The sequence below is a fragment of the Actinomycetospora sp. NBRC 106375 genome, from assembly GCF_030269665.1.
Taxonomy (GTDB): Bacteria; Actinomycetota; Actinomycetes; order Mycobacteriales; family Pseudonocardiaceae; genus Actinomycetospora.
The window spans coordinates 57,672-169,747 of record NZ_BSTS01000011.1; the positions used below are offsets into that span (position 1 = coordinate 57,672).

A 112,076-nucleotide genomic window follows, 5' to 3' on the forward strand; every position below is an offset into this window, starting at 1 on the left:
CGGCCAGCCCGGGGGAACCGGGGCCCGTCAGCCGTTCGTCGACGGGCACCAGGACGACCACGTCTCCTCCTTCGGCGATTCCCGGCAGCGACCGCCGACCGTAGCCAATCCGGGGTCCGGGCGGGAGCCGACGCACCCACCGCGGCGCCGAGACCCGTGTGACGTGCCCGGACCGTCCCGCCGCGTCCCGTCCTGCCCGGTCCCTGCGTGCCGGTCCCGCCGGCGGATGAGGCACTCTGGAGCGCATGGACGCGGTGTGGCTCGTGGTGTACTACGCGCTCTTCCTGTTGTGGCTCTTCGTGGTCGGCCGGCTCGTCGTGGAGATCGTGCGCAGCTTCGCCAGGGACTGGCGGCCCGCCGGGGCCACGGCCGCCGGGCTCGAGGTGCTGTTCATGGTCACCGACCCGCCGGTCAAGCTGCTGCGGCGGCTCATCCCGGCGGTCCGGATCGGCAACATCAGCCTCGACCTGTCGATCATGATCCTGCTGCTCGTGACGTTCATCCTCATGCGGGTCGTCGACGGCCTCATCGAGTCGCCGTTCCGGGTCGGCTGAGCCGCCCCGTTCCGCGTCGGCGCAGGCGCGCCGCCCCCGGGAGGGTGTGGCGCTCTGCGCACCCCGGGCTCCCGGGTGGGCGTCGGCCCCGTGGAGCTGCCACTGTGTCCATCGTGAGTCCCGTCCGCGACTTCATGACCTTCGTGACCTCGGCCGTGCGTGCCCCGGCCGTCATCGGAGCGGTGGCCCCCAGCGGGAGGGCCCTGTCCGACCTCCTGGCCTCGGTGGCGCCCGCCGAGGGCCACCCGGTGGTCGTCGAGCTCGGCCCCGGCACCGGCGTGGTCAGCGCGGCCCTGCGCCGGCGCCTGCCCGAGGGCGCGCGGCACCTCGCCGTCGAGATCGACCCCGGCATGGTCGAGCACCTGCGGCGCACCCGCCCGTGGCTCGAGGTCCTCCAGGGTGACGCGGCTGACCTGCAGAAGCTGCTCGCGGACGTCGGGGTCGACCGCGTCGACGCCGCCATCAGCGGGCTGCCGTGGACGTTGTTCCCAGAGTCGGCGCAGCGCGGCATCATCGAGCAGGTCACCCGGGTGCTCGCCCCGGGTGCGCCGTTCACGACGTTCGCCTACAGCCACGTCACGCGCTTCCCCACCCAGCGCCGCTTCCGCGCCGTGCTGGAGCAGGAGTTCGCCGAGGTGACCGTCACCCCGACGGTGTGGCGCAACCTGCCGCCGGCGCTGGCCTACCAGTGCCGGCACCCGCGCGCCGACAGGCCATAGCCCTCAGCCCCGAGCCCTCAGCGCCGAGCCCTCAGCCCCGTGACGCGACCCGGGGGCCGATGGACCCCACGTCCAGCTCGGCGGGCGCGGAGGTGTCGCAGAAGTCCGTGAGCAGCGCGGCGAACCGCTCCGGCTCGTCGCAGTGCGGGAAGTGCCCCGCGCCGCCGAAGAGCTCGAGACGGGCGTGGGGGACGAGCGTGGCGGCCCGGTGGGCGTGGCCCACGGGGATGACCGGGTCGCGCTCACCCCAGACGATCATGGTCGGCAGGCCCTCGGTGAGGTAGAGCCGCTCGGTGCCGCTGACCCGCTGCCCGCGCGGGCCGATGACGGCGCGGACGGTGTCGACGAACGCGTCCAGGTGCGCCCGCTCGGTCAGCGACGCCGCGTGGCGCGCGGTCTCGCGCAGCGACACGGCCTCGTCGCCGAAGGACGGCAGGGCGGCGGCGAGGCGCAGCGCACCCGCTCCGAGGCCGAGCAGCCCGGCGGAGGCGAGCGCCGGGAGCACCCACTCCGCGCCCGGCAGCGACGCCGCCCGCAGCAGCGGGCTCACCCCGCGGCCGAGCCCGCCCGAGGAGACGAGCACGAGCCGGGTGCACATCTCGGGGAACTGGTACGCGAACTGCATCGCGACGCCGCCGCCGAGCGAGTGCCCGACCACGGTGACCCGGCGGTGCCCCAGCACGGAGAGCAGGTCGCGCAGCCCGTTGGCGTAGGCGCCGAGCGAGAAGTCGCCGCCCATGCCGGCCGACTCGCCGTGCCCGAGCAGCTCGGGAGCCAGGAGCAACCGGTCGCAGCCGGTGCGCTCGTAGGACCGCAGCACGGGGTCCCAGGTCTCGGCGCTGCCCGCGATGCCGTGGACGAGGACGACGACCTCGGGATCGCCGTCCCCCGCCGTCGTGTCGGGGCACGCCTCGACGTAGGACATCCGGGCGCCGTGCAGCGTGCGGGTCTGGCGGGTGGCGGTCATCGCGGACCATCCTCGCCCCTCCGGCACAATCACGCCCCGATGCCCGCCGCCCGCCGCGCTCTCCTCGCCGTCGCCGTCCTCGTCGCCGTCGCCGCCCTCGGTGCCTGCGGGCAGCAGCCGCCGCCGCCGGCGCCGGCCCCGACCACCGGCCCGGCCGACGCCGGGGGCCCGAGCGCCCGCTCCGCGACCCCGCCCGGGCAGCCGCCGGCCGACCCCGCCGCGGCGTGCGTGGACCGGGTGGTGGCCGGGTTCGACGCCCGGGGACGCGCCGCCCAGCTGATCATGGCCGGGGTGCCGGCGGACGGGCTCACCGCGGCCGGGCGGACGGCGCTGGCCGAGGGCGCGGGCGGGGTGATCCTCACCGACGCCGCCGGTGGCGAGGCCTCGGCGACCCAGGTGACCGCGACCGTGCGGGAGATCCAGCAGACCGCGCGCATCCCGGTCACCATCGCCGTCGACCAGGAGGGCGGCCGCGTCCAGGACCTCGCGGGCGAGGGCTTCAGCCGCATCCCGCCGGCCGTCACCCAGGGACGCGACGTCGGCGGGCTGCGCACCGACGCCCGCGACTGGGCCCGCGAGATGGCCTCGGCCGGCGTCACCCTCGATCTCGCGCCGGTCGCGGACGTCGTCGACCCGGACCTCGGCCAGGCCAACGAGCCGGTCGGGGCGCTCGGCCGGGGCTTCGGCACCGACCCCGCGCGGGTCGGCGACGCGGTGTCGGCCTTCGTCGGCGGGATGGGCGAGGGCGGCGTCGGGACGACGCTCAAGCACTTCCCGGGCCTGGGCAAGGTCCGCGAGAACACCGACTTCGCCGGCGCCACCGACCGCGCCACGACCGTCGACGACCCCGCGCTGGCCTCGTTCCGCGCCGGGATCGCGGCGGGCGCGCCCGCGGTGATGATGTCCTCGGCGATCTACGCGCGGATCGACCCCGACAACCGGGCGCTGTTCTCCCGGGCGGTGATCACCGACCTCCTGCGGGGCCGCCTGGGCTTCCGGGGCGTCGTGACCACCGACGACGTCGGGGCGGCGGCCGCGGTGAGCGACGTGCCGGTCGGGCAGCGGGCGGTGCGGTTCGTCGAGGCCGGCGGTGACCAGGTGCTCACCATCAAGCCGTCCGACGTCGCGCCGATGGTCGACGCGCTGACCGCCGAGGCCGACCGCGACCCGGCCTTCGCCGGGCGGCTCGAGGAGAGCGCGCGGCGCATCCTGACGCTGAAGTCCGACCGGGGCCTCGTGCGCTGCCGGCCCTGACGTGATTACCGACCGGTAGTCCGGCCCTGCGGAGTCGCGGGGGCTTCTGCCAGAGTGGCGCCCGTGGACCTGAGCTACACCGCCGAGGAGGAGCAGTTCCGCACCGAGCTGCGGACCTGGCTCGCGGCCAACATCCCGCAGGAGTGGACGCAGCCGGGCTTCTGGCGCTCCCTCGACGACGCCGAGTCGTTCCGGCTGCGCCGCGACTGGGAGGCGTCCAAGACGGCCGCGGGCTTCTCCGGCATCGAGTGGCCGACCGAGTACGGCGGCCGTGGCGGCACGCCGGGCATGAAGGCCATCTACGACGAGGAGATGGTCCGGGCCCGCGCCCCGCAGACGGTCAACGTGCTGGGGCTGACGTTCCTCGCCCCGACGATCATGGCGATCGGCACGCCCGAGCAGAAGGCCGAGATCATCGGGCCGATGCTGCGCAACGAGGTGATCTGGTGCCAGGGCTTCTCCGAGCCCGGCGCCGGCTCCGACCTCGCGGCGGTGTCCACCCGCGGCGTGCGCGACGGCGACGACTACGTCGTCAACGGCCAGAAGATCTGGACCACCAACGCCGTGCACGGCGACAAGATCTTCACGATCGTGCGCACCGAGCCGGGCTCCGAGCGGCACAAGGGCCTGTCGATGATGCTGATCGACATGGACCAGCCGGGCGTCGAGGCCCGCCCGCTCAAACAGATGAGCGGGGCCAGCGAGTTCGGCGAGGTGTTCTTCACCGACGCCCGTGTCCCCGCGAAGGACTGTCTCGGCGAGATCGGGCAGGGCTGGCGCACCGCGATGCTGCTGCTCTCCTTCGAGCGCGGCGCGTCCGGCGTCGGCCAGTACACCGAGTTCCGCCGCCAGTACGACGAGATCGTCGAGCAGGCCAAGCACTTCGGGCGCTCGGACGACCCGGTGGCCCGCCAGAAGCTGACCGCGTGCCTGGTCGAGCTGGAGTGCCTGCGCTACCACGCGATGCACATCCTCACCCAGGTCGAGCAGGGCCGTGACCTCGGCTCCGAGTCGTCGATGACGAAGCTGCAGTGGTCGGAGACCTTCCAGGACCTCTGGGAGGCGTTCGACGACGTCCTCGGCCCGGAGGCCTCGCTCGCCGCGCCCCGGCCCGACGTCGACCTCACGCCGTACCAGGCGCAGGCCATGTGGTCGCGGTCGGTGACCATCTGGGGCGGCTCGTCCCAGGTCCAGCGCAACATCGTCGCCGAGCGCGTGCTCGGCCTGCCGCGGTAGACACCGCAGAGGAGCCCCGAGAAGTGTTCTTCGCGCTGACCGACGAACAGCAGGCGTTCGCGGAGACGGTCCGCGACTTCGTCGCCGACCGCTTCGACCTCGACGCCGTGCGGGCGGTGGTCGAGGACCCCGACGGCGACGGGCACCCGGTGACGCTGTGGAAGGGCCTCGCCGACCAGGGCGCCCTCGCCGTCCTCGTGCCCGAGGAGCACGACGGGCTGGGCCTGGGGCTGCTCGACGCCCAGGTGATCGCCCGCGAGCTCGGGCGTGCCGTGGCGCCCGGCCCGTGGACCACGTCCGTGCTCGCCGCCGAGGCCCTGCGGCTGGCCGGCTCGCCGGAGCAGCAGGCCGCCTGGCTGCCCGGGCTGGCCGCCGGCGAGACCGTCGGCACCGTCGCGCTGCGCGGCGAGGCCGGGTCGTGGGACGGCCGGGGGATCACCGTCGACGCGTCCGGTGAGCGCCTCTCGGGCACGGCCTCGCCGGTCGACTACCCCGCGGTCGCCGGGCTGGTCGTCGTCGCGGCGACCGACGCCCAGGGTGTCCCCGGGCTCTACCTCGTCGAGGCCGGCGCCGAGGGCCTGGCGGTCCGCGACCAGCGCACCTACGACGGCACGGCCCGGGTCGGTGCCGTCGAGCTCGCCGACACCCCGGCCGAAGCCCTCACCGGCGGCACGCTGTCCGGCGCGGCGGCCGTCGGCGCCCTGATGGCCCGCGGCGCGGTGCTCACCGCGGCCGACCTCGTGGGCGTCGCGCGCGAGGCGCTGACCCGCACCATCGACTACGACCGCGACCGCAAGCAGTTCGGCGTCCCCGTCGGGTCGTTCCAGGCGATCAAGCACACGATGGCCGACCTGCACGTCGGGGTGACGATGGCCGAGCACGCGGTGCTCTTCGCCGCGCACGCCCTGGACACGAGCGAGCCGGGCGACCCCGGCGCCGACGTCGCGGTGGCCGTGGCCAAGGCGAAGGCCGCGGGCGCCGCGTGGGACGCGACCGGCGCGATGATCCAGTTCTTCGGCGGCATCGGCTTCACCTGGGAGCACGAGGCGCACTTCTTCTACAAGCGTGCCCGCCGCCGGGCGCCGCTGTTCGGCTCGGCGGCCGAGCACCGCGAGCGACTCGCGGTGCTGACCATGGACCAGCCCTTGTCGTGATCTCGGTCACTCCGGTGAACTGACGGTGTCGGCGCGATGGCGCGCCGACACCGAGCCGCAGCCGGGGTGGTCCAGATGAGCGGAACGAAGGCGGGCGACGGCGCCCGGAGAGCACGCAACGGGCGATCGGGGGGTTCGGGGGGCGATCCCGCGCCCGACGACCCGGCCGCCCTGCGCTCGGTCGCGATCGTCGGGCCGATGGCCTCGGGCAAGACGACGCTGATCGAGGAGCTGCTCGCGGCGACGGGCACGATCCCGCGCGCGGGCTCGGTGACCGCGGGGACCACGGTCACCGACCACAACCCGGACGCCCGCCGCCAGCAGCGTTCGGTCGCCCCGTCGGTGGCGTCGTTGACCCACCGCGACATCAAGGTGAACCTCGTCGACACCCCGGGGTGCCCCGACTTCCTGGGCGAGGTCCGCGCGGGCCTGCGCGCCGCGGACGCGGTGCTCTTCGTCGTCGGCACCGCCGACGCCGCGGACGGCGTGGCCGCGCCGACCTCGGCGCTGCTCGCCGAGTGCCGGCGCGCGGGGCTGCCCGCGATGCTGGTGCTCTCCCGCCTCGACCACGCGCGCGCCGACGAGGCCGCCGCGCTGGCCACGTGCCGCGAGGTCGCCGCCGGGTCGGGGGAGGTCCTCGTCCCGGTGACACGCACCGAGCGGGGTGCCGACGGCTCCGTGACCGGGGTCCGCCCGCTGCTCGACCCCGACGGGCCCGACCCGACGGCCGAGGACGACGACGAGCTCGATCCGTCCGGCCTGCGGCGCGAGCTCGTCGAGGCGCTCATCGAGCAGAGCGAGGACGAGGCGCTGCTCGAGAACTGGATCTCCGGGGAGCCGGTGTCGCTCGCCGCGCTGCGCGACGACCTCGCGACCGCCGTCGCGCGGCGCTCCCTCGTCCCCGTGGCCGGCGTGAGCGCGCCGGCCGGCGCCGGGCTGGACACGCTGCTCGACCTCGTCGTCGACGCGGTCCCGCCCCCCACGGCGCACCGGCCGCTGCCCGCCCACGGCCCGGACGGTGCCGGCCACGACCCGGTGCTGCCGGACCCGGACGGGCCCGTCGTGGCCGAGGTGCTGCACACCGGCACCGACGCCCAGGGCAGCCGCGTCTCGCTGGTGCGCGTGTTCTCGGGGCGGTTGCGGCCGGACAGCACGCTGACCGTGTGCGGCGACCCGCTGCGCGTCCCCGCGCCGCGCGACGGGACGGACCCGACGGGCGAGGCGGAAGCGGCCACCGGCGCGTCCCGCGAGACCATCCGCGTCTCCCGCGTGTACGCCCCGCTGGGGGCGACCCTGCGCGAGGTGCCGTGGTGCGTCGCGGGCGACGTGTGCGCCCTGACCCGCCTCGGGGCGGCCGGCACCGGCGACACCCTGTGCGGCGCCGAGGACCCCGTGGGCCTCGACGGCTGGGAGCTGCCCGAGGCGCTGCTGCCCGTCGCCGTCACCGCGGCCGACCGGTCGGCCCAGGACGCGATGGCCCGGGGGCTGGCGCGCCTGGCCGCCACCGAGACCACGCTGCGCGTCGAGCGCAACGAGGACACCCACCAGATCGTGCTGTGGTGCACCGGCGAGGCCCACGCCGACGTCGTGCTCGCCCGCCTCCGGGCGGCCGGGGCGACGGTCGAGGTCACGGACGTGGCGGTGCCCGGCCGGGAGACGGTCGCGGGCCCCGCGTCCGGGCTCGGGCGGCACGTCAAGCAGTCCGGCGGGCACGGGCAGTTCGCCGTCTGCCGCATCGAGATCGAGCCGCTGCCGCGGGGCTCCGGCGTGGAGTTCGTCGACAAGATCGTCGGCGGGGTGATCCCGCGGGCCTACATCCCCGGGGTCGAGAAGGGCGTGCGCGCCCAGCTCGACGCGGGCGTCACGCCCGGCCGGCCCGTCGTCGACGTGCGCGTCACGCTGGTGGACGGCAAGGCGCACAGCGTCGACTCGTCGGACCAGGCGTTCCAGACCGCGGGCTCGATGGCGATCAAGGAGGCCGTCGCCGCGGCGGGCACCGTCGTCATGGAGCGGCTCTACGAGGTCGAGGTGACCGTCGAGGACGCCCAGCTCGGGGCGGTGCTCGGGGACCTCGCGTCCCGGCACGGCCGGGTGGTCGGCACCGAGCCCGGCGAGCCCGGCTCGACCCGGGTGCGCGCGGAGGTGCCCGAGCAGGCGCTGCTGCGCTACCCGGTGGACCTGCGGGCGCTGACGTCGGGCACGGCGAGCTTCACCCGGCGCTTCAGCCGCTACGAGCCCGTCGCGGGCGGTTGATCCCTTCCGGGTGGTCGGTGCGTCTGGCTACGGTCCGCGCACCGACCACCGCAGGGAGTCCGCGATGACGCAGAGCCCGTCGAGCACCACCGGCAGCACCGCCGAGCCGTCACCGGCGGAGGTGCGCCGGGTCGCCCTCGCGAGCCTCGTGGGCACCACCATCGAGTGGTACGACTTCTTCATCTACGCCGCCGCGGCGGGGCTGGTGTTCTCCCAGCTGTTCTTCACCGCGCTCGACCCGAGCACCGCGCTGCTCGCGTCCTTCGCGACCATCGGCGTCAGCTTCGTCGCCCGCCCGGTGGGCGGGATCCTCGCGGGCCACCTCGGCGACCGGGTCGGGCGCAAGAAGATGCTCGTCGCCACCCTCCTGGTCATGGGCCTGTCGACGACCGGCGTCGGCCTGCTGCCCACCTACGCGTCCATCGGCGTGGCGGCGCCGATCCTGCTGCTCGCGCTCCGCCTGCTGCAGGGCCTGTCGGCGGGCGGCGAGTGGGGCGGGGCCGCGCTCATGGCGGTGGAGCACGCGCCGCCCGGACGCCGCGGCTTCTTCGGCACCTACCCGCAGATCGGGGTGCCGCTCGGGCTGATCCTCGCCAACGTCGTCTTCCTCGTGGCGTCGTCGGCGACGAGTCGCGAGCAGTTCCTCGCCTGGGGCTGGCGCGTCCCGTTCCTGCTCTCGATCCTGCTGGTCGGGGTGGGGCTGTTCGTCCGGGCCCGGGTCAGCGAGAGCCCGGTGTTCACCCGGCTGCGCGAGCAGCGGGCCCGCCGCTCGGCGCCGATGCTCACGGTGCTGCGCGACCAGCCCCGCGCCCTGCTGATCGCGATCGGGCTCTTCATCGCCAACAACATGATCGGCTACCTGCTCATCGCCTTCATCACCTCGTACGGCACCCGCACGCTGAAGCTCTCCAGCACGACGATGCTCGCCGTCGGGATCGTGGGCGCTGTCGTGTGGGGTGTCGTGATCGTGTGGGGCGGCGCGTGGTCCGACCGCGTCGGCCGCAAGCGCGTCTACCTGATCGGGACGATCGCCCTGCTCGTCTGGTGCTTCCCGTTCTTCCTGCTGCTCGACACGGCGTCGCTGCCGCTCATGCTGCTCGCCGTGGCCGGGCTCGGCGTCGGGCTCGGGCTCACGTACGGCCCGCAGGCCGCCGCGTACGCCGAGCTCTTCCCCGCCGACGTGCGCTACAGCGGCGCCTCGTTCGCCTACGCGCTCGGCGCGATCATCGGCGGCGGCTTCGCCCCGCTGGCCGCCCAGGCACTCATCGGGGCGACGGGCACCTCGCTGTCGGTGTCGGTGTACATGGTGGTCGTCTGCCTGATCACCCTCGCCGCCGTGCTCGCGCTGCGCGAGGGGACGCCGGCCGAGCGCGAGGCGTTCGTGCTGGGCGAGACCTGACCCCTACGCCGCGGCCGTGAACGCCGCGGCGTGGTCGCGGGCGAAGGCGAGCACGTCGGTCGCCGGCCGGCCGGTGATCCGCTCGACGGCCGGGTCGACGGTCGCGGCCTCGCCCCGGGCGTAGTGGGCGTAGTCCTCGACCAGGCCCTCGAGCTGCCACGGCGGCAGCGCGCCCGCGAGTGCCGCGGCGAAGGCGGCCGGCGGGACGTCGTCGAAGGCCACGGGGCGGCCGGTGGCGGCGGCCAGGGCCTCGGCGATCTCCGGGTGGGTCACCGGGCGCGGCCCGGTCAGCGTGTACGTCGCCTCGGCGTGGCCGGGCTCGACGAGCGCCGCGGCGGCGACGGCACCGATGTCGCGGACGTCGACGGCGCTCACGGCCGCCCCGCCGATCGGGGCGCCGAAGCGCCCGCGGTGCGCGATCGGGCCGGCGAAGGCCAGCAGCCCCTGGAAGAACAGGTTGGGCCGCAGCACCACGCGCTCGATCGGCAGCGTGGCGAGGTGGGCCTCGACCGCGGCGTGCCAGCGCAGGAAGCGCACCGGGGAGTCCGGGGCGGCGGCGTACTGGGACAGCACGACCAGCCGCCGCACGCCGGCGGCGACGGCCGCGTCGGCGAACCGGACCTGGTGCTCGGCGGCCTGCTCGGAGGACGAGGTGACGAGGTAGGCGGCGTCGACGCCGTCGAGGGCGTCCCGCACCGCGCCGGTGTCGTCGAGGTCGGCGACGGCCGTCGCCCGCCCGGGGAACCGCCGCGCCTGCTCCGGCGTGCGGATCATGAGGCGCGGCGTGACGTCGGTGCCCAGCGCGGCGAGGGTCGCGGCGCCGGTGGCGCCCGTGGCGCCGGTGATCAGGACCTCCATGACGGTCTCCTCCGAGATCGGTGCTCCGTTGCGAGAGCAATGCTCTCCGAATTGAGGATGCATGCGCCGGCCCGCCAGCGCAAGAGCACTGCTCTCGGTTCGCGCCTCCCGTGTCGGCGGTGCCGCCGCACCGGGCGATTACGCTGGGGGAGTGGACGACGCGACCGCGACCGAGCTGAAGGACCTCGCCGCCTCCCTCGACAGCGTCGAGGCGGCGATGGACCTCGAGGGTCTGCGGCGCGAGGTGGCCGAGCTCGAGCAGCAGGTCGCGGCGCCGGACCTCTGGGACGACGTCGAGACCGCGCAGAAGCTCACGAGCGCGTTCACGCACAAGCAGGCCGACCTGCGCCGCGCCGAGTCGCTGCGCTCGCGGCTCGACGATCTCGGCACGCTCTACGAGATGGCCGACGAGTCCGAGGGCTCCGACGCCACGGAGCTGCGCGGCGAGGCCGACGAGGAGCGGGGCTCGCTGAAGGCCGACGTCGCGTCGTTCGAGGTCCGCACGCTGCTCTCGGGCGAGTACGACGAGCGCGACGCGCTGGTCACCGTCCGGGCCGAGGCGGGCGGCGTCGACGCGGCGGACTTCGCCGAGATGCTGCTGCGCATGTACCTGCGCTGGGCCGAGCGTCACGGCTACCCGACCGAGGTCTACGACACCTCCTACGCGGAGGAGGCCGGCATCAAGTCGGCGACGTTCAAGGTCTCGGCGCCCTACGCGTACGGCACCCTGAGCGTGGAGCAGGGCACCCACCGGCTCGTGCGCATCTCGCCGTTCGACAACCAGGGGCGGCGCCAGACGAGCTTCGCCGGGGTCGAGGTGGCGCCGGTCGTCGAGTCGACCGACCACGTGGAGATCGACGAGAAGGACCTGCGGGTCGACGTCTACCGCTCCAGCGGTCCCGGCGGGCAGGGCGTCAACACCACCGACTCGGCGGTGCGCCTGACCCACCTGCCGACCGGCATCGTCGTGAGCTGCCAGAACGAGCGCTCCCAGCTGCAGAACAAGGCGACCGCCATGACGGTGCTCGCCGCGAAGCTGCTCGAGCGCCGCCGCGCCGAGGAGCGCGCCCTGCTCGACTCGCTCAAGGACTCCGGCTCCAGCTGGGGCAACCAGATGCGGTCCTACGTCCTGCACCCGTACCAGATGGTCAAGGACCTGCGGACCAACCACGAGACCTCGCAGACCAGCCAGGTGCTCGACGGGTTCATCGACGACTTCCTGGACGCCGGCATCCGCTGGCGCAAGCAGACGGAGTCCGCGGCCTGACGACCCTGACCGCCCCGACCCCGGCCGGGGAGATCACGGGCCGTCAGTAGCATCACGGACCGTGATCCGGCTGGAGAACGTCTCGAAGGTCTACCCGACCTCCACGCGGCCGGCCCTCGACGACGTCAGCGTGGAGGTCGAGCGGGGCGAGTTCGTCTTCCTCATCGGCCCGTCCGGTTCGGGCAAGTCGACGCTGCTGCGCCTGCTCCTGCGCGAGGACCTCCCCACCGGCGGCAGCGTGTGGGTCGCCAACTGGAACGTGGGCCGGCTCGCCCGACGCCGGGTGCCGCGGCTGCGCCAGCGGATGGGCTGCGTGTTCCAGGACTTCCGCCTGCTGGCGAACAAGACGGTCGCCGAGAACGTCGCCTTCGCGCTGGAGGTCATCGGCAAGCCGCGGCACACCATCCGCACGGTGGTGCCCGAGGTCCTCGACATGGTCAACCTCGCCGGCAAGGCCGACCGGATGCCCGCGGAGCTCTCGGGCGGCGAGGCCCAGCGGGTCGCGATCGCGCGCGCGTTCGTCAACCGGCCCCTGGTGCTGCTGGCCGACGAACCCACCGGCAACCTGGACCCGGAGACCTCGACGGGGATCATGACGCTGCTCGAGCGGATCAACCGCACCGGGACGACGGTGCTCATGGCCACGCACGACCGCCAGATCGTCGACAGCATGCGCCGGCGGGTCGTCGAGCTGTCGTCGGGCAAGCTCGCCCGCGACGACGACCGCGGCGTCTACGGAGTGGTCCGCTAGATGCTGTTCGTCTGGCGCGAGGCGCTCGTCGGGCTGCGGCGCAACCTGACGATGACGATCGCGATGATCATCACGACGGCGATCTCGCTGGGGCTGCTCGGGGCCGGCCTGCTCGCGGTGCGCACGATCGACCGCACCGAGGACCTCTACTACTCGCTGATCGCCGTACAGGTGGCGCTCGACGAGCCGACGAGCGCCGACGACCCGGACTGCTCGACGCCCGTGTGCACCGACCTGCGGCGCGACCTCGAGGCGAACCCGCTGGTGGCGTCGGTGGAGTACGAGAGCCGGGACGCGGCGTTCGCGCGCTTCCAGCGCATCTACGCGGGCCAGTCGATCCTGCAGCTCGTGCGCCCGCAGAGCCTGCCCGCGACCCTGCGCGTGACGATGAACGACCCCCTGCGCGGCGCCGAGATCGTCGCTCAGTTCACGGGGAAGCCCGGGGTCCGCAACGTCGTCGACCAGCGCAGCACGGTCGCGGACCTGTTCTCGTTCCTCGGCAGCGTGCGCAACGTGACCTTCGGGCTCGCGGTGGTGCAGGCCGTCGCCGCGCTGCTGCTGATCTCGAACACCATCCAGCTCTCGGCGTTCACGCGGCGCACCGAGGTCGGGATCATGCGCCTCGTCGGCGCCACACGCTGGTACACGCAGGTCCCGTTCCTCATCGAGGCGATCGTCACCGGCGTCGTCGGGGCCGTCCTCGCGACGGGCGGGCTCGTGGCCGGGAAGGTGTTCTTCCTCGACCGGCTGCTGTCGGGACGCCTGCTCGCCAACACGATCCCGCCGATCGGGATGACCGACGTGCTCGGTTACGTTGGTCCTGTTCTGGTGGTGGTCGGCGCGGTGATCGCCACGGCCACGGGGTACGTGACCCTGAGGTTGTACGTCCGCACGTAGAGGAGGTTGTCGTGGCCAAGACACTGCCGAACAAGGCCAGCAGCAACCGCCCGGACGAGCGCCGCAAGGTCGTCGCGACGAACCGCAAGGCGAAGTACGACTACCAGATCCTCGACGTGTACGAGGCGGGGATCGCCCTGCAGGGCACCGAGGTCAAGAGCCTGCGCGCCGGGCACGTGTCGCTGAACGACGCGTTCGCCACCGTCAACGACGGCGAGGTGTGGCTGCGCGGCCTGCACATCCAGGAGTACGACTTCGGCTCCTGGACCAACCACGAGCCGCGGCGCGTGCGCAAGCTGCTGCTCCACAAGTCCGAGATCGCGCGCCTGGTCGGCAAGACGCGCGAGACCGGGCACACCCTCGTCCCGCTCTCGATCTACTTCAGCGGCGGCAAGTGCAAGGTCGAGCTCGCGCTCGCCCGCGGCAAGGCGAAGCACGACAAGCGCGAGGCGATGGCCGAGCGTGACGCCAAGCGCGAGGCCGAGCGGATCGTCGGTCGGCGGATCAAGGGGTGGTGAGCCCGCGCCGGGACGCGGAGCAATGGGAGGAGCACGCCGATAGGGGGAGCCGGACCTCATGAATCGGGACCCGCTGGGGTCGCCGCCGATCGACGACGCGGACATCCCCGCCTGGGTCGCGTCGACCGGGGTCGACGGACTGGTCGACCTGCACGTGCACTTCCTGCCCGACCGGATGCTGCAGAAGGTCTGGGCGTTCTTCGACCGGGCCGAGGACCATTACGGCCGGCCGTGGCCGATCCACTACCGCGAGCCCGAGCAGACCCGCATCGACCTGCTCCGCGGGTTCGGGGTACGGACGTTCGCGCCGCTGGTGTACCCCCACAAGCCCGGCATGGGCGAGTGGCTGACGTCGTGGGCCCTGGAGTGGGCGGCCGAGGTGCCCGAGGCGGTGCCGACCGCGACGATCTACCCCGAGGAGTCGGTGACGACCTACCTCGGCCAGGCCCTCGAGGCCGGGGCGCGGGCGGTGAAGGTGCACGTCCAGGTCGGCGACTTCGACCCCCGCGACCCGCGGCTCGACCGCGCCTGGGGGCTGATCGCGGAGGCCGGCGTGCCCGCGGTCGTCCACTGCGGCGACGGGCCGCGGCAGGGCACGTACACGGGGATGGACGTGTTCACCGAGGTGCTCGAGCGCCACCCGCGGCTGACGGCGGTGATCGCCCACGCGGGGCTGCCGGAGTACCACCGGACGCTGGAGCTGGTCGACCGCTTCGAGAACGTCCACCTCGACACGACGATGGTCGGGACGCCCTACACCGAGGAGTTCGCCCCGGTGCCCGGCGACTGGCCCGCGCGGCTCGCCGACGTCGCCGACCGTGTGGTGCTGGGCACCGACTTCCCGAACATCCCGTACGGCTACTGGGAGCAGCTGGCGGCGATCGCAGGCTGGGCAGCGGCCGACGACCGGCTCGGCGCGTCGTTCCTGCGCTCGGTGCTGCACGACACTCCCGCCCGCCTGCTCTCCGGCGGCCCGACCCCGGTGGGATGAACCGGGCGCCGGTCGGCGTTATGATCGTGGGCCCGCACCGCGCGGGACCGAGGGGGTGACTGGTTTCGACTCCGAGTGGTTCATCAGGAGAAGCGTGCCGAGGAAGGCGACGATGATCTCGTTAACCATGCGTCGCAAAGAAATAAGCGCCGAGAGTTCTCAGCGCGACTTCCAGCTCGCTGCCTGAGTAGCGGGTAGGGAAGTCTGTCGGCCCGGGTTCGTCACCGGCCCGGTCGCCGGCATCAGCTAGGTGACTCCACCGTCGGACCCGGTCGCGGGGTCCGGCGGGACACCTCACAGCGACTGGGATCGTCACACCGGCCCGTCCGCAGGCCCGGTGGATCCGAGGAGAGACGAGGCGGACTGCGCACGGAGAAGTCCTGATTGCTGATCGGAGGACCCGGGTTCGATTCCCGGCACCTCCACCACGTGGGGCCAGGGGCCCGGGAGCGGCAGCTCCCGGGCCCCTCGACTTTCGGAGGATGGATCTCGTCCTTTCGGCTGGTCGGCTGTCTCCGATAGGCCGGTCGACTGAGCGTGACTTCAGGCGCTACCGTGATCCCCCGTGCTCACTCGTCCGGTGGAGCACGACCAGGTGAGGGGGTGCGACGTGGCGACGGAGCCCGACGCGGCGTCCCCGGACACCCCCGCCACTGGCGTCCCGACGGGCGACGCTGCCGCCACGGTCGGCCCAGGACCGGGGACGCAGAGTGAGACCCCGGGCGCCGTCGACGCCGCCACCCGTGGCCTGGACGCGGTCCTCGGCCGCGAGGTCGCGATGGTCACCCTGCCGCCCGTCCGGGGCGAGGACCTCGTGGTGCGCACCGAGCAGGTCCGCCGTCTCGCCGGGCTGCACCACGCCCACCTCGTCGAGGTGTTCGACGTCGACGGGCTCGCCGAGGGCGCCGAGAGCACGCTGGTGCTCCAGAGCGTCGCCGGGCGACCGCTCGACCCCGCGGCCGACCGCGCCGGCTGGTCGCCGCTCGCGCTGGCCGAGATCGGCGCCCAGCTCGCCTCCGCGCTCGCCCACGCCCACGCCCGCGGCGTCGTGCACGGCGGGATCGGGCCCGCGAGCGTCGTGGTGGGCGGCACGCCGGGCGCGCCGTACGCCTGGCTCACCGGCTTCACCGCGGCCCTGCGCCCCGTCCCGCCGACCGACCCCGCGGTGCCGGACGCCCGCCCGCCGCACCCCGGCGACGACGTGGCCGACCTCGGTCGCGCCCTGCTCACGCTCCTCGACCACCGCGTGCCCGGCGCGCCGGCGCTGGACCAGGAGCTCGCTGACATGGCGGCCGGCCGGGTCGCGGCGCGCACCGCCGCCGAGTCGCTCGCCCACGTCGCGGAGGCGCTGCGCCACGTCGACGAGGACCAGACCGGCATCGTCCCGCTCGTCGTGCCCGGGGGTGGCGCGGAGGCCGCCTCCGACGCCGTGACGACCGACGCCGCCGGCCCGGCCGTGTCGCCGCCCGTCCCCGTGTCGCCGCCCGTCCCCGCGCCCCGCGCCGCGCCGGGCGCCCCGGCCGCGGGGACGGCGGGCGCCGCCGGGACTGCCGGGACCGCTGGCACCGCTGGCACCGCGGTCGGCGACGGGGGCGGTCGCCGGTCGCGGCGGGCGCGCCGCGCCGGGCGCAGCGTGCAGTTCGCCGCCCTGGGCGGCGCCGCGATCGCGCTCGCGGCCGCCTCGGGGTTCGTGCTCTGGGCCACCGAGGGGCCGGGCACGCCCCAGGAGGTCGGCGTCTCCGGCCTCACCACCCCGGAGCGTCCCGCCGGTCCGCCGGTGGCGGTCGCCCCGCCCGCCGGGTCGTCGAGCTCGACCGGGTCCTCCGACGACACCGCGTCGTCGTCGGACGACGAGGGCGACGACACCCCCGTCCGCGACACCACGACCCGCAGCCCGATCACGAGCGACGTCACCACGCGCCCGGTCCCGACCGTCGCGCCCGTGCCGTCGACCGTCCCGCCCACGGTGCCCACCACCGCACCGACCACGGCGCCCACGCAGCCCACGACCGGCCCGACCACGGACCCCACCACCGGGCCGACGACGACCACCACGCCTCGCGGCGCCGCCCGCAACGGCGCCACGCTCGCCGCGCCCTGATCTTCCGGCGCGCGTCGAGCCGGCTCCCGAGGGAGCGAGGGTCACCTTCGCTGCGTGGGACGCAGTCAGGGCGTCCCTCGCTCCGCAGACCGGGGCGCGCCGCGAGGGAGCGAGGGTCACCTTCGCTGCGCAGGACGCAGCCAGGGCGTCCCTCGCTCCACCCGGACCCGCCGTCCCCGGAACCCGCACCGGCGCGCACCCTCGCGGAGGGGCAGACTGCGAGGTGGCCCCCGGACCCCGAGCGCGAGGAGCCTGACGAACCCCCATGGGTGCCGCACCGCAGCGGGACCACGCGTCCGGCGACCCCTCCTGCGGCCCGGAGGGTGAGGCGCCGGCCCCCGCGACCATGCCGTGGGAGGTCTGGGCGCTGCTCGCGGGCAGCTTCCTCGTCGCCGCGGGCTACGGGATCGTCGCGCCGGCGCTGCCGGTGTTCGCGCGCAGCTTCGGGGTCGGTGTCACGGCCGCGTCGGCGGTGGTCAGCGCGCTGCCGGTGATGCGGCTGCTGTTCGCGCCCGTGAGCGGGCGGCTCGTCGCGCGCACCGGCGAGCGCACGATGTACCTCGCCGGGCTGCTCGTGGTCGCCGCGTCCACCGGCGCCTGCGCGCTCGCGACGAGCTACACCCAGCTGCTGGTCTTCCGCGGGCTCGGCGGGATCGGGTCGACGATGTTCACCGTCTCCGCGTTCTCGCTGATGTTCCGACTCGCCCCGGAGGGACGCCGCGGCCAGGCGAGCGGGCTGTTCACCGGCGCGTTCCTCCTCGGCGGGGTCACCGGCCCGGCGTTCGGCGGCGCCCTCGTGACCGTCGACCTGCGCGCGCCGTTCGTGGTCTACGCGCTCGCGCTGGTGCTCGCGACGCTCGTCGTCGGGGCGCTGCTGGCGCGCTCCCGGCAGGTGGGCGTGCAGCCCCCGGACCCGGGGACGACACCGCTGACGATCGGCGCCGCGCTGCGCCTGCCGACCTACCGGTCCGCGCTGGTCTCGAGCCTCGCCACGGGGTGGGCGGTGCAGGGGGTGCGCGTCGCCCTGGTGCCGCTGTTCGTCGCCGTGGCGCTGGGCCGCCCGCCGATCTGGGCGGGCATCGCGCTCACCGTCTTCGCCGTCGGCGACGGCCTGGTCCTGCTCGCCACGAGTGGCCTGTCCGACCGGCGCGGCCGTCGGCCCGTCGTGATCGCGGGCCTCGCGCTCGTCGTCGTCGGCACGGCCTCGCTGGCCGTCGCGGGGATCGGCGGCACGGCGGGTCTCGTCATCCTGCTCGTGGCCTCCGCGATCGCCGGGGCGGGCGCCGGGCTCCTCCAGCCCGCGCAGGGGGCGGCCGTCGCCGACCTCGTCGGCTCCCGGCGCAGCGGGGGACCGGCGCTGTCGGGCTTCCAGATGGCCGCGGACGTCGGGGCGATCATCGGCCCGATCGCGGCGGGGGCCCTCGCCGAGAGCGCGTCGTTCCCGGTCGCGTTCGCGCTCAGCGCGGGCGTCGCCCTCGTCGCCCTGATCGCGTGGGCGCGCCGTGGCAGCGGTTCGCCCGTGGGGGAGGCGGGCACCCGCCGCGCATGAGCAGCAGCGTTCCCGCCGGTGTCGAGGACACCTACACCGAGGCCGTGGACGCCGCGCTGGAGGAGGCGGGCGCCGCGCCCGACGCGCCGCTGTGGGTGTTCGGCGACCAGCTCGGGCCCGCGGTGCACGCGCTGCCCCAGCACGCCGAGCGGGAGGTCGTGCTCGTCGAGTCCGCGGCCGTGCTGCGCCGGCGTCGCTACCACCGCCAGAAGCTGCACCTCGTGCTCTCCGGCATGCGCCACCTCGCCGACGAGCTGGGCGACCGCGCCACGTACCACCGCACCGAGACCTACCGCGAGGCGCTGGAGAAGGTCGGCCGCCCGGTCGTCGTGCACCAGCCCACCTCGCACACGGCCGTCGAGTTCGTCGACCGCCTGCGCAAGGACGGGCTGGTGGCCGCGGTGCTGCCGCCGACCACGTTCGCGCGCCCACGAGCGGAGTTCGAGGCCTGGGCCGGAGGCGGCACGGAGCATCGGAGGGAGCACGCCGAGAGGGGAGCTGCCGCGCCGAAGGCCGGACACAGCGACTCGTTCACGATGGAGACCTTCTACCGCAACCAGCGGCGCCGCTTCGACGTGCTGATGGACGGCGAGCAGCCGGTCGGCGGGAAGTGGAACCTCGACCACGACAACCGGGAGTCGCCGCCCAAGGACGCCGGGACGCTGGGCGTGCCGGACCCCTGGTGGCCGACCGAGGACGAGATCGACGCGCAGGTGCGCCGCGACCTCGACGACATGGACCTGCCGACCGTCGGCGAGGACGGGCCGCGGCTGTTCGCCGTGACGCCCACCGAGGCGCGGAAGGCCCTGCGGCGGTTCATCGACCACCGCCTCGACCCGTTCGGGCCCTACGAGGACGCGATCCTCGCCGGCGACCCGTGGATGGCGCACTCGCTGCTCTCGGTGCCGCAGAACCTCGGCGTGCTGCACCCGCTCGAGGCGGTGCACGCCGCGGAGCAGGCGTACCACGACGGCACGGCGCGGCTGAACTCCGTCGAGGGCTTCGTGCGCCAGATCCTCGGCTGGCGCGAGTACATCTGGCACCTCTACTGGCACTTCGGGAAGGGCTACTCGCGGCGCAACGAGATGGACCACCGCACGAAGCTCCCGTCGTGGTGGACCGAGCTCGACGGCGACGGCGTCACGGCCGCCTGCCTGTCGGAGACCCTCAACGGGGTGCGCGACCGCGGCTGGGTGCACCACATCCCGCGCCTGATGGTGCTCGGCAACCACGCGCTGCAGCGCGAGTACCGCCCGAGCGCGCTGTCGGAGTGGTTCACGACGTCGTTCGTCGACGGCTTCGCCTGGGTGATGCCGCCCAACGTCGTCGGCATGAGCCAGCACGCCGACGGCGGGCAGCTCGCGACGAAGCCGTACGCCTCGGGCGGGGCCTACATCAACAAGATGTCCGACCACTGCGGCGACTGCGCCTTCGACCCCAAGGTGCGGGTGGGGGAGAAGGCGTGCCCGTTCACCGCGGGCTACTGGCAGTTCGTGCACCGTCACCAGGACCGCCTGCGCGGCAACCAGCGGACCGCCCGGGCCGTCGCGACGATGGATCGGCTGAAGGATCTCGACGCGGTCCTGGAGCAGGAGCACGGGCGCCGGGACTTCTGACCCCGTACGCGAGCGAACTCCGGTGCTATCGCCCGGAAGTTCGCTCACGTACGGGGGCCGCACCCCCCGCCTCGGACAGCGGCCACCGGCGTGTAACGTTGCTTCGCGTTGGGGCTGTGGCGCAGCTGGTAGCGCATCACACTGGCAGTGTGAGGGTCAGGGGTTCGAGTCCCCTCAGCTCCACCAGGTCTTCTCTCAGACCAGGTCGAGGACCGGATCGTGCTGGTCCAGCCAGATCTGGAAGTCGAGCAGTCGCTCGATCGCCATCCGCGAGCCCGGGTCGATCTCGTCGGCCGGGCGCGTCGCCACCGATCCGGCCAAGCCGCGGTGGATCAGCTCACCGAGCCGGGGGTCGCCGGTGTCGAGGGCCTCGCGCACCTGGTCCTGCACCTTCAGGACGTAGCCCCGGTCCTGGCTGCGCGGGTAGGGGCTCTTGGTGCGGGCCGTGATCGACGCCGGGAGGTAGCGGCCGACGGCGGCGCGCAGCACGCTCTTCTCCCGGCCGTCCGCCGTGTGCAGGGCGCGGGGGATGTCGTAGGCGAGCTGGGCGAGCCGGTGGTCGCAGAACGGCACGCGGACCTCCAGCCCCACCGCCATGCTCATCCGGTCCTTGCGGTCGAGCAGCGACGTCATGTTGTAGGTCATGTGCAGGTGCGGCTGCTGGCGCCAGCGCCGGTCGACCTCGGTGTCGTCGGGGTGCACGGGCGCCGCGGCGACCGCGTCGTGGAACGTCTGCTCGGCGAAGCCGGGGATGTCGAGGGCGGCGACCAGGTCCGGCGGGCCGTACGGGCGTTCCTGGCGGGCCTGGCCCATCGTGGCGTGCAGCCAGGGGAACGCCGGCGCCGCGGTGATCGCGTCGTCGTGGAACCACCAGTAGCCGCCGAACAGCTCGTCGGCGCCCTCACCGGACAGCGCCACCGTCGAGCGCTCGCGGACCGCGGAGAAGAGCAGGTAGAGCGACATGTCCATGTCCCCCATGCCCACCGGCATGTCGCGGGCACGGACCGCGGCCCGGCGCACGGCGGGGTCCGAGAGCGCGCTGGGGTCGAGCACCACGTCGCGGTGGTCGGTGCGCATGTGGGCCGCGGCGTCGGCGACGAACGGCGCGTCGGCGCTCGTGTTGTGGCGGTCGGCGCGGAAGTTCTCGGTGTGGCCCAGGAAGTCGACGGCGAAGCTGCGCACGTCCTCGCCGTGTGCCCGTCCGCGCTCGGCGGCGATCCCGGTGATCGCGCTGGAGTCCAGCCCGCCGGAGAGCAGCGTGCACAGCGGGACGTCGGACACCAGCTGCTCGTCGACGATCTCCTCGAGCAGCGCGGTGGTGCGGGCGACCGTCGCGGGCCCGTCGAGCTCGTGCCGGTGCGCCTCGAGGGCTCAGTACTCGCGCGTCCGCAGCCCGGCGCGGTCCAGGCGCAGCGCGTGCCCCGGGCGCAGCTCCCTCATGCCCTCGAAGACCGCGACGCCGGGCCGCTTGATGCCCGAGTAGATCTCCCGCATACCGTCCAGGCCGACCACCGCGACGGTGTCCGGGTGGGCCAGGATCGCCTTGGGCTCGGAGCCGAAGACGATCCCGTCGGCGGTGGGGTAGTAGTACAGCGGCTTGACGCCGAGGCGGTCGCGCACCAGGAGCAGGGTCTCGGTGCGGGCATCCCAGACGGCGAACGCGTACATGCCCACGAGCCGGTCGACGATGGCCTCGCCCCACTCGAGGTAGCCGCGCAGCACCACCTCGGTGTCGCTGCGCGTGGTGAACCGGTGCCCGCGCCCGGCCAGCTCGGTGCGCAGGGCGGCGAAGTTGTAGGCCTCGCCGCTGTAGGTCAGCGCGACGTCGCCGTCGGGGGTGGGGGCCACCATGGGCTGGGCGCCGCCGGCGACGTCGATGACGGCGAGCCGGCGGTGGCCGAGCGCGGCGTGGGCGTCCGCCCAGGAGGCGCCCGCGTCGGGGCCGCGCTCGCGCAGCCGGGAGGTCATGTCCTCGACGACGCCCGGTCGGCAGCGCACGTCGGTGTGGAAGGACACCCATCCGGTGATGCCGCACATGCTCGTTCCCCTCGCCGAACGTGACTAGCGTTCGCGAAGTTATCGGGTGTAACTAAAGCTATCAAGCATCGCGATGGCGCCGCAGTCCGGGCTCAGGCCCTCCAGCACGGCGGGCCGCCCGATGTGCCGGCCGAGGCCGAGCAGCCCGTCGACCAGCCCGGCGGGGTCCTCGGTGCCGCTGGTCGGCCAGGTCAGGCGGCCGGTGAGGTGGCGGGACACCGCGACGGGAGTGCGGGGCCTTCGGTGACCGCGTGGACCGCGACGCCCGCGCGCCCGAGGCTGCGGACCACGCCCAGGCCCCCGTGGTGCAACGGACAGCGCCCGACCTTGAGCAGGAGCGCCGGCACGTCGCGATCGAGATCCACCCGCCCGGGTTCCGCCGCCCGGGCGACGGGTGACACGGCCATGCGGCTCCTCGTGATCGGGTGTGCGCGGAGTGTCCCCCATGTCCGTCTCAGCTCCGCCGTCAGGGTCCGGACGGGTCACCCGGACGGAGCACGGCGCGGCGGCGGTGTGACGCAGGGCTCGTCCGACGGTGCGCGCGGGTCTCCCCGGGCGCCGCCGCGCCGGGCCTACGACCGATCGTCGTTTGAGGCCTCACCCGGCGAGCCCCGGGCCCGCGCGGCGGTTACGATCCCTGCGTCCGCAGAAGCGGCCCGACGGCCGCCGAGGTGGAGGAGACGCACCGTGAGCAGGAGGCCTTCGTGACCGCCGTCGCACCCAAGCCGATCGCGACCACGCCGTACCCGGCGCGGGAGTCGAAGCGGGGGTCGTTCGTCGGGCGGATGCTCAAGACGACGGACCCCAAGGACATCGCGATCCTGTACCTGGTCACGTCGTTCGGGTTCTTCCTGGTCGGTGGGCTCATGGCGCTGCTCATGCGCGCGGAGCTCGCCCAGCCGGGGCTGCAGATCCTGTCGGTGGACCAGTACAACCAGCTGTTCACCATGCACGGCACGATCATGCTGCTGCTGTACGCGACGCCGATCCTCTTCGGCTTCGCCAACTACATCGTCCCGCTGCAGATCGGCGCGCCGGACGTCGCGTTCCCGCGGCTCAACGCCTTCTCCTACTGGCTCTTCCTCTTCGGCGGCATCATCGTGGTCTCCGGGTTCTTCACCCCGGACGGCGCGGCCGCGTTCGGCTGGTTCGCCTACACGCCGCTCTCCGACGTCGTGCACTCGCCGGGCCTCGGCGCCGACGTCTGGATCGTCGGCCTGGTCGTCTCCGGTCTCGGCACGATCCTCGGCGGCGTCAACTTCGCGACGACGATCGTCTGCATGCGCGCGCCGGGCATGACGATGTTCCGGATGCCGATCTTCACCTGGAACATCCTCGTCACGGTGATCCTGGTGCTGCTGGCGTTCCCGATCCTCACGGCCGCGCTGCTCGGCCTGGCCGCCGACCGGCACCTCGGCGCCCAGCTGTTCGCGCCCGAGGCGGGCGGCGTGATCCTCTGGCAGCACCTGTTCTGGTTCTTCGGGCACCCCGAGGTCTACATCGTTGCGCTGCCGTTCTTCGGCATCGTCACCGAGATCTTCCCGGTGTTCAGCCGCAAGCCGATCTTCGGTTACAAGACGCTGATCTACGCGACGCTGTCGATCGGCGCGCTGTCGGTCGCGGTGTGGGCCCACCACATGTACGCGACGGGCGCGGTGCTGCTGCCGTTCTTCTCGTTCACCACGTTCCTCATCGCCGTGCCGACCGGCATCAAGTTCTTCAACTGGATCGGCACGATGTGGAAGGGGCAGCTCACCTTCGAGACGCCGATGCTGTTCTCGGTCGGCTTCCTGGTGACCTTCCTCTTCGGCGGCCTCACCGGCGTCCTGCTCGCGAGCCCGCCGCTGGACTTCCACGTGTCCGACTCGTACTTCGTGGTGGCGCACTTCCACTACGTGCTCTTCGGCACGATCGTGTTCGCCACCTACGCCGGCATCTACTTCTGGTTCCCGAAGATGACGGGCCGGATGATGGACGAGCGCATCGGGAAGTTCCACTTCTGGATGACCTTCATCGGCTTCCACATGACGTTCCTCGTGCAGCACTGGCTGGGCAACGAGGGCATGCCGCGCCGCTACGCCGACTACGCGGCCACCGACGGGTTCACCACGCTGAACACGATCTCCTCGATCGGGGCGTTCATCCTCGGGGCCTCGACGCTGCCTTTCCTGTGGAACGCGTTCCACAGCTGGCGCTACGGGCGGCCGGTCGAGGTCGACGACCCGTGGGGCCACGGCAACTCGCTGGAGTGGGCGACCTCCTGCCCGCCGCCGCGCCACAACTTCACCGAGCTGCCCCGCATCCGCTCCGAGCGCCCGGCGTTCGAGCTGCACTACCCGCACCTCACCGAACGCATCCGGCTCGAGGCCCACGTCGGCGGCGGGCACGAGAGCATCGGTGAGGCGGCCGCCGGGCAGACCGGCCAGGAGCACCTCCCGGGCTCCGACCCCCGGAACAAGTGACCCGGGCCGTTCCCGACGACCCGTCCGACGACGCGTCCCTCGAGGTCCCGTCCGTGCCCGCGGACGTCCCCTCGCTGGACGGGCTGGCCCCGGAGGCGGCGCCCGACGCGGTGCCGGTCCTCGTGACCGTCACCGGCCCGGACTTCCCGGGGGTCAACGCGGCGCTGTTCGCGGTGCTCGCGGAGCACGAGGCCGCGATGCTCGACGTGCAGCAGGCGACGATCCACCGGCGGATCACGCTGTCCGCGCTCGTCACGCTGCCCGGCGACCCGGCGCGGCTGGAGGCGGCCCTCGAACTGACAATGCCGTCGCTGGGGCTGTCGGTCACGGTCGAGACCGGCGGCGAGGCGTCGGCAGTGCACCCGTTCTCGAGCCACGTCGTCCTGGTGCTCGGGCGCCCGATCACGGCCGCGAACTTCGCGGAGGTCGCCCGCGGGCTCGCCGCGCTGCGCGTCAACATCGACCGCGTCCGGCGCATCGCGGACTACCCGGTGACGGGGCTCGAGCTGCGGGTCTCGATGCCGGCCGACGAGCCGCCCACCGACGTCGCGCTGCGCCAGGCCCTCGCGGCGGCCGGCCGCCGGGCCAAGTGCGACGTCGCGGTGCAGCGGGTGGGTCTCGCGCAACGCACGAAGCGGCTCATCGTCTTCGACGTCGACTCGACGCTGGTGCAGGGCGAGGTCATCGAGATGCTCGCCCGCCGCGCCGGGGCCGAGGACGAGGTCCGGGCGATCACCGAGGCGGCGATGCGCGGCGAGATCGACTTCGCGGAGTCGCTGCACCAGCGCGTCGGGACGCTCGCCGGGCTGTCGGTGGGGGCGCTCGACGACGTCGCCGACGAGCTGGAGCTGACCCCTGGCGCGCGGACGACGGTGCGCACGCTCAAGCGTCTCGGCTACCGCTGCGGCGTCGTGTCCGGCGGCTTCACCACGATCATCGACCGCCTCGTCGAGGACCTGGCGCTCGACTTCTCCGCGGCCAACGACCTCGAGGTCGTCGACGGCCGCCTGACCGGGCGGGTGCTCGGCCAGGTCGTCGACCGCGCCGGCAAGGCCGAGGCGCTGCGCCGCTTCGCCGACGAGGCCGGCGTGCCGCTCGAGCAGACGGTGGCCGTGGGCGACGGCGCCAACGACCTCGACATGCTGGCCGCGGCCGGGCTCGGGGTGGCGTTCAACGCCAAGCCGGTGGTCGCCGCCGCCGCCGACACCGCGCTGTCGTACCCCTACCTCGACGCCGTGCTGTTCATCCTCGGGATCACGCGCGACGAGATCGAGGTCGCCGACGCCGCCGAAGGGCTGCTGCGCCGGGTCCCGCTGTGACGGTGCCGCGGTGACGTCGCTGGTGCCCGAGCTGAGCGCGCTCGTCCCGCTGGCGGCGCGGGTGTGCCCGTGGCTGGTGGACGCTCCCGCGCCGGAAGCCGACGAGCCGGAGGACGGCGTCGTGCGTGCCATGACGCTCGTCCTGCGCCTCGAGCGCGACGCGCCCACCCGCACCGCGGTCCTCGAGGCGGCCGCCGCGGCGTCGCTCGCGCTGTGCCTCGACGAGCGCGCGGCGCCCGAGGGCCCCTGGTACGACGCCGTGGCGACGTGGGCGGGCGCGGGGCGCATCCGCAAGCTCACCCGGCGGGCGCGCACGGCGCACTGGCGCGCCGTGCAGGAGTTCGACGGCGTGACGGCCGGCGAGCTGGTGCGCGCGCTGGTGCCGGGTCCGGTCGACGACGTGCCCCACGAGGTCCGCCGGCTCCAGATCGGCGGCACCGACCTCCCGCCCGACGAGCCGGGCCCGCCGCCGGCCGGCGTCCCGGTGATCTGGCTGAGCCCGGAGGTCGAGCAGACCGTGGGCAAGGCGGCCGCCCAGGTCGGACACGCGAGCATGATCCTCGCGACCGTCCTCGCCGCCGAGGGCGGCGACCCGGCGCCGGCCCTCGACGCGGCGGTGCGCCCGGCGGCCCGCGACGACTGGGCGCGGTGGACTGGCGCGCTCGCCGCCGACCCCAGCGGCCGGAGGGCCTGGGAGTCCGACGGGATCGTGCCGGTGCGCGACGCCGGGTTCACCGAGGTGGCGCCGGGGACGGTCACGTGCGTGGCGAGCCGATGAGCCGGGTCCTGGTCGCCGGCTCCCGTGTGCGCAGCGAGCGCTCCGACGCCGAGACCCGCCCGCTGATCGCGGCGCTCGCCGAGCGTGGCGTCGACGCCGACGACGCTCCGTGGGACGACGACACCGTCGACTGGGCCGGCGCCGACCTCGTGGCCGTGCGCACCACCTGGGACTACACCGAGCGCCGCGACGCCTTCCTGTCCTGGGCGGGGCAGGTCGACGCCGCCACCCGCCTCGTGAACCCCCGCGCCGTCCTGGAGTGGAACAGCCACAAGCGGTACCTGGTGGAGCTCGCGGAGGCGGGCGTCCCGACGGTGCCGACGACGCTGCTCGCCGCGGGCTCGCCGGTGCCCGACGACCTCGGCCGCGGCACCGTCGTCGTCAAGCCGGCGGTCTCGGCCGGCGGGCGGGGCACGCACCTCGGCCGCCCGGACGACCTGCGCGAGACCGTCGCCGACCTCCTCACCGTCGGCGACGTCCTCGTCCAGCCGGCCGTGGAGAGCATCGGGCGCGACGGCGAGGTGTCCCTGATCCGCCTCGGCGACGCCTGGTCGCACGCGGTGCGCAAGCTCCCGGCCGCGGGCGGCTTCCTCGTGCACGAGAAGTACGGCGGCGAGCTCGCCGACCACACCCCGACGACCCGGGAGGTCGAGGTCGCCGAGGCGGCCCTGGCCCGCGCTCCCGCCGCGGATCTCGTCGCGGCGCGCGTCGACCTCGTGCGCCTCGACGGCGAGCCCGTGGTCATGGAGCTCGAACTGATCGAGCCCGAGCTCTTCCTCCGCCGCGCCCCCGACGCCCCCACCCGCCTCGCCGACGCCCTCCTCGCGCGCCTGCGGTAGTTCGAGCAATGCGGCTTTCCTGGCGTGTGACGCCAGGATCGCCACACGCTCGCCACGACGACACGCCGGTTCCTTCCCGGGCTCGCGCGGCTCGGGTGGTGCCAGCCTGGCGTCCACGCTGACGCCGGACGTCAGGAGACCCACCACGATCACCCCGCGTCGGGCCGAGGGGGCGGGCTCTCGGATCCGCGAGCCCGCCGCGGCGCGGCCGGGTCAGGACGATCTCGATGGCAGTGGGTCCCGGCCACCCGGCGTCTCGACGTCCGATGGCGGCTCGGCGTGTCGGGCCGGCGAGGCTGTGGCGATCCTGGCATGAGACGCCAGGAAAGCCGCATCGCTCGTACATCCCATGATCAGCGGGCCGGGACGCGCGGTGGCGCACCGAGATCGGCCGGCCGGTGTTCCCACGGGCTGATCAGGCGTCCCGCAGCCGCTCCAGCGCCCCGCGGACGACCGCCGGGTCCTGCGTCGACCAGAACGGCGGCAGGGAGCCGCGCAGGAACCCGCCGTACTGCTTGGTGGCCACGCGGGAGTCCAGCAGGGCGACGACGCCGCGGTCGCCCGTCCCGCGCAGCAGCCGTCCCGCGCCCTGGGCGAGCAGCAGCGCGGCGTGGGTCGCCGACACCGTGAGGAACCCGTTGCCGCCCCGCGCGTCGACGGCGCGCTGACGTGCCGAGACCAGGGGGTCGTCGGGTCGCGGGAACGGGATGCGGTCGATCATGACGAGCGACAGCGACTCGCCCGGCACGTCGACGCCCTGCCACAGCGACAGCGTCCCGAACAGCACGCTCTCCACGTCGGCGGCGAACTTCGTCACCAGCGTCCCGGTGCTGTCGTCCCCCTGGCAGAGCACCGTGCCGTCCCACCGGCCCCGCAGGTCCTCGGCGGCCTGCTTCGCCGCGCGCATCGACGAGAACAGCCCCAGCGCCCGTCCGCCCGCGGCGCGCACCAGGCCCTCGATCTCGTCGAGCATCGCGGGGGAGAGCCCGTCGCGCCCCGGCGGCGGCAGGTGGCGGGCGACGTAGAGGATGCCGGCCTTGCCGTGCGCGAACGGCGAACCGACGTCGAGCCCGTGCCAGACGAGGTTGGTCGCGGGGTCGTTGCCGTGGCCGGAACCGTCGTCGGGAGGAGCCGGCTCGGTGCCCCCGGCGGGCAGCCCCCACTGCCGGGCGAGGGCGTCGAACGACCCCCCGAGCGCGAGCGTCGCCGACGTCAGCACCACCGTCGAGCGCCCGAAGAGCCGCGACGCCAGCAGCCCGGCCACCGAGAGCGGGGCGACCGCCAGCGTGCGGGTCGTCGTCGAGTTCCGCTCGGTCACCGCCAGCCACACGACGTCCGGACGCGTCGCCGGGTCCTCGCGGTCGAACGCGGTGAGCAGGCGCCCGGCGACGTCGTGGACCTCCTCGACCAGCGCCAGCGCGAACTTGCGGTTCGTCGCCTCGTCGTCACGGCCCTTTTCGCGATCGGGACCCAGCGCCTGGCGGCACGACCAGGACGCGTCGCGGATCGCGCTCAGCATCCGCCCGACGCCCTCGGGCATCCGCTCCCAACGGCCGGGGACGGCGTCCTCGAGCACCGTGTCGAGGCCCTCGCCGGCGTCGAGCAGGGCGTCGGACAGCGCCTGGTCGACCAGCTTGCCGCACCGCCGTGCCGCCGCGGTGACCGTCGCGGCCGTCAGCTCGCCGGTGGCCACCGACGTCACCCGGTCGACGAGGTTGTGGGCCTCGTCGACGACCACCACGTCGTGGTCCGGGAGCACCGCGCGGCCCTCGATGGCGTCGATGGCGAGCATGGCGTGGTTGGTGACGACGATGTCCGCGGCGCCGGCGGCGTGGCGGGCGTGCTCGGAGAAGCAGTCCTCGGCGACAGGGCAGCGCGCGGCCCCCAGGCACTCGCGGGCGCTGACCGACACCTGCCGCCACGCGCGGTCGGTGACGCCGGGGACGAGCTCGTCGCGGTCGCCGGTGGTCGTCTGCTCGGCCCACTCGTGCAGCCGCGTCACCTGGCGGCCGAGCGCCGAGACCTGGAACGGGTCGAACAGCTGCTCGTCGACGGGGTCCTCGGCCTGCGCGCTCGACTCGATCTTGTGGCGACAGAGGTAGTTGGCGCGGCCCTTGAGGATCGCGAACGTCGGCGCGCGGCCCAGCACCGGCTCGAGGGCCTTCGCCAGCCGCGGGAGGTCGCGGTCGACGAGCTGGGTCTGCAGCGCGATCGTGGCCGTCGCGACGATCACCGCCTGCTCGCCGGAGAGCGCGTGCCGCACCGCCGGGACGAGGTAGGCCAGCGACTTGCCCGTGCCGGTGCCCGCCTGGACCGCGAGGTGCTCGCCGGTGCGGAGGGCACGTTCGACCGCGGCGGCCATGTCCTGCTGTCCCTCGCGCTCGCTGCCGCCCAGCGCGGAGACCGCCGCCGCGAGCAGTTCCGCCACCGGGGGCGGCCCGGTGATCGTGTCTCCCACGACAGTTCAGACTACGGAGAAGCCCCCACGGTTCCCTCGCCGACGCGACTCAGCGCGGCGACCCGGTCAGCGTGACGCCGGCGCCGGCCATCTCCTGCTGCGCGCGGGCGGTGGTCTCGGGCAGGACGCCGGCGGTCAGGTCGAGGAGCACGGTGGTCGCGAAGCCCTCGCGCGCCCCGTCGAGCGCGGTGGCGCGCACGCAGTGGTCGGTGGCGATCCCGACGACCTCGACGGCGTCGACACCCCGGGTCCGCAACCACGGGGCCAGCAGGTGACCGTCGGTGGCCCGGCCCTCGAACGCCGAGTAGGCGGCCTCGAACCGGCCCTTGGTGAACACCTCCTCGAGGTGCTTCACGTCGAGGTCGGGGTGGAACGCCGCGCCCGGGTGTCCGAGACGGCAGTGCGGCGGCCAGGTGTCGACGAAGTCGGGCGTCGAGGAGAAGTGGTCGCCCGGGTCCTCGTGGTAGTCGCGACTCGCGACGACGTGGGCGTACCGGCCGGCTGACGTCCCGAGGTACGCGCTGATCGCCGACGCGGTCGCCGCCCCGCCGTCGACGCCCATCGAGCCGCCCTCGCAGAAGTCGAGCTGCACGTCCACCACGATCAGCGCGGTCGTCATGGCCCGAGCCTACGAGCGGGCCGGATTCACCCCACTCGCACGGGTGGCCTGCCTGGACCCGTGTGGGGGAGCTCCCGATGCTGGACCGGCGACGGGCCGGAGGGGGGTCGGCATGAGCGAGACCCGCTGGCGTCCGTTGCCGGGCGACTACGCCCGTCCGCCGGCGGACCTCGATCTCGCCGATCCGCCCCTCAGCGAGGGTCGTCGCACCGCGCTGCTCGTGACGAGCGTGCTCGCGGTGCTCCTGCCGGCCCTCGTCGTGGCGCTCGTCCTCGGTCCCGAGCCGGAGCCGCGCCCGTCACCCGCGGTCCTGCCGCCGGTCCCCGTCGACGTCGGCGTCCTCGGCGCCACCGGGGTCCTTCCCGGCGCGTGGGTCCCGCCGGCGGTCGGTCCCGTCGACGCCACCGGCGTCCCGGTCCGCGTGCTCCAGGCCTACCGGGGTGCCCAGGGCGCGCTGGCCTCCTCCGTGCCGGGGTGCCACCTGCCGTGGTCGCTCGTGGCCGCGATCGGGCGCGTCGAGTCCGACCACGCCGGCGGGGCGGTCGCCGAGGACGGCCGGACGCTCGCGCCGATCCGGGGACCGCGCCTCGACGGCACCGGCGGGCACCCGTTCCTCACCGACACCGACGGCGGGCGCCTCGACGGCGACCCGCTCGTCGACCTCGCCGTCGGGCCCCTGCAGTTCCTGCCGTCGAGCTGGGTGACCTACGGCGCGGACGGCGACGCCGACGGCGCCACCGACCCGGACGACGTCGACGACGCCGCCGTCGCGAGCGGGCGTCACCTGTGCGCCGGCGGCGCGGACCTCGCCGACCCGGCGCAACGCTCCGCGGCCGTCTTCGCCTACAACCACTCCGACGCCTACGTGGCCCAGGTCCTCGCGATCGAGGCCGCCTACGCCGCGGGCGCCCCGGCGCCCGAGCTCCCGCCGTCGGTCGCGTCGTCCCCGGACGCGCTGCCGGCCCCGGACGTGCCGGCGGCGCCGGCCCTCCCGCCCGCCGTGCCGGGCGTGACACCTGCGCCGGGTGTGCCACCCGTGCCGTCCGTGCCGATCGCCCCGACCGTGGGCCCGGGCCCGACGCCGGTGCCCGAGGCGCCCGCCGACACGACGCCGGCGTCACCACCGCAGGCCTCACCACCGGTCGCGGCGACGCCGGCCGAGCCCACGACCGCGAGCCCCGACCCCGACCCCGAGCCGTCCACGGGCATCTCGGCGACCCCCGAGCCCGCCGCCGAGGACACGCCGGCGCCGCTGTTCGGCGGCCCGTGACTCCGGACCTCGGCCCCGGTGATCGTGGTGGATCTCCTGATATCCGACGTCAGCGTGGACGCCGGGCTGACCGACCCGGCGCGCCTCTACAGGGCGAAGGTCGTCGGGATGGCGGGTTCGCCGCGGGAGAGCTTGAGGCCCTCCCAGGGGACGGCGACGAGGCCGCGGCGCAGGTGCTCGCGGGCCTCGTCGAGCGACGGCAGGTCGCCCACCGGCTCGCCCTTGACCACGAGGGGCACGGGGACGACGCGGTCGTACTCGCCGGGGGCGACGGGGGCGTCGAGGCGGTGCACGACCTCCTCGACCGCCGTGCCGGTGGGCTTGTGCCTGCGCAGCGCGGACTTCGCGCCGCCGCGCGACTCCTTCGACGAGCTGCGCTTGGCCACCGGGCGGCCCTCGACGTCGACGAGCTTGTAGACCATGCCCGCGGTCGGGGCCCCGGAGCCGGTGACGACCGAGGTGCCCACGCCGTAGGCGTCGACGGGCTCGGCGCGCAGCGAGGCGATCGAGTGCTCGTCGAGGTCGCCGGAGATCACGACGCGCGTCCCGGTGGCCCCCAACGAGTCGAGCTGGGCGCGGGCGCGCTGGGCCATGACCCCGAGGTCGCCGGAGTCGATGCGGACCGCGCCGAGCCCGGGACCCGCGACCTCGACCGCGGTCGCGATGCCCTGGGTGATGTCGTAGGTGTCCACCAGGAGCGTGGTGCCGGCGCCGAGCGCGTCGATCTGCGCCCGGAAGGCGTCGGCCTCGCTGTCGTGCAGCAGTGTGAACGCGTGCGCGCTGGTGCCCGTGGTGGGGACGCCGAAGCGGCGGTGGGCCTCGAGGTTCGACGTCGCGGCGAAGCCGGCGAGGTACGCGGCGCGGGCCGAGGCCACCGCCGCCTCCTCGTGCGTGCGCCGCGAGCCCATCTCGATCAGCGGGCGCCCGTTGGCGGCGGTGGTCATGCGCGCGGCGGCCGAGGCGACCGCGCAGTCGTGGTTGAGGATCGAGAGCACGAGGGTCTCGAGCAGCACGCACTCGGCGAACGTCCCGGTCACCGACAGCACCGGCGAGCCGGGGAAGTAGAGCTCTCCCTCCGGGTAGCCGGCGATCTCCCCGCCGAAGCGGTGGTCGGCGAGGAACTCCGCGGCGTGGTCGCTCACGGCGCCGGCGTCGCGCAGCACGGCGACGCTGTCGGCGTCGAACGTGAACCGCGTGAGGGCCTCGAGGAGCCGCGGCACCCCGGCCACGACGCCGTAGCGCCGGCCGTGCGGGAGGCTGCGGGCGAAGACCTCGAAGGTGCAGCGGCGGTCGGCCGTGCCGTCCGCGAGAGCCGCGTCGAGCATCGTGAGCTCGTACTGGTCGGTCAGGAGCGCGGTGCTGTGCCCCGGAAGCATCACCGGCCCAGCCTAGGCGGCTCGGCCCGTGTCACGATGGTGACATGTATCCGGCCTCCGGCGCGGCAGCTCCGCTGCGCTCCGTGCCGCAGGAGGTGCGTCTGTCCGCTCCGGCCGAGCCGGACGTCGACGAGCGGACCGAGGAGGCCGTCGACGAGGCGACCCTCGCGGACACGCCGTGGCAGACCATCGTCTGGAACGACCCGGTCAACCTCATGTCCTACGTGACCTACGTGTTCCAGAAGCTCTTCGGCTACGACAAGGCCAAGGCCACCGCGCTCATGCTCGACGTGCACCACAAGGGCCGCGCCACGGTGTCGTCGGGGAGCCGCGAGAAGGTCGAGGGCGACGTCTCGCGCCTGCACGCGGCGGGCCTCTGGGCGACGATGCAGCGGGCCAGTTGAAGGCCTGGAAACGGCAGGGGCGCGGTGACCGCGTCCGGTACGTCGCGGTGCTCGAGCGGCCGGAGGCGTCGGTGCTGCGCGGGCTCATGGGCCAGGTCGAGCAGATGCTCACCGGCCGCAACGCCGCCGCCCCCGAGGACGAGCTCGCCGCGCTCACCGGCATCCGCACCGGCCCGTCGACCCCGCCCGACGACCCGGTGCTCGCGCGCTTGCTGCCCGACTTCGCGTCGTCGGGCGAGGACGACGCGGGGGAGCTGTCCGCGGCGATGCGCTCGGTGAACGAGCCCGAGCTCATCGAGGCGAAGCTGGACGCGATCGCCACCGTGCTCGCCACCTGCCCCGCGGGCGGGGGACGGGTCGAGCTCGCGCCGTCGCAGGCCGAGGAGTGGCTGGCCGCGGTCAACGACGTGCGCCTGGCGCTCGGGGTCGCGCTCGAGGTGAGCGAGGACATGCCGGAGCAGGTGCCCGCCGACGACCCCCGCGCCGACCACCTGCCCGTCTACCACTGGTTGACGTGGTTGCAGGACTCGTTGGTGACGACGCTGACGGGCTGAGCCGCCGCGCGTTCCGTATCCTGGACGCTGTGCTGGTGATCCGGGCCGACCTCGTCGACGAGATGGTCGCGCACGCCCGCCGGGACCACCCGCTGGAGGCGTGCGGGCAGCTCACCGGCCCCGAGGGATCGGACCGCGCGGAGCGCTACATCCCGATGACGAACACCGACGCCGTCTCCAGCGACTACGCCTTCGACTCCCGCGAGCAGCTGCGCGTGCACCGCGAGAGCGAGGAGCGCGGCGAGGAGCCGGTCGTCGTCTTCCACTCGCACACGCGGGCGCCGCGACGCCCCCTCACCGACACGGGCCTGCCCGAGGCGTACCCCTCGGAGAAGGACATCCAGTACATGGGCCTGCAGCCCGGGGTGCACTTCGTGATCGTCGCGCTGACGGGACCGGACTCGGGGACCGACCTGCGCTCGTTCCTGCTGGACGAGGCCGGCGGCGTCGTCGAGGACGAGGTCGCGGTCGTCGAGAACTACATGTTCGCCCACACCGGCAGCGACGACGTCCCGGATCCCGGCGCCCGGTCCTGACGCGCCCGGCCTGCGTCATCGCAGGATCACGGAATGTCGCGTCACCGTGCGACGCTGTCCACCAGAAGACCCGTCCACCACGAACCGGAGGGAATCCGTGTCCGCCACCGTCTCGATCCCGACCATCCTGCGCACCCACACCGGTGGGGAGAAGCAGGTCAAGGCCGACGGCTCGACGCTGCAGGAGGTCATCACCGACCTCGAGGCCAACCACCCGGGCATCAAGGACCGCCTGGTGACCGACGGCGCGCTGCACCGGTTCGTCAACGTCTACGTCAACGACGAGGACGTCCGCTTCGCCGGCGGCCTGGACGCGCAGGTGCCCGAGGGCGGCACCGTGACCATCCTCCCGGCCGTGGCCGGCGGGCGCTGAGACGCCGACCGTGGCCCGGTACGACTCCCTGATCCAGGCCCTGGGCGACACGCCCATGGTCGGCCTGCCGTCCTTCTCGCCGGCGCCGCACGTGCGGCTGTGGGCGAAGCTCGAGGACCGCAACCCGACGGGCTCGATCAAGGACCGGCCGGCCCTGCGGATGATCGAGGCGGCCGAGGAGGACGGCCGGCTCACCGCCGGCTGCACCATCCTCGAGCCGACCTCGGGCAACACCGGCATCTCGCTGGCGATGGCGGCCAAGCTCAAGGGCTACGAGCTCGTGTGCGTCATGCCCGAGAACACCTCGGCCGAGCGGCGCCAGCTCCTCGAGATGTACGGCGCGAAGATCATCTTCTCGCCGGCCGCGGGCGGGTCCAACCAGGCGGTCGCGACCGCCAAGGAGATCGCCGCCCAGCACCCGGACTGGGTGATGCTCTACCAGTACGGCAACCCGGCCAACGCGCTCGCGCACTACGAGGGCACCGGGCCGGAGATCCTGCGGGACATGCCCACCATCACGCACTTCGTGGCGGGACTGGGCACCACCGGCACGCTCGTCGGCACCGGGCGCTACCTGCGCGAGCACAAGCCGGACTGCCAGATCATCGCGGCCGAGCCCCGGTACGGCGAGCTCGTCTACGGCCTGCGCAACATCGCCGAGGGCTTCGTGCCCGAGCTCTACGACCCCGACGTGCTCACCGGGCGCTACTCGGTCGGGGCGTACGACGCGCTGCGCCGCACCCGCCAGCTCGTCGAGCAGGAGGGGATCTTCGCGGGCATCTCGACCGGCGGCATCCTGCACGCCGCGCTCGCGCAGGCGGAGAAGGCCGCCGGCGCGGACGACGAGGCCGACATCGTCATGGTGGTCTGCGACGGCGGGTGGAAGTACCTCTCGACCGGCGCGTACAGCGGCACGCTCGAGGAGGCCGCGGAGGCCCTCGAAGGCCAGCTCTGGGCCTAGTGTCCAGGGGTCGCCACCCTGGTGAAGCTCCGGGTCGACCCCACACCGATCCCGCGCGGCCGGTCGTAGTGTCGAGGCCGTGACGAGCCCGGCGCGCCCCACGCCCCGCATCTGGCCCACGCACCCGCTGCGGGCCGCGATCCTCATGGTCGGGATCGTCGCGGTGCTGTGGCTCATCGAGCTGGCCGACCGGACGGTCTTCGTCTCGCTCGACCCGCCGCAGGGCCTCGACGACGACGGCATCGTCCCGCGCACGGTCGACGGTCTCGGCGGCATCCTCTGGGCGCCGCTGCTGCACGGCGGCTTCGAGCACCTGGCGAGCAACACGATCCCGCTGCTGGTGTTCGGGTTCCTCGTGCTCGCCGGCGGGCTCGGGCAGTTCATCGCCGTCACCGCGGTCATCTGGCTGGTCAGCGGCGTCGGTGTCTGGCTCATCGGCAGCCCCGGCTCGACGATCGGCGCCTCCGGGATCATCTTCGGCTGGTTCGCGTTCCTGCTGGTCCGCGGGTTCTTCGCGCGCTCGTTCGGGCAGCTCGCCGTGGCCGTGATCCTGTTCCTGATCTACGGGGGGCTCCTGTTCGGCGTGCTGCCCAGCACCCCCGGGATCTCCTGGCAGGCCCACCTCTGCGGGGCGATCGGCGGCGTCCTGGCCGCCTGGCTCACCGTCGCCGCCGATCGCCGCCGGGCCGGGCGCCGTGCACCGGGCGCACCGGCCGTCTCCTGAGCGACATGCTGCGGTCCGTGCCCGATCCGTGACCGGAGTGGTCCTCGTGGGCCTGTGCGTTCGGGCAGGTCGGGCCCGTAGGGTGCGCCCGTGGAACTGATCGTCCTGGGGTGCTCCGGCAGCGGCGCCGGCCCGCACTCCCCGGCCTCGAGCTACCTCGTGCGGGCGGGCGACACGTCCGTGGTGCTCGATCTCGGCAACGGTGCGTTCGGCGCCCTCCAGCGGCACATGGACCCGTTCGACATCGACGCCCTCGTGCTGTCCCACCTCCACCCCGACCACTGCGCCGACGTGTCCGGGCTGATCGTCCACCGCCGCTACCACCCCGACGGCCCGGGGAAGGTCGTACCGCTGCACGGGCCGACCGAGACCGAGGTGCGCCTCGCCGTGGCGTACGCCCCGTCGTCCGACGAGCGTGTCGCCACCGACCTCACCGACGTGTTCACCTACCGCCCGTTCGCGCAGGGCCCGGCGGCGGTCGGCCCGATCGCGCTGACCAGCGCGCCCGTCGACCACCCCTGCGAGGCCTACGGCATCCGCCTCGAGTACGAGGGCCGCTCGCTGGTCTTCTCCGGCGACACCGGGCCGTGCCGCGAGCTGAGCGAGCTCGCGCGCGACGCCGACGTCCTGCTCTGCGAGTCCACCTGGAGCGACGGGCCGGAGCGCCCGCCGGGCGTGCACCTCTCCGGCCGGCAGGCCGGGCGCACGGCCCGCGAGGCCGGCGTCGCCCGCCTGCTGCTCACCCACGTCCCGGCGTGGGCCGACGGGCCGGCGCTGCTCGCCGAGGCGCGCGAGGAGTTCCGCGGCCCCACGGAGCTCGTCGTCCCCGACGGGCACTACACCATCTGACGCCGACCACCGACTTTCGTCGGAGCGGCTCGATCCCGCGGACCGAGGACGGACGCCCGGTCGCGGCCCTAACGTCGCTGTCATGATCACCGAGACCGTCGGACCGAACCGGCTCGCGGCCTGGACGCTGGTGGTGCTCACGCCGGTCGTCGCCGAGCTGGCCTGGGGCAGCACCCCGATGAGCATGGCCTGGCTGACGCTGGTGTGGATGCCGGTCTACGGCGCGGGCGTGCTGCTGATCCGCGAGGCGTGGGTCCGCTCCCGGCGGCCGTGGCTCGCGCTGGTGCCGCTCGGCGTGGCCTACGAGCTGGTCGAGGACGGCATCGGGCTGCAGGCGCTGACGAGCCCGTCGCTGTACCGCGCGGGCGAGTGGGGCGTCCGGGTGCTGGGGTTCAACGTCACGTACTGGGAGGCCAACGCGGTCTACCACGCCCTGTTCTCGGTGCTCGTCCCGATCGTGCTGACCCACCTCGCGTTCCCGTCGCACCGCGGTCGCCCCTACCTGCGCACGCCGGGTCTGGTGGTGACCGGCGTCGTCGCCGTGCTCGGCGTGGCCCTGCTGCGCGTGGCGGTGCCGCCGTTCCAGGACCCCGGCTACCTCGCGCCGCTCGCCGCGCCGGTGGCGAGCGCGGTCGTCGCGGGCCTGCTCGCCGTGGTGGCGCTGCGCGTGCTGCCGCCCCGCGGCTCGTCCGCGCCGCGGCCCGGTCCCGTCCCCGCGCCGTGGGCGCTCGGCGTCGCGTCGCTGCTCGTGACCGGCGTCGTCCTGTGGCTGATGTGGCCGCCGCACTCGCAGGGCCAGCCGGCCGGCACCCACGGGCTCTGGGTGCTCGCGCCGATGCTGGCGGGCCTGGTGCTCGTGGTGGTGTCCGGGCTCGCCGTCGTCCGGTGGTCGGCGCGGGCGGCGTGGAGCGAGCGGCACGCGCTGCTGCTGGTCGGGGGCATGCTCGTCGCGCACACGCTGGTCGGGATCGGGTTCTGGGCACGGTCGGCCGTGGACGTCGCCGGCCTCGTCGTGATCGCCCTCGTCACGGTCGGGCTGGCCGCGCTCCTGGACCGCCGCCGCGAGCCCGTGCCGGCCTGACGGGTCTCAGACCCGGGCCGGCTCCGGAGCCGCCGCCGACCGCGGCGCCGGGACGAGCAGGGCCACCAGCGCCGAGGCCGCGACCACGATCGCCGCGACCGCGAAGGCCCGCGTCGTGCCGGCCGTCTGCGCCACCGGCGCGGCGGCACCGGCCGTGGTGAGCGCGGCCGCGTGGGAGGCTGCGAGCGTCGAGAGCACCGACAGACCGATCGCGCCCCCGATCTGCCGCGACGTCGTCACCAGGCCGCTGACCAGGCCGGCGAGACCCGGCCCCACGCCCGTCGTGGCCGCGGTCGTCACCGCCGGGAAGACGATCCCCATCCCCAGCGACACCGCGATGCCGGGCCCGAGGATGCCCGCCGCCCAGCTGGTCGTGGGCGTGAGGAACGCGAACCACGCGAAGCCGGCGGCGGTGAGCGTGGCCCCGCCGACGAGCAGGACCCGGGCGCCGACGCGGGGCAGCAGGCGCGAGGACACCTGCGAGCCGACCACCACCGACGCCGACTGCGGCAGGAACGCGAGGCCCGCGGTGAGCGCGTCGAACCCGAGCACGCCCTGCATGTGCAGTGAGACGAAGAACCACATCGAGAACATGGCCGACGAGATCAGCAGGATGACGACGTTGGCGGTGCTCACCGACCGGATGCGGAACACCGACAGCGGCACGAGCGGATGCCGGCTGCGGCGCTGGACCAGCACGAACGCGGTGAGCAGCACGGCCGCGGCGACGAGCCCGCCGAGCACGCGCGGAGACGTCCACGTCGCGGACTCCAGGGAGACCACCCCGTACACGAGGGCGACCAGTCCTCCGGTCACGAGCACGGCCCCGGACACGTCGAGCCCCGGCCGCTCCTCGGCGCGCGTCTCGCGGACGACGGCGAGCGCGAGCACGGCGGTGAGGATCACGACCGGCACGTTGACCAGGAAGATCCAGCGCCAGCTCAGCAGCCCGACGAGCACGCCGCCGGCGAGGCCGCCGGTCGCGCCGCCGATCCCGCCCATCGCCGACCACCAGCCGAACGCCCGGGCGCGCGCCGCCCCCTCGGCGTACGTGGTCTGGAGGATCACCAGCGAGGCGGGGGAGAGCACGGCCCCGCCGAGGCCCTGGACGGCGCGGGCGGCCAGCAGCAGCGACGGGTCGTTCGCGAGCCCGCCGATGAGGCTCGCCAGGCCGAAGAGCCCGAGGCCCACGAGGAACACGCGCCGCCGCCCGAAGAGATCCGCCGCGCGCCCGCCGAGCAGCAGGAAGCCCGCGAAGGCGAGCGTGTAGGCGTTCACCACCCACGCCAGGCCCTCGGCGTCGAACCCGAGCGCGGTGCGGATCGACGGGATCGCGACGTTCACGATCGAGACGTCGAGGACGACCATGACCTGGGCGAGGCAGCTCGCGAGCAGCACGAGCCCGGTCCGGCCGACGGTGGTCACGTGGCGCCAGCCTAGGGTGGTCGCCCGTGGCACGCAGCGACGGCAGGGCGGACGACGAGCTCCGCGAGGTCAGCATCACCCGCGGGTTCCAGCAGCACCCGGCGGGGTCGGTGCTGGTCTCGTTCGGGCAGACGACGGTGCTGTGCGCGGCCAGCGTCACCGAGGGCGTCCCGCGCTGGCGCCAGGGCAGCGGGCTCGGCTGGCTCACCGCGGAGTACGCGATGCTGCCGTCGGCGACGCACACGCGCAGCGACCGCGAGTCGGTCAAGGGCCGCGTCGGCGGCCGCACCCACGAGATCAGCCGGCTGGTCGGACGCTCCCTGCGCGCGGCGATCGACCTGCGCGCGCTCGGCGAGAACACCATCCAGCTCGACTGCGACGTCCTGCAGGCCGACGGCGGCACGCGGACCGCGGCGATCACCGGCGCCTACGTCGCGCTCGCCGACGCCGTGACCTGGCTGCGCGCGCACAAGCGCCTCGCCGACCCGCAGCCGCTGTCGTGCTCGATCGCCGCGGTGTCGGTGGGTGTCGTCGACGGCCGCGTCCGGCTCGACCTGCCCTACGACGAGGACTCGCGCGCCGAGGTCGACATGAACGTCGTCGCCACCGACACCGGCACGCTCGTCGAGGTCCAGGGCACCGGCGAGGGCGCCACCTACACGCGCGCGACGCTCGACGCGATGCTGGACTCGGCGCTGGCCGGGTGCGCGGAGCTCACCGAGCTCCAGACCGCCGCGCTCGCCGAGCCGTACCCGGGGGAGCTGCCGTGACAGAGTCGATGGGTCGAGCTCCGCTGCGCTCCGTCTCCCGGCTCCTGCTCGCCACGCGGAACGACGCCAAGCTCGCCGAGCTGCGCCGGCTGACCGAGGGGCTGGAGGTCGTCGGCCTCGACGACGTCCCCGAGTTCCCGGAGGCGCCCGAGACCGGCGCGACGTTCGAGGAGAACGCCCTGGCCAAGGCCCGCGACGCCGCCGCGGCGACCGGGCTCGTGGCCGTCGCCGACGACTCCGGCCTCGCCGTCGACGCGCTGAACGGCATGCCCGGGGTGCTGTCCGCCCGCTGGTCGGGACGGGGCCCCATCGGATCCGGAGCGGGGTCCCGCGTCGAGCGCGACCACGCCAACCTCGCCCTCGTGCTCGACCAGATGGCCGACGTCCCCGAGGACCGCCGCGGCGCCGCGTTCGTGTGTGCCGCGGCGGCCGCGCACCCGGACGGGCGCGAGATCGTTGTTGTCGAGCGGTGGCCGGGCAGCCTCATCCGCCTCCCCCGCGGCACGAACGGCTTCGGCTACGACCCGGCCTTCGTCCCCGAGGGCGAGTCCCGCACGTCGGCGGAGATGGACCCGTCGGAGAAGGACGCGGTGTCGCACCGCTCGAAGGCCCTGCGGGCGCTGATCCCGAGGCTCTCCGAGGTGTCGTGACCGACCAGTACTTCTCGGAGCAGCCGACCTCGGCGTCCGACCCGGTCTCGTTCCGGCTCGAGGTCGGCGACGTCGCGCTGGACCTGACCACGGACTCCGGCGTCTTCTCCCGGGGGCGGCTCGACAAGGGCACGCGGGTGCTGCTCGCCAACGCTCCCGAGCCCGCCGGGACCGGCGACCTGCTCGACCTGGGCTGCGGCTACGGCCCGATCGCCCTGTGGCTCGCGGTGCGACGCCCGTCGTCGACGGTGTGGGCGGTCGACGTCAACGACCGCGCGCTCGACCTCGTGCGGGCCAACGCCGCGGCCGCGAAGGTGACCAACGTGCGCGCCTGCCGGCCCGACGAGATCCCGGCGGACCACCGCTTCGCCGAGATGTGGTCGAACCCGCCGATCCGCTCGGGCAAGGCCGCGCTGCACGAGCTGCTGCTGCGCTGGCTGCCGCGCGTCGACGGGTCGTCCTACCTGGTCGTCAGCAAGAACCTCGGCTCGGACTCGCTCGCGCGCTGGCTCGGCGAGCAGGGCCACCCGGCCACCCGACTGTCGTCGCATGCCGGTTTCCGGGTGCTTGCCGTGAAGAGATCGGAGTCAGCGGCGTGATCTCCTACGCGCACGAGGGCAACGGCGTCCCGGTGATCTGCCTGCACGGCTGGCCCGGCGCCGCGTCCGACTACCGCGCCCTGCTCCCGCTGCTCGAACGCGACGCCCAGGTCGTGGTGCCCGATCTGCTCGGCTTCGGGGCCTCGTTCCGGGCCGACGACGTCGATCGGCCGCCGTTCGACTTCGGCCGCGACGCCCAGGGCGCCGCGGTCCTCGAGCTGATGGACCAACTGGGCTTCGACGACGCGATCCTCGTCGGCTACGACGTCGGGTCGACGACGGCGTCGCACCTCGCGCGGACGTCCCCCGAGCGTGTGCGGGCGCTCGTGCTCGGCAACGCGATCCACCCCGGCTCGGCGCGGGCCGCGCTCGACGACGACCACCGCGCCGAGTTCTGGTACCAGGACTTCCACCAGCTCGCGCTCGCGGCGAACCTCGTCGACGGGTCGGCCGACGCGGTGCGGACGTACCTGGAGCACTTCTGGGCGCACTGGGGGCACCGGGCCATCGCCACGCAGGACGGCGTGACCGACGACCTCGTCGCGGCCTACGCCCGGCCGGGCGCCTTCACCACGTCCCTGAACTGGTACCGCTCCGGCTCCGCGACCGTGGCGATCGCGCTCGCCGCCCGCGGCCAGGACCCGGCGCCTCCCGTCACCGTCCCGGCCTCGGTGCTCTGGGGCGACCGCGACCCGCTCTTCCCGCCCCGGCTCGCCGAGGGCCTGGAGGAGGCGTTCATCGACCTGCGCGGGGTGGCGCACCTCGAGGACGTCGGGCACTTCGTGCCCCTGGAAGCGGCGAACGAGGTCGCGGCGGCGGTCCGGGCGTTCCTGTAGAGCAAGATCGCTCCAGGTGCTCCGGGAACCCTGTCACATCGGGTCCGAGGAGCACCTGGAGGGATCATGGTGCCCTGGTCGCGCGATCCGCAGGCGCCCTCGTATCGTCAGACTCGCCGATGCGACGCACTAGTCCAATCGGCGGGCCGGCGTACTCCAATCGGCAGAGAGGGCGATTTTAGGGGTCGCACAGTGCGGGTTCGAATCCCGTCGCCGGCACTCCTTCAGAGCTTCAGATCGCGCAGGAGCCGGCCCACGTGGCCGGTGGCCTTGACCCCGTACTGCGCCTCCTCGATCTTCCCGTCGGCGTCGACGAGGAAGGTCGAGCGGATGACCCCGGTCGTGGTCTTGCCGTACATCGTCTTCTCGCCCCAGGCGCCCCACGCCTGCATGACCGACTTGTCCGGGTCGGAGAGCAGCGGGAAGGTCAGGCCCTCCTTCTCGCGGAACTTCGCGAGCTTCTCCGGCTTGTCCGGCGAGATCCCCAGCACGGTGACGTCGGCGTCGTCGAAGGTCGCCAGGTTGTCCCGGAAGTCGCACGCCTCCTTGGTGCAGCCCGGGGTCATGGCGGCGGGGTAGAAGTAGACGAGGACGCGGTGCCCACGCAGGTCCGCGAGCGACACCGTCTCGCCCCGATCGGAGGTCAACGAGAAGTCGGGCGCGGGTTGACCGGGGGCCAGGCGGGTATCGGCGGTCACGGGCGGGCAGGATAGCCGCCGACCACACGCCGGTCGCCTCCGCAGTGAGGGACCGTCCGGGCGACCGACGGGAAGGGGAGGTGCCGTGGCACGCGACACGGACGCCATCGAGAAGGAGATCACGCAGGCGCGCGAGGCGTTGGCCGGCGCCCTCGACGAGCTGTCGGAGCGGGCGAACCCGCAGCGGCTCTCCGAGCAGGGCAAGGAGATGGCCGCGCAGAAGTGGGCCGACCCGAAGATCAAGTACGCCGTCTACGCCGCCGGCGCGCTCGTGGGGCTCCTCATCCTGCGCAAGCTGATCAAGTAGCGGGGCGCTTCGTCTCCCTGACGCCGTGGCCGAGGTGGTAGAACCGCCTCGGCCATCGGCGTCTCAGGGAGGGATCCTCTTCGTGTCCGAGCTCAGCAAGGCGGCGACCGAGTTCCGCCGGGCGCGCGATCTGCTGCTGGAGCGGCGCGAGGACCTCGACGCCGCCCTCCGCGACTTCACGTGGCCGCGGCTCGACGAGTTCAACTGGGCCCTCGAGCACTTCGACGCCATCGGCACCGACCCCGGCACGGCCCAGCGCCCGGCGCTGTGGATCGTCGAGGAGGACGGCACCGAGGCGAAGTTCTCGTTCGCCGACATGCGCGAGCGGTCCAACCGCGTCGCCAACTGGCTGCGCGCCCAGGGCGTGCGGCGCGGCGACCGGATCATCCTCATGCTCGCCAACCAGGTCGAGCTGTGGGAGACGATCCTCGCCGCGATGAAGCTCGGCGCGATCCTCATCCCGTCGACGCCGATGCTCGGGCCCGCCGACCTGCGCGACCGCATCGACCGCGGCAACGCGAAGCACGTCGTCGTCCGCGACGCCGACGTCGACAAGTTCGACGACGTGCCCGGTGACTACACGAAGATCGCCGTCGGGGACCGCATCACCGAGCCCTGGCTGGACTTCGCCGCCGCCTACGACGCGCCCGCGGAGTTCACCCCAGACGGGCCGACCCGCGGCGACGAGACGCTGCTGCTCTACTTCACCAGCGGCACGACGTCCAAGCCGAAGCTCGTCGAGCACACGCACACGAGCTACCCCGTCGGGCACCTCTCGACGATGTACTGGATCGGCCTGCAGCCCGGCGACGTGCACCTCAACGTCGCCTCGCCCGGCTGGGCGAAGCACGCGTGGTCGAACGTCTTCGCGCCGTGGGTCGCCGAGGCGACGATCTTCATCTACAACTACACGAAGTTCGACGCCGACAAGCTGCTCGACGTCATCGTCGAGAAGGGCGTGAGCACCTTCTGCGCGCCGCCGACCGTGTGGCGGATGCTCATCCAGGCCGACCTCACCCGCGTGCAGGTGCCGGTGCGCGAGCTCGTCGGGGCCGGCGAGCCGCTGAACCCCGAGGTCATCGAGCAGGTCCGGGCGGCGTGGGGCATGACGATCCGCGACGGCTTCGGGCAGACCGAGTCGACGCTGCAGATCGGCAACCCGCCCGGGCAGCCGGTCAAGGACGGCTCCATGGGCCGGCCGCTGCCGGGCTACCCGATCGTGCTGGTCGACCCGGTGACCGGCGAGCGGGCCGACGAGGGCGAGATCTGCATCGACCTCGCGGACCGACCCGTCGGTCTGATGGTCGGCTACAAGGACGACGACGAGCGCAACGACGAGGTCTTCGCCGGCGGCGTCTACCACACCGGTGACGTGGGATCCCGCGACGCGGACGGCTACATCACCTACGTCGGCCGCTCCGACGACGTGTTCAAGGCGTCGGACTACCGGATCAGCCCGTTCGAGCTGGAGAGCGTGCTCATCGAGCACGACGCCGTCGCGGAGGCCGCGGTCGTCCCGTCGCCCGACCCGCTGCGCCTGGCCGTGCCCAAGGCCTACGTCGTGCTCTCGGCCCGGTACGAGGCCAACCGGGACACGGCGCTGGCGATCCTGCGGCACGCCCGCGAGAACCTGCCGGCCTACAAGCGGGTGCGGCGCCTCGAGTTCTACGAGCTCCCGAAGACGATCTCCGGGAAGATCCGGCGGGTCGAGCTGCGCGGCCGCGAGACCGAGCTGCGACCGAACGCGGACACCCAGCCCGAGGGCGAGTTCCGGGACGAGGACTTCCCGGAGCTGCGGCAGTCGTGACGTACAGCTTTCCCGTCGTCCCGCGCTACGCGGAGATCGACCAGCAGGGTGTCGTGTTCAACGGGCACTACCTGACGTGGTTCGACGAGGCCTTCACCGGTTTCCTCGAGCACGTCGGGCTGGCCTATCCGGACCTCATCGCGTCCGGTGTCGACGTCATGGTCGTGCACTCGGAGCTCGACTACCGCGGGTCGGTGCGCTGGCGTGACGACGCGCGGGTCGAGGTGTCGTGCGAGCGGCAGGGCACGACGAGCTTCACGCTCGCGTTCGCGGTCTACCGCTCCGCCGACGAGGTCGCCGTGACGGGGCGCAACGTCTACGTCGTCGTGGTCCAGGACCCGGAGACGAAGGCATGGTCGAAGGCGCCGGGGATCCCGGAGAAGCTGGCCGCGGCCTTGTCCGCGTCGTAGGACCTCGCGCGGAGCGCGGGGGCGCTCCTCTGCACGGGAAGGTCCGCGCCGCGGGATGCGGATCAGCCGGCGCGCAGGGCGTGCGGGAGCACGGCGCCGCGGCGCAGGGCCTCGGCGTCGATCGACGTCAGTTCCGGGAAGCGGTCGAGGCGCGCGATCGCGAGGGACACGGGGTCGTCGACGGGGTCGGGGCGGCCCGTGAGGTAGGCCCACTCGTGCTCGTCGGAGCAGTACGGCAGCACGGTCGCGAAGACGTCGTCGAAGCGGCGGGTCATCCGCGCGAGCGTGTCGTGGCGCCAGAGCGTCGGACAGCCGGCCTGGGAGCAGACGGCGCCGCCGGGCGCGAGGACCTCCGCGCACCGGCGCAGGAACTCCGCGCCGTAGAGGCGGGCGTGCTGGGCGGGGTCGGTGATCTCGACGGGCTCGTCGGGCAGGTCGACGATCACGACGTCCCAGCGGTCGCCGCGCGCCGCGGCGTCGGCGAGGAACTGCCAGCCGTCCCCGTAGTGCATCCGCACCGGGCCGTCGCCGCGCTCCGCCGCGGCCAGCTCCTCGGGGGTGTAGCCGTAGGGCAGCAGCTCGGCGCAGCGCCGGACGCACTCGGTGTCGATGTCAACGTGGTCGATCCGGCTTGCGCCGGCCGCGACCGCGAGCTGGGAGACCACACCCTCGGACGACCCGACGACGAGCACGGAGCGCAGCTCGTCGGCCAGCAGCATCGGGGGCACGGCCAGCGCCTCGTGGTAGACGAGCTGGCTGTCCTCGGTGGACTGGCGCTCGCCGTCGCAGAAGAGCGAGACGCCCTGGGCGGTGCGCGCCACCATCATGTCCTGCCAGTCGGTGCGGCCCCGCCAGATCACCTCGTCGAGCCGCCAGCGGCGACGCATCCCCGCGGCGAGGGGTTCGTCGACCTCGCGACCACCCGCCCCGGGCGCGAGGCCCGCGCCGCGCGCCACCACCTGCGCGCGCACCTCCGTCGCGCCCAGCTCGCGGCCCAGGGCGTCGACGACGAGGTCGGGGTCGGCCTGGTCGCCGCAGGTGAACACGTCCACGAACGCCGCGGCCGCCTCGGGATAGGCGTGCACCGAGGCGTGCGACTCCGCCAGCAGCGCCATCACGGTCGTGCCCTGCGGCTCGAAGCGGTGGGCGACGACGTCGAGCACGGTCGCGCCGCCGGCGTCGAGCGCGCGGCGCAGGGCGTCCGTGACGCGCTGCTCGTCGCCGAGGGTCGCGGCGTCGACGCCACGCAGCTCCGCGAGCACGTGGCGGCCGGCGAACGTCGCGGGATCGGTCGTGGACGGGGCGCTGAGGGTCAACTCCCACCTTCCTCCGGGGTGTCGTGGACGTACGTGGGCAGGGGCGGCAGGCCGTTGAAGCCCACCGAGGCGTAGCTCGAGGTGTAGGCGCCGGCGCCGAGGAACTCGACGACGTCGCCCGGGGCGAGGTCGAGCGGCAGGCGGACGTCCGCGTGGCGGTACAGGACGTCGTCGCCGTCGCACGTCGGCCCGGCCAGGACGACCGGGCCTGTCGCCCCGGGGTTCCCGGGTGTGCGGAGCCGGTACACGATCATCTCGGCCTCGGTCTCCGCGAGGCCCTGGTAGCGGCCGACGTCGAGGTACACCCAGCGTCGTCCGCCGCGCTCGGCGACGAGCACGACCTCGGCGCGCAGGACGCCGGCGTCGGCGACGAGCGCGCGTCCGGGTTCGGCCACGAGGCGGGGACGCCACCGCGGGGCGTGCCGGGCGAGGGCCGTGCGGATCGCCGCGCCGCAGGCCTCGAGGTCGGGTGCGGGGCCGTCGGCGTGGGTGGTGGGGAAGCCGCCGCCGAGGTTGAGCTCGGTCGGGGCGTGCTCGCCGAGCCGGGTGGCGACGCGGGCGGCGGCGTCGATCGCCCGGGCCCAGGCGGCGGGGTCGCGTTGCTGGGAGCCGACGTGGAAGCCGATGCCGGCCGCGGTCAGCCCGCCGGTGCGGGCACGGTGCAGCAGCGCCGCGGCCTCGTCCTCTCCTGCCCCGAACTTGCCCGCGAACGGTGTCGCGGCGCCGTCGTCGCCGACCGCGAGCCGCACACCGATCCGGGCGCCGGGGGCCTCGCGGGCGAGGAGGTCGACGTCGGCCGGCGCGTCCGTGGTGAAGCGGCTGACGCCGGCCGACCGGGCAGCGCGCACGTCGGCGGCCTTCTTGACCGGGTTGCCCCACGACAGCGCGCCCGGCGCCGCCCCGGCGAGCAGACAGAGGTCGAGCTCACCGACGCTGGCGAGGTCGAACGAGGCGCCCTCGGCGGCGAGCAGGGCGAGCACCGCGGGGTGCGGGTTGGCCTTCACCGCGTAGCAGAGCTCGACGCCGGGCAGGGCGGTGCGCATCGCGCGATAGGCGTCGCGCACACGGGCCAGATCCAGATCGAGGTGAGGCGTCGCCCGGTCGCCGGTCGAGGGGTGCGCGACAGCACGCAGCCCGGGCTCCACACCCACGTCCTCCATGGTGCCCGCGGAAATCCCCCCTTCAACCTCGAAACGGCTGACCGGGGACACACCGGCGGCGTACCGTCGTGGATCTCCGCGGCCGAGGGGGCCGGGGCCGCTGTCGGGGGCGGGCTGGTTCGAAGGGGGTTGAATGCCGTCCACCTCGTCCCGAGGCTGGAATCCGGCACCGCGTCCGCGACCGTGGCCGTTCCGCACGCCGCGCAACATCGTGATCACCGGCCTGTTCACCGTGGCGCTCGTCGCCGCGATGGTCGGCGTCGGCAGCGCGGTCGTGCCGGGACCTCGTGACGACGCCACGGGCCTCACGGGCTCGACCACCGACGCGCCGACCACCTCGGCCGACGTCGACGGTTCCTCCGACGGCGAGTTCGGCTCCGGCGAGAGGTCCGGCGAGACCTCCGCCCCCTCCACCGATGTCCCCGGCACCGCCCAGGCACTCCCCGACGGGTCCCTCCCCGACGACGTGGCCCCGCCGCTGACGCCCATCCCGCTGCCCGGCTCCCGTCCGCTCGGCACCCCGCAGGCCGCGCCGGGCGAGCCGTCGTACCCGGGCGCCGAACAGCCGGTGACCCCGCCGCCGGGGTTCGACCAGCTGACCCCCGACCTCCTCCCGGTGCCCCTGCCCGGCGCCGGCAGTTCACCCGGCCCCACCGCGGCGCCCGACACCGGCGGCGCGGGGCCCGCGCAGCCGGCGCAGACGGGCCCGCGGGCCACGCGGGACGACCCCGGCCCCGTCCTGGACCTGCCGCTGCTGCCCGACCCCACGCGCGACGAGCCCACCGGCTCCCGCGAGGGTCGCGGCGGCGGGAACGGCGAGAACGGCGGCGGGAACGGTGGTGGCGGCGGCCGCGACGGGGACGGCGGGCGTGGCGACGGCGGTGGTGGCGGCGACGGCGACCGCGGTGGGGGCCTCCTCCCGGACCTCGCCGACGCGCTGCCCGGGAACGGTGGCGGCGGCGGGGATCGCGGCGGCGGGAACGATCGCCGCGGCGAGCCGTCCCCCGCGGACACCCCCGCGCGCACCCCGGCGGACACCGCGGCGGACACCCCGGCGCAGCGCCGCCCCGGCGGCGGCACGCCGGCAGGTGGGGCGACGACCACGGGTGCACCGACGCTGGAGCTGCCCACCGGGTCCGCGGGACCGGCGTCGACGCCCGAGGGCTGGCCGACGTACGGCGAGCCCGGTCAGGGCGGCGGGACCGGGAGCGGCTCGGCCGAGCGCTCGGTGCCCGTCTCCACGCCGGAGGGCTGGCCCCTGCCGAGCGACGCCACGGGTGTCCCCGGCCGCGGCGGCGAGGACGGCGGCGCGGCGGGGCGGACCGGTGGGGCGGACGACGAGCCCGCCCAGGGCCCGGTCACGACCACCGACCCGTCCACGGGCGTCACGACCACCCGCGACCCGGCCAGTGGCACCACCACGACGGTCGACCCGACCACCGGGGCATCGCTGACCACGCGGTCCGAGCCGGAGGCCCGCAGCCGCACCGGGTCACCGGGCACGACGGCGTCCGGGTCGGACGACGGTGACACCGGGTCGGCGGACCCGACCACGACGGCCGGCCGCGGCGGTTCCGAGGAATCCGGAGACACCGGGGGCTCCGCAGACTCCGGGGACGCCGCGTCGACGTCGGCCCGCGCCGGGTCGGCCTCCGCCTCGGCGGGCAACGGGTCGGCCACCGCGTCGGCGGGAGGCGCCACGGCGACGGCCGGGGGCGACCGGACCGGCATCTCCGGCCGCTCGCGCACCACGTCCGAGTCGTCCTCCGAGTCGTCCTCCGACTCGTCGTCGGACCCGAGCGTCCGCCCGACGGCGAGCAGCGACGACGCGAGCAGCAGCGACGACGCGAGCAGCGACGGCGCGAGCAGCAGCGGCTCGACCAGTGACGACTCGTCCTCCGGCGGGCCGACGTCGCGGCGCACCGTCGCCACCGGCGAGAGCGACGCGGGCAGCAGCAGTGACACCAGCGACAGCAGCGAGGACTCCGGCGACGCGACCAGCGCCGCCCGGGTCGAGCCGCAGATGGTGATCCCGACGACGTCGCCGATGGACCCGCGGTTCTGGGCCTGGCTCACCGACACGGTCACGCGCACGCCGACCGGGTGATCGGGCCCGGCGCCCCGGACGGCACCATCGGGCGGTGCCCACGACGCCGACCGTCACCCCTGCCGACCTGCGCGCGCGGGGCGAGGAGTTCGCGCAGTTCTGGACCGAGCGCCACCTCTGCACGATCACCACGCTGCGCCGCGACGGGTCGCCGCACCTGGTGCCCGTGAACGCCGTGCTCGATCTCGACACGGCGATCGTCCGCGTCCTCACCTCGGGCCACAGTGCGAAGGCGCGCCACGTGCGGGCCGCGGGGGAGGGCGGCGCGCGGGTGGCGGTGAACCAGGTCGAGCGCCGGCGCTGGTCGACCCTCGAGGGTCTGGCCGTGGTGCGCGACGACCCGGCGGTGGTGGCCGACGCCGAGGAGCGCTACGCCCGCCGCTACCAAGCCCCGCGCGTGAACCCCGCCCGCGTCATCCTGGAGATCGCGGTCACACGCGTGCTCGGGAGCCGCGGACTCTAGGTCTCGAGCGGGACCAGGTGCTCGGCGACCTCGTCGAGGAACCCGGGCCAGGACGCCGGCGCGACGGCGGGGCGCACCACGAACTTGGTGATGCCCTCGTCGACGAAGCGCTGGACCTGCCGGCGCGCGTGCTCCCACCCGTCCGCGAGGAGATCCGCGGGGTCGAGCTCGGGACGGCGGTGGGCCGACGACGCCCGCGCCCGGTCGACGTCCTCCGGCGAGCTGCCGGGCGGCACGACGAGCAGGTTGGTGCCGTAGTGGTCCTCCTCGACGTCCCGGTCGGCGCGGGCGGCCGCCGAAGCGATGGCGGCGCGGGCCGCGCCGGCCTCGGCCGGGGTGACGAACGAGGCGAGCCACCCGTCGCCGAGACGCCCGACCCGGTCCAGGGCGGCGGGCACGAGGCCCCCGAGCCACAGGTCGAGCGGGCGGGCGGGGCGCGGCTCCACGACGGCGTCGTCGAGGGTGAGGAACTCGCCGTGGAATGTCACCGACTCCTCGGTGAGCAGGCGCCGGACGACGGTCAGGGCCTCCTCGAACACCGCGGCGCGCGGGCCGGGTACGGGGTACGCGGTGCGCTCGGACGCCGTCGCCGGGCGCAGCCCGAACACCGGGAGGATCCGGCGGGGGGCGAGCGCGGCGAGCGAGGACAGCTGGGCGGCGACGACGGCGGGGTTGCGGCCGGGCAGGACGATGACGCCGCTGCCGACCTTGAGCGCGCTCGTGCGACCCACGGCCCAGCCCATCGCCACGAGCGGCTCGACGGCCGGGGCGGCCATGCGGTCGGGGAACCACACGGAGTCGATACCGCGCCGCTCGCAGCCGTCGACCAGCTCGAGGGTCGCGGCGGCGGGGTCGTGGCGCGAGGGCCCGGCGCCGATCCCGATGCGAACCTTCATCTCCGGCGGAGCCGTCATCACCGCACCATGACATCGCGGGCGAGGCCCGCCCGCTCGGCGAACGCGTCGAACAGCACCCAGCTGGCCGCCCGGGACTCCTCGGCCCGCGCGGCGGTCTCCTCGCGCAGCGCGTCCTGGTCGACGCCCAGCTCGGGGAGCCGCGCCTCGAGCGGCGTGCCGGCCCAGCGCGCCATCCACGTCCCGAGCTCGGCCGGGGTGATCTCGGGGTGGAACTGCACGCCGAGGTGCGGGCCCGTCCGGAACGCCTGGGTGCACCGCTCCGAGACCGCCAGCACCTCGGCTTCCGGCGGTGCGGTGAAGGTGTCGAAGTGGAACTCCATCCACGGGCCGGGGGCCACGACGTCCGGGGCGTGGGTCGTGATCTGTCGCCAGCCGTTCTCGTGCCGGCCGTCCGCGGGATGGGCGGTGCCGCCGAGCACGCGGGCCAGCAGCTGGCCGCCGAAGCAGATGCCGAGCACCGGGACGCCGCCGGCGATCGCGGTCCGCAGGTAGGCGATCTCGTCGGCGAGCCACGGCACCGCGTCGTCCCAGGCCCCCTGCACCGACCCCAGCACCGCGATCGCGTCGATCGTCGCGGGATCGGGCAGCGGCTCGCCGGCCACGCCCGGGACGACCTCGATCCCGCGCTCGGCGGCCCAGCCCGGCAGCGTGCCCGCGGCGACGACCACGCTCTCGGTGGGGGGTTCGTGACCGATCACCAGCATCCTCGGCGCTCCCATGATCCGTGCAACGCACGGACCGGGCCGATGCGTCCCGGTCGGTGGCACCTGCCACGCTCCGCCCATGAGTCCGCGGCCGAGCAAGCCCTGCGCGTTCTGCGCGATCATCGCCGGCGAGGCGCCGGCGGACGTCGTGCACAGCGACGAGTCCACGGTGGCGTTCCTCGACAAGACCCCGGTGTTCCACGGGCACGTGCTCCTGGTCCCGCGCACGCACGTCCAGACCTTCGCCGACCTGCCGGCGGACCAGCTGCCGGGCTACACGGCGCTGGCGCAGCGCCTCGAGCGCGCGGTCGAGTCCGCGATGGACGCCACGGGGTCGCTGGTCCTCGTCAACAACGTCGTCAGCCAGTCCGTGCCCCACCTGCACCTGCACGTGATCCCGCGGCGCCCCAAGGACGGACTGCGATTCTTCCTCGGGCCCCGCCACCCGTACGGCTCCTCGGACGAGTCGGCGGCCGTCGCTCGGAGTGTCGCGCAGGCGCTGGACGACGACCGGTCAGCTGGTTGAGCGCAGCGGTCGACAGCGCGACGAAAGGTCTCCTTCGGTCGATGAACGGACGGTGCCGCCCGTGAACGGTCCGTGACGGACGTCCGACGGTCGAACCGTCGGCATCCGATCGAGTGAGTCCCTACCCGTCGGTCGGCTCGGGATGTCATCCTCAGCGAGAACGCACGCGGTGGCCCGTCGAGCACGCTGGGTCACCTCGCTTCCCCGTCGACGTTCGGAGGTGCTCGTGCCGGTCCTCATGTGGGTCGCCGTCCTGGTGGTCGGCTGGTGCGTCGTCTCCGTCGGCACCGCGCTGGCGCTGGGCACGTGGCTGCGCCGCCGCGCCGAGGCGACCGACCCCGAGGGCGCGCTGCGACCGCTCGACACCGGCCCGCTGCGTCTCTGGCTCGGCGACCTGCCCGAGGTTCCGGCCACCCCCGACGAGATGGGCCGCCGCGGCGGCTGGGACGGGCTCGTCGCCGGGCTGCCCGCCCCGCGGCCGCACACGGAGAGTGCCGACCGCACGACGGCGATCGGCTGACGGGCTCCGCTACGCCTCGACCCCGACCGCGCGGCGCACCCCGCGCAGCGTGCGGGACGCCTGCTCGCGGGCGATCTCTCCGCCGCGGGCGAGGATCGCGTCGAGCTCGCTGCCCGGGGCCACGAGCTCGGCATAGCGCTCCCGCAGGGGGCCCAGCGTCTGCTCGAGCACCTCGGCGAGCTGGTTCTTCAGGTCGCCCCAGCCCACGCCGCCGGCCCCGAGGCGCTTGCGGGTGTCGGCGAGGACGTCGGGCTCGGCGAACTGCGCGAGGATCTGGAACACCGCCGACGAGTCCGGGTCCTTGGGCGCCTCGACCGGGGTGGAGTCGGTCGGGATGCGCCGGACCAGCTTCCCCAGCTGCGGCGCGGGCAGGAAGAGCGGGATGTAGTTGTCGTACGACTTGCTCATCTTGCGGCCGTCGAGCCCGGGCAGCGTGTGGCCCGTCGTCTCGGGGGGCACGACCGCCTCGGGGACGCGCAGGCGGAAGCCCTCGCCGTAGCGGTGGTTGAAGCTGCCCGCGACGTCGGCGGCGATCTCGACGTGCTGGAGCTGGTCGCGTCCCACCGGCACCAGGTCCGACTCCATGATCAGGATGTCGGCCGCCATGAGCACGGGGTACTCGTAGAGGCCCATGTTGATCCCGGCGTCCGGGTCGTCCCCGGCCTCGACGTTGCGGTCGCGGGCCGCCTTGTAGGCGTGCGCCCGGTTCATCAGCCCCTTGCCGGTGACACAGGAGAGGATCCACGTCAGCTCGAACGTCTCCGGGACGTCGGACTGCTTGTAGAACACCGTGCGCTCGGGGTCGAGACCCGCGGCGATCCAGGTCGCGGCGACCGAGCGGGTCCACGCGGCGATGTCGCCGGCGGCGGGTGTCCCCGTCAGGGCGTGGTGGTCGGCGATGAAGTACCGGGAGTCGAAGTCCGCGGTGCGCGCGAGCTCGAGGGCCGGCCGGATCGCGCCGACGTAGTTGCCCAGATGCGGCTCCCCGCTGGGCTTGATCCCGGTCAGGGCGATCTTGCGCCGTTCCGTCTCCGCCACGCCGCGAGCCTATCGGGCGCCGGCCACCGGGTTCGGGCCTCGGCACGCTCCGGAGGGCAGACTGCGGGCCGTGCCCGTCGACCCCACCGCCAGCTTCCCGCGCCGCCAGGCCGCGACGCGCCGGTTCACGCTCGGGGCGCCCCGCCGGCCCACGGTCTCGCCGGACGGCGGGCGGGTGGTGCTGCTGCGCAGTCGGGCCGGCGACGACCCGGTGACCTGCCTGTGGCTGCTCGACGTCGCGAGCGGTGCGGAGCACCTGCTCGTCGACCCCCGCGAGCTCGACGTCCCCGGCGAGGAGGATCTCCCGCCCGAGGAGCGGGCCCGCCGCGAGCGGGTGCGGGAGCAGTCGGGCGGGGTCGTGGAGTACGCCCTCGACGCCGCCGCGCGCCTCGCCGTCTTCGTGCTCTCGGGCCGGGCGTTCACCGTCGAGCTCGCGCCCGGGGCACGCCCCGAGCCGCTCCCCGTCGACGGGCCGGTGGTCGACCCGCGCCCCGATCCGACCGGCGCCCGCGTCGCCTTCGTCCGCGGCGGCGCGCTGCACGTCCACGAGCGCTCCACCGGCACCACCCACGTCCTCGTCGCGCCGGAGGAGGGGGACGCCCCGGGCGTCACGTGGGGGCTCGCGGAGTTCGTCGCCGCCGAGGAGATGAACCGCTACCGCGGGTTCTGGTGGTCGCCCGACGGGTCGCAGCTGGCCGTCGCCCGCGTCGACGACCTGCCCGTGACGCGCTGGTGGATCGCCGACCCCGCGCACCCCGAGCGCCGCCCGACCGAGATGCCCTACCCGGCCGCGGGGACGCCCAACGCCGCGGTGACGCTGCACCTGGTCGACCTCGACGGCACCCGCACGCCGGTCGAGCTGCCGGCGGGCACCGAGTACCTCGCCGACGTCACCTGGGACACCCACGACCTGCTCGCCACCGTGTCCACCCGCGACCAGCGGCGCATCGACCTGCTGAGCGTCGACCCCGACACCGGGGCCGTCGACCCCGTCGCCGGCGAGGTCGACGACGCCTGGGTCGACCTGGTCCCCGGGGTGCCCGCGCACCTGCCCGACGGCGCGCTCGTGCGCTGCGCCGACCGGGACGACGCCCGCCGGCTCCTGGTCGACGGCGAGCCCGTCACCCCGCCGGGTCTGCAGGTGCGCGGCGTCGCGGACGTCGACGGCGCGACCGTCCTCTTCACCGCCTCGGAGCGGCCCGAGGACGTCACGCTGTGGACGTGGTCCCGCGAGGACGGTGCGCGGCGGATCGGGCCGCAGTACGGGGTCTGGTCGGGGCGCCGGGCGGGCGGGACCACCGTGCTCGCGGGCGGCGACCTCGACACGGACGGCACGCGCACCGAGATCCTCCGCGCCGACGGCGGCACGGTCGCGGTGGCGTCGTCCGCGCAGTCCCCGGACCTCGAGCCCGAGGTCCGCCGCGTCGCGACCGGGCCGGGCGGGCCGTCGGTGGCCGTGCTGCTGCCCCGGGGTCACGTCCCGGGCTCGCGGACACTGCCGGTGCTGCTCGACCCGTACGGCGGGCCGCACTCGCAGCGGGTCCTGGCGGCCCGGGGCGCCTTCCTGACCAGCCAGTGGTTCGCCGACCAGGGTTTCGCCGTCGTGGTCGCCGACGGGCGCGGGACACCCGGACGTGGTCCGGCCTACGAGCGGGCCGTGCGGGGCGACGTGGCCGGCCCGGTGCTCGACGACCAGGTCACGGCGCTGCACGTCGCCGCCGAGCAGGTCGGGGACCTGGACCTCGACCGCGTCGGCATCCGCGGCTGGTCGTTCGGCGGGTACCTCGCCGCCCTGGCGGTGCTGCGCAGACCCGACGTCTTCCACGCGGCGGTCGCCGGCGCCCCGGTGACCGACTGGCGCCTCTACGACACCCACTACACCGAGCGCTACCTCGGCCACCCCGACGAGGAGCCGGACGCCTACGCGCGGACCTCGCTGCTCGCCGACCCGGGGTCCGCCGCGCCCGTGCGCCCGTTGATGCTCATCCACGGGCTCGCGGACGACAACGTCGTCGCGGCGCACACGCTGCAGCTCTCGTCGTCGCTGCTCGCGGCCGGCTACCCCCACACCGTCCTGCCGCTCTCCGGCGTCACGCACATGACGCCGCAGGAGGTCGTGGCCGAGAACCTCCTCCTGCTCCAGGTCGAGTTCCTGCACGACGCCCTCGGCTAGGTCCCACCGGAGCAGCGATCCGCTTTGCGATCGCGAACTCTTGTCCGGATTCCGCGAAACGGCACCCACGGCTCGCCGCTGTCGCCGACGCTGATCGGGCGAGGGCGAGCCGCGCCGTGCCCGATCGGGGCTGATCGGAACAGGCGCGGTCCCCGCCCCGCCCTGGCCCCCGGCCGGGCGCGCCGGCGGAGGGCGAGGAATGCGGCGGTCATCGTCCGGCGGCGACGCGTGGGCGGCGACGGATCGCCGGCGGTCCTCCGGCCCGGGCCGGCCCTGGGGCGCGCTCGCCGCGGGCGCCGCGCTGCTGACGTCCCTCGTGGTCGGTGCGGCCGGGGCGGTGAGCACGGGCGTGGTCACCCTCGCCGCCCCGACGGCGCCGGCGGAGTGCCGCGACGTCACCCTCTTCGCGGTCAACGGCGGTGGCGCGGCGGGCGGCGACACCCTCGCGGCGATCACCGACCCGCTGGTGCAGCGTGTCGGCCCGCGGCTCGCCGTGGTGGCGGTCCCGGGTCCCGAGCCCGGCGCGTCCTACGCCGCGAGCGAGCAGCAGGCCGTCACGGCGCTCGGCGACCAGGTCGCCGCGCAGGTCGCGGCGTGCCCGGACAGCCGGATCATGCTGTTCGGCTACTCCCAGGGCTCGCACGTCGCCGGTGACCTCGCCGGCCGGGTCGGCAACGGCCAGGAGACCCGGGTGCCCGCCGACCGCGTCGTCGCGGTCGGTCTCTTCGGTGACCCCGCCCGCGACGCGACCGCGGGCACCGTCCCCGACGGCGTGACGGGGCAGGGCGTGCTCCCGGCGCGGCCGGGTGGCTTCGGCACGCTGCGGGCGCGCACGATCGAGATCTGCGCGCCGCAGGACCCCGTGTGCGCCACGCCGGCCGGGTCGGCCGCGCCGCCGCTCGAGCAGGCCGTCGCGGCGCCCGCCCACATCGACTATCCGCAGCTCGAGCTGGCCCCGAGCACCCCGGCGACCCGCTGGGCGTCGGACTCGCTGGGCCGGCTCATCACCTCGCTCCCGGCCGCCGGCGCCGCCCAGCCGGGCGCCGCGGCAACGAGCACGCCACCCGGCGCCGGTCCGACCGGAGCTCCCGGGGCGACGACGACCCCCGGCGCGGGTGCCCTGCCCGGCGCCGGCACCGTCGCGCCGGGCACGACGGCGTCGGGTACGACGGCACCGGAGGGCGGGGCGGCGGGCACGAGGACTCCCGGCCCGACGCCACCGGGTGGCGGGGCCGCGTCGGGCGGCGGCGGGGCCTACCCCGACGACCCGGGCACCACGGGCACGGGCACCACGGGTACGGGTACGGGCGGCGCGGGCACGGGAGGCGCCACGGCGACGACGTCGCCGGGCTCCGGCGGCGCCGACACGGGCGGGGCCGGGGGCGGTTACGACACGGGTTCGGGTGGCGCCGGTGACGGATCGGGTGGCACGACGGCGACGACGGCTACGGGCTCCGGCGGGGCGGCGACCCCCACGACGGCGCCCGACGCCGGAGGGTCCACGGGTAGCACGGGGTCCACGGGGAGCACGGGGAGCACGGGGAGCACGGGGAGCACGGGGAGCACGGGCACCGAGTCGTCGCCGCGCCCGACCACACCGCCCGGCGAGGCGCCGGCCACCGGCCGCGGCGGCAGGGGCGGATCGGCCAGCGGCGGATCGGACAGCGGCGGATCGGACAGCGGCGGATCGGACAGCGGCGGCTCGGGCACGGGCGGTTCCGGCACCGGCGGATCCACCGGCAGCACCACCGGGAGCACCACCCGCAGCACCACCGGCTCGACGACGGCGCCCCGCACGACGCCTTCGGGCGGCGCCGACGCCTCCGGCCGGGCTGACGACCCCGGTCAGGGCGGGGGCTCGAGGCAGGACGATGGGTCGGGTGGCTCGGCGGACGGCGGCGGCTCCGGCGGTTCCGGCGGTTCGGGGAGCGCGGGTCAGGCCACCGACGCGTTGTGGTCGCTCACGTCCGGTCTCGCGGGCTTCCAGGACTCCAACGGAGGCAACGTCGAGGACGGCGGCCAGAACCCCGAGGAGGTCGAGAGCCCGAACGTGCCCGGCCGCCAGGTGGTCAAGCTCGAGGTGCCCCAGGGCGCCAAGCGCTCGGAGGTCCGCCCCGAGGAGGCCCAGGACATCCGCGCCGGTCAGCGCCGGTTCTTCGGCTACAGCGCGTTCCTGCCCCCCGACTTCCCCGTCGACACGAACTCCTGGCAGGTCGTCTGGCAGCTCCACGACGGCGGGACGAACACGTCGCCGCCCGTGGCGCTGGAGATCGTCGAGGGGCACCTGTGGCTGGCCAACGTCGGCGACCGCGTGCGCGACCTCGGACCGGTGCAGGCCGGCCGGAACCTCGCCGTGCAGCTCGACATCCGCTTCGAGGTCGGCGGCGGGTCCGTGTCGGTGTACCGCGAGGGCCAGCAGGTGCTGTCCGACTTCCGGCCGCCCCGCGGCACGATGATCGACGACTTCGACTACCTGAAGACCGGCGTCTACCGCGACCCGGGCGGCGACGCCCGCCCCGCGAGCCTCTTCCTCAACGACCTCAAGATCGGCGAGACGCTGGCGTCCGTGTCCGGCCTCGCCGGGGCGAGCGGGACGGCCACCGAGGAGGGCGACGGGGCGAGCGCCGCCGGCCCGGGCGAGGGTTCCGGCAGCACCGCGGGGGGCGGCGGCACCGACGCGTCCAACACCGGCGCCGGCACGGGCACGAGCAGCCGCACCCGGACGCCGACCGGCGACACGGGCAGTACGGGCAGGACGGGCGCGGCGACGCCGGCGTCCGCGGGCGGCGGGTCCGGCGGGGACACCACGACCCCGACCGCGCGGACGTCGAGCGCCACCGCCCGCCCCGCGAGCACGACGAGCAGCACCGGAGACAGCACCCGAGACAGCACCGGAGACAGCACCGCAGACAGCACCGGCGGCGGCGCCGCCGACACCACCGGCCCGGTCCAGGCCGTCGGCGGGCCGATCTGCGAGAAGTTCGGTTCGACCTCGGTCGCGGGCGGGCGGCTGCTCGTGCAGAACAACGAGTGGGGCGCCGACGACGGGCAGTGCATCCAGCCCAGCGGCGCGGGGTTCGGCATCTCGTCCGGCGACCACGACAGGCCCGACGGCCCGGCCGCGTACCCGTCGGTGATGGCCGGCTGCTGGATGCGGACCTGCACCGAGGGCACCACGCTCCCCGCGCGGATCGACGGGCTCGGCGCCATCACGTCGAGCATCGCGGCGACGACGACGCCGACCGGGCGCTACAACCTCGCCTACGACATCTGGGCCGACCCGACACCGCGCCGCGACGGCCAGAACACCGGCACGGAGCTGATGATCTGGCTGAGGGAGAACGGCGGCATCGCCCCGATCGGGCAGCAGGAGGGCACGGCCACGATCGGGGGCGCGACCTGGGACGTCTGGCGCGGCGACAACGGCGGCGTCGACGTCATCTCGTACGTGCGCCAGGGCTACGTCGACGCGGCGCGGGACCTGCCGATCACCGAGTTCGTGCAGGACGCCGTGCGGCAGGGCGCCGCGCGGCCGGACTGGTTCCTCACCACCATCCAGGCGGGCTTCGAGCCCTGGCAGGGCGGGCCGGGTCTCGCGATCCGTGAGTTCTCGGTCACCGAGCAGGGCGCCGGGCAGGCCCCCTGACCGAGGGTGTGTGCCGGACCCGCCACCTGGGCATCAGACGGTGGTCCGACGTGCGCCGACCTCCGGGAGTGGGACCGAAAACATGAGGGCCAGCGACCTGTTCCTGCGTTGTCTCGAGGCCGAGGGCGTCGAGTACGTCTTCGGGGTCCCGGGCGAGGAGAACGCCGACCTCCTCATGTCGATGCGCGAGTCCTCGGTGCGGTTCGTGCCCACCCACCACGAGGCCGGCGCCGCGTTCATGGCCGATGTCTACGGGCGGCTCACCGGCCATCCCGGGGTGTGCCTGTCGACGCTCGGCCCGGGGGCGTCGAATCTCGTCACCGGCGTGGCCAACGCGAACATGGACAACTCCCCAGTTGTGGCGATCACCGGGCAGGGCGCGACGACGCGGCTGCACAAGGAGTCGCACCAGGCGATGAACGTGGTCAACATGTTCTCGCCGATCACCAAGTGGACGACCTCGCTGCGTGACGAGATCACGATTCCCGAGGTCCTGCGCAAGGCGTTCAAGCTGGCGGGGGCGGAGAAGCCGGGCGCGACGCACGTCGAGCTGCCCGAGGACATCGCCAAGCACGAGGTCGACGCCGCGCCGATCGTGCCGCCCGAGAAGGTGCGCCGCCCGGTGCCCGACGACAAGTCGATCGGCGCCGCGCTCGACCTCATCGCGCGTGCCGAGCGCCCGGTCCTGCTCGTCGGCCAGGGCTGCGTCCGCACCCGCGTCAGCCGCCAGCTGCAGCGGTTCGTCGAGTCGACCGGCATCTACGCGGGCATGACGTTCATGGGCAAGGGGGCGCTCTCCGACCGCCACGAGCGCAGCCTCTACGCCGTGGGCCTGGGCTCGCGCGACTACGTCACCGAGGTCTTCGAGGCCGCGGACCTCGTCATCGCCGTCGGGTACGACATGGTCGAGTGGCCGCCGGCGCGCTGGAACATCGGGCGCACCAAGCGGCTCCTGCACATCGACTTCGACCCCGCCGAGGTCGACGACGCCTACCGCCCGACGGTGGAGATCGTCGGCGACGTCGCCGCGACGCTCTGGGCGATCAACGAGGGGCTCACCGAGGAGCACCGCTACCCCGACATCCACCTGCACCACCGGGTGCGCGAGTCGCTCACCGAGGAGATCACCGAGGCCGGGGCGGGCGCCGAGGCCGAGACCGGCGACTTCCCGATGAAGCCCCAGCGCATCCTGGCCGAGCTGCGCGCCGAGATGGACGACGAGGACATCCTGATCTCGGACGTCGGCGCCCACAAGATGTGGGTCGCGCGGCACTACCCGACGTACTCGCCGAACTCCTGCATCATCTCCAACGGCTTCTGCTCGATGGGGATCGCGGTGCCGGGCGGGGTGTCGGCGGCCCTGGTGGAGCCCGAGCGCCGCGTGGTGGCGCTCTCCGGCGACGGCGGCTTCATGATGAACATGGCCGAGCTCGCCACGGCCACGCGCCTCGGCGTCGCGCCGGTCAACGTCGTCTGGGAGGACAACGACTACGGGCTGATCTCCTGGAAGCAGGAGGTGGAGTTCGGACACCACTTCGGCACCGAGTTCACGACGCCCGACCTCGTCGCCGTGTCCCAGGGCCTCGGCTGCCACGCCCGGCGCATCGAGTCGGCCGACGAGTTCCGGCCCGCGCTGAAGGAGGCGTTCGACCGCCGCGACAAGCCCTCGGTGATCGTCGTGCCCGTCGACTACCGGGAGAACGTCAAGCTCACCAAGCGCCTCGGTCAGCTGATCGCCCGGTGACGTCGGTCGCGTGACGCCCACCTGGTCCACGCGGGCCTTGCGGCGTCACGGATACTTTCCCGGCCGGTCCGTTCCCCCGCTCGCCCGTGAAGGTGTCCCACGATGACCCTCGACCGCACGTCGGAGCCCGACGAGATCGACAGCGGTCTCGCCGACGCGTTCGTCGACCTGGCCGACGCGCTGTTCAACTCCCCGCTCGAGGGTGGCGTCGTCGCCGTCGTGGAGCGGGTGATGGACGCGGCGCACCGGGTGGTCCCCGGGGCCGACATCGTCTCGGTGGTGCTGCGCGGTCCCGACGGCAGGCTCGACACGGTGGCGTCGAGCCACCCCGCCGCCCAGCAGGCCGACGCCCTGCAGGACGAGGTGGGCGAGGGCCCCAGCCACACGGCGATGCACAACACCGGTGTGGGCGCCTCGATGGATCACATGCTCGGCCCGGACGCCCCGTGGCCGGCGTTCGGGGTGCGGGCCGCCGAGGACCTGCAGCTCGGCGCCGTGCTCTCGACCGGCATGTTCCCGGGGGGCGCACCGCCGCGCTTCGGCGCACTGAACTTCTACTCGTGGACCGCCGACGGCCTCGACGCCGCCGACCGCGACCACGCGCTCGTGCTCGCCGCGCACGCCGCCACCGCCATCGCCGCCGTCCAGGGCCGCACGGCGGCCGAGCTGCGCGAGTCCCAGCTGCGCGAGGCGCTGCAGAGCCGAGACGTCATCGGGCAGGCCAAGGGCGTGCTGATGGAACGCCGCGGGCTCACCTCCGACGAGGCCTTCGACGTGCTCCGTCGCACGTCACAGGACCTCAACGTCAAGCTCCGCGAGGTCGCCGAGACCCTGGTGACGCGCCGCGAGGAGCTCTAGACGGGGGCGGTCAGCGCACCTGCACCGGCAGGCGGTCCAGGCCGCCGGTGAGGCGCTCGGTGTGCAGGGTGAGCGCCTCGGGGTCGACGGCCAGGCGCAGCCCGGGCAGGCGGGTGAACAGCGTCGTCAGGCCGACGCGCAGCTCGGTACGGGCGAGGCTCGCCCCGATGCAGAAGTGCGGCCCGTGCCCGAAGGACAGGTGCGGGTTGGGGGAGCGGTCCGGGTCGAAGGCGTCCGCGGACCCGAACGCCTCGGCGTCACGGTTGGCGGCGCTGGTGACGATCATGACCGCGTCGCCGCGCGGGATGGTCACCGCCTCGTCGCCCTCGCCGACGGTCACGTCCTCGTGGGCGTACCGCAGCAGCCCCATGCCGCCGGGCTCCGCGAGCCGCAGCACCTCCTCCACCACGGCGTCGACGGTGCCGGCGGGGTCGGCGACGAGCCGGTCGCGCACCTCGGGGTTCACGAGCAGCAGCACGACGCCGAGCGAGAGCCGGTTGACCGTCGTCTCGTGCCCGGCGAAGAGCAGGCCCGCGGAGAGCTCGGCGACACGGGTGTCGGTGAGGCGCGGGTCGTGCTCCTGGGCAGCGACGAGGTCGGAGATGACGTCCTCGCCCGGCTCGGCGCGCTTGGCCTCGGCGAGCCCGGCGGTGTAGCGCTCGAACTCGGCGCGGGCGACCCGCGGGTCGTCCCCGGTCAGGGTGGCCATGCGCTCGGAGAGCCCCTTGAAGTAGGCGCGGTCCTCCACCGGCACCCCGAGCAGCTCGCAGATGACGAAGATCGGCAGCGGGACGGAGAACCCGGCGTGCAGGTCGACGGCGCCGTCCTCGGCCTTCTGCAGGTCGTCCGCGAGTCCCTCGGCGAGCTCGGCGACGCGGTCGTGCAGCCGGCGCATCCGCTTCGCCGAGAACGCCGGCGTCAGCAGCTTGCGCATCGCGGAGTGGTCGGCGTCCTCGTGCTCGTGGTCCCCGCTCGGCCCGGCCATCACCCCGGCGTCGGAGACGCGAGCGGCCTGGTCGGGCTGCGGGTGCGAGCGGCCGAGGCGCCGGTCGGCGAACAGCGCCTTGGCCTCCTCGTAGCGCGTCGCCAGCCACGCCACGTCGCCGGCGGGCGTGCGCACGCGCGTGACCGGTCCGGCCTCGCGCAGCCGCGCGTAGAGCGGGGAGATCGTCAGGACGCCCTCGCGGGGGAACGGCAGCTGCGGCAGGTCCGGCGCGTCGTCGTGGGCGGTCGAGGTGGCGATGGTCGTCACGGCTTCTCCTCGGTGGTGTCGGCGACGGTGGTGGGCTCGTCGGCCCGCAGCGCGAGACGGTCGAGCCAGGACTGCTCCTCGCGGATGCGGCGCAGGACCTCGTCGAGCACGAGCGCGGCCCAGGGGTCACCGGGCGCGTCGGGCCCGGCGGAGCCGGCGGCCTCGGAGAGTCCCGCGAGGCGGGCGCGGCGGTCGGCCAGCACGCGGCGCCGGGCGTCGAGGACGCCGCGGCGCTCGGCCGGGGTGAGCCGTCCGAACCCGGCGAGGCGGGCCAGGAACTCGGCCTCGTCGCCCGCGAGATCCTCGGGCAGGTCGGCGAGCTGGTCGTGCAGCAGCTCCCGGCCCACGTCGGTCAGCGTGTAGACGTGCCGCGGGGGCCGGCCCTCCTGCGGCTCCAGCGTGCGCGTCACCGCCCCGGCCTCGCCGAAACGGCGCAGGGCGGGATAGAGCGAGTTGTTGTGCAGCTTGATCCCGGTGGCGGCCTCGACCCGACGGCGCAGCTCGTAGCCGTGCGACGGCCGGGCCGCGAGCTGGCTCAGCAACAGGACGTCCACCCACACATAGGTCAGCGTGACCTAGGTCAGCGTGATGCGCCACTCGACGTGAGCCTGTCGACACCACGGGTGACGGGTCGTGGCGCGGGTAGCCGTTCGTCGGTCAACGCTTCAACCACGCGAGGAGGTCCCCGTGGCCGAGGGCCGCAGCACCGGCAAGGTCGTCATCGTCACCGGTGGGGGGTCGGGCATCGGCGCCGCGACGGCGCACCGTTTCGGCGCCGAGGGCGCCACGGTCGTGATCGCCGGGCGGACGCAGGAGAAGCTCGACAAGGTCGTCGCCGACGCCCCGGCCGGCTCGACGGTCGTCGCGCGCGTGGCGGACACCTCGGACGAGCAGGCGGTCGGCCGGCTGGTCGCCGACGTCGTCGCCGAGCACGGGCGGCTGGACACGCTGGTCAACAACGCCGCCGTCGCCGAGCCCGGCACCGTGGACGACCTCGACGCCGACACCTGGCGCCGGGTGATGGCCACGGACGTCGACGGCGTCTTCTACGCGTCGCGCGCCGCGCTGCCCCACCTGCGCGAGGCCGGCGGCAGCATCGTCAACGTCGGCTCGGTGTCCGGGCTCGGCGGCGACTGGTCCATGGCCGCCTACAACGCCGCGAAGGGCGCCGTCACGAACCTGACCAACGCCATGGCGCTCGACCACGGCGGGCAGGGCGTGCGTGTGAACGCCGTGCACCCGAGCCTGACGGTCACCGACATGTCCGCGGGCATCCGCTCGGACGGCGACACCATGGCCGCGTTCCGGGCGCGCATCCCGATGGGACGGCCCGCCGAGCCCGCCGAGGTCGCGGACGTCGTCGCGTTCCTCGCGAGCCACGACGCCCGCTTCGTCAACGGCGCGCACATCCCGGTCGACGGCGGTCTCGGCGCCTCGAACGGGCAGCCGAACATGAGCTGATCAACGGGGACTTCCGGCGCATAGAAGCAGCGAGATACCCGTTCGCTGCAACAGGATTCAGGCGCCGAGGAGCGTGCGCCAGACCCGGCCGGCGCGCCGGCCCTCGAGGACCGAGTGCACGGTGACCGCGCCCGGGTTCTCGGCGCCCGCGCGGTCCGGGCCGCTGGCGTCGAGCAGGCGTGCCGGCGGCAGGCCGGCGCCGTGCGGGCGTCCGAGCGCGATGCGGTAGCGGTGCCCGCTGATCGTCACGCGCAGCCCGGCGGCGCCCTGGTACCAGGGGAACGCGAGCCGCTCCACCGCGCTCAGCGGGGCGTCGAAGACCACGCCCGCGCCGGTGACCAGTCGCAACCGGCCGGCGTAGAGGCTCAGGACACCGGGCTCGTTCGTCAGCCCCCGCATCAACCAGGCCGGCGTCGCGTACGACGGCGCGAGGTGGACGGGGCTGGCGGGCGTGAGATGCGTGCTCACGGGCGACCTCGAGGAGCAGGAACGGGAATCCCTCACTGTAGGTCAAACGTGGTCCGCGTCACTGGTACGGACGGGTGAATGCGCTAGGGGACGACCGTGACCGGCCACTTGCCGGCGCGCACGAGGCGTGTCGCGAGCGATCCGACGATCCGGTGGCCGGCCTTCGCCGAGGCCCCGACGACGACACCGTCGACCCTGCGCTCGTCGGCGAGACGGACGATCTCGGTGTACGGGTCGCCCTGCACCCGGATCAGCTCGCCGGTGAGCGCGAGCCGGTCGAGGTAGCGCTTGGCCTCGCCCTGCACCTCGGCCGCGAGCTGCTCGGCGGTGTCGCTGAGCACGGCGAGCGCCCCGGGCGCCATCGCCGCGAGCGACGACGTCGTCGCCACCGTCACCACGAGCAGGTGGGCGTGCTGGCGGCGCGCCAGGCCCGCGGCGTAGGCGCCCGCGCGCAGCGAGGTGATCGACCCGTCCACCGCGGTGAGGATGGTGCCGGGGCCGTCGGTCCCGAGCTCGAAGCCCGTCATGACCCCGATCTTGCTCTCTCAGCTCCCGCCCCGCACCGCCCGGCGGGCGGCGGCGATCGGGTTGGGCAGGTCGAGGTAGATCGGGTCCTCGCCCCGGCCCACGGCCCAGCTGCGCAGGTGTGCCTTCGCGGGCAGCGTCGGGCTCGTCAGCAGGTCGGCGGCCCACGGCGCGGCGTCGGGGTCGTCGACCGCGGCGAGCGTCGCCGCGACCGTGTCCCAGAGCGCGTCCTCGCCCACCGTGCACCGGCCCAGCACCGCGACGAGCAGCGCGAGGTGGTTGACGACCGCGTGGTAGCGCAGCCGCTGCCACGCCTCCGCGGGCGGGTAGACCAGCGGCGAGTCGTCGGCCAGGCCCGGCGGCATCCGGTCGCGGCGCACGTGGGCGCCCTCGAGGTCGCGCACCCAGCACGCCGTCGGCCACCCGGACGCGTCGGTGACCACGAGCGTGTTCTGGGGGTGGGCCTCGAACCCGATGCCGGCCGCGCCGAAGAGCCGCAGCAGGGGCAGCAGCGAGACCGCGAGCCAGCGCCGCAGCCACGCGTGGACGTTGCCGGCCGCGCGCACGTCGGCCATCAGCGGCGGCTCCTCGCCGCCCGGCCCGTCCTCGAGCAGGGCCGCGAGCACCCGGGGGCCGCCGGGTGGGAACGGCGCGCGGGTCATGACGGTCAGGTCGGCGGCCAGCCGCTCGCCGCCGACGGCCGGGTCGAGGGTCGCGAACCCGCGGTCGGCGATGACCCCGAAGCCCGCCGGCAGCGCGCCGAGCCCGTCGACCACGATCCCGGCGTCGACGGCGCGACGGGCCTGCTCGACCGGCGTCGTCCGGACGAAGTGCGTCAGCCGTGCCCGCAGCGGCAGCTTCCACGCCGCGCCCGTGACCGTGTCGACCACCGTGCGCACCGACGAGGTCGGCCAGACCGGGTCGCCGAGCGGGCCGAGCCACCGTGCGCTGCCCTCGGCTTCGAGCAGCGCGAGCGTCGGGTCGCCGGCCAGCACGCGGGCCTGGAACGGGTGCACGGGCAGGGCGGTCCAGCCGTCGGGCAGGTGCGCGGCCACGGCAGGGGTCGGGGGCGCCGGGGCGCCGCCGGAGACGACCACGCGCGGGTCCAGGGCGAGGTGGTGCAGCACGAACGACGCGCCCAGCTCGGGCGCCCAGGTCGCGAGGTCGTCGTCGCCCAGCCCCTCCGCGCTCTTCGGCGTCGGGTGGAACGGGTGCCCGAGGCGCAGGGCCTGTTCGGCGGCGCGCGTCGGGTCGGGCTCGCGGCGTGGGGGTGCGGCGAGGTAGCGCGCGGTGCGGCGGACGCTGTCCGCGACCAGCGCCGCGTGCCCCGGCGGCGCCGCCACGGCGTCGAGCACCGCGGCGACGACCGCGTCGTGGTCGGCGGCGCGGTCGTCCAGCGTCATGTCCGGGCCGAAGCGGTGGTGCCCGGTCGGTGAGATCACGCGCGCCCGCACGCCGAGCACGCCGGCGGGCAGGGTGATCCGGAGCAGATCGCCGTCCCGGGTCACGGGCGGGTCCGTCTCGCGCAGCAGCGAGACGACCAGCCGCTCCCGCGCGGCGCACTCCGCGCGGGCCCGGGGGCCGGTGCTGCTCATCCTGGCCAGTCTGCCCGCCGGCGCGCAGGATGGCGGCCATGGGCACGACGTCAGCAGGCATCGACGAGGACCGGCGCGCGCACGAGCTGATCGCGGCGGAGGAGAAGGCCGTCCGGCTCTTCGACGAGGTCCTGCGGCGCGGGCTGGTGGCGCCCGGCAAGGGCGAGAAGCAGGTCTCCGACGAGGTCCGCGACCTCGGCGCCGAGCTGTTCGGCACCGACAAGCACTGGCACAAGCGGGTCGTGCGGGCGGGCGGGAACACGCTCCAGCCGTACACGGAGAACCCTCCGGACCGCGTGATCACCGAGGACGACATCGTCTTCCTCGACTTCGGGCCGATCTTCAGCGACTGGGAGGCCGACGTCGGCCGCACCTACGTGCTCGGCGACGACCCGGTCAAGCACCGCTTGCGGGAGGACCTCGACGCCGTCTGGGCGGCGGGTCGCGACCACTTCGAGGCCCACCCGGACATCACCGGCGCCGAGCTCTACGCGCACGTCTGCGAGCTGGCCCGCGCCCGGGGGTGGACGTTCGGGGGCCCGCACTCCGGGCACCTGGTCGGCGAGTTCCCGCACGAGCTCATCGACGACGAGCGCCGGCACAGCTACATCACCGAGGGCAACGACCAGCCGATGCGCACCGTCGACCCGTCCGGCCGCACGGCGCACTGGATCCTCGAGGTCCACCTCGTCGACGCCGAGCGCGGCTTCGGCGGGTTCACCGAGCAGCTGCTCAGCCTGCGCCGCTGACGGCTCCCTCGACGGACGCCTCGCGGCGGAAGCGGCGCTTGTAGGACTGCCAGTTGAACTGGTCGAGGAACGCCGTGGCCGACGTGTAGCCCGCGTCGTAGAGGGCGCGGGCCTTCTCCGGGGTGATCCCGAAGTCGAGCAGCCCGACCGCGCCGGCGTCCACGTGGATCGTGCGGGCGGCGACCCACGGCTTGTTGAGCACCGCCTGGTCCCGGCCGAGGATCATGGTCGTGATCAGCTGCTCGAGCAGGCGCAGCGGCGCGGGCTGGGGGATGTCGAACCAGCGCGAGTGGAACAGCGCGACCCGGTCGCCGATCCCCGGCTTCGGCGCCGTCGTGATCGTGACCCCGAACGTCGGGAACGCGGGCTCGCGCCCGTCGGTGCGGTCGAGCGAGTCGATCGGGAAGTTCGACAGGAGCCCGCCGTCGACGAGGGTCGAGGTGACCCCGGTGCGGGGGTTCGTCAGCGTGGCGGGCTTGAACAGGAACGGGATCGCCATCGAGGCGCGGACCGCGTCGGCCACCGGCTGGGTGTCCGGGTCGAGGCCGTACACGGCCCGGTAGTCCCAGGGCAGCCGGACGAGCTGGCCGAGCGTGAGGTCCGAGCACGTCACGACGAGGCGGTAGCGCTGGTCGGGCGGCAGCGAGGGGTCGTCGATGCGCAGGTCGCCGAAGGTGTGCACGCCGAGCGCTGCGAGCTCCTGGTCGACCCAGGTGTGCAGCCATTCGCCCTGGTAGACGCCCTGGCCGCCGAGGAACGCGAGCGCGGGCCCGACCAGCGGGAGGTGGCCGATGCCCCGGCGGTCGGCGACCTCGCGGAAGTCCAGCCGGGACGTGATCTCCCCGAGCTGCTCGCCGGTCGCGCCCGCGGCGGCCATCGCGCCGACGAGCGCGCCGGCGGAGGTGCCCGAGATGCGGTGCGGGACCCACCCGCGGTCGGTCATCGCGGCGACGGCGCCGGCGAGCCCGATGCCCTTGACCCCGCCGCCCTCGAGGACGAGGTCCGCCGGCCGTGTGGTGCGCCTGGCCATGAGCACCATGTTCCCCCCGCCGCGCAGGTCCACCGCGATCATGGTGGGGTGATTCGGTGAGCGCGACCACGGACCTGTCCGCCCTGGGCGACGAGGAGTTCGTCTCCCTGACGACCTACCGGCGCAGCGGCGAGGAGGTCGCGACGCCGGTGTGGGTGGCCCGCGACGGCGACGCGCTCGTCGTCATCACCGCCGCGGGCAGCGGGAAGGTCAAGCGGGTGCGCCGTGACCCGCGGGTCCTCGCGCGTCCGTGCACCCGCCGCGGCACCGGCGCGCCGACCGCGCAGGGACGGGCCGAGATCGTCGCCGAGCCCGCCGCGCAGGAGGGCCCCCGCCGGGCGCTCGCGGCCAAGTACGGCCTGCAGTTCCGCCTGGTGGACCTCATGGCGCTGGCGGGCAAGGTGACCAAGCTCGTCGGCCGCGATCCCGGCGAGCGGATCATCCTGCGGCTGCGCGACTGAGCCGGCGTCAGCCCGGTGCGTCGTGTCCCGTCCGGTCGGCGCGCGCCTCGTCGCGCTCCGCGCGAGCCTCGTCGCGTTCCGCGCGCGCCTCGTCGCGCTCGGCCCGTGCTGTCTCGAGGTCGCGCTGGGCGTCGGCGAGGTCGCCCCGCAGGGCCAGGATCGAGGCGGCCCCCGCGATGGTGTGGCCGTCGTCGGAGAGCGCGCGGACGCGCGCGGCGAAGTCCACCTGGCGCCGCGAGTACCGCCGCTGCCCGCCCTCGGACCGGTGGGGGTGCACCAGGCCCGCGGCGTCGAGACTGCGCAGGAAGGCGGGCGCGACGCCGATGAGCTCGGCGGCCTGGCCGATCGTCAGCGACGGGTAGTCGTGGTCGTCGAGGCGTTCCGTGCCCATCCGGTCCTCCTCCCTGCCGGTGTGCGCGCACGCGTGAGCACCCGCCGGGGCCGTCCCCGGCGGGTGCTCACGTTCGGATGGTGGTCGCTGAGGTCGTGCTGTCGTGGGGTGTCAGGACGTCGGCGCCTCCTCGGTGTCGTGCGGGTGACCGCCCTCGATGCTGTGGGTGCCGGCGCTGTGCTCGACCTCGATGCGCCGGGGCTTGGCCTTCTCGACCACGGGGATCGTCAGCGTCAGAACCCCGTCGGTGTAGGAGGCGTGCAGCCGCTCGGTGTCGAGGTCGCGCCCGAGCATGAGCTGGCGGCTGTAGCGCCCGCGGGGTCGCTCGGCCACCAGGTAGTCGCCCTCGCTGCTCGGCGCCGTCCGCGCGGCGGTGACGGTGAGCGCGTTGCCCTCGACCGACACGTCGATCGAGCCGGGGTCGACGCCGGGGAGGTCGAACGAGGCGACGAAGTGGTCGCCGGCCCGGTAGACGTCCATCGGCATGCCGCTCACCGCCTGCTGGCGGGAGCCGCTCGTCAGCCGGTCCAGGGCGCGGAACGTGTCGAAGGGGTCGTAGTTCAGCAGCACGATCGGTCATCTCCTTCCGTTGCCGCACTGCGTTCTTGCTGGCCTTGACGCAGATAGTTATAGCTCGACCTACAGGTTTGTGCAAGACCCGACGTGAGGTCCTGTCGCCCGTCGGTGTCGCGTGCGAACGTGTGTTCGTGTCCGGCGAGCCGACGATCCTGCACGCGGATCTCGACGCCTTCTACGCCTCGGTCGAGCAGCGCGACGACCCGGCGCTGCGCGGCCGGCCGGTGATCGTCGGCGGGGGCGTGGTGCTCGCCTGCAGCTACGAGGCCAAGGCGCGCGGGGTGCGCACGGCGATGGGCGGGCGGATGGCGCGCGCCCTGTGCCCGGACGCGATCGTCGTGCCGCCGCGCATGGAGGCCTACAGCGGCGCGAGCCGCGCCGTGTTCTCGGTCTTCTCCTCGGTGACGCCGCTGGTGGAGCCGATCTCCATCGACGAGGCGTTCCTCGACGTCACGGGCCTGCGTCGCATCGCGGGCCCGCCCACCGAGATCGCCGCGCAGCTGCGGCGCGCGGTCGCCGACGACGTCGGCCTGCCCATCACGGTCGGTGTGGCGAGCACGAAGTTCCTGGCCAAGGTCGCCAGTCGCGTCGCCAAGCCCGACGGCCTGCTCGTGGTGCCCGTCGGCGGCGAGCTCGCGTTCCTCCACCCCCTGCCGATCGAGGTGCTCTGGGGCGTCGGTGACGTGACCTCCCGCAAGCTGCGCGGTCAGGGGGTCACGACGGTCGGCGAGCTCGCCGCGATGGGTGGCCCGGGCCTCGAGTCGCTCCTGGGCAAGGGCGCCGGGCGCCACCTCGACGCCCTCGCCCACGGTCGCGACCCGCGCCGCGTCCAGGTCGGCCGCCGGCGCCGGTCGATCGGTGCGCAGCGGGCGCTCGGGCGCCAGCCGATGCCGCCGGAGCGCGTCGACGCCGTGCTCATGGGCCTGGTCGACCGCGTGACCCGCCGGATGCGCCGGGCCGGGCGGACCGGACGCACGGTCACCCTGCGCCTGCGCTTCGCCGACTTCGGCCGCGCCACCCGCTCGCACACCCTCGCCGTCCCGACCGCCGAGACCGACGCGATCCTCGCCGCGGTCCGCCTGCTCGCCGACGCGGCCGCACAGCTGGTCTTCGAGCGCGGTCTGACCATGCTCGGGGTGGCCGTCGGCAACCTCGACGACTCCGGCGGCGCCCAGCTCGAGCTGCCCTTCGCCGGCGGTGACGATTCCTGGGCGCACCCCTTCGCGCTCGACGCCGCGGTCGACGACGTCCGTGAGCGCTACGGCCTCTCCGCCGTCACCCGCGCCACGCTCCTCGGCCGCGACCAGGGCCTCGAGATGCCGATGCTGCCGGACTGAGGCGGACAGGAGCTGTCCGCGTCGAGGGCGATCCTGGGCGCATGACCCTCACCGGCGACGCGCTCCCGCCCGGCTACGGCACCGTCAACCCCTTCGTCGCCGTCCGCGGGCCCGGCGGCGCGGAGGGCTTCCTGGGGTTCGTCGCCGACGTCCTCGGCGGCCGCGAGACCCGCGCGGCCCACACCGTCGACGCCGACGGCCTGCTGATCCACGCCGAGGTCCGGATCGGCGACTCCACGATCATGCTGTGCGACGCCAAGCCGCACTGGGCGTTCACGCCGGCCCTGCTGCAGGTCTACGTGCGCGACGCCGACGAGGTCGTGGCGCGCGCCCGGGCCGCGGGCGCCGAGATCGTCACCGCACCGACCCCGTTCCACGGCGGTCAGCGCCTCGCCCGCGTCCTCGACGCGTGGTCGACGCTGTGGTGGTTGTTCGAGTACGGGCCGGCGAGCACCGCACCGTCCGAGGCGCCCGACGTGCTGCCGTCCTGGCGCCCCGATCCCGCCGCCCCGCCGAGCTATGTCCACCGCACCGTCGACGCGGCCCTGACGGGACTGACCCCGCCGCGGTGAGCTCGAGAGACAGGACCGAACCCCGGCCCGTCAGGCGTTCTTCTCCCGCCAGGCGCGTTCGAACGGCAGGCGCCAGGCGTTGGGCGCGATGAGCTGGTGGATGGCGTTCGGGCCCCACGAGCCGACGGGGTAGGGCTTGACCGGCGGGGGGTCGGCCAGCAGCGGGATGGAGCGCTCCCACAGCGACTCGATGCCCTCGGAGGTCGTGAACAGCGTGTGGTCGCCGCGCATCGCGTCGAGGATGAGGCGCTCGTAGGCCTCGAGGACGTCGGCGGCCTCGCCGGTCTCCTGGGTGGAGAACTGCATCGACAGCTTCTGCAGGCGCATGCCCGGGCCGGGGCGCTTGCCGTAGAACGAGAGCGACACCTTGGAGTTGTCGGCGAGGTCGAAGGTCAGGTGGTCCGGGCCCTGGGTGCCGACGCCCGAGCCCTGCGGGAACATCGTCCGCGGGGCCTCCTTGAACGCGATCGAGATGATCCGCTGGCCCTCGGCGAGGCGCTTGCCGGTGCGCAGGTAGAACGGCACGCCCGCCCAGCGCCAGTTGTCCAGCCCGACCCGCAGGGCGATGAAGGTCTCGGTGTCGGAGTCGTTCGCGACGTCGTCGTGGTCGCGGTACCCGCCGAACTGTCCCCGGACCACGTCGCCGGGATGGATCGGGAGCAGCGAGCGGAAGACCTTGTTCTTCTCCTCGCTGATGGCGCGCGGCTCGAGGGCGGTCGGCGGTTCCATGGCGACGAACGCCATCACCTGCATGAGGTGGGTGACGACCATGTCCTTGTACGCGCCGGTGGCCTCGTAGAACGAGGCGCGCGTGTCCAGCCCGAGCTCCTCGGGGATGTCGATCTGGATGTGGTCGATGAAGTTCCGGTTCCAGATCGGCTCGAAGAGGCCGTTGGCGAAACGGAAGGCCAGGACGTTCTGCGCGGCCTCCTTGCCGAGGAAGTGGTCGATGCGGAAGACCTGCGACTCGTCGAAGACCTTGTGGACGAAGTCGTTGAGCTTCACGGCGCTCTCGAAGTCGTGCCCGAACGGCTTCTCCATGATCACGCGGGAGCCGCCGACCAGGTCGGCGTCGCGCAGCATCTCGACCACGGCCTGGGCGGCCTTCGGGGGCACCGACAGGTAGTGCAGGAGCCGCGCGTCGTCGCCGAGCTTGGACTGGGCCTCCTTCACCGCCGTCGTGAGTCCCTCCGGCCCGGCGCCCTGCGGGACGTACGTCAGCCGCTCGGCGAAGTCGGCCCAGTCGTCCTCGGCGAGCCGGTGCATCCCGTAGTTCTGGACGGCGTCGTGGGCGAGATCCCGGAACGCCCCGGTGTCGAGGTCCTCCATGGCCGTGCCCACGATCCGGATCGCCGGGGCGAGCTCCGACTCGGCGAGGTACGCCAGCCCCGGGAGGAGCTTGCGCTTGGCGAGGTCGCCGGTGCAGCCGAACAGGACGATCACATGCGGGGCGATCGGCTCGAGGTCGCGCCGGAAGGGGCGCGAGCCCGGGCCGGGATACGCGACGGATTCCAGCTCGCGTTCGGTCATGTGACGTGACGTTAGACCTCGGAAGTGACGTGCGTGGGTCCGCGCGCGGAACCGGATCAGCCGCTCTCGAGGATCGTCCGCAGCTTCTCGAGGTCCGCGGCGACGGCCGCGGCGTCGGCGGCGAAGTCCTCGTCGCTCATGCCGTCCCGGCGGCGCACGTGGAACACGAGCTCGGCGCCGTCGCCGTTCGGGACGACGCGCAGCGGGTTCTCCATCTCCACCCCCGAGGCCAGCCGCACGACGTGGTCGAGCACGCCGAACTCGTTCTCCGGCGTGAACGTCACCTCGACGCGGCCGAGGGGCGAGTCCATGATCCAGGTGTCGGGCCGGTCGGTGGCCTCGACGCGGGCGCTGGCCAGCCCGGCCGCCCAGTCGACGAGGTGCCGGGGGTCGGCCGCGTAGGCGTACACGTCCTTCCACTGCCGCGCGATCACCGTGCTCACCAGTCGGGTCTGCGTCGTCATGACGACGATCCTGGCGGTCGACGCCGGCCCGGTCGTGAACGGATCGGACACCGCTAGCGTCGCGGACCATGGAGCTGCGGACGTCCGCCGGCGTCGCGCGGGGGGTCGAGGGCGGCGGGGTGGTGGCGTTCCTCGGCCTGCCGTACGCGCACGCGCCGGCGGGGGAGCGGCGGTTCGCGGTGCCGGTGCCGGTGCGCGGCTGGGACGGGGTGCGGGACGCGACACGCTTCGGCCCGGCGGCGCCGCAGGGCCCGCCCGCGCCCGGAGCGCCGTCGGCCTGGCGGCCCGGGGACGGGATCGGCGAGCTGACGGTCAGCGTCTGGACGCCCGATCCCGGCGGTGCCGGGCTGCCGGTCATCGTGTGGTTTCACGGTGGCGCCTGGGTGGTCGGCGCACCGAGCATGCCGCTGCACGACGGTGCCCGCCTCGCCGGCGCGGGCGCGGTGGTGGTCTCGGTCGGCTCCCGGCTCGGCGCCGAGGGGTTCCTGGCGCTGCCCGGCGCGCCCGACAACCGCGGGCTGCGCGACCAGATCGCGGCGCTGACGTGGGTGCACGAGCACATCGCCTCGTTCGGCGGCGATCCGGCTCGCGTCACGGTCGCCGGGCAGTCCGCCGGGGCGGCGTCGGTGGCGGTGCTGCTCGCCGCGCCGGGCACCGTGGGCCTCCTGCACCGCGCGATCGCCGCCAGCGTCCACGCGGGCTTCCGCTCGCCCGCGGAGGCCGTCGGCGTGACCGGGCGCCTCGCCGAGGCGCTCGGCGTGGCGCCGACGGTCGCGGGCTTCCGTGACCTGCCGCCCGAGCGGATCGTCGAGACCCAGGGCGCGCCCCTGCGCGGGCCGGCCGACGGCGTCACGGCGTTCGGGCCGGTCATCGACAACGACATCGTGGTCGGCCAGCCGTGGGAGGGGCTCGCGCGGCGGCCACGGCCGGACGTCCCGCTGATGGTCACCTGCACCCGCGAGGAGGGCCGCGTCTACCCGCTCCCGCCCGCCGGCACGGACCCCCGTGACGTCGCCGTGGCGCTCGGGCTCGACGCCGACGCGTACGCGGCCGGTGACGGGGACGGCGCGATCGTCCGGATGGTCTCCGACGCACTGCACCGCCTGCCGGCGCGATGGACCGCGCGCGCTCACGCGGCCGCGGGCGGACCGGTCTGGGCGGCCGAGCTGGTCTGGCCCAGCCCGCGCCTCGGGGCGTGCCACGGGCTGGACGTGCCGCTGGTGCTCGGCACCGTCGACGCGCGCCCGGCCGTCCGGATGCTCGGTGCCCCGCCGCCGGCGGAGGGCGTCGCCCTCGGTGCCGCCATGCGCCGGTCGTGGGTCCGGTTCGCCGCCACGGGCGACCCGGGGTGGACGCCGTACGACCTCGCCACCGGCACCACGCGGCTCTGGGACACGGTGACCTCCGAGGTCCCCGACCCGATCGGGGCCGCCGACGTCCGGCCGCACGGCGCGGTCACCCCCGGCCCGCCATGATCGCGCCGTGGGCAGGGGAGGCGCGGTGCTCGGCGCCGCGGCGGGGGCCGGCGCGGCGACGGCGCTGCTCGTCCCCGAGACCGTCGGCCGCGAGCGCAGCTTCCCGTGGCCGGCGCTGCTCGCCGCACGGCCGGCGCTCGCCGGCGGCGTCGGCGTCGCGGCCGGTGCGCTGACGGCCGTCCACCCGCGTGCCCGCCCCGCCGCCCTCGGCGCGGCGGCCGTCGCCGGGGCGGTGCTCGCGGACCCGCGGCGGCGGAGCGGGCGCCGGCCCGCGCCCGGCCCGGTGCGCCTCACCGTCCTCGTCGCCAACGTCTGGCAGGGCCGCGCCGACCCGGCCGCGCTGGCGGCGATCGTGCGCACCCACCGCCCCGACCTCGTCGTCCTCCCCGAGGCGGGCAAGCCGTTCCTGGCGCGGCTCGAGGCCGAGCTGCCCGCCGGCCACCGGGCCGTCACGGCTCCGCCGCCGCGCCCCGATCGGCACGTACCGGACGACCCCGACGGCCCGTGGACCACGGTGCTCACCGCCGGCTCGCTCGGTGCCGTCGACGTCGCTCCGGCGGTCACCGAGGCGTCCTACGGCTGGCTCGAGGTGCGCGGCGGCGCGCTGGGCGACGTGCGGGTGCTCGCGGCGCACCCGGTGGCCCCGGTCCCCGGCCTGACCGGCCGCTGGGCCGCCGAGCTCGACCTCGCGGCCGCCTGGCGCGCCGCGGCGGGTGGGCCGACGGTGATCGCCGGCGACCTCAACACCACCGTCGAGCACCGCGCGATCGCCGCCCTCGGGGACGGGCGCACGCCGGGAGGCCCGCCGACGTGGCCCGCGCACTGGCCCCGCCGGCTCGGGTTCCGTATCGACCACGTCCTGGCCGGCGGCGGGATCGCGGTCCACCGGACGCGGGTGCTCGACCTGCCCGGCAGCGACCACCGCGCGGTGCTCGCCGACCTCGGCTGATCACGGCACCGCGAACGTCGCCCCGCTGCCCATCCCCGTGATCCACTCCGGCACCGGCTCGTAGCTGGTCCACGCCAGCGGCGTCGCGACCGCGGCCGCGCCGATCAGCCAGGTGCGGATCTCGTGGCCCCCGGTGCCCGCCGCCTCCTCGAGACCCTCGTGCCCGAGCGCCGCGATCGCGTCGAGGTCGCCCGCGGTGAGGCGGTCGAGGAACCAGCGGTCCCAGGCGTCGTTCACCCGCGCGTCCGGGTCGCCGCCCATCGCGCGCACCTTGGGCTCGCGCGCCGCGGCGAACGCCTGCGCGTCCTGCCGTCCGTGGATCAGCGACGCGCGCTTCTCGCCCACCACCGAGGGGTCCCGCGGGTCGTTCGACGGCAGCCAGTGCGACAGCCCGCCGCTGGCGACCACCAGCACGCGGCCCGCCGGACCGGCCGCGAGCGCTTTGCCGAGCGCGTCCCCGAGCGCCACGCAGCGCGCGAGCGTCGGCAGCGGCGGGGCGGCGGTGTTCACCACGAGCGGGACGAGCGGGATCGTCGTCCCGCCGGTGACCATCTCGTAGCCCTGCACGATGCCGTGGTCGACGGTCAGGGCGTAGGACAGCGCGAGGTCGAACCCGGCGTCGGTGAGCCCGTCGTACACCGACCACGCGAGGTCGCCCGCCACCGGCAGCGGGCCGGAGGTGCTGCCGTAGTCGCCGAACCCGACGGCCTCCTCGACGCCGAGCACGAACGGGGGCATGACGTCGTAGAAGTTGCCGTGGAAGTGGTCGGGGCCCACGACGACGACGGCGTCGGGCGCCAGGCGGGCGACGGCGTCGCGCACCCGCGCGGCGTCCGCGAGGAAGGGCGCGCCCGGGTCGTCGGGGCCCGCGGGGGGCAGGAGCGTCGCGAACGGCGAGTGCGACATCCCGACGAAGCCGACGATCTCGCTCATGCCGTCACCCGCACGGCGCCCAGGAAGGCCTCGTGCTGCTCGACGAACTCGCCCGGCTTCTCCCACTGCGGCCAGTGCCCGGCGCCGGTGATCACGTGCAGCCGGGCGTCGGGCAGCCAGTCGAGCAGCATCTGCGCCTCGTCAAGCCCGCCGGTGGGGTCGTGGTCGGTCCAGAGCAGCAGCGTCGGCGCGGTGATCCGCCCGACCCAGGACGGGTCCCAGCTGAAGCGGGCGCGCGTCGCGGGGTCCTGCAGCACGAGGATGTTGTCGACGGCGCGGCGGAAGCCGTCGCGGGTGTAGACGGCGCGGCGCAGGTCGACGAGCTCGTCGGTGACCATGGTCGTGTCGTGGAACAGCCACGCGACGCGGGCGCGCACCGTCGCGTCGGACGGGTCCTCCACCGCGGCCGTCGTGCTGGCCTTCAGCCGTGCCATGACCTCGGGCTTGTTCGCGATGTTGCCCGGGGTGTTGAGCACGATGCACTCGACGCGCTCGGGGTGGTGCGCGGCGGTCCACGCCACGACCCACCCGCCGAGCGACTCCCCGGACAGGTGCGCGCGCCCGATGCCGAGGGCGTCCATGAGCCCGAGCAGGTGGTCGGAGAGGACGTCGACGGTGTAGGGCATGTCGGGGAGGGCCGACCAGCCGTGGCCGACCATGTCGTAGGCGGTGACGCGGAAGCTCCGCGCGAGCCCGGCGATGTCGCGGGCGTAGGCCTCGAGGTGCCCGCCGGTCCCGTGGAGCAGGACGAGGTCGGGGCCCGCCCCGGCGCGCAGCACGCGCGTGCGCACCCCGCCCACGTCGAGGTGGCGGAGCTCGTGGTCGACGTCCGCGAGCTCGGCCCAGATGCTGACGTGGTCCGTCATGAGGGATCCCCTTTGAACATGGCGCGGGCCTCGGCCACGGTGACCAGCCCGGCGCTCTGTCGCCGGTTGACCCCGAGCGCCCCGAGCAGCCGCGAGTTCTCGATCGTCAGGAACTCGACCGGCTGCTCGGTCGAGGCGTTGTAGTGCCGGTGCCAGGTCCACGGCGGGGTGTAGACGAAGCTGCCGGTCGTCCACTCGACGGTCTCGTCCTCGATCTCGCTGTAGCCGTCGCCCGAGATCACGAAGTGGACGGTCTCGTGGTGGTGGCGCTGCATGTCCGAGCTCGCCGACGGGGGGATCGTCTGGCGGAACAGCTCGAACGTCGCCGTCGGGAGGTTCCCGACGACCGACAGCGACGTCGGGTTGTGCACCTCGCCGGCGGGCAGGGGCTGGAGCTCGTCGGGGTGCACGACGAGCGGTCGGGCGCCGCTCGGCGGCACCTCGGGGTTCAGGCCCGCGAGGAACGCGGCCACGTCGAAGCTCACCACGTCGTCTCCGTCCGTCCGCCGTCCACGGTCAGCACCGTGCCGGTCACGTAGCCCGCCGCGGGCGAGGCGAGGAAGGCGATCGCCGCGGCGATCTCGTCGGGGGTGCCGGACCGTCCGGCGGGGACGACCGCGAGGTCGTCGGCGTCGGCCTGCTCGGGGCTCGCGCCCGTCGCCGCCGCGCGGTTGGCCAGGATCTGCGCGCGGCGGTCCGTCGCGACCGGCCCGGGCGCCACGCAGTTGACGGTCACCCCGTCGCCGGCGACCTCGGTGGCGAGCAGCTTCGCGGCCGCGGTCATCGCCGAGCGCAGGACGGTGGAGATCGCCAGGTCGGGCATCGGCTGGCGGACCGCGGTCGAGGTGACGACGACGACCCGCCCGAAACCCCGCTCCTGCATGCCGGCGACGACGTTCCGGGCGACCGCCAGGGGGCCGATCAGCAGCAGGTCGGCGCCGTCGCGCCAGTCGTCCGCGTCGACGTCGAGGATGCGGGCGGGCCGCGGACCGCCGGCGTTGAGCACCAGGACGGCGATCTCCCCGAAGCGGTCCTCGACCTCGGCCACCAGGTCGTCGGCGCCGTCCGGGTCGGCGAGGTCGGCGACGGCCCACCGGACCTCGCGACCGGTCGCCTCCGTCAGGTCCGCCGCGGTGGCCCGCAGGGTCTCCTCGGTGCGCCCGGCGAGGACCACGTCCCAGCCGTCGTGCGCGAGCCGCTCGGCGGTGGCGCGCCCGATCCCGCTCGCGCCGCCGCCCACCAGAGCCGTGGTTGCCTTGATGACGCCCTCCCTGGATGCTGCCGGACACCGAGCAGCGTGACCGGCGCCGGGAGGAGACAGCGATGGTCAGTCCCACTCAACGGGACGTCCGGGACGAGGTCGGTGTCCTCGACGGCGCAGCGGCGGCGTCGGGCGGCCTCGACCGGGCCGCGGCGATCCTCGACGCGTTCGACGCGACGCACCGCGAGCTGACCCTCGCCTCGCTGGTGCGCCGGTGCGGGCTGCCGCGCTCGACCACCCACCGGACCGCCGACCGGATGCTGCGGCTGGGCTGGCTCGACAAGCCCGCCGACCGGTACCGCATCGGCCAGCGGCTCTTCGAGCTCTCCGGCCTGGTGCCGATCCGCCACGAGCTGCGCGAGGCGGTGCTGCCGTTCCTGCACGACCTGCACGCCGCGGTGAAGGTGGCCGTGCAGCTCGGCGTGCTGCACGGGGCCGAGGTCCTGGTGGTCGAGAAGATCACCGGGCACCGGCCGATGCCGATGCTCTCGCAGGTGGGCGGCACGATCCCCGCGTACTGCTCGGCGCTGGGCCGGGCGATCCTCGCGTGGTCGCCCGCCGAGGCCGTCGACGTCGCCCTCTCCGGGCCGCTGCCGGCGCGCACGCCCCGCACCCTGACCGGGCCGGACGCCGTGCGCCGCGAGCTCGCCGCGATCCCCGACCGGGGCTGGGCCGTCGAGCGCGAGGAGGGCAACATCGGCGTCTCCTGCGTGGCCGCGCCGATCTTCGGGCCGCTGGGCGAGGTCGTCGCCGCGCTCTCGGTGACCGGCCCGTCGGCGGCGGTGCGCTCGGAGCGCGCGGGCCCGCCGGTGCAGCTCGCGGCCGCGGCCGCGTCCCGGGCGTACAGCGCCCGCCGCTGACCCGCGGTCCCGGTGAGCGGGACGCGATGTTGGTGCCGTCGAGACCCCGGCTGACTCTGTGACCCCACCCACATGAGGAGGCACCGATGTCGTTGGGCGGCGGATACATGCTCTCGTCCCGGGAGGGCCGGCAGATCCCGGCGATCGGGCTGAACATCACGGCGAAGGCCACGGGCGAGAACACGAAGGACGCCTACTCGCTGTTCGAGTACGCCATCCCCGGCGGGGTCAGCGGCCCGCCGCCGCACGTGCACACCCGCGAGGACGAGTCGTTCATCTGCCTCGCCGGGAAGCTCGACGTGATGCTCGGCGGCGAGGACGTCACCATCGGCCACGGCGACTACCTGCTGCTGCCCCGCGACGTCGTGCACACCTTCCGCAACCCGTACGACGACGAGGCGCGCGTGATCTCGGTGGTCTCGCCGGCCGGGCTCGAGGCGTACTACCAGGCGCTCGCCGACCTGCCGCCCGGGCCGAAGGACATCTCGGTCATGAAGGCGATCATGGCGGACTTCGGCATCGAGCTGCGTCTGCCCGAGGGCGCCGCGGCGCCGGGTGCGGGGACCCCGTCGTGAGGGTCGGGATCATCGGGGCCGGCGTCGCCGGGCTCGTCACCGCGAAGGTGCTCACCCAGGTCGGGCACGACGTCGTCGTCTACGACCGCACGCCCGACGTCGGCGGCGTCTGGAGCGCGACGCGGCGCTACCCGGGCCTGTCGACGCAGAGCCCGCGCGACACCTACGTGTTCTCCGACTTCCCCATGCCCGCCGACCACCCCGAGTGGCCCTCGGGCGAGCAGGTCCAGGCCTACCTCGCGGCGTACGCCGAGCACACCGGCGTCGACCGGCTGCTGCGCCTGGAGACCGAGGTGACCGCCGCCGTCCCCGGCGACACCGGCTGGGTGCTGACGACCTCCGGCGCGCACGCGGGCACCGACGCGGTCGACCACCTCGTGGTCGCCAACGGCGTGTTCTGCGCGCCGGCGATGCCGGAGCTGCCCGGTCTCGCGGAGTTCACCGCCGCCGGCGGCACGGTCATGCCGGCGACCGATCTGCACGACGCCGAGCGGACCCGCGGCAGGCACACCGTCGTCCTCGGCTACGGCAAGACCGCGTGCGACGTCGCCGTCGCCGTCTCCGGGACCGCCGCGTCGACGACGGTCGTCGCGCGCCAGCTGGTGTGGAAGGTGCCGCGCTGGGTGGGCGGGGTGCTCAACTTCAAGCACCTGCTGCTGACCCGTCTCGGCGAGTCGCTCTTCCGCTACCGCTACCTGCGCGGCGTCGAGACGTTCCTGCACGGACCGGCGAACCCGCTGCGCCGCCGGATGCTCGACTCCCTCGGCCCGGTCACGACGCGCCAGTTCGGGCTCGCGAAGCTCGACCTCGTGCCGCGCGGGCGCTTCGAGGACATCGTCCGCGGCGCCATCGGCCTGACCACCGACGGCTTCTACGAGGCCGTGGGGGCAGGGGACATCGCGGTCCGTCGCGACCGCACGATCACCCGCCTGCTCGAGAAGGACGGCGCCCCGCACGTCGAGCTCGACGACGGGAGCGTCCTGCCGGCCGACCTGCTGGTGTGCGCCACCGGCTTCCGCCAGGGCGTGCCCTTCCTGCCCGCCGACGTCGCCGGTCGCCTGGTCGACGAGCGCGGCAACTTCCTGCTCTACCGCCAGATCCTCCCGGTCGCCGTCGACGACCTCACGTTCGCCGGCTACAACTCCTCGTTCTTCAGCCCGCTCAACGCCGAGATGGCGGCGGTCTGGATCGCGTCGCTGCTCGCCGGGCGCCTCGACCTGCCCGACCGGGACGAGCTGCGCGGGGAGGTCGACGCCCAGCTGGCGTTCATGGACGCCGCCACCGACGGCCACCACTGCCGAGGCACCAAGATCATCCCGTTCTCGCTGCACAACGTCGACGAGGTGCTGGGCGACGTCGACCTCGACATCTCCCGCGGCGCGCGGTTCAAGCAGTGGCTGAACCCCGTCGACCCCGCCGCCTACGCGGGCGTCACCCCCCGCCTGGTGGAGCGGCTCGAGACCGCCGGCCCGGACGTCGAGGTCGTCACACCCCGCGCTCCGGCCGAGGACGGCGACCGGACGGCGGAGCGGGCCTGACCCGACTGCGATCGTCGTCCGGGTGACGATCCCGCGCAGATGTGAGTGGTTTCGTCACCGAGACCGGGATCATCCGCGAAACCGGGTGGATCCCCGGGGGGAGCGGCTGCGTCGAACCCGGTGTGAGCACATCGTCCGACGCCGCCATCCGCCGACTCGCCCGCGCCCAGCACGGTGTCCTGAGCTTCGCCCAGGCCCGGGAGGCCGGGCTGAGCGAGGCCACCATCCGCCGCCGCCTGGCCACCCGCGCCTGGCTGCCCGCCGGCGTGCGCGTCGTCCAGGTCGCCGAGCACGAGCAGACCCCGGAGTCGAGGACGGTCGCGGCGATGCTGTCGGTCGGCGAGGGTGCGGTGCTGGTCGGGCGGTCGGCGGTGTGGTGGTGGGACCTGCACGAGCGGCCCCCGGCACTCGTGGAGATCGCGCTGGGGCGGGACCGGCAGGTCCGCCCGCGCGAGGGCGTCGACCTGCACCGGCGTGATGTCGCCGCGGTCGACCGGTGCCGGCACCGCCGCCTGGCGGTCACCACGCGGGCGTGCTCGGTGCTCGACGCGGCGACCCGTCTCGGGCTCGCCGACGGCGCGCAGCTGGTGGACCGGGCGCTGCTGCGCCGCCGCGTGCGCCTCCCCGACCTCCGGGCGGTCCACTACCGCACCATCGGGCGGGTCGGGGCGCCGCTGGCGGCGAGGCTGCTCGCCCTGGCCGCGGGCGGGGCGCGCTCGGAGGCGGAGCGGCTCTCGCACCGCCTGATGCACGCCGGCGGGCTTCGCGGCTGGAGCGCGAACACCGAGATCCTGCTGCCCGGCTACGGCCGCGCGGTGGGCGACGTGGTGTTCGACGACCAGAAGGTGGTCCTGGAGGTCGACGGGTGGGCCTACCACCGGGGGCAGCGGGCGTTCCTGCTCGACGGGCCGCGGCAGTCCGCGCTCGCGGCGGCGGGCTGGGTCGTGCTGCGCACCCACTGGCACGAGCTGACCTGCGAGCCCGACACGTTCCTGGCCACGCTGCGCCGCACGCTGGCCGCGCGATCGCTGTCCCGGTGACGATCCCGCGCAGATGTGAGGGCGTTCGTCACCGGGATCCCGATCTCGCGAGCCACGCGGCCCGCAGCGTGGTGACCAGCGCGCCCAGATAGGCGGCGGCGCACCCGGCGAGCACGAGCAGGGCCGGGGCGCCGAGGGCGTCGAGCGGCAGCATCCGGAACGCGTGCGCGAGCAGGACCGCGAGGGTGAGGAGCACGGCGCCGGCCATGGTCGACGCGACCGCGACACGGTGCCGCAGCGCCGTCCCGGCGAGCAGGACGGCGGGGACGGCGAGCAGCAGCAGGCCGTGGACGCCGATCGCGTGGGGCAGCACGAGGTCCCCGCCGGCGGTGGCCGGGCGGAAGCCGGCGAGGTCGGGGCCGACGGTCGCGGTGTCGGGGCCGAAGTACGCGCCGCTGCGCCCGAACCCGCTGCCGATCCCGCCGCGGTAGACGCCGCTGTTGGTCGAGATCATGATCATGCCGACGGCGCACCCGGTGAGGAGGACGAGCACGCCCGCGGCGACGCCCACGCGCAGCTCGGGCCGCGTGTCGCGCGAGCGCAGCGTCGTCACCAGCAGCACGACCACGCCGGCCACGAACACCGCCGCGGTGCCGGCCGCGCCGCCGCGCATGAGGGCGGTGTCGAGCGGGGTCGTGAAGTTGTAGTGGCTGGGCACGCCGCGCCAGGCCTCGATCGCGATGATCGCCGTCTCCCCGACGGCGAAGGCGAGCACGGTGGCCCCGACGACGTGACGCTGCCAGGGACGCGTCCGCAGCCGCGGCAGGACCACGGCGACCGACCAGCACAGCAGCCAGCCGGTCTCGGCGAACGTGGCGGGCTTGCGCAGCGACACCGGCCCGCTGACCGGCCCGCCGAGCAGCACCAGGGCGACGACGTGCCCGACCATCGCGACGAGCAGCACGGCGCCCGCGAGCCAGAGGGCCCGCGGCCAGTCGAGGGTGCGCGCGGCGGGCCGGGCGTCCGCGATGGTCACGGCTCCCCCTCCGGTGGCGAATCGTTACACTTTGTCATGGTTGCCGTGGTGCCACGGTTCGTCAAGGGCTATCGTTCGGGTCGTGACCTCGACGGGAGCACCACCGCCGGCGGGCGGGGCCTTCCTGCTCACGCAGCTCGGCACCCACGCCGCCCAGGCCTTCGCGGGCCGGATCGCCGCGCTCGACCTGACGCCGCCGCAGACGGGGCTGCTGCGCGCGATCGCGGCGACGCCGGGCAGCAGCCAGCAGGCGCTCGCCGAGCAGCTGGGCACCCCGGCCACGCGGCTGGTGGCCCTCGTCGACGGCCTCGAGGCGCGCGGGCTCGTCGAGCGGCGCCGCAATCCCACCGACCGGCGCCTGTACGCCGTGCACCTCACGGCGGCGGGCACGGCGCTGATGGCCGACATCGGGCGGGTCGCCCGCGAGCACGACGACGCCGTGCTCGCCGCGCTGGACGCCGACGAGCGCGCGACCCTGCGGGACCTTCTCGCCAAGGTCGCCGCCGACCAGGGCCTGCGCCCCGGCGTGCACCCCGGCTACCGGAACCTCGAGCCGTGAGCGTCAGCGCGCCGGCGCCTTCCCCAGCTGCCGGGTGAGGGCGGCGAGCAGCTCGGGCACGTCGTCGCGGGGGACGACCGCCTGCACGAGCGTGACGCGCTCGGGGTGCGCGTCGGCGTCCGCCAGCGCGGTGCGCAGGGCGCCGACGGTGTCCACGCGCGACGCCACCACCTGGTCACCCCCGCCCATCGCGCGGGCCAGGAGCGGCCAGTCCCAGGGAGTGATGTCGTTGTAGGGCTCGGCGGGCCCGTGGATGGCGCGCTCGACGGTGTAGCCGTCGTTGTCGACGACGACGATCACCGCCGGGATGCGCTCGCGCAGGACGGTCGCGAGCTCGGTGGCGGTCATCTGCGCGGCGCCGTCGCCGATGAGCAGGACCCCGCGCTGCCCCGGCTTCGCGGTGCACGTGCCGAGCAGCGCGGGGAGCGTGTAGCCGATCGACGCCCACAGCGGCTGGCCGACGAACGTCACGCCGTGGGGCAGGCGGTGCGGGGCCATGCCGTAGAAGCTCGTGCCCTGATCGGCGAGGACGACGTCACCGCTGCGCAGGAACGCGCCGACCTCCCGCCACAGGCCGTCCTGCCCCAGCGGCTCGTCGTCCGGGGCGGTGTCCGCGGCCGGGGTCGGTGCGGCGAGAGGCTCCGAGGGTGCGGGGCCCTCGCGGCGGTCGGCGACGTCGGCGACGAGGCCCTGCAGCGCGGCGAGCGCGGTCGGCAGCTCCACCGGCGCGAAGGAGGCCGCCCCGACGCTCGCCGTGCGCGGGCCGACGTCGATGGTGCGGCTGCGGGTGATGTGCTGGGTGAACATGCCGCTGTCGAGGTCGGTGAACGTCACCCCGGCGACGATCAGCACCGCCGCGTCCTCGATGGCGGCCCGCGTCGCGGGCGGGCTCGCGGCACCGGTGTAGGTGCCGGCGAACCGGGGCGCGCTCTCGTCGACGAGGCTCTTCGCCCACGGCGTGGTCGCGTGCGGCAGCGGACCGGCGGCGACGAGGCCGGCGAGCGTCTCCGCCGCCCCGAGCCGGTGCACCGAGAGCCCGGCGAGCACGGCGACGTCGTCGGGCGAGGACGCCGACTCCAGGAGCCGGCGCGCGGTCTCCACGAACCCCGCCAGGGCCTCCGGGTCGGTGGTGTCGACCGGGGCGGGCAGCGCCGTGGTGGCGCGCTCGGCCGGCGCGGCCGCGACGTCGGCGGGGACCACGAGGTAGCCGGGCAGGCGGCGGTCGCGGACCTCGCGCAGCACCCGGTCGATCTCGGCGACGGCGTCGTCGAACGTCAGCGACGCGCGGGCGACGGTGATGTCGGTGTGCATCGCGGTGAAGTGGCCGAAGACCCCGTCGCCCAGCGTGTGGTGCACCGGGCGGCGCTGGGCCTGCGCGCTGAGCGCCGGCGCGCCGACCACGTGCACCACCGGGACGTGCTCGGCGTAGGCGCCGGCGATCGCGTTGATCGCGCTCAGCTCGCCCACGCCGAACGTCGTGCAGAGCGCCGCGATCCCGCGCAGCCGGCCGTACCCGTCGGCGGCGTAGCCCGCGTTGAGCTCGTTGGTGCACCCGGTCCACCGCACCGTCGGGTGGTGCGTGACGTGGTCGAGCATCGCGAGGCTGTAGTCCCCGGGGACCCCGAAGATCCGGTCCACGCCCAGCTCGGCCAGCCGGTCGACGAGGTGGTCGGCCACCGTGTAGTCGCTCACGGTGCGAGGGTAGGGAGCCGTGTCGCCCCTGTCGTTCCCGTCACCCGCCGTGTCGGTGTCCGCGGAGGTCCGTGACGCGGTCGCCGCCGGCCGGCCCGTGGTCGCGCTCGAGACCACGATCGTCACGCACGGCCTGCCGCGCCCGGAGAACCTCGCGGTCGCCACCGAGGCCGAGAGCCTGCTCCGCGCCGCCGGCGTCGTCCCGGCGACCGTCGGCGTCGTCGCGGGGCGGCCGGTCGTCGGCCTCTCCGGCGCGGAGCTCGACCGGCTCGCGACCGACGACGCCGTCACGAAGGTCAGCGTCCGCGACCTGCCGGTGGCGCTGGCCCGCGGGGAGCACGGCGGCACGACGGTCGCGGCGACGGCGCTGCTCGCGCGCCGGGCCGGGATCGGCGTGTTCGCGACCGGTGGCCTCGGCGGCGTGCACCGGGGCGCCGCGGCGACCTTCGACGAGTCCGCCGACCTCGTGGCCCTGGCCGGTCTCCCGATCCTCGTGGTGTCGGCGGGGGTCAAGTCGATCCTCGACGTGCCGGCCACGCTCGAGCGGCTCGAGACGCTCAACGTGACGGTGCTCGGCTACGGCACCGACACCTTCCCTGGCTTCTACGTCCGCGACGCCGGGGTGCCGGTGCCGGCGCGGGTCGACAGTCCCGAGGAGGCGGCGGCCGTCGTGGCGGCTCGGGACGCGCTGGGGCTGCGGTCGGCGGTGCTGCTCGCGAACCCGGTCGCGGCGGCGGACCAGCTCGACGTCGACGAGCACCGCGCGGTCCTCGACGCGGCGCTGGCCGAGGCCGCCGACCACGGCGTGACGGGGCACGACACGACGCCGTTCCTGCTCGACCACGTCCGGCGCGCCACCGGGGGACGCAGCCTGGCCGTCAACGTCGCCGTCTACCGCGGCAACGTCACGCTCGCGGGGCGGGTGGCGGCGGCGCTCGCCGGATAGCTTGTCCCCTCGGGTGGGTACGCGTCACCCGGCGGGGACACGCCGGGCAGGATGAGCATGGACGGGGGACCCGGCCGGCGCAGAGAGGGGAGACGCGGTGACCAGCCAGGACAGCGAGGTGGACTGGAACGCCGAGCGTTCCGCCTTCGTGGCCGAGGACGCGACGGCGCGCGCGCACGGCAACGACGGCTATCCCGCTCGGGGGACGGCGCCGAACGGCGGTCCGCGCATCGGCCTGCTCGCCGAGGCCGTCGGCGACCTCTCGCGGTCCCTCCTGGCCGAGACCGGCCCCGGCGGGGTGAACGGCGTGCTCGAGCGCGTCGTCGACGTCGCCACCCGCGTCATCGCCGACGCCGACGTCGTCAGCGTGACCCTGCGCCGCGGCGACCACGAGGGCTACGCCACCCCGGCGCACTCGGATCCCCTGGCGGTCCGGCTCGACGAGGTCCAGTACGACCACGAGGAGGGACCGTGCGTCCGGGCCCTCGAGGCCGGCGGCCTGGGCGTCGCGCAGAGCGACGAGCTGGGCCGCGACGAGGGCTTCCCGCGGTTCGGGCCCGCCGCCGCCGCGCTCGGCGTGCACAGCGTGTTCGCCGTCGGGCTCTTCCCGGTCGGCGAGAAGCGGCCGCTGCGCGGGGCCCTGAACTTCTACCGGTACCCCGCGGGCGGCTTCTCGCACGCCGACCGCGAGGCGGCGGTGCTGCTCGCGGCGCACGTGTCCACCGCGCTGGCCTACGTGACGGTCACCGAGGCCGCCGAGCTGCGCGACGTGCAGTTCACCACCGCCCTCGAGTCCCGGGACATCATCGGCCAGGCCAAGGGCATCCTCATGGAGCGGCGGGGCCTGCCCGCCGACCAGGCCTTCGACGTGCTGCGCCGTGCCTCGCAGGACCTCAACGTCAAGCTGCGCGACGTCGCCGCGACCCTCGCCGAGCGCCGCGCCGACCTCTGAGCCGGGCGTGCGGGACGATCACCGCATGAGCACGGAGGACGACGCGGAGAGCCGGGCCCGGCGGGCTCGCGCGGCGGTGGCCGGGGCCGGGCGCCGGTTCCGCGAGCTGGACCGGTCCGAGGGTCTGCGCGCCGCCGTCCAGCGGGTGCGGCGGGCGCTGCCCGGCGACGCGCACTTCGGCGACCCGCTCTCGCTGGGCGGGGCGCGGCACGCGGAGTTCGCCGGCCGCGCGGTCGTCGAGCTGACCGGCGACCGGCCCGGCGTGACGCGCGAGGTGGGGCTCGGCGGCCTGCAGCTGTGGCAGGCGGTGCTCGAGCGGTTCGGCGGCGGGACCGGCGACCGGGAGGTCGTCCTCGTGTTCACCGACCTCGTCGAGTTCTCGCGGTGGGCGCTGGAGGCCGGCGACGCCGAGGTCCAGCGCGTCCTGCGCGAGGTCAGCGAGGCGTGGGAGAAGCCGGTGACCGACCACGCGGGCACGGTGGTCAAGCGGCTCGGCGACGGGATGATGGCGGCGTTCGCCGATCCGGTGGAGGCGCTGGAGGCCGTGTTCGAGGCCCGGACCCGCCTCGCCCGGGTGTCGGCGGGCGGGTGGACGCCGCGGATGCGCGCGGGCCTGCACCTCGGGCAGCCGCGCCGCGTGGGCGGCGACTACCTCGGCGTCGCGGTCAACACCGCCGCCCGTCTCGGCGACCGGGCCGGGCCCGACGAGATCCTCGTGAGCGGCGACGTGCTCGCCCGCCTCGACGAGGCGGCCCTGCGGGTGCGCCGTAAGCGCTGGCACACCCGGCTCAAGGGCACCCCCGACGACCTCCAGATCTTCGCGGTCGACCGGCCCGCGTGAGGTGCCGTCCGCCTACCGGCGCAGGGTCGCGCTGGGGGACTGACCGAAGTGCTCGCGGTAGATCACCGAGAAGCGCCCGGGATGGGCGAAGCCCCAGCGGGCGGCGATGGTCTCCACCCGGTCGCCCCGGGTGGGGTCGGCGTCGAGCAGGTCGCGGTGGGCGCCGTCGAGACGCACGCGGCGCAGGTACTCGAGCGGGGTCGTGTCGCGGTGCCGCCGGAACGCGAGCTGCAGTGACCGTGCCCCGATCCGCGCGGCGTCGGCGATCTCGGTGAGGCCGATGTCCTCGTGGGCGTGCGCGTCCATGAACTCCACCGCGCGGCGCACGGTCGCCGGCTCCGCGGCGTCGTCCCCGAGCCCGGGAGCCGACAGGACGTCGAGCGCGGTGTTCGGGAAGGTCGCGAGCAGCGCGACCGCCAGCCCGCGCACGGTGTTCGCGCGCACGAGCGGTTCGCCCATGAGGGCGTCGGAGTCCAGCACCTCGTCGTGGACGTGGGTGCTCAGCCGGCACCAGTAGCCGGCGAGGGCGGAGGAGATCGGCGCGGCGGAGGTGAACGACACCGCCGAGGGCTCGAGGCCGGAGAGCTCGGCGCCGATCCGGGCGACCTCGTCGAGAGCGAGCGACACCACCTGCACGGTGACGTCCTCCCACCCCGTGTCGTACGCCGACCAGGTGGGGGAGAGCTTGAGCGTCCCGTTCACCTCGCGTCCGCCGTCGACGAGGTGGTACGGCCCGCCGGTCAACGTCTGCACGACCAGGAGCGACGACGGCGGCTCGATGCGGCTCTCGAACGGCCCCGAGTGGCGCAGGCGGCTGACCGCGAGCGGGCCGGATGCGGCGTGCTGGGTCCAGAAACTGAAGCCGTCGCGCGGGATGCGGGGTGGCCTGAAGTCGGCGTAGGTCGACCGCAGGTACTCGGTCGCCTCCTCCGGATCGGTGCTCGACCACCGGTACCGCGCCACCGGCTCCGTCGCCCCGACGCCCGCCATGCCGTCCTCCTCCCGGTTGTGCGCGACCGAGTATCGCCCAATTGATCGGAGTCGCCACCCCGGAGAGGGGACGAATGTTTCCGCGAGGCTATAATCTAGGGCAAGTGACCAGTTTTCCGGATTGATCAGAAGGGAGGCTGACGTTTGGCGTACGTCCTCCTCGCTCTCGCGATCACCTGTGAGGTCGCGGCGACCGTCTCGCTCAAGCTCTCGGCGGGCTTCACGCGCCTCGTGCCGTCGGTGGTGGTCGTCGTCGGGTACCTGGCGGCGTTCGCCCTGCTCTCGCAGGCCCTCACTCGCGGCCTGGGCATCGGTGTCGCCTACGGGCTGTGGGCGGCGGCGGGCGTCGCCCTCGTCGCGATCGCCGGCACCGTGCTGCTCGGCGAGTCGCTGACGTGGGTGCAGGTCGGCGGCATCGGCCTCGTCATCGCCGGCGTCCTCGCCCTCGAGCTCGGGGGGCGCACGGCGTGAGGCGCTCCGCGGGGTCCCCGACGGTGGACGGCCGGCGCCGCAAGGGCGACGAGCGCCGCCGGGAGCTGCGCGAGGCGACGATGCGGGTCATCGCCCGCGGCGGGATCGCGGCGGTCACCCAGCGCGCGGTCGCGGCCGAGGCCGGGCTCACGCCGAGCCTCGTGAGCTACCACTTCCCGACCGTCGACGCCCTGCTCTCGGCGACGCTCGCCGCGGTGAACGACGCCTACGTCGCCGCGCTCGGGCGGTGTGCCCGGGACGCCGACCCGGTGCCCGCCCTCGCCGCGCTCGTCGCGCAGGCCGCCGGCTCCGAGCGCGGCTACACCGTCGACGCGGAGTACGAGCTGTTCCTGCAGGCCGGACGGCGCCCGGCGCTGCGCGAGGAGTGGTCGCGCTGGACCGGCGCCCTGGACGCCCTGCTGGCCCCCCTGGTGCCCGAGCCGGCCCGGCGCGCCGGGGTCGGTGCCGCCGTCGACGGCCTGTTCCTGCGCTGCTGGTGCGATCCCGTCCCCTGGCGGGCGGGCGACGTGGAGACCGTGCTGCGCGCCCTGCTGCCCGCCTGACCTGCGGCGGCCCTGGTGCCGTTCGCGGGGACGCCGCTACGGTCTCCTCCGGAGATCGACCGCCCGGGGAGGACGTGCGATGAAGAAGCTCGCGGAGCTCCTGGTCTGCTTCCTGCACCCCGTCGCGGTGATCCTCGTCTGGCTCAACCTCGTCGTGCGCCCCGAGCTCAGCGGCACCGCGAAGATCGTCTGGGCCGTCCTCGCGCTCGTGCCGATCGTGCCGTTCGTCTATGTGCTCACGGGCGGTGAGCTGTGGGAGGGAAAGAAGACCTCCTGATGGTCGAGGGCTACGCCGCCTGACCGATCAGGCGTTCCCTCGATCGGGTCGTCGCGCCTGGTCGCGGCGGGTACGGTCACCACGCCGCGGTCGAGCAGCCCGCCGCGGATCCGAGGCCCCCGAACCCGCGACCCGGCCGTCGCGCAGGGAGCGCGCATGCTCGACCACGCCCCGCCGTTCCCCGGCGACCTCGCCGAGGCCCTCGGGTTCCCGCCCGCGGGCGACCGGCAGTGGGACGCGATCGCCGGGAGCGGCGCCGACAGCGTCGAGATCAAGATCCTCCTCACGCCCGGCGACGACACCGCGGCGCTGCTCTCGGGGACGCACGCGGTCCGCGTGCGGCACCGCCGGCTGCACCTGCTCGACACCGTCGACCTCGCGCTCGCCCGTGCGGGGGTCCACCTGCGCCTGCGTGACCGGGGCCGCGACCGCTGGGACCTCACCGTCCGGCTGCGCGGGTCCGGCGCCGTCGCGGTGCCGGACCTGCCCCGCCCCACGGGCGGCCGGGTCGAGCTCGACGTCCTTCCCGGCGCGGTCTACCACAGCTCGGAGGTGCGGGAGCGCGTGCCCGCCGGGCTCGCGATCGCGCTGCGCGACAGCGTCCTCGACCCCCGGGAGCTGCTCACCGGCCCGCAGGCGGCGCTCCTGGCCTACGGGGTGCCGGATCTCGACGGCGAGCTGTGGGCGCACGGCCCGCTGCGCGTCGAGCGCGCCTCGGTGCCGCGTCCCCGCTGCCGGCTCCCGCACGCCCGCCACGAGCGCTGCCGTTTCCCCGGCGGGCGGGTGCTCGAGGAGTTCTCGGCCCGGTGCCTGCCCGCGCAGGCCCCGGAGGTCGCGCGCGCGTCGGCGTACCTGCTCGCGGCGCACCGGCTGACCGCCGCGGCGAGCCAGCGCACCAAGACCGCCGTGTGGGCCGACGAGCTGCTGGCCGGCGTTCGCTAGAGGAGTGGAGGTCCTGATGGAGACCCTGCAGCACTGGGCGGGCGGCGCGGCCCTGAAGTCGTCCGGCGACCAGCGCGGTGACGTCACCGACCCGGCCACCGGGGAGGTGAGCCGTCAGGTCGCCTTCGCGACGGAGGCCGACGTGGCGGCGGTCGTGGGATCGGCACGCGACGCGTGGCCGGCGTGGCGCGAGACCTCGCTGACGGAGCGCACCCGCATCCTGTTCGCGTTCCGGGAGCTGCTCAACGCCCGCGCCGACGAGCTGGCCGCGATCATCACCGCCGAGCACGGCAAGGTCCTCTCCGACGCCGCCGGCGAGGTCGCCCGCGGTCAGGAGGTCGTGGAGTTCGCGTGCGGGATACCGCACCTGCTCAAGGGCAGCGCCACCGAGAACGCCTCCACCGGGATCGACGTGTCCTCGATCCGCCAGCCCCTCGGGGTGGTCGGGATCATCAGCCCGTTCAACTTCCCGGCCATGGTGCCGATGTGGTTCTTCCCGATCGCCATCGCCGCGGGCAACACGGTCGTGCTCAAGCCGAGCGAGAAGGTCCCGTCGGCCGCGCAGTGGCTCGCCGAGCTCTGGTGCGAGGCGGGGCTGCCCGACGGGGTGTTCAACGTCCTGCACGGCGACAGGACCGCCGTCGACGGGCTGCTGCACCACCCCGACGTCAAGAGCGTCAGCTTCGTCGGGTCGACGCCGATCGCCCGGTACGTCTACGAGACCGCCACGGCCGCGGGCAAGCGGGTCCAGGCCCTGGGCGGGGCGAAGAACCACATGGTGGTGCTGCCCGACGCCGACCTGGACCTGGCCGCCGACCAGGCCGTCAACGCCGGGTTCGGCTCTGCGGGGGAGCGCTGCATGGCGATCTCGGCGGTCGTGGCCGTGGGAGCGTGCGGCGACACGCTGGTCGAGAAGATCGCCGCGCGGGTCCGCGGGCTGGTGACCGGCGACGGGCGCCGCGGGTCGGACATGGGTCCCCTCGTGACCCGGGCGGCGCAGGAGAAGGTGTCGGGCTACGTCGACGCCGGCGAGGCGGCCGGCGCGTCGCTGGTCGTCGACGGGCGCGGGGTGTCGCCCGACGCGGACGGCGCGGGGTTCTTCGTGGGCCCGACCCTGTTCGACCACGTCGGCACCGACATGTCGATCTACACCGACGAGATCTTCGGCCCGGTGCTCTCCGTGCTGCGGGTGGACACCTACGACGAGGCGGTGGCGCTGGTCAACGCCAACCCGTACGGCAACGGCACGGCGCTGTTCACCCACGACGGCGGCGCCGCGCGGCGGTTCCAGCACGAGGTCGAGGTCGGGATGGTCGGCATCAACGTCCCGGTCCCGGTGCCGATGGCCTACTACAGCTTCGGCGGCTGGAAGAACTCGCTGTTCGGCGACACCCACGCCCACGGCACCGAGGGCGTGCACTTCTTCACCCGCGGCAAGGTCGTCACCTCCCGCTGGACCGACCCCGCCCGCCGCGGCGATTCCGGCGAGCTCGACCTGGGCTTCCCGCGGAACACCTGAGCGTCGTCAGCCGGCGGCCGGGCGTGCCGGCTCCCAGCGCCGCAGCGCCTCGTAGGCCAGCGCGCCGCCGAGCGCGACGGGCAGGTCGACGACGCCGAGCACGAGCAGCGCAGCGCCGCCCAGGTAGACGGGTCCGCGGTGGGGCAGCACCCGCGTGATCGCCCAGGCGGTGCCCTCGACGGCCGACACCGCGGAGTCGGCCAGGCCGTGCACGGTGCCGGCCGGGGCCTTCTCGGCGGGAGGGTCGACGGTCCGCGCGACGGGCGCCGCCGGGCTCGGCGTCGTGCGGGGAGCCGCCTTCGGCGTCGCCCGCCGGGAGCCGGCGCTCGCCGCTCCTCCGTTCGACGAGATCGGCGCGTCCGGGCTCGTCAGGGCGGTGGCGACCGGATCGTCGTCCTGTTGCGATCTCTTGTCCTTCTGCTCCTTCGCCATCGTGCGACGTTACGCCCGCCGCGCCCGGGCGGGGAGGCTCAGCGGGCCCCGGCGGCGCGCGCCCAGGCGTCCGGCGCAGCGACCGGTCGGCCGTGCAGACCGACCACCAGCGACGGTCGGAGTCCGGCGAGCCGGCGGCGCGCGGCGTCCGCACCCGCCGGGTCGTCGTGGAGTCCCCGGGGCAGCGGGAGCCACCGGGGCGCGGCCGGGTCGGAGGACACGTTGACGGGCCCGTCGCCGACGACGAGGACGCGGTCCTCCTCCCGCCACAGCGCGAGCGTCCCGGGGCTGTGGCCGGGCACGGCGAGGACCGCGAAGCCGGCGACGCGGTCGCCCTCGGCGAGGCGGCGGTCGACGCGACGGCGCTCCCGGGCCAGCGGGGCGAGGACCACGCGCCCCAGGGCGCCCGCGTGCGTGTCGAGGCGCCCGCCCTCGAACAGGTCGGCGTCCGCCGTGCCCATGGCCAGCGGCGCCCCGGTCTGCCGGCAGAGCCACGCGCTCGCGCCGACGTGGTCGCCGTGGGCGTGGGTGACGGCGTGCTCGACGACGTGGCGGCCGCGCAGGAGGGCGGCGAGCCGGCGCCCCGACCAGGGCAGCCCGGCGTCGACGACGACGTCGCCGTCGGGGCCCGTCAGCACGACGGTGTTGAGCAGCTCGCCGGGGACGAGGGCGCCGAGTCGGACCCCGTCGGCGACCGTCCGGAGCGCCATGGGGCAGAGCCTGCCGTGGCCGCGGCTCAGCCGTCGAGCGTCGCCGTCACGAACCCCTCGCGTTCGGCCGTCCCGGTCACCCGCGCGGCGACCGGACGGGCGAACCCCGGTCCGTCGGTGACGAGCGTGTGGAACTCGCCGTTCTCCCCGCACGGGTCGACGCCGGCGCCGAGCTCGCGGATCAGCGCGGCGTCCCACACCCGCCCGACGATCTCCGCGGGCACCCGGGCGGGGTCGGCGCACACGACGAGCGCCCGGACGCCGCGGTCGAGCATCGCGTGGGCGAGCGGTCCGGTGGGACGCCCGAACAGCGGGAAGCGGGCGTCGAGGCCCGTGCCGGCGAGCGCCTGCTCGCGGTAGGCGCGGATGTCGGCGAGGAAGAGGTCGCCGTACAGGACCGCGGTGGCACCACCGTCGCGCAGCCGGGCCCACGACGCGCGGGTGCGCTGCTCGTAGACGTCGTTCGGGCACGGCGACGGCAGCTCGACGGTCTCGAGCGGCATGCCGAGTGCCGCGGCCTGGGCCTCGACGAACCGGCGGGGGACGAAGCTCGCCGCCACCTCGCCGGTCGCCAGCACCGTCGTGTGCAGTCCGGCGATCTCCGTGCCCGGTGTCCGCCGGGCCGTCGCGAGCGCGAACGCGCCGTCCTTGCCGCCCGACCAGCTCATCCACGCCCGCGTGCTCACCCTCGCCGACGGTAGCGACCCCCCGGTGTCAGCGGCGGTGGGCGGCGGTGGTCGCCGGCGCGGGTCGGCGCAGCACGAGCACCGTGGTGATCAACAGGATGACCGTGCCGACCGACTCCACGACGAGCGTGGTCGGCGCGAGCTCGTAGTCGAGGCTCGACTCGATGCCGAAGAGACCGACGGTCAGGGCGAGGACGAGGCAGAGCAGGGTGCCGGCGAGGAAGAGCAGCGCGAGCACCGTCGCGACGGCGAGCAGGCGCCCCCGCGTCACGAGCACCGCGATCGCGAGGACCGCGCCCCCGATCCCGTTGAGGATGAAGAGGATCCCCAGGATGCCGCCGGTGCTCGTCAGGGCGAGATAGAGGTGGATGCCGCCCATCGCGAGCAGGGACAGCGCGCTGAGCGCCTGCCAGAGCATCGTGGAGCGCGTGGCCGTCCCGCCGCGGTCGATCCGCACCGTGGGGCCGTCGCTCGGGCCGTACGGTCCTGCCGTCGACGACATCGCCGTCACCCCTGCTCTCGACGCTCGGGTCACCGGCCCTGCCGGCGCGACGGGCAGGGGCGGGCATGGTCCCACGGCGGGGCGGTGGATGGCCACGGAACGAACGAGGTGGGTCAGGTGTCCCGGTCGTCGCCCTGCTGCTCCTGGCGCGACCGCGCGAACAGCGCGCCGCCGAGCGGGATGAGCAGGAAGAAGACCCAGGAGTTCGCGATCGGCACCGTGAAGAACAGGATCAGCGCGATGATCGGCAGCGCGGCGCTGACCGCGGGCCCGTAGCGGGCGAGGGCGCTCGGTTCCCGCCGCGCGGGAGCTCCCGGCGGGGCGGCCGCGGCGGGACGGCGGTCCTCGCGGGCGGCGACGGCACCGTGCGCGGACAGCCGGTGGGGTTCGGGCAGGTCGACGAACAGGGGCTCGAGGTCCTCGGCGGTGCGGGCCTCGGTGACCTTGGCGCTGCGCTCGCCGTACTCCTCCGGGTCGAGGCGGCCGGCTTCGAGGTGGGCGTCGAGGGCCTTCATCGCCGCCTCCCGCTCGGCCGTCCCGATGCGGGGGGAGGGGCGCGGCTCGGGCTGCGTCACGGCGTCACCATGCCCGCATCATGGCAGCTCGCGGGCGTCGTGGGCGTCTACGGTCACGGTCGTGACGCCCGCCCTCTCGCCCCGGCTGGCGGCGATCGTGGACGGTCTGTCCCTCGCGCCCGGAATGCGCGTGCTGGAGATCGGGTGCGGGCCGGGCGCGGCGGCGCGCGCCGTTGCCGCCCGGGTCGCTCCCGGCCACGTCCTCGCCGTCGACCGGTCGGCCACGGAGGTCCGCCAGGCCGTGCAGGGCTGCGCGGACGAGATCGCCGCGGGCCTGCTGAGCGTGCGGCAGGTGGCGGTCGAGGATCTCGTGCTCGCGCCCGGCGAGGAGCCGTTCGACCTCGCGTTCGCCGTGCGCGTCGGCGTGCTCGACGGCCGCCACCCCACGCGGGAGCGCCGCGCCCTCGAGCGCCTCGCCGCGGTGCTGCGGCCGGGCGGCCGGCTCGTCGTCGACGGCCGGGAGGTCCCCCTGCCCCGCCCGTGATCGTGGTGGGTTGCCTGACGTTGATCGTGAGCGGCGACGCCAGGCTGACACCCCTCGGCGTGTCGCGCACCGAGGATGTGGCGATCCTGGCGTCACACGCCAGGAAAGCCGCATTGCTCGCACACCCCGTGTGCGGCACTCCTCGGTGCGTCAGCCAGGGGAGGATGAGGAGAAGGAGCCGTGGCGGCCGGCGCCGGAGGCGAAGCGGGTGGCGCCGGCGACGGTGTCGGCGCCCAGGGACACCTGGCCGTGGGCGAACTCCCGGCGCAGGGCGGCGTCCTCGTCGAGCGACTCCTGGTCGAGCAGCGACGCGCGGTCCTCGCGCAGGCAGGTCTGCGGGAACGCGGCGAGCTGCTCGGCGAGCTCGAGGCTCGCGTCGAGGGCCGTGCCGGCGGGGACGACGCGGTTCGCGAGGCCCATCCGCAGCGCCTCGTCGGCGGCGACGGGCCGGCCGGTGAGGACGAGGTCCAGCGCCTGGCTGCGCCCGATGAGCCGCGGCAGGCGCACGGTGCCGCCGTCGATCAGCGGGACACCCCACCGCCGGCAGAACACCCCGAACACCGCGGTCTCGTCGGCGACGCGCAGGTCGGCCCAGAGCGCGAGCTCGAGCCCGCCCGCCACGGCGTGGCCGTGCACCGCCGCGATCACCGGCTTGCCCAGGCGCAGGCGCGTCGGCCCCATCGGCCCGTCGCCGTCGGGCTCGACGCGGTTGCCTTCGCCGCGGCTGACCGCCGCGAGGTCGGCGCCGGCGCAGAAGGACGGCCCTGCGCCGCGCAGGATCGCGACCGCCGCGTCGTCGTCCGCGTCGAACCCGCGGAACGCCTCGGCGAGGCGTTCCGCGGTCGCGCGGTCGACGGCGTTGCGCTTGTCCGGCCGGTTCAGGGTGACGACGGTGACGGCACCCCGGCGCTCGACCACGACGCTCTGTTCGTCCACGCCGTGATCCTCGCGGCTACTGGCGCTGCGAGACACCCGCCATGCACCAGTCGCCGTCGGTCACCGCGAGGACGATGTCGGCGGGCAGGTTCTGCGTCTGGCCCTGCGCGGACAGCGTGAGGTCCATCGGGGCCACGGCCTGCGTGTCGAGCTCCAGGCGCGGCGGGCCGGCCGGGCGCGCCGACTGGATGATCTGCAGCGCGTCGGGCGGGAACGGGTTGGTCGCCTGGCCCTGCTGGTTGTGGCAGGAGACGGCCTCGAGCTCGGACGGGTTCTTCGTGGCGAGCGCGGTCGAGACCCGCTCCGCGACGGAGTCCGGCGAGCCCGGCTTGACCGCCCAGCCCGGGATGATCAGTGAGGTGACGGCCAGGGCGATGATCGCGGCGGCCGCGACCGCGCCGAGCGCGATCGTCAGCCACGGACGGCGCGGGGCGTCCTCGTCGTCCTCGTCGTCATCGTCCACCGTGTCGTCGAGGTCGTCGTCGCCCGACGCGCTCGAGGCCGGCACGGTCCCGGCCGGGTCGTCGTCCTCGTCGTCCTCGTCGTCGGAGGCCGTCGCGCCGGTCCCGGTCTTCCCGGTCGTGTCGGCCGTCTCGGTCGTGTCGGCCTTCTCGGCCGCCTCGGTCCCGTCGTCCGACGTGCTCGCGTCGGACTCCGTCGCCGAGTCCTCCGACGCGCTCGGCGTTCCGGAGAACTCGCCGCGGTCGGCGACGCCCACCGCCGTGCCCGCGCGCTCGCCGTCCTCGGCCGCGTGGTCCTGCGCTGCGGCGTCGTCCCGCGTCGTGCCGCCGGACTCGTCGGTGCCGGACATGCTGTCTCACCTCGATTTCACGACGCTTCGCCGGGCGCCGATACCGCGTCGATGACGGCTCCGCACGGTGCCTCATCGCCGCGTCGTCGCTCGCAGCGGGGGTGGTCAGACCCCCGCCGGTGTCACGGCGGGCCGCTCCGGGACCGCGGCCGCGGCGCCGGTGACGATCTCCTCGACGGCCTGCTCGCAGAGCCCGGCGGCGGCGTCGAGCTTCCACCCGTTGCGGGGCAGCGGATGGGCGTGTGCGTCCAGGACGCGGTCGACGAGCCGACGCACCCCGGCGACCGTGGGCCGCGTCCCCCGCAGGGCGTCCTCGACCTCGGTGAGCCGCCACGGGGTCGGGGCGAGGGCACCGAGCACCAGCCGCACGTCGTGCCAGCGCCCGTCCTCGCCGACCACGACGCTCAGCGCGGCCGCCGCCGTCGCGAAGTCGCCGGTGTAGAGGCCGAGCTTCGTGTAGGCGCTGCGCCGCCCGGCCGGCAGCGGGACGTCGACGGCCACGAGGATCTCGTCGTCGCGCAGGACGGTCTCGCCCGGGCCGGAGTAGAACGCCGACGCGCCGACCTCGCGGCGGCTGCCGTCCCCGCGGGCCAGCGTCAGCACGGCGTCGAGGGCGGGCAGGACGTTCCCGACGTCCGAGGGCGTGACGGCCTGGCAGCGGTGGCCGTCGACGGCGGCGTGCTGGAAGCGGTGGTCGCCCAGGATCGCGTAGCAGGGGCTCGTGGCGCCGTTGCGCTTGTAGCAGTCGAAGCCGTTGCGGAAGAACCAGCAGCGTTTGGCCTGGACGAGGTTGCCCGCGACGGTGGCGGTGTTCCGGATCTGGGGCGACGCGATCCCGCGCACCGCCTCGGCGAGCGCCGTCGGCGTGGCGGGATGGCGGGCGAGCTCGGCGAGCGTGACGGCGCCGCCGACGTGCAGGTGCTCCCCGCCGCCCTCGTGCCGGTGGACCTCGATCCGGCGCAGCTCGGGCAGCGTGCCGACGGCGACGAGCACGGGCGCCGGGCGGGCCTGGCGCGGCCGGTCGGGCAGCTGGTCGGTGCCGCCGCCGAGGGCGGCGGCCCGCGGTGAGCGCAGCGCGGACAGCGCCTCGCCCAGGTCGGCGGGCATCCGGATCTCTGGCGGCGGGGCGGGGTCGTGACGCCGCGCGCGGCGGGCGGCGCCCAGCCGGGTGCCCCAGCGGTCGAGGACGTGGTGCAGGCCCAGCGGGTAGAGCGCGCGGATCGCCGCGATCCACCACCGCGACGGCCGCCGCCAGATCCCGTGGCGGCGGCGCCGCCCCTCCTGCTCGGCGAGCGCGGTGATCACCTTGTCCGGCGTGATCGGCAGCTCCCGGATGCGCACCCCCACCGCGTCGGCGACGGCGTTCGCGACCGCCGCACCCGGCGGCACGATCGACATCTCGCCGACCGACTTCGCGCCGTACGGGCCCGCCGCCTCGTGGCCCGCGACGATGTGCGCGCGCACCGACGGCACGTCGGCGTTGCGGGGCAGCGCGTAGTGCAGGTAGGTCGGGTTGACGACGCGCCCGCCCTCGCGCACGAGGTCCTCGCCGAGCGCGGCGCCCAGGCCCATCACCGCGCCGCCGACGATCTGGCCCTCGACGGCGGTGGGGTTGATCGCGCGCCCGACGTCGTGGGCGGCGAGGTAGTCCGCGACGCGGACCTGCCCGGTGCGGGTGTCGACGTCGACGACGGCGCCGTGCGCGGCGAACGCGTAGCTGGGGGAGAGGTTCGCGCGGTCCTTGCCGGGGGCGAGCATCTCGGTGCCCTCGAGGAGGTAGCTCGTCTCGTGGCTCAGCACGGGTTCCGACGCCGCGCCGTCGACGGCCTCGCCGGAGAGGTCGACGAGGTCGCCCAGCTCGACGTCGCCGGCGTCCGAGCGTGCCCGTCCGCCGCGCAGCGTCACGGCGTCGGCCGAGGTGCCGAGCTTGTCCGCGGCGAGGCGCCGCAGCCGGTCGGCGAGCTCGCGGCTCGCCTGCCCCACCGACGACCCCGTCATGTGCGTCCCGCGCGACGACCAGGCCCCGAGCTCGAACGGGGTGCGGTCGGAGTCCATCGAGAGCACCGCGACGTCGCCCAGGTCCACGCCCAGCTCGTCGGCGGCGATCTGCGCGAGGATCGTGTTCTGGCCGGTCCCGGCGTCGGAGCCCCCGTGACGCACCCGCACCCGCCCGTCGGCGAACAGGTCGACGGCGGCGTCGCTGCGGTTGGCCTGCTCGTAGGCGTAGGCACCGCTGCCGTGCGATCCGGCCGCCACCCCCCAGCCCCGCCGCACCGCGCCGGACGACCGCGCCGCGGCGCGCGCGACGTCCCAGTCCAGCCCGTCGCGCACGGCGACGAGGCAGTCGCCGAGCCGGTTGGTGCCCACCCGGTAGCCGCAGAGGGTCTCGGCGTGCTCGGGCGCGAGGTTACGCAGCCGCATCGCGATCGGGTCGAGGCCCAGGCGGGCGGCGATCTCGTCGACCTGCGACTCCATCGCCAGCGACACCTGCGGGGTGCCGTAGCCGCGGAACTGCCCGCCGGGCTGGGTCGCGGTGTCGACGAGGCGGGAGACGAACCGGACCCCGTCCGGCCGGTACATCGACCCCAGGGTGATGACGCCGACGCGCATCACCGAGCTGCCCATGTGGTTGTAGGAGCCGTTGTCGACGTCGATCTCGGCGTCGAGCGCGCGCAGCACCCCGTCGGCGTCGGCGTGCGTGCGCAGGTGGGTCTCGAAGCGGTGCCGCGGCTTGTTCGACCCGAACTCCTCCTCGCGGGAGAGCGCGAGCAGCACCGGCCGGCGGGCGGCCCGGGCCAGGGCGGCGGCGAGCACCTCGTGCTCGGAGGCCTTGGACTTGCTGCCGAACCCGCCGCCGGTCGCGCCCTCGCGCACGACGACGTCGTCGTGGTCGAGGCCCAGCAGCTGGCTGACCTCCTTGGCGATGAACCACGGCGCCTGCGTGGACGTCCACAGCTCGACGCGCCCGTGGTCGGCGTCCCACGCGGCGAGCGTCGTGTTCGGCTCCATGGCCGCGTGCGACACGCTCGGGTAGGCGAACGAGCCCTCGACGGTCACGGCCGCCGCGGCCCGCCCGGCGTCGGGGTCGCCCCAGGTCATGTCGAGGAGCATCGCGACGTTGGGCTCGTCGGTGGTCCGCTCGTGCAGCGTCGGTGCCCCGGCGGCGCGGGCCGCGGTCGGCGTCAGCGGGGCGGGCCGCGGCCGGTAGCGCACGCGGATCGCGCGGAGCGCGGCCTCGGCCTGCGCCGCCGTCTCCGCGGCCACGGCGGCGACCTCCTGCCCGACGTGGCGCACGACGCCGCGCGCGAGCGGCGGGCGGTCCGAGAGCGGCCCGCCGCGGTGGACGTAGAGCGCGTCCGGCGCGAAGTCCGCGGCCGTGATGACGGCGTGCACGCCCGGCATCCGGCGGGCGCGGGCGGTGTCGATCGCGACGATCTCGGCGTACGGGTGCGGTGAGCGCAGCACCCGGCCGACCAGGTGGTCGCCGCCCAGATCCGCGGTGAACAGCGTCCGTCCCGCGCTGCGGTCGTCCCAGTCGAGCGGGCGGACGCGACGCCCGACCCAGGTCACGACGACACCCCGTCGCGGGCGGCGGCGACGGCGCAGACCGAGTCCACGATCGCCTGGTAGCCGGTGCAGCGGCAGACGTTGCCCGAGAGCTCGTGGCCCACGTGCGCCCGCCGGTCCTCGTCGGCGGCCGGGAGGCCGTCGCGCAGCAGCGCCGTCGCAGCCACCACCTGCCCCGGGGTGCAGAAGCCGCACTGGAACGCGCCGCTGTCGGCGAACGCGGCGCGCAGGTCGGCGCTCTCCGCCGCGAGCCCCTCGACGGTCTCCACCGGCTCGCGCACGAGCACGGCCGGGGTGATGCAGGCCATCGTGGGGCGGCCCCCGACGAGGACCGTGCAGGCGCCGCACTCGCCGCGTCCGCACGCCACCTTCGTGCCGGTGCGGCGCAGCCGGTCGCGCAGCACGTCGGCGAGCAGGGGCAGGCCGGCGACGTCGACCTCGACGGTCTCACCGTTCACGACGAGCGTGTGGGGCTGGGGCATGGTGGTGGGCTTCTCCCGGTGAGAGCTCAGGCGACGAGGTCGGCGGCCTTCTCCGCGATCATCGCGGTCGGGGCGTTCGTGTTGGCCGAGGTGATGGTCGGCATCACCGAGGCGTCCGCGACACGCAGACCCTCGATCCCACGGACCCGCAGCTGCGGGTCGACGACGGCGTCGTCGCCGGTGCCCATGGCGCAGGTGCCGACGGGGTGGAAGTACGGCATCGCCGACTGCCGGACGAACCGCGTGAGCGACGATCGGTCGGTCGCGGTGCCCGGGGCGACCCGGCGGGCGACGAGCTTGCGGAACGCCGGCTGGTCGGCGAGCTCGAGGCCGATCTCGACGCCCGCGACGGCGGCCTCGACGTCGGCCGGGTCGTCCAGCATGTTCGCGCGGATGTCGAGCCCGCCGCCCGCCGTCAGCCGCAGGCGCCCGCGGCTGCGGACGCGCATGAGGCCGGGGGCGAGCACGAAGGCGTTCGCCGGCACGGGGTGCTCGGCGGCGACCTCGGCGGACACGTAGGGGATCTGGACCGAGACGTAGGTCAGGTCGGGCACGGTCACGTCGGCCGCGCTGCGCCAGAAGGCCATCGAGCCCTCGAGGTTGTGGGTCGGCGCGGGCAGCGGCTCCGCGGCCTCGAAGCACGGGCCGGCGATGATCGGGTGCTCCTGGAGGTTCTCGCCGACCCCCGGCAGGTCGAGCACCGGGGTGATCCCGACGTCCCGGAGGTGGCCGGCGGGTCCGATGCCCGACCCGAGCAGCAGGCGCGGGGTGTTGATCGACCCCGCGCAGAGCACGACCTCGCGGTCGGCGCGGATGTCGGCCTCCCCCTCGGCGGTCCGGACGGTGACGCCCGTGCACCGCTGGCCCCGCAGCGACAGCCCCGTCACCTCGCCGGTCACGAGCGTGAGGCGCTCGTCGTCGAGCACGGGACGCAGGTGGCCGGTCCACGTGCTCGTGCGCGCGCCGTCCCGGACGTCCATCGTGATCGGGCCGGCGCCGAGGGGCTCGGCGACGTTGATGTCCTCGAGCGCCGGCATGCCGTAGCTGACACCGGCCTCGACGAGGGCCTGCGCCACGGGGTGCAGGTCGGTGGCCCGCTCGACGCCGATCTCCTCCGCGCGCCGGAAGTACGGCAGGACCTCGTCGTGGCTCCAGCCGGTGGCGCCCGCGGCGGCCCACCCGTCGTAGTCGGCGCGGTGGCCGTGCACCCAGACCAGGGCGTTCGTGCTGCCGGAGCCGCCGAGCACCTTGCCCCGGGACAGGAGGAGCGTGCGCCCGTCGAGGTGCTCCTCGGGCCCGTAGGAGTAGGCCCAGTCGTGCGGGGCGCCGATGTTCTCCACCCAGCGGGCCGGGTCGCCCGACGACGCGATCCCCTCGGGCGGGCCGCCGGCCTCGACGACCACGACCGTCGCGCCGGTGCGCTCGAGCAGGCGGCGGGCGACGACACACCCGGCGGTGCCGGCACCGACCACGACGTAGTCGGCGGAGCGGGGAGTGGTCATCGGGGCCTCCGCGGGGTGGTGGTGACGGTTCGTACTGTGTACGGGACGGTGAACGAGCCCCGGCTCGCCGTCAAGCAACAGTCCTGTGACGACGGGTCCCGGGGAGGGCGTCGAGGTCGGACCACGGCGTGAGGTCGCGCCCGGCGAGCCGGGAGGCGCGGGCGAGCAGGGCGTCGTCACCCAGCGGCTCCGGGTCGAGGCACGACGCCGTCCCGAGCGTGCGCCCGCCGCGCTCGACGCGGACGTGCGCGCCCCACCGCGCCGGGAACGTCGCGTCGAGGTCGGCCGCGGGCTCCTGCCGGACCGTGATGTCCGGCGCGGCGACGGCGCCGGCCGCGACCTCCCGGTACCAGCCCGGCTCGGCGGCCCGTCCCGCCGCGTGGCCGCGCACCGCGACGACGGCGCTCGCCGCGGCGGCGGTCGGGTCGGTCGGGGCCGGGTCGTCGGTGACGAAGTGGCCGGCCGCGGTGGGGAGGGCGACGACGACGGTGTCGCCGTCGCGCAGCACGGTCCCCTCGAGCGCGGAGAGCGCCGCCAGCGCCGCCTGCAGTGGGCGGGCGCACGGCCAGGTCTTGGTGGCCACCTCGGCGAGGTGGGGCGCCCCGGTCGGGGAGGGCGGTGCCGGGGCGTCGCCGAGCAGCGCGGCGACGGGGCCGTCGAGCAGCGTCGTCGACACCGAGAGCCCGGCCCGCGCCCCGAGCGCGGCCGCCAGCCCGGTCCGCGCGGCGCTGCCGCTGCGCAGGTAGTGGCCGTGGCCGAGGACGTCGGCGGACAGGAACCCGCCGAGCCCGGTGGACGCGAGCGCGAGCGCGGCGGTGGTGGCCGCGTCGTCGAGGCCGAGCAGCACGGCGGCCGTCGCGGCGGCCGCGAGCGGGCCGAACACCGCGGTCGGCCAGAGCCCGCGGTCGTAGAGCGCGGGGCCTCCGCAGCGCAGGCTCGCCTCGATCCCGGCCTCGTGCCCGGCGACGACCGCGCGGGCCAGCAGCTCCCCGCTCGCGCCGCGGGCGGTCGCCAGTGCGAGGGCGGTCGGGACCACCACCGCGCCCGCGGCGAACGCCGCGCGGCCGTGCAGCGGGTCCAGCTCGTCGAGGTGCGCGAGCGTCGCGCCCACCGCGACGGCGTCGTCCAGCCGGTAGCCCGCCGGCAGGCCGGGGACGACGACGCCGCCGGGATCGGTCGGCACCAGCGGCAGCCACGTCCGCGCGACGGGGTGTCCCGCGCCGGACGCGACGCAGCCGAGGACGTCGACGACCTGGCGGGCGGCGAGCCGCCGCGTCTCCCGCCCGGCGTCGCGTGCCGCCGCCCGCGACCGCGCCGCGAGCTCGCCGAGCACCGTCATCGTGACCGGATCGCCGGCAGCACGTCGCGAGCGACGTCGGCGAGCAGCCGGTGCGGGAGGTCGTACGACCCGACGTGCTGCAGGAACACGCCGTCCACCCCGACCGCGGCGAGCTCGGTGAGGCGCGCGTCGATCTCCTTGGCCGACCCGACCAGGCAGAACTCGCGGGCGAAGCGCACGACGGCCTCGTCCGAGACGTACGCGTCGCAGAACCGCACGGCGGCATCCCAGTCCTCGGCGTGCACGAGGTCGGGGTAGACGCCCTCGACACGCTCCGGCGCCGTGACGTCCACGCCGGCGGCGGCGAGGGCCGCGCCCCCGCCGTTGCGTGCGATCTCCACGCACACCGGCTTGAGGGCGCGGGCGTCGCGCTCGACGTCGTCGGTGACCCGGCAGTAGGCGGACACGGTGATCGGCACCCCGGTCGGTCCGACGGCGCGGCCCGCGGCCTGCGCGCCCTCCGCGACCCGCGCGGTCGCGAACGCCAGCGGCCCCGGCGCGACCCCGGAGAGCAGGATCGCGCCGTCGGCCGTCTCGCCGGCGAGGCGCAGGTTGCGGGGCCCGCTCGCGGCCAGGTGCAGCGGCACGTCGACCGGGTCGCGCAGGCGCGAGGTCACGCCGTGGAAGTCGACGTCCTCGCCGGCCAGCAGCGACCGGATCGTCGCCATGCCCTCGCGCAACGCGCGACCCGTCGACGGGGACATGCCGACCGGGCCGACGGAGCTGTTGCCGACGCCCAGTCCGAGCACGAACCGGCCCGGCGCGACCTCCCCGACGGTCCGGGCGGCCGACGCGACCACGGCGGGGTGCCGGGTGGCGACGTTGGTGACCGCGGTGCCGACGCCGACCCGCTCGGTCCCGGCCGCGACCGCGGCGGTGACGGCGAAGACGTCGCGCCACAGCAGCTGGGAGTCCGGGAACCAGAGCTGGTCGAGCCCCGCGGCCTCGGCGTCGCGCGCGAACGCGACGAGGTCCCCGACCGGCGCGCACGGCGGGACGCGCAACCCCACCCTCAGTGCCCGGCCGCTCATGACAGGAACGTCAGCGCGAGGTCGTCGAACCGGGCGCTGTGCTCGTGCTGGGGCCAGTGGCCGCACTCCCCGAAGACCTCCAGCTTGGCGCCGGGGATCGACTCCTGCATGCGGTGCGCCTCGGGGACGTCGCCGAACGGGTTCTGCGCGCCCCACACGATCAGCGTCGGGGCCTGGATGCGCGCCATCTGCTCGGGCGCCAGCAGATCCTCGGTCCGGTTCTCCCTCTGCTGCAGGCACAGCAGGTGGTCGATACCCGCGACGAACGACGGCCGGTGGTAGATCGTGTGCCGGACGTCGACGAGCTCGTCGGTGACGTTCGCCGGGTCGTGCATGAGCAGCTCGAGGCGGCTGCGCGTCAGGGCCGTGTCGTCGGTCTCGACCGCGAGGCGGGTGCTGGTGCGGATGCGCTCCATGACCTCGGGGTTCGCCACGGTGCCGCCGGGCGCGACGAGCACGAGGCGCCCGACCCGCTCGGGGTGGTCGGCGGCCAGGCGCGCGGACACCCAGCCGCCGAGGGACTCACCCACGAAGTGCGCCCGCTCGATGCCCCGGGCGTCCAGGTAGGCCAGCACGTGCTCGACGTAGCGCGGGATGCGCAGGTCGCCGCCGGGGTTCTCGGTGTAGCCGTGCCCGAGCATGTCGAGCGCGTGCACGGTGAAGCGCTGCGCGAACGCCGGGATGTTGCGGACGAAGGCCTCGAGGTGGCCGCTGGTGCCGTGGAGCATGACCACGTGCTCGGGACCCTGGCCGGCCCGCAGCACGCGGGTGCGGGCGCCGCCGACGGGCTCGTGGCTGATCGCGTAGTCGACCTCGGCGAGGTCGGTCCAGAGGGTCATCGGGCGGCCTCCAGGGTGCCGGTGGTGGACGTGGTGGGGGTCGTGCCGGCGGGGGTCATGATGCTGACCCCCATGCCGGTGAGCCAGGGACCGACGGCCGCGTAGGCCGCGGTCGTCGCGTGCGGGAGCCCGTCGGGTCCGGTGAGGGCGGCGTGCACGGCGAGCCAGGAGCGCAGCTCGTGGGCGCCGTTGCCGGCCTCGCGCTCCAGCTCGTCGTCGGTCATCGCGAGGACGGGCGAGACGTCGCCGACCTCGAGCATCCGCAGGAAGCGGGCGTCGAACTCGCTGTTGATGTCCGGCTCGGCCGCCCGGATGATCTGCCGGCGGCGGACCTCGTACTCGCTCCACGAGGTGCGGCCGTTGAGCCAGGCCTCGACGAGGAAGCGGTCGTCGTCCGACAGCGCGGCGAACCACTTCGGCCACGGCAGCCGGTGCGAGAGCCCGCCGGAGGCGACGAGGGCGACGCGCCGGTCGACGCCGTCCTCGCGCAGCACCCGCCCGATGGTCGCCCCGAGCCGGTGGACGCGGGCGAGCGGCGGCAGCGGCGGCGCGAACATGTTGACCACGACCGGGACGACCGGCACGTCGAGGTCCGGCACGAGGTGCTGCAGCGAGTGCGTGATGCCGTGGTCGACGGTCAGGCGCAGCGAGAACGCCGGGTCGAAGCCGTCGGCGACCATGCCGTCGACGAGGTGGCGGGCGAGGTCGGTGTCGACGGGCAGCGGGCCGCCCGGCGTGCCGGCCTCGCCGGCGCCGAGGACCTCGCCGACGCCGACCGTCACCGCAGGCATGAGGTCGAGGAACATGCCGCGGAAGTGGTTGGACCCGACGACCACGACGGCGTCGGGCCGGGCGGCCGCGAGGGCGTCGCGGGCGGCGGCGAGGCCGTCGCGGAAGCGGTGCGCCTCGGGGAGGTGGTCGACCTCGTCCCAGTGGGTGTTCATCAGCGTGCTGTGCGAGGCGCCCAGGCCGAGCACGATGTCGCTCACGACGGTGTCCTCTCTCGCGTGCACAGGGAGACGGCGGTGTGCACGAGGTGCCGGGCCAGCCGCAGGGCCTCCCGGATGTCGACGACGTTCATCCCGGCCGGGAAGTCCAGCGGGATCGGGGCGTCGGGCCCGATGCGGTCCATGCCGATGCGTGCGGTGGGCAGGCCGCGGTTCCGCAGGATGTTGGCGTCGGTGGCGCCGCTGTTCGCGACGATCGGGGCGTGCGGGCGGCCCTCGAGCTCCTCCCAGGCGGCGATCGCCGCGGCGACGACCGGGGCGTCCTGCGGCGTCGACGTCCCCGGGATCGCGAGCACCATGTCCCAGTCGACGTCGAGATCGGGGTGCTCGGCGACGATCGCGGCGATCGCCGCGGAGAACTCCCGGCGCACGTCGGCGGGGGTGGAGCGCGGGCTGGTGCGCAGGTCGACGGTGAACCGGCACAGCGCCGACGTCGCGGACGCGAGGCGCGGCCACCCGCCCTCGACCGAGGCGACGACGCCCTGCGGCGCGACGAGCCCGTCGGTGTGCCGCGCGCTGTACTGCGGGAACCAGCGCTCGAGCGCGTCGATCACCGTCGCGGCGTGGCCGACGGCGTTGCGGTAGGGCATGCGGTGCCGCGAGCCGACGTAGGAGAACGCGCCGTGCACCCGGACCTCGAACCAGCAGAGCCCGACCTCCTCCCACGCCACGGCCCAGCCCGGCTTGGCGATCACCGCGTGGTCGGCCCACACGCCCTGCTCGAGCAGGAAGGAGGCGCCGACGCCCTGGCCGGTGTTGCGCCGGACGAGACCCTGCGTGGCGCGCCCGTTGGTGGGCATGCCGCCCGCGCCGAGACCCACGAGCAGGTCGCCGCGCAGCGGGACGCCGGCGTGCGCGACCGCCTCGGCCGCCGCGATCACCGCGGCGCCGTGGCCCTTGGGGTTGCTCGCGCCGAGGCCCAGGACGTGGTCGCCGTGGACCTGCGCGCGGGGCCGCATGTCGGCGCGCAGCTCCGGGCCGATCCACGGGACGTCCTCGGCCGGGTCGCCGACCGTGAACGTGTCGATGGGCGCGTAGAGCAGCAGGCTCTCGCCCGTGCCGTCGCCGGCGAGGCGGCCGTGGGCGTTGGCCTGGCGGTCGTCGAGGGGCTGGACGCGCCCGGCGAGGCCCGCGGCGTC

113 protein-coding genes, 2 tRNA genes and 1 other RNA gene (2 of these 116 cut by a window edge) are annotated in these 112,076 nt (G+C 74.9%); 67 read left to right on the forward strand and 49 right to left on the reverse strand.

Annotated features, from left to right (window positions below; translation table 11 throughout):
• A protein-coding gene (locus QSK03_RS19040) for a GNAT family N-acetyltransferase (protein WP_285655183.1) crosses the window boundary here: on the reverse strand, positions 1–61 show its 5' end (the start). 455 nt of this gene lie to the left of the window's left edge; 61 of the gene's 516 nt are visible here — the first part of the coding sequence; its start codon is at positions 59–61; its stop codon lies off the left edge, out of view.
• Between the two features lie 184 nt (positions 62–245).
• Between QSK03_RS19040 and QSK03_RS19045 the strand changes: the two genes are divergently transcribed.
• Both QSK03_RS19045 and QSK03_RS19050 read left to right on the forward strand, forming a co-directional pair.
• Positions 246–554 (forward strand): YggT family protein, encoded by a 309-nt coding sequence (locus tag QSK03_RS19045; protein WP_285655188.1) that lies wholly within the window; start codon positions 246–248, stop codon positions 552–554.
• 113 nt (positions 555–667) lie between these two features.
• Positions 668–1,273 (forward strand): class I SAM-dependent methyltransferase, encoded by a 606-nt coding sequence (locus tag QSK03_RS19050; protein ID WP_285655190.1) that lies wholly within the window; start codon positions 668–670, stop codon positions 1,271–1,273.
• A 31-nt stretch (positions 1,274–1,304) separates the two neighbouring features.
• Here QSK03_RS19050 and QSK03_RS19055 read toward each other — a convergent pair whose 3' ends face one another.
• Positions 1,305–2,240, reverse strand: coding sequence for an alpha/beta fold hydrolase (locus QSK03_RS19055; RefSeq protein WP_285655192.1), 936 nt, complete (start codon positions 2,238–2,240; stop codon positions 1,305–1,307).
• A gap of 39 nt (positions 2,241–2,279) precedes the next feature.
• Between QSK03_RS19055 and QSK03_RS19060 the strand changes: the two genes are divergently transcribed.
• The 5 genes from QSK03_RS19060 (at position 2,280) to QSK03_RS19080 (ending at position 9,536) form a co-directional block, all read left to right on the forward strand.
• Positions 2,280–3,494, forward strand: a complete 1,215-nt coding sequence (locus QSK03_RS19060; protein WP_285655194.1) for a glycoside hydrolase family 3 N-terminal domain-containing protein — start codon at positions 2,280–2,282, stop codon at positions 3,492–3,494.
• Positions 3,495–3,557: 63 nt separating this feature from the next.
• Complete coding sequence (locus QSK03_RS19065; RefSeq protein WP_285655196.1) at positions 3,558–4,730, forward strand: acyl-CoA dehydrogenase family protein; 1,173 nt, start codon at positions 3,558–3,560, stop codon at positions 4,728–4,730.
• Positions 4,731–4,753: 23 nt separating this feature from the next.
• Positions 4,754–5,884 carry an acyl-CoA dehydrogenase family protein gene (locus tag QSK03_RS19070; RefSeq protein WP_285655198.1) on the forward strand — a complete coding sequence of 377 codons (1,131 nt, stop codon included), beginning with the start codon at positions 4,754–4,756 and terminating at the stop codon, positions 5,882–5,884.
• Positions 5,885–5,959: 75 nt separating this feature from the next.
• Complete coding sequence (locus QSK03_RS19075; RefSeq protein ID WP_285655200.1) at positions 5,960–8,137, forward strand: elongation factor G; 2,178 nt, start codon at positions 5,960–5,962, stop codon at positions 8,135–8,137.
• A 64-nt stretch (positions 8,138–8,201) separates the two neighbouring features.
• The gene (locus QSK03_RS19080) at positions 8,202–9,536 is read left to right on the forward strand and encodes an MFS transporter (RefSeq protein WP_285655202.1); all 1,335 of its coding nucleotides are present in this window, start codon (positions 8,202–8,204) and stop codon (positions 9,534–9,536) included.
• 3 nt (positions 9,537–9,539) lie between these two features.
• On the opposite strand, the gene QSK03_RS19085 is transcribed toward QSK03_RS19080, so the two are convergent.
• Positions 9,540–10,394 carry an NmrA family NAD(P)-binding protein gene (locus tag QSK03_RS19085; protein WP_285655204.1) on the reverse strand — a complete coding sequence of 285 codons (855 nt, stop codon included), beginning with the start codon at positions 10,392–10,394 and terminating at the stop codon, positions 9,540–9,542.
• Positions 10,395–10,545: 151 nt separating this feature from the next.
• Here QSK03_RS19085 and prfB point away from each other — a divergent pair, with 151 nt between their 5' ends.
• The 10 genes from prfB (at position 10,546) to QSK03_RS19135 (ending at position 20,270) form a co-directional block, all read left to right on the forward strand.
• A complete protein-coding gene (prfB, locus tag QSK03_RS19090; protein WP_285655207.1) occupies positions 10,546–11,661 on the forward strand; it encodes a peptide chain release factor 2 in 1,116 nt (371 codons plus the stop codon).
• 61 nt (positions 11,662–11,722) lie between these two features.
• Positions 11,723–12,412, forward strand: a complete 690-nt coding sequence (ftsE, locus tag QSK03_RS19095) for a cell division ATP-binding protein FtsE (protein WP_285655209.1) — start codon at positions 11,723–11,725, stop codon at positions 12,410–12,412.
• Complete coding sequence (ftsX, locus tag QSK03_RS19100; protein ID WP_285655212.1) at positions 12,413–13,309, forward strand: permease-like cell division protein FtsX; 897 nt, start codon at positions 12,413–12,415, stop codon at positions 13,307–13,309.
• A gap of 11 nt (positions 13,310–13,320) precedes the next feature.
• Positions 13,321–13,827, forward strand: coding sequence for an SsrA-binding protein SmpB (gene smpB, locus QSK03_RS19105; protein WP_285655215.1), 507 nt, complete (start codon positions 13,321–13,323; stop codon positions 13,825–13,827).
• A gap of 58 nt (positions 13,828–13,885) precedes the next feature.
• On the forward strand, positions 13,886–14,818 hold the full coding sequence (locus QSK03_RS19110; protein WP_285655218.1) for an amidohydrolase family protein: 933 nt from the start codon (positions 13,886–13,888) through the stop codon (positions 14,816–14,818).
• Positions 14,819–14,869: 51 nt separating this feature from the next.
• Positions 14,870–15,246: a transfer-messenger RNA gene (ssrA, locus tag QSK03_RS19115) on the forward strand.
• A 182-nt stretch (positions 15,247–15,428) separates the two neighbouring features.
• Complete coding sequence (locus QSK03_RS19120) at positions 15,429–16,919, forward strand: protein kinase family protein (protein WP_285655221.1); 1,491 nt, start codon at positions 15,429–15,431, stop codon at positions 16,917–16,919.
• Between the two features lie 265 nt (positions 16,920–17,184).
• Positions 17,185–18,468 (forward strand): MFS transporter, encoded by a 1,284-nt coding sequence (locus QSK03_RS19125; protein WP_285655225.1) that lies wholly within the window; start codon positions 17,185–17,187, stop codon positions 18,466–18,468.
• Complete coding sequence (locus QSK03_RS19130; protein WP_285655229.1) at positions 18,465–20,084, forward strand: cryptochrome/photolyase family protein; 1,620 nt, start codon at positions 18,465–18,467, stop codon at positions 20,082–20,084. The genes QSK03_RS19125 and QSK03_RS19130 overlap by 4 nt, the downstream gene beginning before the upstream one ends.
• Positions 20,085–20,194: 110 nt before the next feature.
• A tRNA-Ala gene (locus QSK03_RS19135) sits at positions 20,195–20,270 on the forward strand.
• Between the two features lie 9 nt (positions 20,271–20,279).
• On the opposite strand, the gene QSK03_RS33170 is transcribed toward QSK03_RS19135, so the two are convergent.
• From QSK03_RS33170 to QSK03_RS19150, 4 genes are read right to left on the reverse strand one after another with little or no spacing between them, the layout of a single operon-like run.
• The gene (locus tag QSK03_RS33170; protein WP_352232021.1) at positions 20,280–21,395 is read right to left on the reverse strand and encodes an asparagine synthetase B family protein; all 1,116 of its coding nucleotides are present in this window, start codon (positions 21,393–21,395) and stop codon (positions 20,280–20,282) included.
• A gap of 60 nt (positions 21,396–21,455) precedes the next feature.
• Positions 21,456–22,121 (reverse strand): class II glutamine amidotransferase domain-containing protein, encoded by a 666-nt coding sequence (locus QSK03_RS33175; RefSeq protein WP_352232017.1) that lies wholly within the window; start codon positions 22,119–22,121, stop codon positions 21,456–21,458.
• 39 nt (positions 22,122–22,160) lie between these two features.
• On the reverse strand, positions 22,161–22,340 hold the full coding sequence (locus QSK03_RS19145) for a hypothetical protein (protein ID WP_285655232.1): 180 nt from the start codon (positions 22,338–22,340) through the stop codon (positions 22,161–22,163).
• The gene (locus tag QSK03_RS19150; protein WP_285655234.1) at positions 22,313–22,528 is read right to left on the reverse strand and encodes a hypothetical protein; all 216 of its coding nucleotides are present in this window, start codon (positions 22,526–22,528) and stop codon (positions 22,313–22,315) included. Before QSK03_RS19150 ends, QSK03_RS19145 begins: the two co-directional genes overlap by 28 nt.
• Positions 22,529–22,825: 297 nt before the next feature.
• Here QSK03_RS19150 and ctaD point away from each other — a divergent pair, with 297 nt between their 5' ends.
• Genes ctaD through QSK03_RS19170 form a run of 4 tightly spaced genes read left to right on the forward strand, consistent with a single transcriptional unit; the run spans position 22,826 to position 27,519 of the window.
• Positions 22,826–24,583, forward strand: a complete 1,758-nt coding sequence (ctaD, locus tag QSK03_RS19155) for an aa3-type cytochrome oxidase subunit I (RefSeq protein WP_285655235.1) — start codon at positions 22,826–22,828, stop codon at positions 24,581–24,583.
• A gap of 53 nt (positions 24,584–24,636) precedes the next feature.
• Complete coding sequence (serB, locus tag QSK03_RS19160) at positions 24,637–25,902, forward strand: phosphoserine phosphatase SerB (protein ID WP_285655238.1); 1,266 nt, start codon at positions 24,637–24,639, stop codon at positions 25,900–25,902.
• 31 nt (positions 25,903–25,933) lie between these two features.
• A complete protein-coding gene (locus QSK03_RS19165; protein ID WP_502872196.1) occupies positions 25,934–26,680 on the forward strand; it encodes a peptidyl-tRNA hydrolase in 747 nt (248 codons plus the stop codon).
• Complete coding sequence (locus QSK03_RS19170) at positions 26,662–27,519, forward strand: ATP-grasp domain-containing protein (protein WP_285655243.1); 858 nt, start codon at positions 26,662–26,664, stop codon at positions 27,517–27,519. The genes QSK03_RS19165 and QSK03_RS19170 overlap by 19 nt, the downstream gene beginning before the upstream one ends.
• A gap of 415 nt (positions 27,520–27,934) precedes the next feature.
• Here QSK03_RS19170 and QSK03_RS19175 read toward each other — a convergent pair whose 3' ends face one another.
• Positions 27,935–29,977: an ATP-dependent DNA helicase gene (locus tag QSK03_RS19175; RefSeq protein ID WP_502872191.1), complete on the reverse strand. Its 2,043-nt coding sequence runs from the start codon at positions 29,975–29,977 to the stop codon at positions 27,935–27,937.
• Between the two features lie 49 nt (positions 29,978–30,026).
• Positions 30,027–30,596, reverse strand: a complete 570-nt coding sequence (locus QSK03_RS19180; protein WP_285655246.1) for an isochorismatase family protein — start codon at positions 30,594–30,596, stop codon at positions 30,027–30,029.
• 112 nt (positions 30,597–30,708) lie between these two features.
• On the opposite strand from QSK03_RS19180, the gene QSK03_RS19185 reads away from it, so the two are divergent.
• Positions 30,709–31,866 (forward strand): lysozyme family protein, encoded by a 1,158-nt coding sequence (locus QSK03_RS19185; RefSeq protein ID WP_285655248.1) that lies wholly within the window; start codon positions 30,709–30,711, stop codon positions 31,864–31,866.
• 86 nt (positions 31,867–31,952) lie between these two features.
• Here the strand turns inward: QSK03_RS19185 and QSK03_RS19190 are convergent, their stop codons facing one another.
• Positions 31,953–33,242: a nicotinate phosphoribosyltransferase gene (locus tag QSK03_RS19190; RefSeq protein ID WP_285655807.1), complete on the reverse strand. Its 1,290-nt coding sequence runs from the start codon at positions 33,240–33,242 to the stop codon at positions 31,953–31,955.
• Between the two features lie 44 nt (positions 33,243–33,286).
• On the opposite strand from QSK03_RS19190, the gene clpS reads away from it, so the two are divergent.
• From clpS to QSK03_RS19230, 8 genes are all read left to right on the forward strand, one after another.
• Positions 33,287–33,646 carry an ATP-dependent Clp protease adapter ClpS gene (gene clpS, locus QSK03_RS19195; protein ID WP_285655249.1) on the forward strand — a complete coding sequence of 120 codons (360 nt, stop codon included), beginning with the start codon at positions 33,287–33,289 and terminating at the stop codon, positions 33,644–33,646.
• Positions 33,643–34,200: a DUF2017 domain-containing protein gene (locus tag QSK03_RS19200; RefSeq protein ID WP_285655252.1), complete on the forward strand. Its 558-nt coding sequence runs from the start codon at positions 33,643–33,645 to the stop codon at positions 34,198–34,200. The genes clpS and QSK03_RS19200 overlap by 4 nt, the downstream gene beginning before the upstream one ends.
• Positions 34,201–34,229: 29 nt before the next feature.
• Entirely contained in the window at positions 34,230–34,736 is a 507-nt protein-coding gene (locus QSK03_RS19205) for a M67 family metallopeptidase (protein ID WP_285655256.1), read from the forward strand.
• A gap of 97 nt (positions 34,737–34,833) precedes the next feature.
• A complete protein-coding gene (locus QSK03_RS19210) occupies positions 34,834–35,109 on the forward strand; it encodes a MoaD/ThiS family protein (protein WP_285655258.1) in 276 nt (91 codons plus the stop codon).
• A gap of 10 nt (positions 35,110–35,119) precedes the next feature.
• A complete protein-coding gene (locus QSK03_RS19215) occupies positions 35,120–36,070 on the forward strand; it encodes a PLP-dependent cysteine synthase family protein (protein ID WP_285655262.1) in 951 nt (316 codons plus the stop codon).
• A 79-nt stretch (positions 36,071–36,149) separates the two neighbouring features.
• On the forward strand, positions 36,150–36,794 hold the full coding sequence (locus QSK03_RS19220) for a rhomboid family intramembrane serine protease (RefSeq protein ID WP_285655264.1): 645 nt from the start codon (positions 36,150–36,152) through the stop codon (positions 36,792–36,794).
• A 90-nt stretch (positions 36,795–36,884) separates the two neighbouring features.
• Positions 36,885–37,643: an MBL fold metallo-hydrolase gene (locus tag QSK03_RS19225; RefSeq protein ID WP_285655266.1), complete on the forward strand. Its 759-nt coding sequence runs from the start codon at positions 36,885–36,887 to the stop codon at positions 37,641–37,643.
• Between the two features lie 82 nt (positions 37,644–37,725).
• Entirely contained in the window at positions 37,726–38,724 is a 999-nt protein-coding gene (locus QSK03_RS19230; RefSeq protein ID WP_285655269.1) for an AF_0692 family protein, read from the forward strand.
• A gap of 6 nt (positions 38,725–38,730) precedes the next feature.
• On the opposite strand, the gene QSK03_RS19235 is transcribed toward QSK03_RS19230, so the two are convergent.
• On the reverse strand, positions 38,731–40,149 hold the full coding sequence (locus tag QSK03_RS19235; protein ID WP_285655272.1) for a DHA2 family efflux MFS transporter permease subunit: 1,419 nt from the start codon (positions 40,147–40,149) through the stop codon (positions 38,731–38,733).
• A gap of 26 nt (positions 40,150–40,175) precedes the next feature.
• On the opposite strand from QSK03_RS19235, the gene rph reads away from it, so the two are divergent.
• The 5 genes from rph (at position 40,176) to QSK03_RS19260 (ending at position 43,223) form a co-directional block, all read left to right on the forward strand.
• Positions 40,176–40,919, forward strand: coding sequence for a ribonuclease PH (rph, locus tag QSK03_RS19240; RefSeq protein ID WP_285655275.1), 744 nt, complete (start codon positions 40,176–40,178; stop codon positions 40,917–40,919).
• 8 nt (positions 40,920–40,927) lie between these two features.
• The gene (gene rdgB, locus QSK03_RS19245) at positions 40,928–41,569 is read left to right on the forward strand and encodes an RdgB/HAM1 family non-canonical purine NTP pyrophosphatase (protein WP_285655810.1); all 642 of its coding nucleotides are present in this window, start codon (positions 40,928–40,930) and stop codon (positions 41,567–41,569) included.
• Entirely contained in the window at positions 41,566–42,168 is a 603-nt protein-coding gene (locus QSK03_RS19250; protein ID WP_285655278.1) for a class I SAM-dependent methyltransferase, read from the forward strand. Before rdgB ends, QSK03_RS19250 begins: the two co-directional genes overlap by 4 nt.
• Complete coding sequence (locus QSK03_RS19255) at positions 42,165–43,004, forward strand: alpha/beta fold hydrolase (protein ID WP_285655281.1); 840 nt, start codon at positions 42,165–42,167, stop codon at positions 43,002–43,004. The genes QSK03_RS19250 and QSK03_RS19255 overlap by 4 nt, the downstream gene beginning before the upstream one ends.
• Before the next feature lie 145 nt (positions 43,005–43,149).
• Positions 43,150–43,223 (forward strand) — tRNA-Leu (locus QSK03_RS19260).
• A gap of 5 nt (positions 43,224–43,228) precedes the next feature.
• Here QSK03_RS19260 and bcp read toward each other — a convergent pair.
• Positions 43,229–43,702 (reverse strand): thioredoxin-dependent thiol peroxidase, encoded by a 474-nt coding sequence (bcp, locus tag QSK03_RS19265; protein ID WP_285655284.1) that lies wholly within the window; start codon positions 43,700–43,702, stop codon positions 43,229–43,231.
• 85 nt (positions 43,703–43,787) lie between these two features.
• On the opposite strand from bcp, the gene QSK03_RS19270 reads away from it, so the two are divergent.
• From QSK03_RS19270 to QSK03_RS19280, 3 genes are all read left to right on the forward strand, one after another.
• Positions 43,788–44,009: a DUF3618 domain-containing protein gene (locus QSK03_RS19270; protein ID WP_285655286.1), complete on the forward strand. Its 222-nt coding sequence runs from the start codon at positions 43,788–43,790 to the stop codon at positions 44,007–44,009.
• A gap of 82 nt (positions 44,010–44,091) precedes the next feature.
• A complete protein-coding gene (locus QSK03_RS19275; RefSeq protein ID WP_285655288.1) occupies positions 44,092–45,816 on the forward strand; it encodes an AMP-binding protein in 1,725 nt (574 codons plus the stop codon).
• On the forward strand, positions 45,813–46,226 hold the full coding sequence (locus QSK03_RS19280; RefSeq protein ID WP_285655290.1) for an acyl-CoA thioesterase: 414 nt from the start codon (positions 45,813–45,815) through the stop codon (positions 46,224–46,226). The genes QSK03_RS19275 and QSK03_RS19280 overlap by 4 nt, the downstream gene beginning before the upstream one ends.
• Positions 46,227–46,288: 62 nt before the next feature.
• Here the strand turns inward: QSK03_RS19280 and speD are convergent, their stop codons facing one another.
• Together speD and QSK03_RS19295 are read right to left on the reverse strand one after the other, a co-directional pair.
• On the reverse strand, positions 46,289–47,542 hold the full coding sequence (gene speD / locus QSK03_RS19285) for an adenosylmethionine decarboxylase (RefSeq protein ID WP_352232018.1): 1,254 nt from the start codon (positions 47,540–47,542) through the stop codon (positions 46,289–46,291).
• Positions 47,539–48,702 carry a type III PLP-dependent enzyme gene (locus QSK03_RS19295; RefSeq protein WP_502872192.1) on the reverse strand — a complete coding sequence of 388 codons (1,164 nt, stop codon included), beginning with the start codon at positions 48,700–48,702 and terminating at the stop codon, positions 47,539–47,541. Before QSK03_RS19295 ends, speD begins: the two co-directional genes overlap by 4 nt.
• A gap of 211 nt (positions 48,703–48,913) precedes the next feature.
• On the opposite strand from QSK03_RS19295, the gene QSK03_RS19300 reads away from it, so the two are divergent.
• Positions 48,914–50,809, forward strand: coding sequence for a hypothetical protein (locus tag QSK03_RS19300; protein ID WP_285655295.1), 1,896 nt, complete (start codon positions 48,914–48,916; stop codon positions 50,807–50,809).
• 34 nt (positions 50,810–50,843) lie between these two features.
• A complete protein-coding gene (locus QSK03_RS19305) occupies positions 50,844–51,272 on the forward strand; it encodes a pyridoxamine 5'-phosphate oxidase family protein (protein WP_285655298.1) in 429 nt (142 codons plus the stop codon).
• On the opposite strand, the gene QSK03_RS19310 is transcribed toward QSK03_RS19305, so the two are convergent.
• Together QSK03_RS19310 and QSK03_RS19315 are read right to left on the reverse strand one after the other, a co-directional pair.
• Complete coding sequence (locus QSK03_RS19310) at positions 51,269–52,186, reverse strand: TIGR03854 family LLM class F420-dependent oxidoreductase (RefSeq protein ID WP_285655300.1); 918 nt, start codon at positions 52,184–52,186, stop codon at positions 51,269–51,271. The two genes, QSK03_RS19305 and QSK03_RS19310, sit on opposite strands and share 4 nt — an antisense overlap.
• Positions 52,186–52,893, reverse strand: coding sequence for a type 1 glutamine amidotransferase (locus tag QSK03_RS19315; RefSeq protein WP_285655303.1), 708 nt, complete (start codon positions 52,891–52,893; stop codon positions 52,186–52,188). Before QSK03_RS19315 ends, QSK03_RS19310 begins: the two co-directional genes overlap by 1 nt.
• A gap of 79 nt (positions 52,894–52,972) precedes the next feature.
• Between QSK03_RS19315 and QSK03_RS19320 the strand changes: the two genes are divergently transcribed.
• Together QSK03_RS19320 and QSK03_RS19325 are read left to right on the forward strand one after the other, a co-directional pair.
• Positions 52,973–53,419 carry an HIT family protein gene (locus tag QSK03_RS19320; RefSeq protein WP_285655305.1) on the forward strand — a complete coding sequence of 149 codons (447 nt, stop codon included), beginning with the start codon at positions 52,973–52,975 and terminating at the stop codon, positions 53,417–53,419.
• Between the two features lie 220 nt (positions 53,420–53,639).
• Positions 53,640–53,939: a hypothetical protein gene (locus tag QSK03_RS19325; protein ID WP_285655308.1), complete on the forward strand. Its 300-nt coding sequence runs from the start codon at positions 53,640–53,642 to the stop codon at positions 53,937–53,939.
• Between the two features lie 9 nt (positions 53,940–53,948).
• Here QSK03_RS19325 and QSK03_RS19330 read toward each other — a convergent pair whose 3' ends face one another.
• Positions 53,949–54,977 (reverse strand): tryptophan--tRNA ligase, encoded by a 1,029-nt coding sequence (locus QSK03_RS19330; protein ID WP_285655310.1) that lies wholly within the window; start codon positions 54,975–54,977, stop codon positions 53,949–53,951.
• Between the two features lie 70 nt (positions 54,978–55,047).
• On the opposite strand from QSK03_RS19330, the gene QSK03_RS19335 reads away from it, so the two are divergent.
• The 4 genes from QSK03_RS19335 (at position 55,048) to QSK03_RS19350 (ending at position 63,398) form a co-directional block, all read left to right on the forward strand.
• Positions 55,048–57,150: a S9 family peptidase gene (locus tag QSK03_RS19335; RefSeq protein ID WP_285655312.1), complete on the forward strand. Its 2,103-nt coding sequence runs from the start codon at positions 55,048–55,050 to the stop codon at positions 57,148–57,150.
• Between the two features lie 199 nt (positions 57,151–57,349).
• Entirely contained in the window at positions 57,350–60,796 is a 3,447-nt protein-coding gene (locus tag QSK03_RS19340) for a GH12 family glycosyl hydrolase domain-containing protein (protein WP_285655314.1), read from the forward strand.
• An 82-nt stretch (positions 60,797–60,878) separates the two neighbouring features.
• Positions 60,879–62,540: an acetolactate synthase large subunit gene (locus QSK03_RS19345; protein WP_285655316.1), complete on the forward strand. Its 1,662-nt coding sequence runs from the start codon at positions 60,879–60,881 to the stop codon at positions 62,538–62,540.
• Positions 62,541–62,642: 102 nt separating this feature from the next.
• Positions 62,643–63,398, forward strand: coding sequence for an ANTAR domain-containing protein (locus QSK03_RS19350; RefSeq protein WP_285655319.1), 756 nt, complete (start codon positions 62,643–62,645; stop codon positions 63,396–63,398).
• A gap of 10 nt (positions 63,399–63,408) precedes the next feature.
• Here QSK03_RS19350 and QSK03_RS19355 read toward each other — a convergent pair whose 3' ends face one another.
• Together QSK03_RS19355 and QSK03_RS19360 are read right to left on the reverse strand one after the other, a co-directional pair.
• Positions 63,409–64,650: a cytochrome P450 gene (locus QSK03_RS19355; RefSeq protein ID WP_285655322.1), complete on the reverse strand. Its 1,242-nt coding sequence runs from the start codon at positions 64,648–64,650 to the stop codon at positions 63,409–63,411.
• Entirely contained in the window at positions 64,647–65,210 is a 564-nt protein-coding gene (locus tag QSK03_RS19360) for a PadR family transcriptional regulator (RefSeq protein WP_285655325.1), read from the reverse strand. The genes QSK03_RS19355 and QSK03_RS19360 overlap by 4 nt, the downstream gene beginning before the upstream one ends.
• A 127-nt stretch (positions 65,211–65,337) precedes the next feature.
• On the opposite strand from QSK03_RS19360, the gene budC reads away from it, so the two are divergent.
• Positions 65,338–66,111 carry a meso-2,3-butanediol dehydrogenase gene (gene budC, locus QSK03_RS19365; protein ID WP_285655328.1) on the forward strand — a complete coding sequence of 258 codons (774 nt, stop codon included), beginning with the start codon at positions 65,338–65,340 and terminating at the stop codon, positions 66,109–66,111.
• A 57-nt stretch (positions 66,112–66,168) separates the two neighbouring features.
• On the opposite strand, the gene QSK03_RS19370 is transcribed toward budC, so the two are convergent.
• From QSK03_RS19370 to QSK03_RS19380, 3 genes are all read right to left on the reverse strand, one after another.
• Complete coding sequence (locus tag QSK03_RS19370; RefSeq protein ID WP_285655331.1) at positions 66,169–66,579, reverse strand: hypothetical protein; 411 nt, start codon at positions 66,577–66,579, stop codon at positions 66,169–66,171.
• Between the two features lie 83 nt (positions 66,580–66,662).
• The gene (locus tag QSK03_RS19375) at positions 66,663–67,106 is read right to left on the reverse strand and encodes a universal stress protein (protein ID WP_285655334.1); all 444 of its coding nucleotides are present in this window, start codon (positions 67,104–67,106) and stop codon (positions 66,663–66,665) included.
• Between the two features lie 18 nt (positions 67,107–67,124).
• Positions 67,125–68,699 carry an IucA/IucC family protein gene (locus tag QSK03_RS19380; RefSeq protein ID WP_285655337.1) on the reverse strand — a complete coding sequence of 525 codons (1,575 nt, stop codon included), beginning with the start codon at positions 68,697–68,699 and terminating at the stop codon, positions 67,125–67,127.
• A 38-nt stretch (positions 68,700–68,737) separates the two neighbouring features.
• Here QSK03_RS19380 and QSK03_RS19385 point away from each other — a divergent pair, with 38 nt between their 5' ends.
• Positions 68,738–69,448 carry a M24 family metallopeptidase gene (locus QSK03_RS19385; protein ID WP_285655340.1) on the forward strand — a complete coding sequence of 237 codons (711 nt, stop codon included), beginning with the start codon at positions 68,738–68,740 and terminating at the stop codon, positions 69,446–69,448.
• Here the strand turns inward: QSK03_RS19385 and QSK03_RS19390 are convergent.
• The gene (locus QSK03_RS19390) at positions 69,432–70,520 is read right to left on the reverse strand and encodes a patatin-like phospholipase family protein (protein WP_285655342.1); all 1,089 of its coding nucleotides are present in this window, start codon (positions 70,518–70,520) and stop codon (positions 69,432–69,434) included. The genes QSK03_RS19385 and QSK03_RS19390 overlap by 17 nt on opposite strands.
• 14 nt (positions 70,521–70,534) lie before the next feature.
• On the opposite strand from QSK03_RS19390, the gene QSK03_RS19395 reads away from it, so the two are divergent.
• Positions 70,535–70,939 carry a PPOX class F420-dependent oxidoreductase gene (locus QSK03_RS19395; RefSeq protein WP_285655345.1) on the forward strand — a complete coding sequence of 135 codons (405 nt, stop codon included), beginning with the start codon at positions 70,535–70,537 and terminating at the stop codon, positions 70,937–70,939.
• 7 nt (positions 70,940–70,946) lie between these two features.
• Here the strand turns inward: QSK03_RS19395 and QSK03_RS19400 are convergent, their stop codons facing one another.
• Both QSK03_RS19400 and QSK03_RS19405 read right to left on the reverse strand, forming a co-directional pair.
• Positions 70,947–71,330 carry a MerR family transcriptional regulator gene (locus QSK03_RS19400; RefSeq protein WP_285655348.1) on the reverse strand — a complete coding sequence of 128 codons (384 nt, stop codon included), beginning with the start codon at positions 71,328–71,330 and terminating at the stop codon, positions 70,947–70,949.
• 111 nt (positions 71,331–71,441) lie between these two features.
• Positions 71,442–71,900 carry an Hsp20/alpha crystallin family protein gene (locus QSK03_RS19405; protein WP_285655351.1) on the reverse strand — a complete coding sequence of 153 codons (459 nt, stop codon included), beginning with the start codon at positions 71,898–71,900 and terminating at the stop codon, positions 71,442–71,444.
• A 131-nt stretch (positions 71,901–72,031) separates the two neighbouring features.
• On the opposite strand from QSK03_RS19405, the gene dinB reads away from it, so the two are divergent.
• Both dinB and QSK03_RS19415 read left to right on the forward strand, forming a co-directional pair.
• Positions 72,032–73,243, forward strand: a complete 1,212-nt coding sequence (gene dinB / locus QSK03_RS19410; RefSeq protein ID WP_285655354.1) for a DNA polymerase IV — start codon at positions 72,032–72,034, stop codon at positions 73,241–73,243.
• A 41-nt stretch (positions 73,244–73,284) separates the two neighbouring features.
• The gene (locus tag QSK03_RS19415; protein WP_285655357.1) at positions 73,285–73,815 is read left to right on the forward strand and encodes a VOC family protein; all 531 of its coding nucleotides are present in this window, start codon (positions 73,285–73,287) and stop codon (positions 73,813–73,815) included.
• 30 nt (positions 73,816–73,845) lie between these two features.
• Here QSK03_RS19415 and zwf read toward each other — a convergent pair whose 3' ends face one another.
• Both zwf and QSK03_RS19425 read right to left on the reverse strand, forming a co-directional pair.
• Entirely contained in the window at positions 73,846–75,345 is a 1,500-nt protein-coding gene (gene zwf / locus QSK03_RS19420; RefSeq protein ID WP_285655359.1) for a glucose-6-phosphate dehydrogenase, read from the reverse strand.
• Positions 75,346–75,401: 56 nt separating this feature from the next.
• Positions 75,402–75,809, reverse strand: a complete 408-nt coding sequence (locus tag QSK03_RS19425; protein ID WP_285655361.1) for an SRPBCC family protein — start codon at positions 75,807–75,809, stop codon at positions 75,402–75,404.
• A gap of 68 nt (positions 75,810–75,877) precedes the next feature.
• Between QSK03_RS19425 and QSK03_RS19430 the strand changes: the two genes are divergently transcribed.
• The gene (locus QSK03_RS19430; RefSeq protein WP_285655365.1) at positions 75,878–77,284 is read left to right on the forward strand and encodes a carboxylesterase/lipase family protein; all 1,407 of its coding nucleotides are present in this window, start codon (positions 75,878–75,880) and stop codon (positions 77,282–77,284) included.
• A 7-nt stretch (positions 77,285–77,291) separates the two neighbouring features.
• Positions 77,292–78,233 (forward strand): endonuclease/exonuclease/phosphatase family protein, encoded by a 942-nt coding sequence (locus QSK03_RS19435; protein ID WP_285655368.1) that lies wholly within the window; start codon positions 77,292–77,294, stop codon positions 78,231–78,233.
• Here QSK03_RS19435 and QSK03_RS19440 read toward each other — a convergent pair whose 3' ends face one another.
• Genes QSK03_RS19440 through QSK03_RS19455 form a run of 4 tightly spaced genes read right to left on the reverse strand, consistent with a single transcriptional unit; the run spans position 78,234 to position 81,293 of the window.
• A complete protein-coding gene (locus QSK03_RS19440; protein ID WP_285655371.1) occupies positions 78,234–79,166 on the reverse strand; it encodes a DODA-type extradiol aromatic ring-opening family dioxygenase in 933 nt (310 codons plus the stop codon). It lies immediately after the preceding gene.
• Entirely contained in the window at positions 79,163–80,032 is an 870-nt protein-coding gene (locus QSK03_RS19445; RefSeq protein ID WP_285655375.1) for an alpha/beta fold hydrolase, read from the reverse strand. Before QSK03_RS19445 ends, QSK03_RS19440 begins: the two co-directional genes overlap by 4 nt.
• Complete coding sequence (locus QSK03_RS19450; RefSeq protein ID WP_285655378.1) at positions 80,029–80,517, reverse strand: cupin domain-containing protein; 489 nt, start codon at positions 80,515–80,517, stop codon at positions 80,029–80,031. The genes QSK03_RS19445 and QSK03_RS19450 overlap by 4 nt, the downstream gene beginning before the upstream one ends.
• Positions 80,514–81,293 carry an SDR family oxidoreductase gene (locus QSK03_RS19455; protein ID WP_502872197.1) on the reverse strand — a complete coding sequence of 260 codons (780 nt, stop codon included), beginning with the start codon at positions 81,291–81,293 and terminating at the stop codon, positions 80,514–80,516. The genes QSK03_RS19450 and QSK03_RS19455 overlap by 4 nt, the downstream gene beginning before the upstream one ends.
• A 62-nt stretch (positions 81,294–81,355) precedes the next feature.
• Here QSK03_RS19455 and QSK03_RS19460 point away from each other — a divergent pair, with 62 nt between their 5' ends.
• The 4 genes from QSK03_RS19460 to QSK03_RS19475 all read left to right on the forward strand — a co-directional run bounded on the left by QSK03_RS19460 (position 81,356) and on the right by QSK03_RS19475 (position 85,306).
• Complete coding sequence (locus tag QSK03_RS19460; RefSeq protein ID WP_285655383.1) at positions 81,356–82,153, forward strand: IclR family transcriptional regulator; 798 nt, start codon at positions 81,356–81,358, stop codon at positions 82,151–82,153.
• An 86-nt stretch (positions 82,154–82,239) separates the two neighbouring features.
• Complete coding sequence (locus QSK03_RS19465) at positions 82,240–82,728, forward strand: cupin domain-containing protein (RefSeq protein WP_285655385.1); 489 nt, start codon at positions 82,240–82,242, stop codon at positions 82,726–82,728.
• Positions 82,725–84,266 (forward strand): flavin-containing monooxygenase, encoded by a 1,542-nt coding sequence (locus QSK03_RS19470; RefSeq protein WP_285655387.1) that lies wholly within the window; start codon positions 82,725–82,727, stop codon positions 84,264–84,266. Before QSK03_RS19465 ends, QSK03_RS19470 begins: the two co-directional genes overlap by 4 nt.
• Before the next feature lie 122 nt (positions 84,267–84,388).
• Complete coding sequence (locus QSK03_RS19475; protein ID WP_285655389.1) at positions 84,389–85,306, forward strand: DUF559 domain-containing protein; 918 nt, start codon at positions 84,389–84,391, stop codon at positions 85,304–85,306.
• Positions 85,307–85,334: 28 nt separating this feature from the next.
• Here QSK03_RS19475 and QSK03_RS19480 read toward each other — a convergent pair whose 3' ends face one another.
• A complete protein-coding gene (locus QSK03_RS19480) occupies positions 85,335–86,282 on the reverse strand; it encodes a hypothetical protein (protein ID WP_285655391.1) in 948 nt (315 codons plus the stop codon).
• Positions 86,283–86,364: 82 nt separating this feature from the next.
• On the opposite strand from QSK03_RS19480, the gene QSK03_RS19485 reads away from it, so the two are divergent.
• The gene (locus tag QSK03_RS19485; RefSeq protein ID WP_285655393.1) at positions 86,365–86,841 is read left to right on the forward strand and encodes a MarR family winged helix-turn-helix transcriptional regulator; all 477 of its coding nucleotides are present in this window, start codon (positions 86,365–86,367) and stop codon (positions 86,839–86,841) included.
• A gap of 3 nt (positions 86,842–86,844) precedes the next feature.
• Here the strand turns inward: QSK03_RS19485 and QSK03_RS19490 are convergent, their stop codons facing one another.
• Positions 86,845–88,533 carry an alpha-keto acid decarboxylase family protein gene (locus QSK03_RS19490; RefSeq protein ID WP_285655395.1) on the reverse strand — a complete coding sequence of 563 codons (1,689 nt, stop codon included), beginning with the start codon at positions 88,531–88,533 and terminating at the stop codon, positions 86,845–86,847.
• 19 nt (positions 88,534–88,552) lie between these two features.
• Here QSK03_RS19490 and QSK03_RS19495 point away from each other — a divergent pair, with 19 nt between their 5' ends.
• The 3 genes from QSK03_RS19495 (at position 88,553) to QSK03_RS19505 (ending at position 91,272) form a co-directional block, all read left to right on the forward strand.
• Positions 88,553–89,479 carry a pseudouridine-5'-phosphate glycosidase gene (locus QSK03_RS19495; protein WP_502872193.1) on the forward strand — a complete coding sequence of 309 codons (927 nt, stop codon included), beginning with the start codon at positions 88,553–88,555 and terminating at the stop codon, positions 89,477–89,479.
• 97 nt (positions 89,480–89,576) lie between these two features.
• Positions 89,577–90,431, forward strand: coding sequence for a GAF and ANTAR domain-containing protein (locus QSK03_RS19500; protein WP_285655397.1), 855 nt, complete (start codon positions 89,577–89,579; stop codon positions 90,429–90,431).
• A gap of 25 nt (positions 90,432–90,456) precedes the next feature.
• The gene (locus QSK03_RS19505; RefSeq protein WP_285655399.1) at positions 90,457–91,272 is read left to right on the forward strand and encodes an adenylate/guanylate cyclase domain-containing protein; all 816 of its coding nucleotides are present in this window, start codon (positions 90,457–90,459) and stop codon (positions 91,270–91,272) included.
• A gap of 12 nt (positions 91,273–91,284) precedes the next feature.
• Here the strand turns inward: QSK03_RS19505 and QSK03_RS19510 are convergent, their stop codons facing one another.
• The gene (locus QSK03_RS19510) at positions 91,285–92,262 is read right to left on the reverse strand and encodes an AraC family transcriptional regulator (RefSeq protein WP_285655406.1); all 978 of its coding nucleotides are present in this window, start codon (positions 92,260–92,262) and stop codon (positions 91,285–91,287) included.
• 144 nt (positions 92,263–92,406) lie between these two features.
• Here QSK03_RS19510 and QSK03_RS19515 point away from each other — a divergent pair, with 144 nt between their 5' ends.
• The 5 genes from QSK03_RS19515 (at position 92,407) to QSK03_RS19535 (ending at position 96,034) form a co-directional block, all read left to right on the forward strand.
• A complete protein-coding gene (locus tag QSK03_RS19515; RefSeq protein WP_285655408.1) occupies positions 92,407–92,733 on the forward strand; it encodes a DMT family transporter in 327 nt (108 codons plus the stop codon).
• Positions 92,734–92,756: 23 nt separating this feature from the next.
• A complete protein-coding gene (locus QSK03_RS19520; protein ID WP_285655410.1) occupies positions 92,757–93,296 on the forward strand; it encodes a TetR/AcrR family transcriptional regulator in 540 nt (179 codons plus the stop codon).
• A gap of 79 nt (positions 93,297–93,375) precedes the next feature.
• The gene (locus QSK03_RS19525; protein ID WP_285655413.1) at positions 93,376–93,573 is read left to right on the forward strand and encodes a hypothetical protein; all 198 of its coding nucleotides are present in this window, start codon (positions 93,376–93,378) and stop codon (positions 93,571–93,573) included.
• Positions 93,574–93,729: 156 nt separating this feature from the next.
• A complete protein-coding gene (locus tag QSK03_RS19530; RefSeq protein WP_285655416.1) occupies positions 93,730–94,515 on the forward strand; it encodes a hypothetical protein in 786 nt (261 codons plus the stop codon).
• A gap of 16 nt (positions 94,516–94,531) precedes the next feature.
• Positions 94,532–96,034, forward strand: a complete 1,503-nt coding sequence (locus tag QSK03_RS19535; RefSeq protein WP_285655419.1) for a CoA-acylating methylmalonate-semialdehyde dehydrogenase — start codon at positions 94,532–94,534, stop codon at positions 96,032–96,034.
• A gap of 6 nt (positions 96,035–96,040) precedes the next feature.
• Here the strand turns inward: QSK03_RS19535 and QSK03_RS19540 are convergent, their stop codons facing one another.
• The 5 genes from QSK03_RS19540 to QSK03_RS19560 all read right to left on the reverse strand — a co-directional run bounded on the left by QSK03_RS19540 (position 96,041) and on the right by QSK03_RS19560 (position 98,939).
• A complete protein-coding gene (locus QSK03_RS19540; RefSeq protein ID WP_285655422.1) occupies positions 96,041–96,466 on the reverse strand; it encodes a hypothetical protein in 426 nt (141 codons plus the stop codon).
• A 38-nt stretch (positions 96,467–96,504) separates the two neighbouring features.
• Complete coding sequence (locus QSK03_RS19545) at positions 96,505–97,176, reverse strand: MBL fold metallo-hydrolase (protein ID WP_285655425.1); 672 nt, start codon at positions 97,174–97,176, stop codon at positions 96,505–96,507.
• A 26-nt stretch (positions 97,177–97,202) separates the two neighbouring features.
• A complete protein-coding gene (locus tag QSK03_RS19550) occupies positions 97,203–97,862 on the reverse strand; it encodes a Dph6-related ATP pyrophosphatase (RefSeq protein ID WP_285655432.1) in 660 nt (219 codons plus the stop codon).
• Between the two features lie 28 nt (positions 97,863–97,890).
• Complete coding sequence (locus QSK03_RS19555) at positions 97,891–98,364, reverse strand: hypothetical protein (RefSeq protein ID WP_285655436.1); 474 nt, start codon at positions 98,362–98,364, stop codon at positions 97,891–97,893.
• A 113-nt stretch (positions 98,365–98,477) separates the two neighbouring features.
• Entirely contained in the window at positions 98,478–98,939 is a 462-nt protein-coding gene (locus QSK03_RS19560; RefSeq protein ID WP_285655437.1) for a DUF1707 SHOCT-like domain-containing protein, read from the reverse strand.
• Here QSK03_RS19560 and QSK03_RS19565 point away from each other — a divergent pair.
• Positions 98,905–99,423, forward strand: a complete 519-nt coding sequence (locus QSK03_RS19565) for an SAM-dependent methyltransferase (RefSeq protein WP_285655439.1) — start codon at positions 98,905–98,907, stop codon at positions 99,421–99,423. The genes QSK03_RS19560 and QSK03_RS19565 overlap by 35 nt on opposite strands.
• A 150-nt stretch (positions 99,424–99,573) precedes the next feature.
• Here QSK03_RS19565 and QSK03_RS19570 read toward each other — a convergent pair whose 3' ends face one another.
• The 10 genes from QSK03_RS19570 to QSK03_RS19615 all read right to left on the reverse strand — a co-directional run.
• Positions 99,574–100,359: a crotonase/enoyl-CoA hydratase family protein gene (locus QSK03_RS19570; RefSeq protein WP_285655441.1), complete on the reverse strand. Its 786-nt coding sequence runs from the start codon at positions 100,357–100,359 to the stop codon at positions 99,574–99,576.
• A gap of 16 nt (positions 100,360–100,375) precedes the next feature.
• Complete coding sequence (locus tag QSK03_RS19575) at positions 100,376–101,170, reverse strand: hypothetical protein (protein WP_285655443.1); 795 nt, start codon at positions 101,168–101,170, stop codon at positions 100,376–100,378.
• 105 nt (positions 101,171–101,275) lie between these two features.
• Entirely contained in the window at positions 101,276–104,740 is a 3,465-nt protein-coding gene (locus tag QSK03_RS19580; RefSeq protein ID WP_285655445.1) for a molybdopterin cofactor-binding domain-containing protein, read from the reverse strand.
• The gene (locus QSK03_RS19585; RefSeq protein WP_285655447.1) at positions 104,737–105,219 is read right to left on the reverse strand and encodes a (2Fe-2S)-binding protein; all 483 of its coding nucleotides are present in this window, start codon (positions 105,217–105,219) and stop codon (positions 104,737–104,739) included. The genes QSK03_RS19580 and QSK03_RS19585 overlap by 4 nt, the downstream gene beginning before the upstream one ends.
• A gap of 26 nt (positions 105,220–105,245) precedes the next feature.
• Entirely contained in the window at positions 105,246–106,721 is a 1,476-nt protein-coding gene (locus QSK03_RS19590; protein ID WP_285655449.1) for a GMC family oxidoreductase, read from the reverse strand.
• Positions 106,722–106,791: 70 nt separating this feature from the next.
• Positions 106,792–108,060 carry an MmgE/PrpD family protein gene (locus QSK03_RS19595; RefSeq protein ID WP_285655452.1) on the reverse strand — a complete coding sequence of 423 codons (1,269 nt, stop codon included), beginning with the start codon at positions 108,058–108,060 and terminating at the stop codon, positions 106,792–106,794.
• Positions 108,057–109,091, reverse strand: coding sequence for an LLM class flavin-dependent oxidoreductase (locus QSK03_RS19600; protein WP_285655458.1), 1,035 nt, complete (start codon positions 109,089–109,091; stop codon positions 108,057–108,059). The genes QSK03_RS19595 and QSK03_RS19600 overlap by 4 nt, the downstream gene beginning before the upstream one ends.
• Positions 109,088–109,930, reverse strand: coding sequence for an alpha/beta fold hydrolase (locus QSK03_RS19605; protein WP_285655472.1), 843 nt, complete (start codon positions 109,928–109,930; stop codon positions 109,088–109,090). The genes QSK03_RS19600 and QSK03_RS19605 overlap by 4 nt, the downstream gene beginning before the upstream one ends.
• Positions 109,927–110,919 (reverse strand): DODA-type extradiol aromatic ring-opening family dioxygenase, encoded by a 993-nt coding sequence (locus QSK03_RS19610; protein ID WP_285655473.1) that lies wholly within the window; start codon positions 110,917–110,919, stop codon positions 109,927–109,929. Before QSK03_RS19610 ends, QSK03_RS19605 begins: the two co-directional genes overlap by 4 nt.
• A protein-coding gene (locus QSK03_RS19615) for a zinc-binding metallopeptidase family protein (protein ID WP_285655475.1) crosses the window boundary here: on the reverse strand, positions 110,916–112,076 show its 3' portion. The gene runs 174 nt beyond the window's last position; the window shows 1,161 of its 1,335 coding nt (coding positions 175–1,335); its start codon lies off the right edge, out of view; the stop codon is at positions 110,916–110,918. Before QSK03_RS19615 ends, QSK03_RS19610 begins: the two co-directional genes overlap by 4 nt.

Coding starts and splice junctions, on each gene's coding strand:
- QSK03_RS19045 (WP_285655188.1), top strand. CDS start 246: ATGGACGCGGTGTGGCTCGTGGTGTACTACGCGCTCTTCCTGTTGTGG.
- QSK03_RS19055 (WP_285655192.1), bottom strand. CDS start 2,240: ATGACCGCCACCCGCCAGACCCGCACGCTGCACGGCGCCCGGATGTCC.
- QSK03_RS19060 (WP_285655194.1), top strand. CDS start 2,280: ATGCCCGCCGCCCGCCGCGCTCTCCTCGCCGTCGCCGTCCTCGTCGCC.
- QSK03_RS19075 (WP_285655200.1), top strand. CDS start 5,960: ATGAGCGGAACGAAGGCGGGCGACGGCGCCCGGAGAGCACGCAACGGG.
- QSK03_RS19080 (WP_285655202.1), top strand. CDS start 8,202: ATGACGCAGAGCCCGTCGAGCACCACCGGCAGCACCGCCGAGCCGTCA.
- QSK03_RS19085 (WP_285655204.1), bottom strand. CDS start 10,394: ATGGAGGTCCTGATCACCGGCGCCACGGGCGCCACCGGCGCCGCGACC.
- ftsX (WP_285655212.1), top strand. CDS start 12,413: ATGCTGTTCGTCTGGCGCGAGGCGCTCGTCGGGCTGCGGCGCAACCTG.
- QSK03_RS19110 (WP_285655218.1), top strand. CDS start 13,886: ATGAATCGGGACCCGCTGGGGTCGCCGCCGATCGACGACGCGGACATC.
- QSK03_RS19125 (WP_285655225.1), top strand. CDS start 17,185: ATGGGTGCCGCACCGCAGCGGGACCACGCGTCCGGCGACCCCTCCTGC.
- QSK03_RS19130 (WP_285655229.1), top strand. CDS start 18,465: ATGAGCAGCAGCGTTCCCGCCGGTGTCGAGGACACCTACACCGAGGCC.
- QSK03_RS33175 (WP_352232017.1), bottom strand. CDS start 22,121: ATGTGCGGCATCACCGGATGGGTGTCCTTCCACACCGACGTGCGCTGC.
- QSK03_RS19150 (WP_285655234.1), bottom strand. CDS start 22,528: ATGGCCGTGTCACCCGTCGCCCGGGCGGCGGAACCCGGGCGGGTGGAT.
- QSK03_RS19180 (WP_285655246.1), bottom strand. CDS start 30,596: ATGACGACCGCGCTGATCGTGGTGGACGTGCAGCTCGACTTCTGCGAG.
- QSK03_RS19185 (WP_285655248.1), top strand. CDS start 30,709: ATGAGCGAGACCCGCTGGCGTCCGTTGCCGGGCGACTACGCCCGTCCG.
- QSK03_RS19190 (WP_285655807.1), bottom strand. CDS start 33,242: ATGCTTCCGGGGCACAGCACCGCGCTCCTGACCGACCAGTACGAGCTC.
- clpS (WP_285655249.1), top strand. CDS start 33,287: ATGTATCCGGCCTCCGGCGCGGCAGCTCCGCTGCGCTCCGTGCCGCAG.
- QSK03_RS19230 (WP_285655269.1), top strand. CDS start 37,726: ATGATCACCGAGACCGTCGGACCGAACCGGCTCGCGGCCTGGACGCTG.
- rdgB (WP_285655810.1), top strand. CDS start 40,928: ATGGGTCGAGCTCCGCTGCGCTCCGTCTCCCGGCTCCTGCTCGCCACG.
- QSK03_RS19295 (WP_502872192.1), bottom strand. CDS start 48,702: ATGGAGGACGTGGGTGTGGAGCCCGGGCTGCGTGCTGTCGCGCACCCC.
- QSK03_RS19310 (WP_285655300.1), bottom strand. CDS start 52,186: ATGACGGCTCCGCCGGAGATGAAGGTTCGCATCGGGATCGGCGCCGGG.
- QSK03_RS19315 (WP_285655303.1), bottom strand. CDS start 52,893: ATGCTGGTGATCGGTCACGAACCCCCCACCGAGAGCGTGGTCGTCGCC.
- QSK03_RS19320 (WP_285655305.1), top strand. CDS start 52,973: ATGAGTCCGCGGCCGAGCAAGCCCTGCGCGTTCTGCGCGATCATCGCC.
- QSK03_RS19340 (WP_285655314.1), top strand. CDS start 57,350: ATGCGGCGGTCATCGTCCGGCGGCGACGCGTGGGCGGCGACGGATCGC.
- QSK03_RS19345 (WP_285655316.1), top strand. CDS start 60,879: ATGAGGGCCAGCGACCTGTTCCTGCGTTGTCTCGAGGCCGAGGGCGTC.
- QSK03_RS19350 (WP_285655319.1), top strand. CDS start 62,643: ATGACCCTCGACCGCACGTCGGAGCCCGACGAGATCGACAGCGGTCTC.
- QSK03_RS19375 (WP_285655334.1), bottom strand. CDS start 67,106: ATGACGGGCTTCGAGCTCGGGACCGACGGCCCCGGCACCATCCTCACC.
- QSK03_RS19380 (WP_285655337.1), bottom strand. CDS start 68,699: ATGAGCAGCACCGGCCCCCGGGCCCGCGCGGAGTGCGCCGCGCGGGAG.
- QSK03_RS19385 (WP_285655340.1), top strand. CDS start 68,738: ATGGGCACGACGTCAGCAGGCATCGACGAGGACCGGCGCGCGCACGAG.
- QSK03_RS19390 (WP_285655342.1), bottom strand. CDS start 70,520: ATGATCGCGGTGGACCTGCGCGGCGGGGGGAACATGGTGCTCATGGCC.
- QSK03_RS19400 (WP_285655348.1), bottom strand. CDS start 71,330: ATGGGCACGGAACGCCTCGACGACCACGACTACCCGTCGCTGACGATC.
- QSK03_RS19415 (WP_285655357.1), top strand. CDS start 73,285: ATGACCCTCACCGGCGACGCGCTCCCGCCCGGCTACGGCACCGTCAAC.
- zwf (WP_285655359.1), bottom strand. CDS start 75,345: ATGACCGAACGCGAGCTGGAATCCGTCGCGTATCCCGGCCCGGGCTCG.
- QSK03_RS19425 (WP_285655361.1), bottom strand. CDS start 75,809: ATGACGACGCAGACCCGACTGGTGAGCACGGTGATCGCGCGGCAGTGG.
- QSK03_RS19430 (WP_285655365.1), top strand. CDS start 75,878: ATGGAGCTGCGGACGTCCGCCGGCGTCGCGCGGGGGGTCGAGGGCGGC.
- QSK03_RS19440 (WP_285655371.1), bottom strand. CDS start 79,166: ATGAGCGAGATCGTCGGCTTCGTCGGGATGTCGCACTCGCCGTTCGCG.
- QSK03_RS19445 (WP_285655375.1), bottom strand. CDS start 80,032: ATGACGGACCACGTCAGCATCTGGGCCGAGCTCGCGGACGTCGACCAC.
- QSK03_RS19460 (WP_285655383.1), top strand. CDS start 81,356: ATGGTCAGTCCCACTCAACGGGACGTCCGGGACGAGGTCGGTGTCCTC.
- QSK03_RS19465 (WP_285655385.1), top strand. CDS start 82,240: ATGTCGTTGGGCGGCGGATACATGCTCTCGTCCCGGGAGGGCCGGCAG.
- QSK03_RS19505 (WP_285655399.1), top strand. CDS start 90,457: ATGAGCACGGAGGACGACGCGGAGAGCCGGGCCCGGCGGGCTCGCGCG.
- QSK03_RS19510 (WP_285655406.1), bottom strand. CDS start 92,262: ATGGCGGGCGTCGGGGCGACGGAGCCGGTGGCGCGGTACCGGTGGTCG.
- QSK03_RS19525 (WP_285655413.1), top strand. CDS start 93,376: ATGAAGAAGCTCGCGGAGCTCCTGGTCTGCTTCCTGCACCCCGTCGCG.
- QSK03_RS19530 (WP_285655416.1), top strand. CDS start 93,730: ATGCTCGACCACGCCCCGCCGTTCCCCGGCGACCTCGCCGAGGCCCTC.
- QSK03_RS19535 (WP_285655419.1), top strand. CDS start 94,532: ATGGAGACCCTGCAGCACTGGGCGGGCGGCGCGGCCCTGAAGTCGTCC.
- QSK03_RS19540 (WP_285655422.1), bottom strand. CDS start 96,466: ATGGCGAAGGAGCAGAAGGACAAGAGATCGCAACAGGACGACGATCCG.
- QSK03_RS19545 (WP_285655425.1), bottom strand. CDS start 97,176: ATGGCGCTCCGGACGGTCGCCGACGGGGTCCGACTCGGCGCCCTCGTC.
- QSK03_RS19555 (WP_285655436.1), bottom strand. CDS start 98,364: ATGTCGTCGACGGCAGGACCGTACGGCCCGAGCGACGGCCCCACGGTG.
- QSK03_RS19565 (WP_285655439.1), top strand. CDS start 98,905: ATGCGGGGGGAGGGGCGCGGCTCGGGCTGCGTCACGGCGTCACCATGC.
- QSK03_RS19575 (WP_285655443.1), bottom strand. CDS start 101,170: ATGTCCGGCACCGACGAGTCCGGCGGCACGACGCGGGACGACGCCGCA.
- QSK03_RS19585 (WP_285655447.1), bottom strand. CDS start 105,219: ATGCCCCAGCCCCACACGCTCGTCGTGAACGGTGAGACCGTCGAGGTC.
- QSK03_RS19590 (WP_285655449.1), bottom strand. CDS start 106,721: ATGACCACTCCCCGCTCCGCCGACTACGTCGTGGTCGGTGCCGGCACC.
- QSK03_RS19595 (WP_285655452.1), bottom strand. CDS start 108,060: ATGACGGTGCTCGGCGAGCTCGCGGCGCGGTCGCGGGCGGCGGCACGC.
- QSK03_RS19600 (WP_285655458.1), bottom strand. CDS start 109,091: ATGAGCGGCCGGGCACTGAGGGTGGGGTTGCGCGTCCCGCCGTGCGCG.
- QSK03_RS19605 (WP_285655472.1), bottom strand. CDS start 109,930: ATGACCCTCTGGACCGACCTCGCCGAGGTCGACTACGCGATCAGCCAC.